Here is a 113,330-nt window from a genome sequence, read left to right on the forward strand (position 1 = left end):
TCCATAGAACAGTTTATTAACACATTTGGCAGGCACCCGGTGGCTGTTTTTCTGGAAAACCCCGTTTTTTTTACCGGCCACGACTTTATCTTTTCCGCCGAATTTATTGACCATGTAATGCTGCTGGCGGAGACCTTTTGCCAGACCTTTCGGGAAGATTGCATTTAAGTAATTCTTATGTAAGGAACGGGTAATAAACAATTAGTTAAAGTGCATTATAATATTGGTATATCAACCATAAAAGTAAGAAACGGAGGAGTTAAAATGAAACATGAATTGCCGCCATTACCCTATGATTATAATGCACTGGAACCTTATTATGATGAGCAGACCGTAAGATTGCACCATGATGCCCACCATAAAGCCTATGTGGACGGGTTGAACAATGCTGAAGCCAAACTGGCAGAAGCCAGAGAAAAAGGAGATTATGCCCTGATTAAACATTGGGAAAGAGAACTGGCTTTTCACGGCTCAGGCCATATTCTGCACACCATGTTCTGGGAGAATATGTCACCAAACGGCGGGGGACCCGCCGGCGGCCTGGTGGCTGCGGAAATTGATAAATCCTTTGGCAGTTTTGAAGCTTTTAAAAAGCAAATGTCTGCTGCTGCTGTAGCTGTGGAAGGTTCCGGTTGGGCTCTGTTATGTTACAACCCTGTATTTAAAAAGCTGGAAATATTAACGGCAGAAAAGCACCAGAATCTCACCCAGTGGGGTGTTATCCCACTGCTGGCGCTGGATGTCTGGGAACATGCCTACTATTTGAAATATCAAAATAAACGGGCTGCCTTTGTAGAAGCCTGGTGGAACCTGGTTAACTGGGAGGATGTTAACCGCCGTTTAGCTGCCTGTTTGAAATAAAATAACGATAAAATGCGGCATTGTTCTGCCGCATTTAGACTGTAAACAAAGGTTGTAAAACAAAGTGAGGTGGTTTTATGATCCCCTGCCGGCGACTTGTCGAAGCACCGGTCACAGCACTTGATGAGCGAAAGGAGCCCTTGGGGTGGCGCCCACAGGACGTGGGCGCCAGCCGAACCGGGCCAGGAAGGCCCGTTTGAGGCGACCCCAAGGGCGACCGGAGCGAATCATAGTGCTGTCGGTGCGTAGACCGGAGCCAAAGGGGATCATAAGCCACCGCTAATTTTTGTTGATGCTCTGAAATGCGGCATTGTTCTGCCGCATTTTTTTATTCGGTGGTTTTTAGGGGCAGGCTTTGTACCTGCAGGTTATCATGCAGCCAGAGAGTGCGCATCACCTTTGCCACTTCTTGCGGATTACCGCTGGTAAAGAATTGTTCACTGCCCGGGGGGCCTTCCGGCACGGCCAGGTTATGTTCAAAAAGTACCTTTTGAACCTGTTTGGCTACAGCAGCACCGGTGTCAATGACAGCAATGTCCGAGCCGGCCAACCGCTCAATCAGGGGACGCAAAAATGGATAGTGGGTGCAGCCCAGCACGATGGTATCCGCCCCCTGTTCCAGCATGGGCCGCAGAAAACCTTGGAGAACTTTTTCTGTTTCCGGATCTGCCAGTTTACCGCTTTCTATTAACTCCACCAGTCCCGGGCAAGGTTGGGTGATCACCCGGGTATGTTCGGCATAACGCTTCACCAGAGCGGCAAAGCGGTCGCCGGCTATGGTTACGCCGGTGGCCAGCACGCCAATGGTGCCGTTGCGGCTGGCTGCCACAGCAGGCTTAACACCTGGTTCCATGCCCACAATGGGTACCGCAAAAAGATTGCGCAATTCTTCCAGTCCGGCGGAAGATGCAGTATTGCATGCCACTACAATTAACTTGGCACCCCTGGACAGTAAAAATTTAACAATATTTTTTTCCCGCTGCCGGATAACGGCCGGGTCTTTTTCACCGTATGGACAGTAAGCCGTGTCTGCATAATAAAGCAGGTCTTCGCAAGGAAGCAGCTTGCGAATTTCCTTGGCTACGGATAAGCCGCCCACGCCGGAGTCAAATATGCCTATAGGTTGCCGCTGGGTCAAAAAAATCACCTCGGAGTTGGTAAATGCTGTAATTCATTATACCCCCCTGTTTAGTAGGAAGCAAGTTTATCGTTTATTTTTGCAGCAAAATCTAAAGTATAAGAAAAAGAAATAAATGACCCAAGCACTTGTTTATATAATAAAAAGTTATATTTTGTCTAAAGGAAAGTACATAAATCTTGGCGAAGGGCTAATAATGTTCTGTGAAAAGGGGGGTGGCGCACAGTGGATAAAGTTAGACTGACACAAATGACCAAGGCTGCCGGGTGAGCGGCTAAAGTGGGACCGGAGGTCCTGGCAGAGGTGCTGTGCCGGCTGCCCAAGTATACCGATCCCAACCTGCTGGTTGGTTTGGATACATCAGATGATGCAGCGGTATATCGGCTGCATGATGAGCTGGCAGTTATTCAAACGGTGGACTTTTTTACTCCGATGGTGGATGATCCTTACTTGTTTGGGCAAATTGCGGCCGCCAATGCCCTGAGTGATGTTTATGCCATGGGCGGCACACCGGTGCTGGCGCTTAACATAGTATGTTTTCCGGCCTGCCTGTCGCCGGATATTTTGCAAGAAATTTTAAGGGGTGGGGCAGACAAGGTCAGGGAAGCCGGGGCGGTCATTGCCGGCGGGCACAGTGTGCAGGATGATGAGCCTAAATACGGCCTGGCGGTTACCGGCGTGATCCATCCGGCTAGGATTTACAGTAATGCCACTGCCCGGGCCGGGGATTTTTTGGTGTTAACCAAGCCATTAGGTACCGGCATTATCAACACAGGCATTAAAGCAGATCTGGCAGCGCCAGCGGTTATCAGGCAAGCGGTGGCCACCATGGCTGCTTTGAATCAACCGGCGGCGGCAGCAATGGTGGAACTGGGAGCGTCCGCTTGTACCGATATTACCGGTTTCGGTTTGCTGGGGCATGCGGCCGAGATGGCTAGGGCCAGCGGCTTAAGTATAACATTTTATGCCGACGCGATACCGGTGTTGCCGGGCGCCAGGGAACTGGCCCGCATGGGCATTATTCCGGCCGGGGCTTATAATAACCGCAACCACCTGGGCGATCAGGTGGAAGTTGAGGAAGGAGTTAGGCGGGAAGATGTGGATATTTTATTTGATCCTCAAACTTCCGGCGGTTTGCTGATCGCTGTATCTCCCACCAGGGCAGACAGCCTGCTGAGGGAATTACACAGGCGAGGCGTTACAGATGCCTGTATAGTGGGCAGGCTTGCGGCCCAAAGCGACCGTTTAATTACTATTCGGAGGGGGCAACTGCATGATCCGAGAGATAAATAACCGCGGGCTGGCATGCCCGCAGCCGGTCATTAACACCAAGCGGGCCTTAGACGAAATACAACAGGGCACTGTGATATCGGTTGTAGACAACCGGGTGGCGCTGGAAAATGTTACTCGTTTTGCCGAAAATGCCGGCTGTCAGGTCAATGTGGAAGAAAAGAACGGAGAGTTTTACATCACAATTACCAAAGGTGAGGCGGCGGCAGGCACCGTATTGACGATGCCGGACCGGTGCCGGACCGGATCGGTTGTTTATTTGATCACCGGTAATACCTTTGGCAGCGGGGCTGAAGATTTGGGAGAAGTTTTAATGGTGAGTTTTTTTAACAGTTTGCTGGAGAAGCCGGCTCCCCGCTTGATCATGCTGGTAAACTCTGGGGTTCGTTTGGCCGTTCAGCACTCCCGGGTACTGGATCAAATTACCAGACTGGCCGAGCGGGGAACCGAAGTGCTGGCTTGCGGTACCTGCCTGGATTACTATAAATTAAAGGATCAACTGGCGGTAGGGCGGGTTACCAATATGCTGGAGATTTTGGAAAACCTGACTGGCGGCGACCAGGTCATTACTTTGTAACCTTTTTTGGCAAAAAACAGATGACAGGTAAGATTTTGTGTGTTAAACTAATTGTCAAGGTTGAGTTAGTTTTGAGTTGAGTTGCCACAATTTAATATATGAGAGGTGAGTTGAGATGAGCTGAGGTGAGCTGAGGGAGTACCGGTGAGCTGAGTTTTACCGTGTCTGCAACCAGGCTGTTCTCGCCTGGTTTTTTATTTTATTTGAGATGAGGAGAGATGAAGATGAGTAAGCCCGTAGCTGAACAAGTTATTATCGGCAAAATGAGCCGGACTAAAGAAATTTCCGTGGTGGCCTTTTTAATTGCCATCGGTGCCGTATTACGCATGTTTTCCCCGGCTATTTTAGGCATTACGCCCAACTTTGTTATTGCCATGTACTGCCTGTCAATTCTACTGCTGCGCCCTAAAATGAGCATGGCCTTAGGTATCGGTATTGTGGCCGGTGCGGTAAGTATGATCTTTTCTAAATCCCCTATTCCTTATCTGAACCTGGTAACTGAACCGGCCGGTGCGCTGGCTTGTGCCCTGGTAGCCGGTTATTTGCCTGAATTATCCCTGCGCAACTACTCCTTTAAACCCTCTGTAGCCACCCTTATTGGCACCCTGGTCAGCGGTACTTTGTATGTAGTGCTGAATTTCCGGTTGGCCTTAAACCTACCGGTGTCTGCCATGCAGGCTGCCTTTGTGGGCGTGGTAATACCTGTGTCTGTAATCAACATGGTGATTGCCCAGGCCCTGTATGCGCCGGTGAAAAAGTTTCTTTATCGCTAAGCGTAACAAGGGGGAACCGTCATGACTAAAGGGGCAGCACCGGTAGTTTGTTTCCAACAATTCAGCTACCGCTATCCTAACAGCGACTTTTACGCTCTAAAAAACATCAATTTGCAGCTTCATAAGGGCTCTATAGTTGGTTTAATCGGCCCCACCGGGGCAGGCAAAACCACCCTGATAAAATCAGTTAACGGTATTATCCCTCACACCGAAGGCGGCACCTGCAGCGGTCAGGTGTTGCTCAACGGCTGTCCGACCGTTAACTTGTCTACAGCATCCATCGGCCGCCTGGTTGGCACCGTTATGGATGACCCGGAATCTCAGATTATCTGCCTGGATGTCGAACAAGAATTGGTGTTTGGCATGGAAAATTACGGCGTACCGCCGGAACAGATGGAACAACGCCTAACTGCCGCTCTGGCCGGAGCAGGTATCAGTCATCTAAGATATCGGTCTACCGGCTCACTGTCCGGCGGTCAAAAACAGCGGTTGGCCATTGCTGCTGCCCTGGCGTTGCTACCTGAGATTCTGGTGCTGGATGAACCAACTTCTGAGCTGGATCCCCTGGGTACCGAAGAAATTTTTGCGGTATTAAAAGAAATAAACAGGCAGCAGGGTATCACAGTGTTGGTGGCAGAACAAAAAACCGAATTGCTGGCTCGCTATTGTGATCAGTTAGTTATTTTATCCGACGGGGAGATAGCTCTCGCCGGTACGCCCCGGGAAGTATTTGGAAACCCTAAAGTTTACCAACTGGGCGTAACGCTGCCCCAGGTTACTGAATTAGCCTGGCAGCTTAACAGGGACAGTTGTTTGTTTCCTGTTACCCTGGAGGAAGGTGTTGATTTTTGCCGGACATGGTTATCCGGTGGCGGAGGTAAAAAATGCAAGGTCTCATTGACATAAAAGGCTTGTCATACAGTTATGAACAGGGCCAACCGGCCCTGCAGGATATTAACTTAACAATTTATCCGGGCGAGCTGGTTGCCCTGGTGGGACAGAACGGTGCCGGCAAAACAACACTGGTTAAGCATTGTATCGGGTTGCTGCGTCCCCGGCCGGGCCAGGTCATGGTGTGCGGGCAGGATGTTGCCACAGCCCGCATCTCTCATTTGGCCCAGCAGGTGGGGTTCGTGTTTCAAAACCCGGACCACCAAATTTTTCATGACACAGTTCAAAAGGAAGTAGCCTTTGGTTTGGAAAATCTTGGTTTGCCACGGCGTGAAATTGAACAAAGAGTAGCCGCAGCATTACAGGATGTAGGTTTGCAGCAGTGGGCCCAGGTTTATCCCCACCGGTTAAGCCGGGGTCAGCGCCAGCGGGTGGCCCTGGCCGCTGTATTAGCCATGCAAACTAAAGTAATTATTTTAGATGAACCTACCACCGGGCAGGATGCCAGGGAAAGCCTGCAGATCATGGATCTGATCAGCTGCCTGAACCGGCGGGGACATACCGTTTTGTTTATTACCCATGATATGAACCTGGTGGCCCGGTATGCCCGGCGGGTGGTTGTTCTTTGCCAGGGCAGGGTGATTGCGGACGGGTTGACCAGAGAGGTTTTCAGCCAACCCCGGTTGCTGGCCCAAACACTGTTGGAGCCACCCCAAATAACTCAACTGGCAAACCGGTTAAAAGAAACGCTAAATCTTGGTTCACAAATTGTCTTGACGGTGGAAGAAATGGTTGCGCATTTACACAAGGCGAACGGAGGCAGCAGCGATGGCCAGGGTAATTGAATATGTTTACCGCGAATCAGTGGTGCATAGTTTAAATCCTCTCAGCAAGCTGGCCTGGGCCCTGGGGGTAATGTTACTGGCACTGACTTTTAACAATGTGTACTACTTGTTAACGCTGTTATCTTCTGTGGTGGCGGTGGCTATAGCAGGCAAAGTGCTTAAAGACTTGCGGACGGTTGTAAAAGGACTGGCTTTTTTTGCCGGCATTTTAATCATACTACAAATTATTTTTTTTCAAGGCCAGGAAATTCTGTTTTATCTGTTGCCTGGCCAAAGGCTGCCGGTTACCTGCGAAGCACTGTATATGGGGGTGGCTATGGCAGTCAGGATGATGACGGTAATATTGAGTTTTCTCATCTTTTTGGCCACTACCCAGTATAAAGATATTATTCTGGCGCTGACTGAAAAACTTAAATTGCCTTATGATTATGTATTTATGTTTATGACAGCCTTACGTTTTGTGCCTGCTTTTATGGCTGAAGCAGTGCAGGTTCGCTATGCCCAGCAGGTCAGGTGTTGTCCGGTGGACAGCGGTAATCCCTGGCATAAAATAAAAGCCTATAGCGCCGTGGCATTGCCGCTGGTTTTAATTTCACTGAAGAAAGCAGAACGCCTGGCCATTGCCATGGAAACCCGGGGCTACGGCAGCGGGGTACGCACCTATTATAAAGAACCGGCCATAACCAAGCTGGATATAATGATCATCTTATTAACCCTGATATCAGTCATGCTGGCATTTATCTTAAGATGGCAGGGATTCGGGGTTGTTCAACTATAAAGCGGAGGTTTGTTGTGATGAGGAAACTGTTAATGGGAAATGAGGCCATTGCCTACGGGGCGGCGGAGGCCGGCGTGCAAGTGGTTACCGGCTACCCGGGAACGCCCTCATCCGAGATTTTAACGACCCTGGCTGAACTGGCTAAAGAACGGGGCTTCTATGTTGAATGGTCAGTTAACGAAAAAGCTGCTCTGGAGGTGGCGGCAGGAGCTTGTTATGCGGGAGCCAGAGCCATGGTCACCATGAAACAAGTGGGTTTAAATGTGGCTGCCGACCCCCTGATGACCCTGGCTTATATTGGGGTCAAGGGCGGTCTGGTGTTGGCGGTGGCTGATGACCCAGGACCGCACAGTTCGCAAAACGAACAGGATACCCGCAAATTTGCCCAGTTTGCTAAGCTGCCGGTGTTGGACCCGGCTGATCCCCAGGAAGCTAAAGATATGGCCCGGGAAGCCTTCCGGCTGTCCGAAGAGCTGGGACTGCCGGTAATTCTGCGGCCCACCACCCGTACCTGCCATGTTTGCCAGGATGTGGAAGTGGCCGGTGAATATATAACCGAACAGGCTGACACAGGTTTTCAAAAGGACCCCCGGTGGGTTATTTTTCCCAGCCTGGCTGCCCAGCGGCATATCTGGCTCAACCGGCAACAGGAAAAGGCACGGGATATATTTGAAAACAGCCCCTTTAATACCGTTCTGCCCGGTGACGGTCGCTTAGGCATTATCGCCGGCGGCGTTGCCTACCATTACGTCAAAGAAGCTCTGGCCCAGTTAAAGCTTAACCTGCCGGTGCTAAAAATCGGCACCCCCTACCCGCTGCCCCATAATTTGGTATTAAAGTTTATCCAACAACTTGATCAAGTGCTGGTGGTGGAGGAACAGGAACCGGTGCTGGAAGACCAACTTGTAGGGTTAATTTATCGGCACGGCATATCCCTGACAGTCAGCGGCAAACATAATCACTTGGTACCCCGGGAGGGAGAACTGGACACTGACAAGATTAAAGGAATTTTAGCCAATTTTTTACATTTAGAGCTGCCTGCCCCGGAAAATATCAGCCTGCCTCCTCTGCCTGTGCGCCCGCCGGTTTTGTGTGCCGGCTGCCCGCACCGGGCGTCCTTCTATATATTTAAACAAGCGGCCGCCGGCAGCAAGGCTGTTTTTACCGGGGATATCGGCTGCTATACCCTGGGTAACATGGCTCCCCTGCATGCAGTGGATACCTGCCTGTGCATGGGTGCCAGTATTACGATAGGCTCCGGTCTCCAACTGGTGGTGAAAGACAGCAAGGTGGTTGCTTTTCTGGGGGATTCTACCTTTTTCCATACCGGTTTGCCGGGTTTGATAAACGCTGTGCACAACCGGGCTAACTTAACGGTGGTGGTATTAGATAACCGGACTACCGCCATGACCGGCCACCAGAGCCACCCTGGCCTTAACCGGAATGTCAGCGGCGAAAACGTACAGCCGCTGGATATTGCAAAACTGGCAGCAGCCTGCGGGGTACCGCTGATTAAGGTGGCAGATCCCTTTGCTTACCGGGAGGCACTGGCGGCAGCCAAGGAGGCGCTGGCTTTCAACGGTGTTTCCCTGGTTGTTATGAGGCGGGAATGTGTGGCGGTGGCAAAGGAACGCAAAGCACCCAGGAAAATTGATCCGGCAAAGTGTCTTAATTGCCGGCTGTGTATTGAAGAATTGGGTTGTCCGGCCATTGCCGGCGGGGAACAGGCACCGGTCATCAGCGCCGCCTGTACAGGTTGTGATTTGTGCCGGCAAATTTGCCCCAGCGAAGCCATTACAGAGGGGAGTGACGTAGAATGAGGCTGGATATCTTGATTGCCGGTGTGGGTGGACAGGGAAACGTGCTGGCTTCCCGTATCTTAGCCCGGGCAGCAATGGAGGCCGGGCTGCCTGTACGGACTTCCGAGGTTATCGGCATGGCGCAAAGGGAAGGCGTAGTCATGAGCCAGGTACGCATGGGGCAGGGAGATTACAGTGCCTTAATCCCCACCGGTCAGGCGGACGTATTGCTGGGGTTGGAACTGGCGGAAACTGTACGGGCGATTAATAAGGTAAAAAAAGGAGCGGTAGTGCTGGCCAACACCGCCACCATTCAGCCGGTATCAGTTTCCCTGGGCCTGGCCACCTATGATACCAGGCAGTTAACTGCTTTTCTCCAAGAAAGAACAGCCACTCTACATTTATTTGATGCTACGGCCTTAGCCAGCCAGGCAGGCACCTTTAAAGCAACCAACATGGTCTTGCTGGGAGCGCTGTCTGCCCTGGACTTGCTGCCCTTCAGTGCGGATCACTTGCAGTCCGTGGTAGAAAAAATGATGCCGCCGCGGTTGTTGCCTATAAATCAAAGAGCCTTTGCCTTGGGTCGGCAAGCAATAGGAGGTGCTTAAGTTGTCAATGCTGTTGCAGCAGAGGGAATGCCAATTTGATTACCGGCAACTTTTTGCCCGGCAAGAAAAACAGCTTGCCCGGTTAATCCAGCGTGTTTATGAAAAATCACCCTTTTACCGGCGCAAGCTGGATGAAGCAGGCATTAAGCCTGAACAAATACAAACAATACAAGATTTTGCCCGGGTACCCTTTACCACCAAATCAGAACTGCGGGCGGGCTATCCCCTGGGGTTGCAGGCAGTGCCGGATGAAGAGGTGGTTCGCATACATTCTTCCTCCGGCACCACCGGCAAACCTATCATTGTACCTTACACAGCCGGTGATGTTAACATTTGGGCAGATATGATGGCCCGTTGTCTGGCTGCGGCGGGAGTAACCCGTCGGGATCGGGTACAGGTCACACCGGGCTACGGCTTGTGGACCGCCGGTATTGGTTTTCAGGCAGGTGTCGAGCGTTTGGGGGCCATGGCCATACCAACCGGCCCAGGTAACACAGATAAGCAACTGGAAATGATGGAAGATTTGCAAACCACCGTACTTATCGGCACCTCTTCTTACGGGCTGCTGCTGGCGGAAGAAATTCATCGGCGGGGTATTAAAGAGCGGCTGGCTCTGCGCAAGGGGATTTTTGGCAGTGAGCGCTGGGGTGACCAAATGCGGCAGCGTATTGAAGAATTATTAAACATTGAAACCTACGACATTTACGGTCTTACCGAAATCTACGGCCCCGGTATTGCTATTGATTGTTCGCGGCATAACGGCCTGCATTTTTGGGCTGATCACCTGTTATTCGAAATAATTGAACCGACCACCGGTGAACAACTGCCTCCCGGCCGGCAGGGAGAACTGGTGATCACTACCTTAACCAAGGAAGGCATGCCTTTACTGCGCTATCGCACCCACGATATTACCCGGCTGCGCTTGGAAAGTTGCGATTGCGGATCCCCCTTTCCCATGATTGACCGGGTGCTGGGCAGAACGGATGACATGGTTAAAATAAAAGGAGTAAATATTTACCCGGGGCAAATTGATCATGTACTGAAATTATCACCGGGTGCCGGCAGTGAATACCAGATGATTCTTACCAGGTCGGCAGGTAAAGACCATTTGCTAATTAAAGTTGAGGTGCGGGACGGTTTTGACCATCTGCAAGTGAGCGAAGAATGCCGCAGAAATATTAAATCTCGCATTGGTATCCAATGCGAAGTGGCACCGGTGGCCTACGGCAGTTTGCCCAGGTCAGAAAAGAAAAGCAAACGTGTTTTCGATTTAAGAGAAACTGTTTAATAACCGCACTTACCCGTCTTGTATGAACCCGTTCTGAAACGGGTATTTCTTTTGGTGAGACAGTTGTTTGCCCTTAACCGGGAAGGGAAATAACAGCTGTTGGAGAATTATTGTTTATGGTCATGGTGTGATTTTAGTATCAGGAAGATGGGAGTGTCAACGTTGCTCAGCTTGTTTAAAGGGTTGCCGCAGGAGATACTGGTGGTTGTTATTGCTGCTTTGCCGATTGTGGAGCTGCGCGGCGCCATTCCTTACGCCATGACGGTGCTTCACATGAGCTCCTGGCAAGCACTGTTTTGGTCAATCCTGGGCAATGCTCTTCCGGCGCTGGTGATTTTGTATTTGCTTGGCCCGTTGCAGCGATTATTGCAACGGCGGTTGCCGGCCAGCCGGAAATGGTTTAACTGGCTGTACAGCCGCTCTCATCAAAGGGGGCAGCTTATTTCACGCTATGGAGCCCTGGGTTTGTTTCTGTTTGTAGCTGTTCCTGCCCCGGGAACAGGTGCCTGGACGGGCTGTATAGTGGCTTTTTTGCTGGGTTTGTGCCCCCGGCAGGCGCTGCTGGCGGTGCTGGGCGGCATTGTGCTGGCCGGGGTTGTTGTTACACTGGCTGTATCCGGAACTTTGACGGTCTTTCGAAATCTTATCTAACAGCATCAGCAGTTAGGTCAGGTTCCTGAGTAAATTCGCAAACCAGGCTGAGACCGGCTTTTAATGGCATTTTTAACCGGAACCGTTTGGCTGACCGCTTATCCAGAACCATAGCCGGCACATAAACTGCCCCGGCCAGATCTTGAATGGCCGGGGGAACATTATCCTGCTCGGCCCGGAAGCACAGCCTGTGTACCTGGTTGGCTGCCATCATTGTAGTTGCATTAATCCTTAGATGAATCACATCCAGTGGTTTATAGGTGGTGGCCGGGGCCACTGATTTAATGGTTTTTATTTTTCTTTCGTATACAGTTAAAGCAGCATCCAGCAAAGCTTTGTACCCCACATTATATTCCATCACCACCGGATAACCGTTAATGGTGGCAATGGCGGTTCGCTGTAAACCGCGGGCCAGGGTAGACAGCTCGGCAGTTCGCAGCAGTTCGTTAAAAATGGTAAAAAGATCATGGCTGTGCTCAGGCAGCAGTTCCTCCCGCTGAGGTTGCTGCAGTAACAACAAAATGTCCCGGAAGTCCGGGATTTTTTTGGTTTTTTTAGCCAGCCCCGGCAGGGTCAGCTTGCCATCCCGGCTCAAAACTTGCGCTAACAGGTTGCGGATTTGCCGGTACCAGTAAAAGATGGTCTGACCGGCCATCAACTCGGGCAGGTGAACCACATAAATACCGTGGGCATTGGCATATTCCCAGGCCGGATAAGAAAATTCGCCTGCCACAAAAATGCCCCCCACATAATGCACGGTCAGGGCTTCCTTTGCTTTTTTGCCCCCGTAAATGCGGTGAAATAAATCACCCCGGTTGTTGTCCAACAGATCCCGAATTAGTTCCCGGCGGGATGGTAAAGTTTGCTCCAGGTCCAGCAGAGTTGCTTTTAAATTGCGTACCAGCTGCATGTCAGTGTTATGGTTAGCCGGTGCCGGCCCTCTGGCTGCTACCAGCAGCACCGTATTAAGGCAAAAGGGGCTGTTGTTTAAGTCTATACCCACTACACCTATTGCATGTTGCGTCCCTCGGCCGCCCAGTTTGCGACGGGGAACACCGGCGATATATCCGTTGTTGCGCAAAATGTATGCCACCAGGTACTCAAATAATTTATTGCCTGATATATAGAGGGACAAGGGACACCTCCGATTGACAAATGTGATCACTGCTTAATATAGCCGGATGAAAAAACTTTATAACAAGTTCCAGCTATTGTTATAGCCAAGAATAAATAATCTTGAACAAAGTTGAGGATATTATTATCACCGGACTGGTTGTGCAACCAAAGGCGTTCGCCGCCGTCCGTTAAAGGAAACCCTCCTCCGGGAGGGTTTCTGGATTATAAAGCAAATAAACCCACCTGTGTGGGTTTGCCTGAATATTTGGTTTTAAAAACCACCCCATGGTTTGGCTCGGGTGTAGGCATACTCTCTGGCCCACTTTTCAGCCTCCGAGCAGGCTTTAAATACCCTGCGATCACCGGCACCCCGGACGCAGGATTCCGCCAACCACAGATGGCCGTCGTTGTTTACACGCCAATAGGTGTTTAGGTGATTGTTGCTGGTTTCGCCATACCCCTGCTCCTCAAAAAAGGGAGTTGGTTTATAGTAGCGGCGCTGGCGAGGGTTAATGAGGAACAATTTGTTCATCAAACAAACCACTCCTTTCTGCCAAGATATTAACCTGATTATATAATATATGTGTTAATTACTTAATTTAGTTCTGTTAATTAGCAGTAAATTTTAACATTTTTAAGAAACCTGGTTCAATTTAAATGGCAACTGTTTTTTAGCCAGAAAGCGATTAAGTGGTCTGCTAATTTTGTTACGTTAGGGTTACCATGCCATAGAGGACTTGTAATCGGGTTGCCCAGCAAGGTTATTATGTTGTCTAAGTTATGATTATTCAGGGTATTCCAAAACATACGGCAACGGGCTTGTCTTTCCATGATTTGCTGCAGAAATGAAACTCTTTTTTCATAATTTTGTCCCAAGGCAATGGCGCGGGCTGTTTCTACACCGCTGATGAGACAAGAAAAAACACCGAAACCCAGCCAACCGCTGACAAAGCCGCCGCTGTTACCGGCCAGAAATGTATTACCGATTCGGTGCGGAAAAACCAAACCGCTTTCAGAACGGGTTTCCCACTTTAGTACTTGATCCGCATGTATTTTTTCTTGCTTAATAAAGTCCTGCCAGTATTTATCTAATTCTTGGTGATCAATCTGCGGTACGCTCAGGGTTAAAACTGCCCGGTCGATTCCCAATGGCACCATGCAAGCAAAGCCGCTTTTGGCATAGCCGGTATTAAACCAGAAGCGAACTTCCCGAGGGTTAAACTTGCCTGTAATATTAGCACCGCGTACCCAGGCCCGGTATGTTGATTGCCAGATACCCAGTTCCTGGGCATATTTTTTGCTGCCATCCGCCACAACAATATAGTCAAAGTCTTTTAGCAGGTCCTTTGGAGCAACCGGCGAAACAAACCGGACAGGGGTTTTCAATCCGCTTGCCAGTTGGTTTTCAATTGATTCTTGGTTTTGCCCTCTTAGAAGGATATACCCTAAATGCCCCCTGACATTATATGAGGTGCGTGGGCCTTGAAGGCGCAACAAACGGATTTCACCGATCGGCTTAAGATTGATGTGGTATTGGTTTCTCAGTTCTTGTAACTGATCTTTAACCGGGTGAAAAATAAAATCTAACAGCATCGCAGCGAAGGGAAAGGGACTTCCCAAACGATGCCTTTGTTCGAAGACAACCGGTTGGACACCGAGTTTTTCCAGTTCCAGGGCACAAGCCAGACCGGCAAGACCTGCCCCCACAATGGCCACCTTCATAATTTGCATCCTCCCTGATTGTCTTAAAAATCTCTGCCTTAATATTTTGGGTCTTATATGTTAATAATATGCCTGAATTAACGGTGGTAAAATACCGGGAGGTGCAACAGCGAATGGCCAAGTTGGCTCAGAAAGATGTAGAAAATTATTTTTTCAAACAGGCCTATGACCGGGAAAAACTACGGCAGGCAAAATATACTTTTCTGTATGAAACGGTCAAAGATAAACGTTTAAGAAAGATGTTTAAGGCTCTGGCCATGACGGCTCAGAGCAATCTGGCTGTATTAAGGCAGGAAATGGAAAAACTGGATATTAATTAGGAGGCTGTTTATGGATAGCCTGGAGTTGCTGAGTGATGCTTTAGAGGACAAAATTAAAAACCAAATGTTTTACAACGATGCTGCCATCAGAGTACGCAATCCTTCGGCCAGACAACTGTTTCTCCGGTTAAGAGATGAAGAAATGAAACATATTGAAATATTGCAAAAAGAAGTGGTGGCCATCGAAAATAAACCCTTTACGGTGACCAAAATTTTGGCCCGCCTAAAAAGTTAACGATTAGGTGCGTCAACGCCTGTCCAAGCGGGATAAAAGGATAAACCAGCCGGCTGTGGCCAGGCCGAGCAATGCGGTAAGCAGTGCAAAAACCCAGAGTTTCATGGCGCCTCCCTCGATATTAAAAGATTTCTCCAAAGTAATGTGTCCCGGGGCATAAGTTTCATATACACGGTACCTTTATTAATTTTATGAACTTGTAACACTTAACAAATTTTCTCGTAATATGTACCAGGGTCAATTTTAGCTTTGGCAGAAAGGGGTTAGAGCAGGTGGCAGGTGAGCGGGGATCAAATTACAATGCCTTTACGCTTTTTTTAATCTTTATTCTACTTTACTTATCTCAGAAGTCGGTTGTCGGTGTTAACAATGAAAGCGGGGTAAGTAACGGGGATGAGCATTATCAACCGGAACACCTGGCAGACGCAACCGAAGCCAACGGGGTGTCCGAAAATGAAGCAGCGTCTTTTCAGCCCACTGACAGTGCGATAAATGAAGAAATAGATTTAGATCAACAAGAAATTGCTTGGCCGCAGCCGACAATAAACGAACTGTCAGAGGAACAAGCGGTAGAACAAGCGGAGGAACAAGCGGAGGAACAAGCGGAGGCAGCAATCTTGCTTGATCAGGTAGTAGAGCAAGCACCGGCAATTTCGGTAGCTGCCCCGGCGGAGGAAACACCGTCAGCGGTTGGTGAAATTGCTGATCAGGCAGTTGAAGATCTGCCGACCTCAGCCGAGGATGTAGCGGCATACGACACTTCATCTGATGAAACAAAGGAATCAGAGCTTGCAAAAGCCGAGGATACAGAAGAACCTGTATTGGGGGGGCAGCAGCATTTATTCTTAAAGCCAACGGTCATGACGGGCTTGCAATCGAAAAAACAACCTGCAAGTCCTAAAATCAACATTAAGTTTGGCTCTTAAAAGCTATCTAATAAGTTTTTTCATTGCATAAACACAGCAACCCGTACCACTTATTCCGGTGATACGGGTTACTTATTGAAAATTGCTTAACTTATGGTAAAAGTTCAACACCCAAGGCGGCCAGGCGGCTGCGCTCGGTGCGGCTGAGGGTAATATGGGCGTAAATATCTTGGTCCTTAAAAGATTCAATTAATGTAACAAAACCATTGCTGGTGGCAGTAAGACGGTAGTTATCTATTTGCTGTATATCGCCTGTTAAAACAATTTTACTGCCAATGCCCGCCCGTGTAATTATGGTTTTAATGTTTTCCTTGGTGAGATTTTGTGCTTCATCTATCAATATCCATTGTTTGGGAATTGAACGCCCTCTAATATAAGTAAGGGCTTCCAGCTCGATGTAACCTTCCTCCATAAAGCGTTCTACCCTTTCCGAGGGAGAACACCTCTCCTCGTGTTTAGAAGCCACAAAAGTGCGCGTTAGGAATTCCAGGTTATCATAAATGGCTGCCATCCAGGGAGTCAGTTTTTCTTTTTTTGTACCGGGTAAAGCACCTATATCACGGCTGTGGGGAATTAAGGCTCTGGTTACCACCAACTTGGAATAAAGCCGCTGGTTTACCACTTGCTGCAGTCCTGCTGCCAGTGCCAATAAGGTTTTGCCGGTTCCTGCCGGACCCAGAATACTTACCAGTTCAATAGCCGGGTCTAATAAAGCGTCCATCAGGAATGACTGTTCCATATTTCCTTCCGCCGGTCCCAGGCCGAAAGCGTGCAAATCACGGCGCAGGGGATGGATCATCCCTTTCTTGTAACGCCCTAAATGGCGGCCGCCCAGGCTGTCTTCCATACAAACATACTGATTTTCTAATAACGGTGCTGTTGTTTCTATCCGTCTTAATTGATAGAAATCCTGTACTTCTTCATAAGATACACTGATGGTATCCCATCCTTTGTACAAAAAGTCCAAATTAACTTGTTCGGCTGCAAAGTTTTCTGCAGATATGCCCAGTGTATCCGCCATGACCCGCTGGCAGATATCCTGGGTTACCAATGTAACCGGCGCTTTTTGTTCTTCCTGGAGCCCCTTGGCAATGCCCAGAATTCTTGTATCAACCTTGTCTTTTGGTAAATATTCAGGCAACAGTACATGGCAATGATTAACCTCCACCTGAATTTGATGCTTGCTAGGAAGAAAAACGCCCTGGTGCAGTTGTGGTCGCAGGCTGTCCAAAAAGCGGATTGCCTGTCGGGCACAGTGCCCCCGGGCATCTTCCAATCCTTTAAATCGATCCAGTTCATTGACAACCGCCAGAGGAATAACAATCTTGCAGGGTTCAAAAGAAGAAATGATTTCCTGGATGGGCCGATCTAGCAAAACGTTAGTATCCAGTATTCTTATCTGCACGGCTTCTCCTCCTGGCTAAAGATTTGCACCTTACCGGTGTAATTTTAACTTTTTAGAGTTAAAATTTGATAAAAAACAGGTAAAAAGCAAGATAAGTTTTATTTGTTCTAAATAAAACTTATCCTGGTCACTGGTTTTTTAGAACAGCCAAATATAATTACTTTTGAACTTAAAATAAAGACGACCCCTAAAGGGGTCACAAAATATTTAATAACTGATTATTTAATTTACGATTCGGAAGTTTCGAGGCTGCCTGTTTCCTGTATCATCAGTTGATTAATTTTTTCCAGGCCGGTTAAAAGACCTTGTATTTCTTCCTGGGTCATGGCAGCCAAAAGACTTGCCAGGTAATTGGTGCGCATTAAACAAATGTTTTGACCTAATTCTTTAACTTGGGGCGAAAGATCGATGTGTACAACCCTGCGATCATGTTCGTTGCGTTTTCTAACCACTTTGTTTTGTTTTTCTAACCGATCCACAATGCCTGACACAGTACTTTTAGCCAGGCCTAAGCGAATGCTTAATTCACCCAGCGTGATGCCCGGGTTTTGAAATAGCTCCTGCATCAGGTGCAACTGAGGTACCGTTAAGCCACAGCCAACCGTTTGCGCCATCATATATTGACGAAACTTTCGGTTAAGGGTTCTTAATAAATCCTTTAACTGTTCAGCTTGAACAATTAGTTTCTCCTCCACAGGATCACCCCCCCTGTTGCCAAAAAAATAAAAATATTCATTGTATTTAGAATATCATTAATTCGAACAATAGTAAATACTGACAGTTAAAACACAAACCATATTCAAAAAATATCGGCAGATTGTTCAAAAGTTGGAAAAGGCAAATTAGTTCAATAACCAGGCCATAATATATTAACAAACTATTCCTGTTGAGAAAGTTTATAATAAATGTTATTATCTTTCTGAATTAATCGTGTAAGGAGTATTTTTATGCGATATACATCCGTATTTGACATTATTGGCCCGGTTATGGTAGGGCCTTCCAGCTCCCATACTGCCGGGGCAGCCAGAATCGGCAAAACGGCCCGGCACATTTTTGGCAGGCAGCCTGCTAAAGCAGAAATCACACTATATGGTTCCTTTGCCCAGACTTACCGCGGCCACGGCACGGATCTCGCTTTGGTAGGCGGTATTTTAGACCTTGCGGCAGACGATGAGAACATTATTAATTCTTTTCAACTGGCCCGCCGGCTTGGTGTAGAAATCGTATTTAAAGTTGTACCGGAGGAATCGGATTACCATCCCAATACTGCCCGAGTGCGGTTAAGCGATTCTCACGGCTCGCTGGAAGTGGTGGGTATTTCAGTAGGCGGGGGCAAAATTACTGTTACAGAAATTGAGGGGTTTCGGATCTCACTGAGCGGGGATAGCCCAACCTTGCTGGTGTTTCATCACGACAGGTATGGCGCTGTAGCCAGGGTGGCACAAGTATTGGCCTGCAATGAAATTAATATCGGTCATATGGAAGTTGCCAGAAAATCCAAGGGTGATTTGGCTTTAATGGTAATTGAAACAGACCAGGATTTAACTGAGGAAATTATTCGTGACGTTAAGCGTATTGACCATGTATTCAGTATAGCTCTACTTAAACCATAATGAGAGGGGAAGGCGGTTTGCAATACCGTACTGTAGCTGAATTGGTTGCCCTTGCCCGGCAGCAAGGTGAAACCATTGGCAAGACTGTGTTTACCCAAGAAGTACAAGCCGGGGGTCGCACCCAGACAGAGGTTTTTGCTGAAATGGAAAAAAGCCTGCTGGTGATGGAACAGGCTGTGGAGAAAGGAATCAACGAAGCCCTGACCTCCCGCAGCGGGCTAACCGGAGGAGACGCTAAGCGCTTGCAAGACTACGCCCGTGAAGGCAAAAGTTTATGCCGCGGCATAGTTTTTGATGCTGTAAACTATGCCTTGGCTGTTTCCGAGGTAAACGCTGCCATGGGGCTGATTGTGGCAACACCCACCGCCGGTTCCAGCGGCGTTTTGCCCGGCAGTGTGCTGGCTGCCGGACGTCATTTGGGCTGCAGCCGGGAACAAATGGTGTATGCTCTGTTTAACGCCGGCGGTATAGGCTATGTTATTGCTAACAATGCTACAATTTCCGGGGCTGCCGGGGGATGCCAGGCAGAAATCGGAGCCGCTGCGGCTATGGCTGCTTCCGCCGTGGCTGAACTGGCCGGCGGATCACCGGAACAATCCGCCCATGCGGCGGCCATTGCTTTAAAAAACCTGTTGGGGCTGGTTTGCGACCCTGTAGCGGGACTGGTGGAAGTGCCCTGTGTAAAAAGAAATTCTATGGGCGCAGCCATATCTATTGTGGCAGCAGACATGGCACTGGCAGGCATTACCAGCGTCATACCCTGTGATGAAGTAATTGAAGCAATGTTTAAAATTGGCACCATGCTGCCCGTTTGCCTGCGGGAAACTTCTCTGGCCGGCTTGGCTACCACGCCTACCGGTTTGGAACTAGGGCAAAAGATTAATGCAAAAGACCAGGCATAAGGCGAAGGGTATATTCCTTTGCTCAGACTGTAGACAAAAGAAAGCCAAGGTGGTTTGATAATCCCCTGCCGGCGACTTGTCGAAGCGCCGTCACGGCACTTGATGAGCGAAAGGAGCTATTGGGGTGGCGCCCGCAGCGAATCATAGTGCTGTCGGTGCGTAGGCCCGGAGCTAAAGGGGATCATCAACCACCTTTATTGTTTGTCGGGCGAAGGGTATATCTTTTATGACTTTAAAGGTACTGCCGTTAGCCGGTAGCTGCCTGTACCTCCTCTAAAGCCGCTCTGATTAATGCTTCTACCACCCTGGAAACCGGCAAGCCGGATTCTTTAGCCAACCGCTTGATACATCGTACGGTTTCATTGTCACTTACAATATTTACTTCCTGAAAATCGGGTAAAAAAATTATTTGTTCCTGTGAGATTTGCTTAATATGCTTATCAACTTTATTTAACATGTACGACGCCTCCAATTTTTTTTCCGCGCTCAGTAATTCCTTATCAGATGCCCGGATACCTTTGGAGATTTTTTAAAGGTTTGTCGATAAAACAGAAAGTTTCGACAGTTTGGCAGCAGTGTGCTTATACTGTCGAGAATAATAATGGAAAAATCTAGATAAACTAATGTCATGAACCAAGTCATTTATCTTAATATGATTGAACAAGAAAAAAGCCACTGGTGGTATAAAGGAAGAAGAGAAATCATCGGACAGGTTATAAAACCTTACCTGCAGCCGGCTATGAAAATACTGGATGCCGGGTGCGGCGCCGGTGGAAATATGGAATATATGCTAAAATATGGGAGTGTAGTAGGGGTAGATATTGCTCCCGAAATGGTAAAACATTGTCGTAAGAAGGGTTTATCTGCTTATTGTGAAAGTATTACGGCTTTACCCTTTGCAGATCATGTTTTTGATTTGGTCATTTGTTTAGATGTGCTGGAACACTTGGCGGATGAACGGGCAGCCCTGGCGGAACTAACCAGGGTAGTCCGTCCCGGAGGTGTTGTGGTTGTCAGCGTGCCGGCTTTTAACTGGCTCTGGGGGGAGCATGACATCTTAAATAATCATTACCGCAGATATAATTACGGTCAATTAAACAGACTGGTTAAAGAGTTTCCCCTCAGCATAGAGCGCACCACTTATTTTAATTTCTTTTTACTTCCGATAGTTTGGGCAGTGAGGCAATTTAAAAACAGCCTGCCCGGTTTTTTAAACAAGAGAACTGATTTGTATTTGGGATCAGGTAGGTTAAACAGGCTTTTTTATCAAGTTTTAAAGATTGAACAATTAATTTTAGTTTTTTGCAACCTGCCCGTCGGAGTATCTCAGGTGTTAGTGGCACGGAAAAAGTAACCGCCCTCAGTCAGTTTTACCGTCACGACAACCGCTGCGGCCTTCCCAGGCATAGATTTCAGCCGGTGAAATTTTATATGGTTTAGGTTTAACCGGTGAGTTTTTCTTTTTCTTTTGTTTCATAAGTATAACCTCCTGCTTGTAATATGCTGTGAAAAAAGCAGATCTATGCTTGCAACAGCCCCATATTATCCGGAAACTTCCGTAAGCTGTATTAAAATATGGCAGTCATAGGAGTTGTTTTATGTCAAATAAAAAAAGTTTTTATTTGTGGCAATGCAGCGTATGCGGCGAAAAATCACACGGTAAACATCCCCCGCGGCAGTGTATAAACTGCGCCAGTGAAGCTAATCGTCATATCCTGATCGGGCCACAGAAGCAGACGACGGGCATATGCCCGCCCGTTTGCGAAAGTTTGCCGGGGAAACTGGTTCTGGACAGCCCGCTATATGTTGTTAGTTCAACCAGGGCAGGCCGGGTAAATGCCATGTGCTGCAGCAGTGTTATTCAGGCCACTTTTTACCCGCCTCGGATAGTGGTGGCTGTCAATAAAATTAACCTCACCCACGATTTTATTAAAGAAAGCGGCGCTTTTTCAGTATCGCCCCTGGAGCAAAAGCAAATTCACCTGGCTCATCTTTTCGGCAGAAACTCCGGCCGGCAAATGGATAAATTGGCTTCTCTAAGTTTTACATATGGTCAAACCGGCAGTCCTATTATACAGGATTGTTCAGGCTATTTTGATTGTCTGGTAGATCACCGGGCTACGGTTGATTTAGACAGCCATACCCTGTTTGTGGGCCGGGTGGTGGATGCTTTGCATCACAATAACAACCTGCCTTTACTGACCTATCGAGAATATATTAAGCAGGCGGCACAAATATTTCAGCCCTTGGTGAACTAGCTTTCGAACATTATGAAAATTCTGCTTGCGGCAATAATTGGTTTGGCTTACAATGAGTTTTAATACCAAGGTGATAAGGAGGTACGTAATAGCTACCTTATTTCCGACAAACCTTGATAAAACTTAACAAACATAATACAATAAACTTATGGAACTATTAACTATAAGCAAAGCGGCAAAGAAATTAGGTGTACATCCGAACAGCCTGCGCAACTGGGAAAAGCAAGGTTTGATTAAGCCTGTCCGTTTACCTGGCGGTCAGCGCCGGTACTCCATGGACGAACTAAACAGGCTTTTGCAATCCGGCCAACTGGACGCCGGGCAGGAAGGCGTCGTCCTGTACGCCCGGGTGTCCACCAAAAAGCAGGCGGATGCCGGCAACTTAAACAGGCAACTGGAAAGGCTGAGGCAATATGTGATCGAGTCGCATTACCGTGTTGTTGCTGAGGTCACCGACGTAGCCAGCGGTTTAAACCAAAAACGCCGCGGTCTGACAAACGTGCTCAAGTTGGCCGAGCGGGGTGAGTACAAAAAACTAATTATCGAATATCCCGACCGGCTGGCCCGGTTCGGGTATTCGTACATTGAGCGGCATTTAAGGTACTGTGGCGTAGAGATCGTAGCCATAGCTGAAAAAGAGCCGGAAGACGCACAATCCGAATTGGTCAGGGACTTATTGGCAATAGTAACGTCTTTTTCGGCCCGGCTGTATAGCGCCAGAGGCAGGAAGAAGGTCAGGCAGGGTTTTCGGGAACTGATAGCGGAGGCATCTCAAAATGAAAAAACGGAAGAACAACAAGAAGAAGCCGACTAAGACCGGTGGCGACATAAGCTACACCGCCTGCGGAGAATTTTTTCCGGAGGTTTACCCTGCCTTCCGCTCTCAGAAGTGGAGCCGCGGGATGGAGGATCCGTTAGACACCGAGATGCGGCTGTTCTGCTCCTGCACCCGCTGGGCCTTCAACCGGTTACAGGAGGATAATTCCCGCCCAGAGCTAAAGAAGCAGGGTCAAGGAACATTCAGCATAAACTCCCGCTATTGCGACGACGCCATACTGAAGGCCAAAGCCGTAATTGAATCGCAAACAGAGCTGCTGACACTGGAAATGGAAGAGACGGAAACGAAACTGGCCCGCGCCAAGAAGAAACTCAGTTGGGCAGAAAAAGACCTGGACAGGGCCGTTAAAGCAAACAATCAGGCTAAAATCGAGGACTTTAAGCACACCGTACACGGCCGCAAAGCCAGGGTAAAAAAGCTGGCTGACAAGCTGGACGAGCTAAAGGTCCACCGGGACAACGGCACCATACCAAAAGTAATTTTCGGAGGCCGCTCTCTGTGGAAGCGAGTGTGCAGAGGCAGGGTTTCGAGAGAAGAATGGCGGCAGGCCCGGCAGGACAGGCTATACGCCCGCGGCGACGAGACCAAAGGCGGCAACCCGAATCTCAAAATAAGCTGGCATAATGGAGAGTTCACCCTGTCTGTGACCATCTCTCACCTGTCCGAACAGAAAGGGACAGACAAGAAGGGTAGACCCATAATGACCAGGGCCCCCCGGGTAACGGGTAAGCTCTGGCTGCCTGAGAAGCACCGGCAAAAAGTGCTGGAGCTGCTCTTATCAGGTGTGCCTTACACTGTGGAGCTAATCAAAGGTAGGGACAGCCGGTATAGGGTGCACATCACCTTTGCCGTTACAGCCCCCGTTTTAGTGACCAACCCCAACCAGGGTTACCTGGGTGTAGACACCAACCCCGACGGAGCAGCGCTGGCCAACGTCAGTTACACCGGACAGCCAACGCCCTGGCCGGAAGGTTTCACCGTACCCTATCCGAAAGCACTGCACAAATTCGCCGGGGAATTTCAGATAACCATGCACCCGAACGGTTTTCTTTACATCAAGGTACCAGAATTGTCCTACAGCCGGGGCTTCCGGCGCACGTACTTAATTGGCGTGCTTGCCAAAGTAGTGGTGGACACAGCTAAAACTTTAGGCAAACCCATCGCTTTAGAGAGCCTGGACTTCGGCAAAGACCGTTTTGACACCAACCGGAAATTCAACCGCATGGCGGCCAATTTTCCGTTCAAGAAGATGGTCGAGGCCGTCACCCGTAAAGCCTTCAAAGAAGGCGTCGGTGTAAAGCAAGTCTGGCCGGCGCACACGTCCACCATCGGCTATTACAAATACATGGAGCGTTACGGCATAACTATCCACCACGCCGCGGCATTAGTGATAGCCCGGCGGGCGATAGGTTTTAGAGAGCGCATTACCAAAGAGTTAAAGCAGAAAGTTCAGGCCGTCAAAGAGAAGCTGAGTCAAAAGGTAAATTCCTTGCCTGGGGAAGGAAGAGGGATGACCCGAAAGGTGAAGCAACTCTTCAAGCGGCTGGACGGAAAGATTTCTGTACACAACGGTTTGACCCGTTACAAACAGGAATCGTTTCACTCTGTCTGGCATGACTTGAAACACCTTGCTTTATCAAGTAGGTGACCCCGTTTAGCCGGAGTACGGGAACAACCGGTAGGCCGCATCTAACAGATTGCGGGAAGCAGAGCCGCAAGGCTTTCGCCGGACGGTCAACGCAAGACGGAAACCACCGTGGTTTTCCATATGGCCGCGTTTTGCGCCCGTAAAGCACTGTTTTTCCGTCCGGGTGAGACTCCCGGGGCCGAGGTCCCCTGTCACCCCAGGGAAAATTTTTCATGGAGGTGTAAAGCCTGGTCATGGGGGGCAGGGTTTACAAAAATCTAACTATTGTTAGGTATTGTTAACTTAAAGGGGCCAGGTTGCGTTTTGGTTAGTTTAGGCGGTCTTTCATTTTTAGTCTTATTAATCCTACTGGCAGTGTTTGTGGTGGTATTATTCAGCTTTATTCCGGTAGGGCTGTGGATATCTGCCCTGGCTGCCGGGGTAAAAGTGGGTATTTTTACTCTGGTGGGCATGCGGCTGCGCCGGGTGCCGCCGGCCCAAATTGTTAACCCCCTGATTAAGGCGGATAAAGCGGGGTTGTCGGTTAATGTCAACCAGCTGGAAGCCCATTACCTGGCCGGCGGTAATGTGGACCGCGTGGTGGATGCCCTGATTGCAGCGGAACGGGCTAACATTCCCCTTGCCTTTGAACGGGCCGCAGCCATTGATTTGGCAGGCCGCAATGTGCTGGAAGCGGTGCAAATGAGCGTAAACCCGAAGGTTATTGAAACCCCTGTCATCAGTGCGGTGGCCAAAGACGGTATTGAACTGAAGGCAGTGGCCCGGGTGACGGTGCGTGCCAATATTGACCGGCTGGTGGGCGGCGCCGGCGAAGAAACCGTTATTGCCAGGGTGGGCGAAGGTGTTGTCACCAGTGTGGGCAGTGCGGAATCCCATAAACTGGTGTTGGAAAACCCGGACAGTATTTCCAAAACTGTTTTGTCTAAAGGCTTGGATGCGGGTACTGCCTTTGAAATTCTGTCCATTGATATTGCTGATGTGGATATTGGACGCAACATCGGTGCCCAGTTGCAGATGGACCAGGCGGAAGCAGATAAAAATATTGCCCAGGCCAAGGCAGAGGAAAGACGGGCCATGGCGGTTGCCCGGGAACAGGAAATGAAAGCCAGGGTGCAGGAAATGCGGGCCAAAGTGGTGGAAGCAGAGGCAGAAGTGCCCCGGGCCATGGCGGAGGCTTTCCGCACCGGCCGGCTGGGTGTTATGGACTACTATAACATGCAAAACATCCTGGCCGATACCAAAATGAGGGAGTCCATAGCCGGTTCCGGCAACGGCAGAGAGGGCAGACATAAAGAGCTGAAGAACGAATAGGGGGAGCCCCGTTGAAAACTATTTTGATTGTTTTTATCATCTGGACTGTTCTCAAAGCCTTGTCTGACCGGGCCGGAAACAGGGTTCCGGAACAGTTGCCAGAGAACCGGGAAGAGCCGGCTGCCTACCGGCTACCTCCCGAACTGCAGGAAAAGTGGGGGGCGCCGGCTGACCATAAACAGACCCTTGAACAGGCGGTGCCTGTCCCGCCGGCAGCTTCCCCTGCCGGCGCCAGGCAGCCCCAACCGGCAGACCCCAAGCCGCTGCGGGTGCCTGATGCGGCCAGGGAAGCCAAACCACCGGCAGCCCAGGAGTGCCGGGAAATACCCGACCGGTTGCTTAACGGCCCGGCTTTGCGGCAGGGTATTATTCTGTCAGAAATCCTTGGTCCGCCGGCCGCCCGGCGCAGGCGCAGCAGGCCTACCATTAATTAGTAATGTTCCCCTCCCGGTGTGCATACACATATGCCAAGGAGGGGATTTTTTATGTCCTTTAGAGATTTGCAAAAAAAGCTGAAAAAACAGCTTTCGGATTTTCTTGAAATTCCCCATGATGTCATGCTGGACTTGCCTAAAATAGTGCTGGTGGGCAATTTGCAGGTATTTATAGAGAATCACAGGGGGATTGTGGAATACAGTACTGAAAAAATCCGGGTTATGGTGGGGGAAGGGGAAGTGGGCATCACCGGCCGGCAACTGGTGCTGCGCAATATCCGGACGGATGAGATATGCGTGGAAGGGCAGATAAAATCCTTGAGCTTTCTGGCTCCCGGGGAGGTGTGGTAAATGGTTCTGCTGCGCTTGTTTTCTTTTTTATTGGGACATGTATCCCTGGTGGTGCGGGGCGAGTTCCTGGAGAAATTTGTTAATTTGGCTGCCAGCCGGGGTATTTATCTTTGGGACATTACCCGCCTGAGCGAGGATAAGGTGAGAGTGAAGGCTCGAATTTCGGATATTCGGTCCCTCAAACAGGTTGCCAGGACAACCCACAGCGGATTCAAAATTGTGGAGCGCCGGGGTTTGCCTTTTCTTATTAACAGCCTAAAAAAGCGTAAACTGCTGGCTATTGGGGGAGTTATATTTTTAGCCATCCTTTATTTTTTATCTTCTTTTGTCTGGTTTATTGAAATTACCGGCCATGATAAGCTGTCTGCCGCAGAAATTAAGCAGATTGCCGCACAGGCAGGCCTGCGGCCCGGGGTAGCCAAATGGCAGCTGGATACCAAGCAGGTGGAAACCACCCTGCGTGAAAAACTTCCCTCTCTGGCCTGGGCGGGTGTTTATGTTAAGGGAACCAAAGTAATTATTGAAGTGGCGGAGAAAAAACTGGTGCAGCCGGAGCCTGCTCAGGGGCAGCCGGCCCATATAATTGCCGGCAAGGCCGGTTTAATAAAAGAGGTGCTGGTGTTAGAAGGACAAGCGATGGTAAACGAGGGCGATACGGTGTTGCCGGGCAGTGTTCTGATCAGCGGGGAAATAATACAAGAAATCAGGCCGGAAGCGGGCAATCAGCCGCTGCCGCCGGGTCAGGAACCGCCGCCCCCGCAAACAGTCAGCCGTTTTGTGCAAGCTAAGGGCATTGTCAGAGCCCGGGTATGGTACGAAGGTTACGGCGAATGCAAGTTTTCCGAAACTGTAGAAAAGCTGTCCGGCCAGCAAAAAACCTCAGTCCGTATTAAATTTGGGCCCAAGGAAATAATCATAGCAGGACCTGCCGTATCGCCTTACCGGTACTACCAAACCAGTCAGACAGTGAAAAGTCTGCCCAAATGGAGGAATCTGGCCATTCCCGTCGAAGTTACAACAGTGAATTATTTGGAAGTAATTAAGGAACGGGTCAATCACGGCCGGGCCGGCGCCCAAAAAATTGCTGAACAAAAGGCCCTGGCGGCGGTAAAGGCCAAGTTGCCCCAGGGTGCCAAACTGGTGGAACAGCGGCTTGAACAGGTGAATACCGGCAGGGGAGAAGACCTGGTGAGAATTAAAGCATTTGTGGAAACCATTGAAGACATCGGGGTTGTGAAACCCTTTCAGGCAACTAAGGAGGATTACGTTGACCGAACGCACCGAACGTAAAATAGTAATTGATGATCACGAAGCAGCGGCAGAAATTTTTGGTAAACAGGATGAAAATATTAATTTAATTGAACAAGGGCTGGGTGTCCGCATTGTGGCCCGGGGAGAAGAACTGACCCTGCTGGGATCAGCGGAGCAGGTACAACAAGGTGAAGAAGTTTTTGCACAGTTATATGGTTATTATAAGTCCGGCAACCATATCAGCCGGCATGAAATTAATTATGCGTTGAGATCGGTCAAGGCAGGAGTTAAAGATACTTTAACCAATTTAGCCAGGGATGTTGTGCTGGTGACCGCCCGGGGCAAACAGGTGAAGCCCAAAACCCTGGGCCAAAAGGATTATATTCAAAACATCAGGCATAACGACATTGTATTTGCCATTGGCCCGGCCGGCAGCGGCAAAACTTACCTGGCGGTGGCCATGGCAGTCAATGCGTTGCGGAAAAAAGAGGTAAACCGTCTTATCCTTACCCGCCCTGCTGTGGAAGCGGGGGAAAAGCTAGGCTTTTTGCCGGGAGATTTGCAGGAAAAGGTGGACCCTTATTTGCGTCCCCTGTATGACAGCCTGTATGATATTTTAGGTTTTGACCACACGCAAAAATATCTGGAGAGAAATACCATAGAAATTGCCCCCCTGGCTTATATGAGAGGCAGGACCCTGGAAGATGCCTTTATCATCCTGGATGAGGCCCAAAACACCACTCCGGAACAGATGAAAATGTTTTTAACCCGCCTGGGCTTCGGCTCTAAGGCAGTGATAACCGGTGATATCACCCAAATTGACCTGCCCCGGGGCCAAGTTTCCGGGCTGGTGGATGCCAAACGGGTGCTGGAAGGTGTTAAGGGTATTGCTTTCCAATGGATGACCGCAGCGGATATAGTGCGCCACCCCCTGGTAATGGAGATTATCCGGGCTTACGACCGGCAGGCTGAACAGTAGGACAGGCCTCTTAGGCAGGTCGGGGAGTGATGGTTATATGTTTTCATGGCGAGATATCGGTGGCGGCCTTGTCAAAGGCCTTAAATATGTGTTTAAAAATTATTTATTCCGGCGTTATATAACAGCAGGGTTATTTTTTCTGCTGATTACCATACTGGTATCCTTTGAGTTTGTTCCTCAAAAGGTGAATCTGCAGGTGGGGCAGATTTCTCCCACCACTATTTATGCGCCCAAAAGTGTGGTGTATATTGACCAGGAAAAAACCCAGGCAGAACGACGCCAGGCCATGGAGAAGGTACCCCGGGTACCGGAAATCAATCCGGACGTGAGTACAGCGGTACGCCGGGATATTAACCAGGTGCTGCAGGATGTTAAAGCGGTGCAGGCGGATCACGACACCGACCCGGCAGCCAAGGTTAACCGGCTGAAATCACTGTTGCCTTTTGAGCTGCCACAGCAGGTTTTGGCAGAATTGGCAGCCGGCAGCCCCGCCGGCACCGATCAGCTGGCGGCGGGTATTGATGCGGTGCTCAGTGAGATATTGGATCAGGGGGAGGGGGTAACGCCCGAAAAATTATCCCCGGCCAAGGATCAGGCAGCCGCTAAACTGGCGGCCCGGCAGTTTGCCGAACCGTACCGCCTGCTGGGCCAGAATCTGGTCAGACATTTTTTAAGGGCCAATGCCTTTTTTGACGAAGAAAAGTACCGCCTGTTGCAGCAGGAAGCTGCTGAGAGTGTGCCGCCGGTGCGGGTTAGCATACAGTACCGGGAGAGAATTATCTCCCAGGGAGATGTAGTTACCGAAGAACATATTGCCAAGCTGCAGGCACTGGGTTTATCCAGGCCCCAGCATTCCTTTGCCACTCTTTTGGGTACCGGCTTACTGGTGGCTTTGTTAATGACGGTGCTGCTGATGCACACCTATATCCATCACCGGGATATCTACCACAACGGCAGCTATCTCAGCTTAATCGGTATTATCAGTTTGATTACCTTAATTGTGTCCCGGGCCGTCATGGCGATCAATATCAGCCACTGGCCGGAATTGGGGGCGCTTTTCGGCTATCTGGCTCCCATCGCGGCAGCCGGCATGTTAATTACCGTTTTACTGGATTCCCGGCTGGCTCTTTTGCTGGTGACAATTTTGTCTTTACTGCTGGGAGTAATGGCCGGCAACCAGTTTCACTTCAGTCTGGTTGGCTTTGTGGGCGGTGTCAGCGGGGTTTACAGTGTGTCTAAACTAAGCCAGCGGGGGGACCTGGTGCGGGCAGGAATTTATGTAGGACTCTCCAATGTGGTAATTATTGCGGTGGTGGGGCTGATTACCGGGGTTCCCTGGTACCTGGTGGTAACCTCCTCACTGGCCCTGGGGATTGCCAACGGCCTGCTTTCCTCCATCCTGACCAATGGGGCGCTGCCTTACTTGGAAACCAGCTTTGGCATTACCTCCACTGTCAGACTTCTGGAACTGTCCAACCCCAACAACCCGCTGCTGAAAAAGCTGCTGACCGAAGCTCCCGGTACCTACCACCACAGTATATTAGTGGGCAACCTGGCGGAAGCAGCGGCCGAAAGCGTAGGGGCAGAACCGTTGGTGGTGCGGGTGGGTGCCTATTATCATGATATCGGTAAACTAAAGCGCCCTTATTTCTTTATTGAAAACCAGCTGGGCGGTGACAACCCCCATGATAAAATTGCCCCTTCTTTAAGCACCTTAATCCTTACATCCCATGTTAAGGACGGGGTGGAACTGGCCAGAGAACATAAACTGCCGCAGCCAATCATTGATATTATTGAGCAGCATCACGGTAAAAGCCTGTGCAGCTTTTTCTATCACAAGGCCCTGGAAGGTGACCGTACCGAATCCGTCAATGAAGAAGATTTCCGCTACGAAGGGCCTAAGCCGCGCACCAAAGAGGCAGCCATTGTGATGCTGGCCGACAACATCGAAGCAGCCGTCCGCTCTTTGCAAAATCCGACCCCGGGCAGGGTGGAAGGTGTGGTGCGTAAACTCATTAAAGACAGGCTGATGGACGGCCAGTTGGACGAGTGCAATCTTACCTTTAAAGACCTGGATGCCATCGCCAACAGTTTCCTGCGGGTTCTCTCGGGTATTTTTCACAACAGAATTGAGTATCCTGATATGAAACAGGAAATGGAAAGGAGAAAAACACCCTATGCCGGTTCTCGTAAGTAATTTGCAGGAAGAAGTAGCAGTGCCTGACAACCTGGTTAACCTGGTGGAAAAAGTAATATTAGAAACCCTGCAGTATGAGGGCTATTCGCCCGGGGCCGAGGTAGGGCTGATTTTTGTGGACGACAACTACATCCAAAGTTTAAACGCCGAATACCGGGGTATTGATAAACCAACCGATGTTTTATCTTTTGCTCTCAATGAAGGGGAAGACATGCCCCAGGTTGAAGAAGCGGAGGACCTGCTGGGGGATATCGTTATTTCCCTGCCCACCGCCCGGCGCCAGGCCGCGGCCTACGGTCATTCATTCGAGCGGGAGGTGGCCTACCTGACTGCCCACGGCTGCCTGCACCTGCTGGGCTACGACCACCAAAACGAAGCAGACCGCCAAGTTATGCGGCAAAAGGAAGAAGCAATTTTGCACCGCCTCAATATCTCCCGCTAATTTAACTTGAAGCGGTGTATGTTTTTTGCAATCCGCTTGAAGTGGGAAAGGGTTACCGTGAGTATGAAGGGTTTTGTTAAAAGTTTCGGCTGTGCCCTGGCGGGCATATTATATACCCTGCGCACCCAGAGGAATATGAAGATTCACTTTGCTGCCGCTCTCTGGGTGGTGACAGTGGGGATTTTTTTGGATTTAACCGCCGCTGAGTGGACAGATATTACCCTGGCGGTCTTTTTTGTCCTGGCCGCTGAGTGTATTAACACAGCTGTCGAAGCAGCGGTAAACCTATGCTCGCCCCACCGGCACCACCTGGCCAAAGCAGCTAAAGACTGTGCCGCCGGTGCGGTACTGCTGGCAGCCATGCATGCTTTATTGGTGGCTTTTTTCATTTTGTGGCCGAAAATAATCAGGTTATTCCAGCTGTAAACAATTGCCGCCGATGCCGGGGCGGGCCGGCTGGCCGCGGCTTATCAAGGGGTGATTAAATGTCTGTGACACCGGAAACACTGATAGAGCGGGCTAAAGAGGCCAGGCAACGGGCCTATGCGCCTTATTCCAAGTTTAAGGTAGGAGCTGCCCTGTTAACCAAAGAAGGGCGTATCTTCACCGGATGCAATGTGGAAAATGCTTCTTACGGACTTACCTGTTGCGCTGAACGAACAGCTCTGTTGAAGGCTGTTTCTGAAGGATATCAAAACTTTACGGACATCGCTATAGTGGCGGATGTAGCAACCTTCTGCAGTCCCTGCGGGGCGTGCCGGCAAGTGCTGGCTGAGTTTGGCGGGCACATTAAAGTGCACATGGCTAACCTGCAGGGTCAATATGAGACTGCTGCGGTACAGGAATTGCTGCCCGGTTTTTTTGAGGCTAAAGATATGCATTTTAAATAAGCATGTCAAATTGTCTTGCAAGCGAGCGGTTAATAACTGTGGGATTACCTTTATACTGGGAGGATGAATTATGCTTGGTACACCGGAAAATTTTCGTTCAGGATTTGTAGCCCTGGTGGGGCGCCCCAATGTAGGGAAGTCTACCCTTTTAAACAAGCTGGTGGGACAAAAGGTGGCCATCATGTCAGACAAGCCACAAACCACCAGGCACAAAATTCACTCGGTACTAACCCGGCCGGATGCACAAATTGTTTTCCTGGATACGCCGGGTATTCACAAACCCAGGCATAAACTGGGTGAATATATGGTGGAGGTAGCCCTTAACGCCCTTAAGGAAGTTGATGTGGTGTTATTCCTGGTGGAAGCCACCGATCCGCCGGGTGCCGGCGACCGGTATATTGCTGAACAGCTAAAGCAGATTAAGACGCCGGTTTTCCTGATGATTAATAAAATAGATTTAGTTAAAAAAGAAGATGTTCTGGCATCTATTGTCCGCTATAAAGACCTGCTGCCCTTTGCGGAAGTAATTCCTGTTTCCGCCCTGGCCGGCGATAATGTGGAGCGCCTTATTGATACCATAGTCAGCTACCTGCCGGCAGGACCCCAGTATTACCCGGCAGACATGATCACCGACCGGCCGGAACGCTTTATTATGGCAGAAATTATCCGGGAAAAGGTGCTCCACCTGACCAGTGAGGAAGTGCCCCATTCGGTGGCGGTGGTGGTGGAACAGGTGCAGGCTAATAATAACGGCGTCGTGGTAGTAAACGCTGTTATCTATACTGAGCGTGATTCGCAAAAAGCCATTTTAATCGGCAAAGGCGGTGCCATGCTTAAAGAAGTGGGCCGCCGGGCCAGGGAAGAAATAGAAAACTTGTTGGGCTCCCGGGTGTACCTGGAGCTATGGGTAAAAGTGAAGAAAGATTGGCGCAATAAAATGGCTGATCTGAGAAATTTTGGCTTCACCCGGGAAGAATAGAACGAAAAGCTCTACCCGGGCCATCTTTTTACCAGGTCATTGGCCAGTCCTAAACGGTCGCAAATCCGGCCCACAGTCTGGTTAACAATATCCTGCACCGTGCCGGGTTGTTGATAAAAGGCCGGCATAGGAGGCAGGATAACTGCCCCGGCCCGGGCCAGCTTCAACATATTTTCCAGGTGAATCACATTTAAGGGGGTTTCCCGGGGAACTAAAATCAAGGGCCGGCCTTCTTTTAAAGTAACATCCGCTGCCCGGACAATCAGGTTTTCGGCATAGCCATGGGCCAGCCCGGCCAGTGTTTTCATACTGCAGGGCACAATTACCATGCCCTGGTGCAAAAATGAGCCACTGGCTATGGCTGCCGCCAAATCATCCTGATCATAGCAAAAGTCCGCCAGCCGGGTCACTTCTGCCGGGGTGAAGGATGTTTCCAACTCGATGGTGCGCCGGGCCCACCGGCTTAAAATCAAATGGGTTTCTATAGCCAGTTTTTTTAACTGTTCCAACAAAGTTATACCGTATATTACACCGGTGGCACCGGTAATACCTACCACAAGACGCAACTTCATCCCTCCTTTCCCCATTTTACAGATATTTCCCGGAAAAGCAAAGCAAAAAGTAACCCGTACCACTCTTTGGCCGGTGATACGGGTTTCTTGACAGCGACCCCGGGCAAGCCTGCCGCAGGCTTAACGGGCAGGGCTTTAGGCGGAGAAATACCTATCCAGCAAGCCTTTAATGGCCCTGGCGTGGCGGGCTTCGTCTTTGGCTGCCTCATCAAAAACATCGTGGGCTTCGTCCACATCATTTTGCTTGGCCAGCACGGCTGCCTCTCTTTTGCTTTTATTCGACATGGTTTCGCCGGCCAGTGCTTTTTCCAAATTTTCTTTGGTACTGCTGGAAATTTCGCCGTTTAGCTCCGCAAAACGAGCTGCATGCCAGGCTTCTTCCATGGCAATGGCCTTCAGTACCTCTGCTATTTCCGGATAGCCTTCCCGCTGGGCGTTTCTGGCTACCGCCAGGTACCAGCCTACCTCGCTGTTTTCTCCCCGGTAGTTTCTGTCCACATGCTCTTCTACCGCTGTTCCTTTACTGACGCCGTATTTATTTTCGGTGGCAAATTCCATAATAAACCTCCTTTATGATGTACTGCTAATATTTTGTCCCATCTGCCGGGTTAATTTACGTTATAATAAAATAACTTATAAATAATCTAAGAAGGTGCCCGGTCGCATGAAACTGTATAAACTGGATGCCATTGTTTTAAAAGCACGAGACATGCGGGAAGCGGATAAAATCATTACCCTTTATTCCGTACAAAGAGGCAAACAGCGGGTGGTGGCGCACGGGGCGGCCAAACCAAACAGCCGCAAGCGGGGGGCGGTTCAACCCTTCTGTTATGCAACCTTCCTGCTGCATCAGGGCAGGGAGATAGATTCCATCAGCCAGGCGGAATTGCGGGAAGCCTTTGCGGATTTAAGGATCGACCTGGAGCGGCTCACCGCAGCGGCCTATGTGGCCGAACTAACAGACGGCTTCACCGGAGAAGGCGAACCCAACCCGGGTATGTTTGCCCTGCTTTTAACAGCCCTGCACTTGCTTGCGGCAGGTGAAATTGACCTAACCTTGCGCGCCTTTGAAGCAAAACTGTTAGATTTGGCAGGTTTTAAACCCGAGCTAAATGTCTGTTCAGGATGCGGCACCCCCTTAAAGGATGCCCAAATATTTTTTGACAGCCGGTTGGGCGGCCTGCTGTGCCGGACCTGTGCTGCCGCAGCAAGTAAAGTTATGACCTTTAATCGGGGCACCCTGGAAGTGCTCAAGACATTCTACCGCTGGGAGCTGGCCAAACTCCGCCAATTAAAGGTGCCCGGGTCGATGCAAAAGGAACTGAACAGCCTGCTGCGCGCATATATTGAATATAACCTGGAAAAAAGACTCAAAACTGCAGATTTTCTGGCTCGGCTGCATAAAAGTACCCCTGGCGGGGGTACAAATATATCAGGGAAAAAAGAGCCGGAAAAACCCTGACAGGGTCTGACCCAAAGGAGGCGTGTGCAGTGACCAGCGATCTGGAAAAAATCGACCTGTTGCGAGCCAGGCTGGGTGTCAGCTACAAAGAAGCAAAAGAGGCACTGGATGCAGCGAGTGGGGATGTAGTGCAGGCGCTGATTAAACTGGAAGAGAAAAACAGAAACTGGGGTGAAAAACTGCAAGGCAAAAGCAATGAAGTGATAGGACAGGTTAAGGCCTTGGTTGAAAAGGGTCAGAAAACCAAAATAAAAATCAAAAAAGACGATAATACGGTAGTGGAATTTCCTGCTACCCTGGGTGCTTTGGGAGTCCTGGGGGCGATGGCCAGCACGCCTGTGTTGATTGTGGGGGCGCTGGGCACCATCGCCGGGTTAGCCAACAACTACCGCCTGGAGTTCAGCGAGCCAGGCGACAACTGGCAGCCCGAGGTAGAAATACCGGAAGATGACCGGCGGGAAGATTATCCGAAACATTAACAGCTTGTATTAGCAGCTATTGACATAACATAAGTCTTTTGATAGATTTTTGTTGTGGAAATTTAAAACATGCGATGAGGGAAAGAGTGTTTGGCAGCAAGTTTTAGCAGCGAGCCGGGAGGGTGAAAGCCGGCAAAACGGGCCAAATACGGGGGTTCCTGAGCAGCGGGGGGAAAGCCTGCAACAGGTGAGTAAAACCCGCACCAAATGAAGGCGGGCTGCGCATGCAGCCAAGCAGGGTGGAACCGCGGGAATGACCTCCCGTCCCTGACGTAATGTCAGTGACGGGAGTTTTTATTTTAGCAGCACAAACAGAAGGAGGTACATTACTTTGAATTTCCAGGACTTAATTTTGACCCTAAACAAATTTTGGTCCGAACAAAACTGTATTATTCAGCAGCCCTATGATATTGAAAAGGGCGCCGGCACCATGAACCCGGCTACTTTTTTACGGGCCTTGGGGCCGGAACCCTGGCGGGTGGCTTATGTGGAACCTTCCCGGCGCCCCACCGACGGCCGCTATGGCGAAAACCCCAACCGGCTGCAACATTATTTTCAATACCAGGTAATCCTTAAACCGTCCCCGGACGATGTCATCCCTGTTTATCTGGATTCCCTGCGGGCCATCGGTATTGATCCGGACAAGCATGATATACGCTTTGTGGAGGATAACTGGGAGTCCCCTACCCTGGGTGCCTGGGGATTGGGCTGGGAAGTATGGCTGGACGGCATGGAAATCACCCAGTTTACCTATTTCCAACAGTGCGGCGGCATAGACTGCCGGCCGGTCAGTGCGGAAATAACCTATGGTCTGGAAAGGCTGGCCATGTTTATCCAGAAGAAGGACAGCGTCTTTGATATTATTTGGGTGGATGATATTACTTACGGTGATGTTTACCACCAGAATGAGGTTGAGCAATCCGCTTATAACTTTGAAACAGCCAATACCGACATGTTGTTTGAATTGTTTGACATGTATGAGAGCGAGGCCAGCCGCACCCTGGAAAAGGGATTGGTGCTGCCGGCTTACGATTATGTCTTGAAATGTTCCCATACCTTCAACCTGTTGGATGCCAGAGGCGCCATCAGTGTTTCCGAACGCCAGGGCTTTATTGCCCGGGTCAGACAAATGGCCCGAGCCTGTGCCCAGGCCTATGTGGCACAGCGTGAAAAACTGGGATTCCCCCTGCTGAAGAAAGGTGGTAACATAAATGGCTAAAGATTTTTTACTGGAAATCGGTATTGAAGAAATGCCTGCCCGTTTTCTGGGGCCGGCTTTAGCACAATTAAAAGAACTGGCTGCCAAGACCCTGCAGGAGCAGCGCCTGGCTTACGGCGATATTCATACCTACGGCACCCCCCGCCGGCTGGTGCTGCATGTCAAGGAATTGGCCGATCATCAGGCAGCCCTGGCCAAAGAAGTAAAGGGGCCGGCCAAAAAGGCCGCTTTTGACGTAGACGGCAATCCCACCAAAGCCATTTTAGGTTTTATCCGTTCCCAGGGGGTTGCCTTGGAAGACCTGGTGGTACGCCATATCGGCCAGGTGGAATACCTGTATGCCTTGAAGCAGGAGGAAGGCCGTCCCGCTGCTCAAGTATTGGCAGACATCTGTCCCGCTTTGGTTACCGGCTTGCATTTTCCTAAGCCCATGCGCTGGGGCAGCGGCGAGCTGCGCTTTGCCCGGCCCATTCGCTGGCTGTTGGCACTGTTTGGCCAGGAGGTGGTACCCTTTGAGCTGGCCGGCTTAACAGCCGACCGCTTTACCTACGGTCACCGCTTTTTATCCGGCGGCCCCCTGGAGGTATTAAATCCGGCCGACTACTTTGCCAAAATTCGGGCTGCCTATGTACTGGTGGATCCCGTCGAGCGTAAGAACCTTATCTGGCAGCAGGTGCAGCAGCTGGCCGCTGCCCAGGGGGGGACGGTGGAAAAAGACGAAGACCTGCTGGACGAAATTACCAACATCCTGGAGTGGCCCACCGCCCTGTGCGGCAGTTTTGACCCGGATTATTTAAAATTGCCGGCAGCTGTGCTGGTAACGCCCATGCGGGAACACCAGCGTTATTTCCCTGTTATTGGCAAGGACGGCAAACTTTTAAATAAATTTATTGCCGTAAGAAACGGTACTGATGCATATATAGAAATTGTGACCGCAGGTAACGAAAAGGTGCTGCGGGCCCGCCTGGCCGATGCTGCCTTCTTCTTTGAAGAGGATTTAAAACAGCCCCTGGCCGGCAAGGTTAACGGTTTGAAGAAAGTTGTATTCCTGGAGGGGCTTGGCTCTATTGCCGATAAAGTGGATCGTATCGGGGCCCTGGCTGATCACCTGGCCGATGAACTGGCTGCCGACGAGCAAACTAAAGAAAAAATCCAGCGGGCCGCCCTGCTGGCCAAAGCCGACCTGGTTACCAACATGGTTTACGAATTTCCCGAACTGCAGGGCGAAATGGGGCGCGAATATGCCCTGCGCAACGGCGAAGATCCGCTGGTGGCGGAGGCCGTTTTTGAGCATTACTTGCCCCGGTTTGCCGGCGACAACCTGCCCGCGACACTGGCGGGACGTGTCTTAAGCCTGGCTGATAAAACAGATACCGTAGTGGGTTGCTTTGCCATCGGGATCCAGCCCACCGGTTCTCAAGATCCCTATGCCCTGCGCCGCCAGGCCCTGGGCATCTGCCACATATTAATTGAAGGTAAAATCCACCTGTCCCTTAAACAGTTGATTGCCTGGGCTTACCAGGGTTATGACCAGGTGGTGGAATTAAAGCATAATTTAACCCAGGTTACCGCCGAGATTGAAGAATTTTTCAAGCAGCGCCTGAAGGGTATCCTGGGTGACAAAGGGCTTTCCTACGATACTGTGGAAGCAGTGCTGGCGGCCGGCTTTGATGACCTGGCCGACGTGGTGGACAGAGGTTTAGCGGTGGCTGCTTTCCGTCATCAGCCTGCCTTTGCTGCCCTGCTGACCGCCTTTAACCGGGCCAACAACCTGGCCAAACAGGCAGCTGCCGCAGAAATTCAGCCGGCCCGCCTGGAGCACCCCGCCGAGCAGGAGTTATACCATCGCCTGTCGGCTCTCCGGCAGGAAGTACAATCTATGCTGCAGGCCAGGGATTATGCCGCCGCCCTGCAGTGTATCGCCACCATCCAGCCACCCTTGGACGCTTTCTTTGAACAGGTAATGGTTATGGTAGAGGATGCGGAATTAAAGAACAACCGCCTGGCACTGTTAAAAGGGCTGGTGGAATTAAGCAAAAGTGTGGCAGATTTTAGCAAAATTGTGGTGGATACAAAATAGCATTAAAATTTAGCTAAAAATATTTCGTAAAAGTAGGGATTTTTTACGAAAAATATTATATATTATAAGTGTTGATTTCTTAATTAGTATGTTACATTTGAGGTTGGTGGGTGAGGGGATGGAACTTTCCAAGCGGCAGGAAACCATCATAGAAATTGTCAAAAAACATGGCCCCATCACCGGTGAACAAATTGCGGAAAAGCTTAACCTGACCAGAGCCACCCTGCGACCGGATTTATCTATTCTTACAATGGCAGGGCTGCTGGAGGCCAGGCCGCGTGTAGGATATTTTTACAGCGGCAAGGCCACCGACCGGGTGCTGGCAGATAAGATTACCCGCATTAAGGTGGGGGATGTCAAGTCGGTACCCATTGTGGTGCCCGAGGACTGCTCGGTGTATGACGCAGTGGTGACCATGTTTATTGAAGATGTCGGGACTCTTTACGTTGTTCGGCAAGGCGGCCTGCTGGAAGGAGTTGTGTCCCGCAAGGACCTGTTAAAGACCACCCTGGGGGGGCATGACATTCATAAGCTGCCGGTGGGCGTGATAATGACCCGGATGCCAAACGTGCACATGACCTTTGAAAACGATTCCGTATGGCTGGCCGCCCACAAGCTGTTAACCCATGAGGTGGACTCACTGCCGGTGGTACGGGCAGTGCCGGGCAGCAAGCACAAAGACTATGAGGTCATCGGCAGGTTTTCTAAGACCAACGTAACCCGGCTCTTTGTTGAATTAGGAGAAGGGGCTTGAGGAGGGGTTAACCATTATTGCGCCGAAAGACGACAATCCGGTGGTTTACATAGTATCAGACTCCATCGGTGAAACTGCGGAACTGGTAGCTAAGGCCGCTGTCAGCCAATTTAACGGCGGCAACGTGCAGATTCGCCGGGTTCCCTATGTCAACGATCCCCAGGATATTGTTGATATTATTGATGAAGCCAAGGGCCAAAATTGTATTATTGCTTTTACCCTGGTACTGCCGGAGCTGCGGGAGGTGCTGGTGCGGGAAGCCGACCGGCACCACATTCCCACCGTGGATATTATGGGTCCCTTTTTGGATGCCCTGACCTTAATCACGGCCGGCCCGCCCAAACTGGAACCCGGCCTGGTCCGCAAACTGGATGAAGAATATTTCCGGCGGGTAGAGGCCATTGAATTTGCAGTTAAATATGACGACGGCAAAGATCCCCGGGGTATTCTCCGGGCTGATCTGGTAATTTTAGGGGTGTCCCGCACTTCCAAGACACCCCTCAGCATGTACCTGGCTCACAAGCGAATTAAAGCCGCCAATGTGCCGCTGGTGCCGGAAGTGGCACCTCCCCAGGAGATTTTTAACCTGCCGCCCCATAAAGTAATTGGTTTAACTATTAAACCCCAGCAGTTAAACGTGATTCGTACCGAACGGTTAAAAACCCTCGGTCTCACGTCCCATGCGGATTATGCCAGTCCTGAACGCATTTTGAAAGAACTGGAGTACGCCGAGGGGATTATGAAGCGGATCGGCTGCCCGGTCATTGATGTTACCAATAAAGCTGTTGAAGAAACAGCCAGCAAGGTGCTGGAGATTTATTACCGTGGCGAAAGACACCGGTAAACAGTAAAGCAAGTAGTCGAGGAGGGAATTGAAGTGGCGAACAAGAAATACGTGTATACGTTTTCTGAAGGAAGAGCTGATATGAAAAGTCTTTTGGGCGGCAAAGGCGCCAACTTGGCTGAAATGACCAATATCGGTCTGCCGGTTCCCCCGGGCTTCACCATTACCACCGAGGCTTGTAAAGAATTTTACCTGGCCGGGCGGCAGTTTCCTGCCGGTATGGTAGAAGAAGTGGAAGAAAAGATTGCCTGGCTGGAACAAACCCTGGGCAAAAAATTTGGCGATCCCAACGGGCCCCTGTTGGTTTCCGTCCGTTCCGGTGCCGTCATCTCCATGCCGGGCATGATGGATACCGTTCTCAACCTGGGCCTCAACGACCGGACAGTAATCGGCCTGGCGGCCGGCAGCGGCAATCCCCGCTGGGCATATGACTGTTATCGCCGGTTTATCCAAATGTTTGGCGATGTGGTGCTGGGCATTGAGCACCATAATTTTGAGGCTGTTTTGGAGGAGCAAAAATACAAGCGTCAGGTTCAGTATGATAATCAACTGACGGCTGAAGACTGGCAGCAGGTGATTGAAAAATACAAATTTATTGTGCGCCGGGAGACCGGCAGCGAATTCCCGCAGGATCCCAAAGAACAGCTCTACAAAGCCATTTACGCCGTATTCAATTCCTGGGAAAACGACCGCGCCATAGTTTACCGCCGGATTCATAAAATCCCTGATGACCTGGGCACTGCCGTTAATGTACAGGCCATGGTATTCGGCAACATGGGGGATGATTGCGGCACCGGCGTGGCCTTTACCCGCAATCCCTCCACCGGTGAAAAAATGCTCTACGGTGAATTTCTCACCAACGCCCAGGGGGAGGATGTGGTGGCAGGCATCCGTACCCCGCGCCCGATAGCCAAACTGCAGGAAGAAATGCCGGATGTTTATCAACAGTTTGTCCGCATTTGCACCCTGCTGGAAAACCATTACAGAGATATGCAGGATATAGAGTTTACCATTGAACGGGGCAAGTTATGGATGCTGCAAACCCGTAACGGCAAGCGCACAGCCCAGGCGGCCATCCGCATTGCGGTGGAGATGGTGGATGAAGGCATTATCAGCAAAGAAACTGCCATAACCAGAGTTGATCCCGGCCAGCTGGACCAGCTGCTGCACCGCCGCATTGACCCCGCCGCCCAACTAAATGTAATTGCCAAAGGCTTGCCGGCATCTCCCGGCTCTGCTTCGGGTACGGTTGTCTTTAACGCTGACCGGGCAGAAAACCTCAGCCAGCAGGGGCAAAAAGTGATTCTGGTGGGTACGGAAACCACCCCGGACGACATTCACGGCATGGTGGCGTCCCAGGGTATTCTCACCTCCCGGGGCGGCATGACCAGTCACGCTGCGGTGGTGGCCCGGGGTATGGGCAAACCCTGTGTTTGCGGTTGTGAAGCCATAAAAATAGATTACGAAAACAAGCAGTTTACAGTGGGCGATATTGTTGTAAAAGAAGGCCACGTTATTTCCATCGACGGTTCCACCGGTCAAGTAATCCTGGGTGAGGTGCCAATGATCGAGCCCGAGTTGTCGGCTGAGTTTCAAAAACTGCTGCAGTGGGCGGATGAAATCCGTACCCTGGGTGTCCGGGCCAATGCCGATACCCCCGAGGATGCTGCCAAAGCCAGAGAGTTTGGCGCCGAGGGTATTGGTTTAACCCGTACCGAGCATATGTTTATGGCCCAGGATCGCCTGCCCATTGTCCAGCAGATGATTCTGGCTGCCGATCCGGAAGAAAGGGCAGCGGCGCTGGCCAAACTGTTACCCATGCAGGAAGGGGACTTTTACGGCATTTTAAAAGCTATGGCCGGCCTGCCGGTGTGCATCCGCCTGCTGGATCCGCCGTTGCACGAATTCCTGCCTAACGGGGAAGAATTGGCGGTGGAAATCAGCCGGCTCAAACTGACCGGCGGACCGGCAGCGGAGCTGCAGCAAAAAGAAGAACTGCTGCGCAAAGTACGTTCTTTGTCCGAGTTTAACCCCATGCTGGGGCACCGGGGCTGCCGTCTTGGCATTACCTGGCCGGAAGTATATGCCATGCAGGCCAGGGCCGTTTTCCAGGCTACGGCCCGGCTGGTACAGGAAGGCTACCGGGTTGAACCGGAAGTGGAAATACCGCTGGTGATTGATGTTAAAGAACTGGCCTACCTGCGGCAGTTGGTGGAAAGCGTGGCAGAGGAAGTAAAACAAGCAACCGGTGTGGCTTTCCACTACACCGTGGGCACCATGATTGAAGTGCCCAGGGCAGCCCTGCTGGCCGACGAAATTGCCACCCAGGCGGAATTCTTCTCCTTTGGTACCAACGATTTGACCCAAACCACCCTGGGCTTCTCCCGGGATGATGCCGAGGGCAAGTTTATGCAACCCTACCTGGAAAAGAAAATCCTGGCCGAAAACCCCTTCATTGTGCTGGACCGCAAGGGCGTTGGCAAGCTCATGCAATGGACGGTGGAAAATGCCCGCCGGGTGAAACCCGACCTGTTAATCGGTATTTGCGGTGAGCATGGCGGCGAACCCAGCTCGGTGGAATTCTGCCACCGGATCGGTTTAAACTATGTCAGCTGCTCCCCTTACCGGGTACCTGTGGCCCGGTTGGCAGCCGCCCAGGCAAAAGTTAAAAACAGCTAACGAAAAACTATCAGCATGTATTTAAGAGGGCAGCGCAAGCTGCCCTCTTAAACTGTTAAGGCGGTTTGTGATCTCCGGCCGGTCAAGGGGCAGATAGAGGCGATTCCCTGCATTATTAGCAGCAAAGTCTGAATACCGCAGGTACATGAACCTTTCCTTACAAAATTATTACGCATAAAAGGATTTGCCGGGCCTCCGTCGAAATTACCTGCATAAAGAGAGGCAGGAAGATATGAAGGCATTACGACTGTTTATTGCCGTCCGGCTGCCTGACAGCATCAAGCAGCGGCTGGCCGCCGTCCAGGCTGTGCTGCGGCAAACCGGGGCGGCTGTTAAATGGGTGGAGCAGCATCAATTTCATCTTACATTAAAATTCTTAGGAGAAACCCCGCCGCCACAGGTACCGGCTATTGTAGAAGCTATCCGGACGTGCGGTGCGGCTGCCGCTCCTTTTGAACTGAGCCTGGGCAGCCTTGGCGTTTTTCCTGACCGGGGTAAGCCCAGGGTGATTTGGGCCGGGCTGGGGGGAAACCGGCAGGCCCTGACGGCTTTACAGGCATGCCTGGAACAACAACTGATGCCGCTGGGCTTCCCGCCGGAAAACCGGCCTTACACGCCCCACTTAACCCTGGGGCGGTTCCGGCAGCCGGGGGCGGATGCTGAGCTGCTCGGGCAAATGGCGCGGCACAAGCATTCCTTACAGGGAGAGTGGCAGGTAGCCGACCTGCACCTGATGCAAAGTGTCCTGACACCCCGGGGGCCTGTTTATACCATTCTTGCCGCGGTACCGCTGCACTCGCCGGGTCTATCCTCAAGCAATCCGGCATAAGGTGATATAAATACGCAAGACTTGTATTGGTCGCAAAATGTTATGCCTTGCCCATGATCAAGGAGGAAAAAACATGCTGATACTTGCTTTAAACGGCAGTCCCCATACCGACGGCAATACCGCTTTCATGCTGCAGGAGGCCCTGGCCGGCGCGGCTGAAAAGGGGGCCGCCACCCGCTTAGTGCATGTGGCGGCAATAGTCACCACCGGCCGCAAGTTATTCTGCGACGCCTGCAGCAACCCCTGTACCGGTGCTTGTTACCAGGGAACCCCGCTGGCCGAACTGTTTAACTTAATTAAAACCGCCGACGGTATTATCCTGGGAAGCCCGGTTTATTTCGGTACGGTTGCCTCACCATTAAAGCTGTTGTGGGATAAAAGCCGGGCCCTGCGCAAGGAAAAAGCCCTGGTGGATGTGGTGGGGGCAGCGTTGTCGGTGGGGGCGTCCCGTTTTGGCGGGCAGGAAAGCACCGTCCGGGCATTGCAGGATATTATGTTGGTGCATGGCATGACGGTGGTGGGCGACGGGGCCTTTGGGGACGATGCGGGCCATCAGGGGGCCAGTGCCCAGCGGCCGGCGCAGGAAGATCCGGAAGCAGCCCGGAGGTGCCGTATTCTGGGGCGTCGGGTGGCCGAGGTGGCAGAGGCTACCGTTGCCTTGCGGGCAAGGAAAAATAAGGTAGGTTAACATCATGGAAATCAGGCTGCGAACCGAAGAACTGGAAAACAAGCACCTGTCGCCCTTTGCCTGCCGCAGCAGCATGAGCAGGGGCAGAGAACGGCCGGAAGAGCCCTGCCCGGTGCGAACCGTTTTTCAACGGGACCGGGATCGCATCATCCATTCTAAGGCGTTTCGCCGGCTCAAACTAAAAACCCAGGTGTTTATTATACCCGAGGGTGATCATTACCGCACCCGGCTTACCCATACACTGGAAGTGGCGCAAATTGCCCGCACCTGTGCGAAAGCTCTGGGCCTGAACGAAGATTTAACCGAGGCCATAGCCCTGGGCCATGACCTGGGTCACACTCCCTTCGGCCATGCCGGAGAACAGGTATTAAACCGGTTGTATGAGGGCGGCTTCAAGCATAATGAACAAAGCCTGCGGGTGGTGGATTTGCTGGAGGGCCAGCGAGGGTTGAACCTCACCTATGAAGTGAGGGACGGCATCCTCAATCACACCGGTCCCCGTATACCCTTCACCCTGGAAGGGCAGATTGTCAGGATTGCCGACCGTATCGCCTACATCAACCACGATATTGACGACGCTTTGCGGGCGGGCGTTTTGCTGCAACAGGACTTGCCCCGGGACTGCCTGCAGGTATTGGGGGCAACCCACAGCCGGCGGATTAATACCATGGTGCTGGATTTGGTGCAATCAAGCATGGGAAAACCCTTCATTGCCATGAGCCCGGCTGTGCAGGAGGCTATGGATAGATTAAGAACTTTTATGTTTGATCATGTATATATTGGTTCAGAGGCCAAAAAAGAAGAAGATAAGGCCCGGCATGTGGTGGAAGGGCTTTATTTGCATTATATCCGGCATCCCCGGCTGCTGCCGGAGTACTTGCTGCAGCGGCTTGAGCAGGAAGGGGTTGCCCGGGCGGTGTTAGACTATATTGCCGGCATGACCGACCGCTTTGCGGTGGCCCAGTATAAAAAAATGTTTATTCCCAAAGGTTTTCCCCTGGGATAAGGGTTTGTGCTATAGAGATTGCAAATATTGGTAATAATAAAGCTGTTGTCATAAGAAAAAATGTCGAAGCGTTGCAGGAAATTTTTTAGTAACAGCGAATAAACTTTAAACTGTAGTTCAGATTCGGGTTTCTTCCAGTGGCAGGAAAAGCACCCTTGGACAAAGAAAAACCTTATGTACCTGTGGTAGAAGGGTGGTTTTTATGGCAGGACGGATCCCGGAAGCCGTGCTTGAAGAAATCAGACAGCGTTCAGACATTGTAGAGATTGTTGCACGGTATGTTCCTTTGGAAAAGCGAGGCAAAAACTATTTGGCCCTTTGCCCCTTTCACCAGGAAAAGACGCCCTCCTTTAATGTCAGCCAGGAAAAACAAGCCTTTCACTGTTTTGGTTGCGGCGTGGGAGGAAATGTCTTTAGCTTTATCATGATGGTGGAGGGTCTTTCTTTCCTGGATGCTGTAAGATTTCTGGCTGCCCGGGCGGGAGTCAAAATACCCGCCGAAGCATCACCGGCTGAGCAGGCACGCCAGGGAAAAAGAGACAGGGCTTTTAAGATATACGGCCTGGTCAGGGATTTTTACCGCCTGCTGTTGGGCAAAGAAATCGGCGCCGGGGCACGCCGTTACCTGGAATCGCGCAGGCTGGCCGAGTCAGCTGCAGAAACCTTTCAATTGGGTTATGCCCCGGCCGGCTGGGATAACCTGGTCAAATTTTTAGCTGCCCGGGGGATCAAAACAGAAGAAATGGTACAACTGGGTTTGGCCCAAACCAGGGAGAGCGGCGGTTGTTATGACCGTTTCAGAAACCGGGTGATGTTTCCCATCTGGGACAGCCAGGGGCGCGTGGTGGGTTTCGGCGGACGCACCATGGGAGATGATAATCCCAAGTACCTGAACTCGCCGGAAGGAGAATTTTTTAATAAAGGCCGCTTGTTATACGGTCTGCATATAGCTCGCCGGAGCATCCGTGAGCTGGGATATGCCATTTTAATGGAAGGGTATATGGATGTCGTATCTGCCTACCAGCACGGCGTCGCCAATGCGGTGGCCTCTTTAGGCACCGCCTTTACCAGGGAACAGGCCGGGTTATTAACGGCCTATACCAATGAAGTGGTAATAGCCTATGATGCGGATGCAGCCGGTATTAAGGCAGCCCTGCGGGCGGCAGAAATTCTGCAGCAGGTCGGCTGCCAGGTGCGCATTGCCAGCATAACCGGGGCCAAAGACCCGGACGAGTTTATCCAAAAATACGGCCTTGCCGGCTGGCAAAAAATAATTCAGCAAGCTGCCCCTCTGGTGCAGTTTAAGCTGTTGCAAGCTGTTAAAGCACATGGATTGTCAAATAAAAGAAAAATCCTTCAGGAGGTGTTACCCAACTTGGCTGCTGTGGCCAGTCCAATTGAATTAGAAGAAGCTGTTAAACAAACGGCCACGGTTTTACAGGTAAATTGGGAGACCGTGCTGGAGGAAATTAAATCTTTCAAGAAAAATACCAGAAAAATATCCCAAATTGGGGATAATTCTGTAAAAAACAGCCATAATATAGCGAGTACGCGCCCTGCCGTTCCGCAACAGCCCAGGGATGCCCGATCCCAGGCCGAAGCCGGGATCCTGCGCATGGCTTTGGAAAACCGGTCATGGTTGGAGCGAATACTGGCCGAATTGGGACAGCAATTCTTTCAAAACAGCGATTATCAAAGTATTTTTAATGCTTATCTGGCCGGCGGCTCTGACCGGTCGGCGGCGGCATTGTTTAATTTGCTGGACGAACCCCGGCAAAAAATCTTAAGCAGTATTCTGCTGCAGGAACTGCCCGGCCCGATTACCGAGCAGATGTTAGCTGATTTTATTAATACAATTAAGAAATTGAGCGATAAGGCCCGGCTGGAAGATTTATTGGCCCGGTTGGCGGCGGCTGAACAGTCCGGCGATACCGCTCAAGTGCGCGATCTCAGCCAACAGATTCACATTCTGATGAATAAATTGAAGTGGCCCGAAAGGGGAGTGGCAACATGAGGGACGAAACAAAAGTAGAGCAGGTTAAAGAACTGATCGAAAAGGGCAAAAAACGCGGCGTGCTTACCTATACAGAGATCATGGATACGCTGCAGGGGATTGAGCTGTCCCCGGACCAAATTGATGACATTTATGAGAAAATTGCTGCCATGGGTGTGGAAATCGTCCCTGAAACCACCGATTTGGAGCCACTGGAAGTAGATGACGCCATAGACGCGCCGCCGGAAGAAGTGGAAGTTGACCTTACCATTCCGGAAGGCATCGGGATTGACGATCCGGTCAGAATGTATTTAAAAGAGATTGGCCGGGTTCCTCTGCTGTCACCCGAAGAAGAGGTGGAGCTGGCCAAACGCATGGAACAGGGGGATGAGGAAGCGAAGCGCCGCCTGGCGGAAGCCAACCTGCGCTTGGTGGTCAGCATTGCCAAACGCTATGTGGGCAGGGGCATGCTGTTTCTGGACTTAATCCAGGAAGGCAATCTTGGCTTAATTAAAGCGGTAGAAAAATTTGATTACCGCAAAGGTTATAAATTCAGCACCTATGCCACCTGGTGGATCCGCCAGGCCATTACCCGGGCCATTGCCGACCAGGCCCGCACCATCCGCATACCGGTTCATATGGTTGAAACCATTAACAAATTAATCCGGGTTTCCCGCCAACTGTTGCAGGAGTTGGGCCGCGAACCAACCCCCGAAGAAATTGCCAAAGAAATGGATATTTCCAGTGAAAAAGTGCGGGAAATTATGAAAATAGCCCAGGAACCGGTTTCCCTGGAAACACCCATTGGCGAGGAGGAAGATTCCCACCTGGGAGATTTCATCGAAGATGCGGATGCCCGGGCACCCGCTGAGGAAGCATCTTTCACCCTGCTGCGGGAGCAACTGGACGAAGTGCTAAAAACCCTCACCGACCGGGAACAAAAAGTCTTGCGGCTGCGTTTTGGGCTGGATGACGGCCGGGCCAGAACCCTGGAAGAAGTGGGGCAGAAGTTTGGGGTCACCCGGGAGCGCATTCGCCAGATTGAAGCCAAGACGCTGCGCAAGCTGCGTCACCCCAGCCGCAGCAAAAAGCTGAAAGATTACCTGGATTAACGGTTAAAAAATGTGATAAAAAACAACAATATGCTGTTGACCTGATAAAGTTGTTTTAGTATAATAACTTTCGTGGTGATGCTCCTCGATAGCTCAATGGTAGAGCAACCGGCTGTTAACCGGTAGGTTGCAGGTTCGAGTCCTGCTCGGGGAGCCAAATCAACGGGCCTATAGCTCAATGGTAGAGCATCCGGCTCATAACCGGCGGGTTCCAGGTTCGAGTCCTGGTGGGCCCACCAGTTGAGATGTGGGTGTGAGAGGTGCCAAGCCTCTTACAATCTGCATCAAAAATTAACCCATAAATGAAATGCGGCCCCTTGGTCAAGTGGTCTAAGACACCGCCCTTTCACGGCGGTAACACGGGTTCGAATCCCGTAGGGGTCACCATATACCGGGCGATTAGCTCAGCTGGGAGAGCGCCTGCCTTACAAGCAGGATGTCGGCGGTTCGATCCCGTCATCGCCCACCATGCAAAACCTCACCGTTAGGTGAGGTTTTTTTGCATTTTGGTTTGGGACGGTACCATTGAATTTGCAATTTGTTTAGTTCAAAATGGTGTCCCGTCTTTGTTATAGTTGTACCAGAATAACTTTCCTGACAATAATGCAAACCAGCGGACCTTTTTTGTGTCCGCAATTTGTCGAAATTTAGGCAATGCACAAGACATTAGCACCCCACCCCTTAATGATAATTTAATAATAATGGAAACAAAGGTTAAAAAATCCTAAAATATTTCATGTAAGGGGTGTGCGGATGCTGCAAAGTGTTAAAACAAAATTATTGATCCCCCTGCTTGTGCTGTTGGGACTCTCCCTGGTCATGCTGGTAGCCATGGGATACCGGCAAATGCGCGAGGCTGTTTTGGATCAAGAGCAAGTGCGTTACCGCAACATCGAATCCATCGTCAGAAACGACCTGGAAGCAGTGTTTGCTGCTGCCGGCATGGGCCTTAGCGCCTTAATTGAAATGCCGGAGGTGCAAAAGGCCTTTGCCGAGCGAAACCGGGAAGAACTTTACCGGCTGACTGCGCCGGTTTTTGCCCGGGCCAAACAGGAGGGAATTGAGCAAATTCAGTTCCACCTGCCACCGGCCACTTCTTTTTTGCGCTTGCACCAGCCGCAAAAATTTGGTGATGATTTATCATCCTTCCGGGCCACCGTTTTGCAGTGCAATAACGAAAAAAAATGGGTGGCCGGGCTGGAGGAAGGACGGGGCGGTTACGGTTTCCGGGTGGTTGCCCCGGTGTATTACCAGGGGCAGCATGTGGGTAGTGCCGAGTACGGCATGGGTTTTGGCGCCAAGTTGTTGGCTCGCTGGAAAGAACAATGCGGCGGGGAATTCTTTATGTACCCCTATGCCGGTAACGGCGTAGCCTGGCAAAAGGTTGACAAAGATAAGCCGCTGGCCGGCACAGCCGAGCAAGATCCCTGGCCGGTGCCCAACGAGGAAGTGAAAAAGGCGGTGGCGGGCCGGGGCTATCACCTGGTGTACCAAAACAATGCAGCATCTGCAGTGCTGATTATACCTCTTTATGATTATAGCGGTCAGCCCATCAGTTATGTCAAGGTCAACCTGGATCGTACAGAAGTTTTAAAGCAATTGTCCGCAGTTTTAAGAAACAGTGCCCTGCACCTGGTGCTTTCGCTGCTGGTGATGGGGCTGGTGATGTACTGGTTGATCGGGAATATTTTAAAACCCTTAAATCGGCTGTCTGAACATATGGCAGTGGTGGCCGGCGGCAATTTAAGCGGCAGTTTCACCGTCCAGGGTAAAGATGAGATAGCCCGGGTGGGGCACAGCTTTAATACCATGCTGCAGAATTTTCGACAGTTGCTTGGACAAACCGGCGAGGTGGCCGGACAACTGAGCGAGGCCGGCAAGTCGCTCAGCATGTCATCAGAAGAAACCAGCGCCTCCCTGCAGGGGGCTAACCAGCAGGTGGAACAATTGGCCTATTCGCTGAAAGATTTAACGGACACGGCCCGGCAGACGGCGGATTATTCTGAACAGGCCGGCCAGGCGGCCCGGGCAGGCCAGCAGGTGGTGCAACAGGCAGTGCAGCAAATGCGGGTGCTGCATCAGATGGTGGAGAACCTGGCCGGGGATACCGGCAGTTTAGGACATCAGATTGAAGATGTCAGCAAATTTGTGCAACTGATTGGTGAGATTGCCGAACAAACTAACCTGTTAGCCTTGAATGCTGCCATTGAAGCAGCCAGGGCGGGCGAACACGGCCGGGGCTTTTCCGTGGTGGCGCAAGAGGTGCGCAAACTGGCAGACAGGTCAAACCAGGCGGCAAAAGATGTGGCAAACATTATCCGGGAAATTACCGAGCGCTCCCAGGATGTTATGTTCAGTATGAATGAGGGTCTGAACGAGGTTAAAGCGGGGCACCGCTTAATTGATGAAACGGGTGAAAAATTCAGGCAGATCAAATCACTGGTGGACGTTTTGGTGGCCCGCTCCGGGGAAGTGGCGGCAGCCTGTACCAGGGCCACCGCCAACAGCACAGAAATTGCTGCCGCCATGCAGCAGCAATCCGCCGCCGCCCAGCAGGTGGCCGCATCCGCCGGCGTGCTTAACCGGTTGTCCGAGGATTTACAGAACCATATCAGTCAATTTAAAATGACTTAGGCAGTTAAGACTGTAGACAAAGGTTGTAAACAAAGTGAGGCGGTTTTATGATCCCCTGTCGGCGACTTGTCGAAGCACCGGCAACAGCACTTGATGAGCGAAAGGAGCCATTGGGGTGGCGCCCACAGGACGTGGGCGCCAGCCGAACCGGGCCAGGATGGCCCGTTTGAGGCGACCTCAAGGGCGACCGGAGCGAATCATAGTGCTGTCGGTGCGTAGACCGGAGCCAAAGGGGATCATAAACCACCGCTAATGTTTGTCGACACTCTGACTTAGGCAGTTAATGCCTAAGTTATTTTATTTTGGCAATACTTTAAAGGAATTTGCAGATGCGTCGGCGAAGTAAGCATGACAAGAAAGGTAAGGTTTTTGATGATTACGCTCAGTCAACGTTTAGCAACACTGGCCAACTATATTCCTGCCGGCAGCCTGGTGGCTGATATTGGCACAGATCACGGCTACCTGCCTGTTTACCTTGTGCTGACCGGCCGGGCACCCCGGGTGATCGCAGCCGACCTGCGCCCCGGCCCTCTGGCAGCCGCCAGGGCTACCCTTCAAAGATACCGGACGGCAGACAGCATCCAGCTGCGCCTGGGTAACGGCCTGCGAGTGCTGCAACCGGGTGAAGCGGATGTAATTGTGATAGCCGGCATGGGCGGTGGCACTATCAGGGATATTTTACAGGACAGCCCGGTTGTGGCAGCGGCTGCCCGCCGGCTGATCCTGCAGCCTATGGCGGATGAGCCGGAGCTGCGACAGTATTTAATAAACCACGGCTGGACCATCGCTGACGAAACCCTGCTGCTGGAGGACGACCGGCTGTACCTGGTTATTGTGGCCGAGCCGGGGCAGGAGGACATTAAAGACCCGTTGCTTTTAGAGGTAGGTCCCCGCCTGTGGGAGAAAAAACACCCTTTATTAAGGGAACATCTGCAAAGGTTGCTTGCTAAATACGATAAGGTTGGCCGGGGGCTTACGCAAAGCAGCCAACCGGCAGCCAGGGCAAAAGCAGACTTAATTAAAGAAAAAATGGCGGCCCTGGAGAAGTTGGCCGCAGCACTTGAGATAGGGGGTTAAAGCAAGATGGCAACCGGCAAGGAAATAGCTGCCTTAATCGAGTCCTTTGCTCCCCGCGGGCTGGCGGAGGATTGGGATAACAGCGGCTGGCAACTGGGGGATCCCGGGGCGGCAGTTAAAACCGTGCTGCTGGCGCTGGATGTTGATCAGACAATCCTGCAGGAGGCCCGGGAAAAGCAAGCCAATTTAATCCTTTGCCATCACCCGCTGTTTATGAAAGGGATAAAAAACATTCGCTTGGATGAACCTAAAGGGGCTTTGGTGGCAGAACTGTTGAAAAACAATATTGCTGTTTACGCTGCCCATACCAATTTAGACAGCGCTGTGGGAGGAGTCAACGAGCTGCTGGCGGCACGCCTGGGCCTCAGCGGGGCAGACGTCCTGCAGCCGGCCCGGGGTGAGAAGTATTACAAGCTGGCAGTTTTTGTACCGGCAGAGCATACCGAGGCGGTGCAGCAAGCGTTGGCCGGAGCAGGAGCCGGCTGGATAGGCAACTACAGCGACTGTACCTTCCAGGTGCGGGGTACCGGCACTTTCCGTCCCCGGTCGGGCAGCCATCCCTTTATCGGAGAGCAGGGTGAGCTGGCCAGGGTGGAAGAAATCCGCCTGGAAACCATTGTGCCTGCCGGAAAAGTAAAAACTGTTTTGGCAGCCATGCTGGCTGCCCATCCTTATGAGGAGGTGGCCTACGACCTGTATGCCCTGGAAAACCGGCCGGCTGCCGGCGGGCTGGGCAGAATAGGCAATCTGGCCAACCCCAAGAGCTTCGCCGATTTGGTTATTGCTGTGAAAGAAGCACTGGGCCTGGCCACTGTCAAGGTGGGCGGCGGCATGTGGCGGGAAGTCCGTCGGGTGGCGGTTTGTGGCGGCGCCGGGGGAGAACTTTGGCCGCTGGCGGCGGCCCAGGGGGCCGATGTGTTCATCACCGGCGATATTAAATATCACACCGCTCAGGATATGCTGGCAGCCGGGTTAAACTTTATTGACGCCGGTCATTTTGCCACTGAACATGTGATCCTGCCGGCCCTGCAAGAACGGCTGACAGAAGCCTGCCGGCAGCAAAAACTGGATGTTGTATTTATTTTAACCAAACGTCAATCAGATCCTTTTATGTTTCTTTAGGGATAGTGGGCCGGGTGCCCCTGTCCCTTTATGTTTTGCAGGTAATTTTAACTACCAGAAGGAGTGGTAATATGACAGACACCGGTAAATTATGGCGCTTGCAAAGGCTGGAGCAAGAACAAGCCGCAATTTGCCAAGCCCCGCCGGCCCTGCAGCAGGGGCTAAGGGAGCTGAAAAAACAAATAGAGCAAACCCAAAACTCCCTCCGGCAATTAAAAGCGAACTACCAAGAGGTTAAAGAACAGGCCGCCGTGCTGGAACAGCAGGCCGGTCAGCTCAGGGAGAACTGCCGCCAAACCGACAACCTGATCTACAACGGCAGCTTGCAACTAAAAGAAATTGCCGGCTACCAGCAGAAATATGACAAATTAAAACAAGATTTAACCCGGCGGGAAGACCGGCAGCTGGAACTGATGCAGCTGCAGGAAGACATACAAAAGGAATGGGCCGACCAAAAACAAAGGCTGGCCGGCTTGACCGAGCAATATAAAGAACAGCACCACAACTATTTGCAAGAAAAAGAAAGGAAGGCGGCACGCAGCAGGGAACTGGCCGGCGAGATTGATTCATTAATTAAGGAAATTAACCCGGCTTATCTAAAGGTTTACCGCCGGCTCAAAACAAAGTTCAACAATCCGGTCAGCATGGTTACTAAAAACACTTGCGCCGGCTGCCACCTGGGGCTGCCCTTTGATATCCTGAAACAATTAAAGCGCCGGGACGGGATGGTGTTTTGCAATCACTGCGGACGCCTGCTCTTCCTGCCCAGCGGGAACGGCTCTTAAACTTGCCTGATCAACGAATATCCGGCGGCAGATCCGGCTGCCTGGCGGCTTCCACCGCCAGCCGGTCGCAGCGTTCGTTTTCCGGGTTGCCGGCATGCCCGCGCACCCATACAAATTTAACTTGATGATACTCTAAGAGCTTTAATAACCTTTCCCAGAGGTCGGCGTTTAAAGCGGGTTCTTTTTTATTGCGCATCCAGCCGTTGGCCCGCCACTTTTTTGCCCACCCCTGCTCTATGGCGTTTACCAGATATTGCGAATCGGTGTACAAAGTGACGCTGCACCTTTCTTTAAGCTGTTCCAGCCCTACGATGGCGGCCAAAATTTCCATGCGGTTGTTGGTGGTGTTGCGAAAACCGCCGGACAGTTCTTTGCGGTGTCCCTTGTACAGCAACACCACGCCGTAGCCGCCGGGCCCCGGGTTGCCCGAGCAGGCACCGTCGGTATAAATGATAACCTCTTTCAAACTTGACATAAATCAACCCCACTTTACTTGTGCCACAATTTGCCATTAAAACAAGGTAATTATACCATGGCCTTGTTACATAACAAAGTTTTATCCGGCAGATTAAATAATTTGCCCCCGTTGCTGCTGCCCCGGTGCGGCAACAGACGGGATGATAAAATTGCCTGAAGTTCACCGGCTATAAACCGGATTGAAAATAAATGAATGGTTATCTAATCCTCAGTTGCAGCAGAGGATGATAACCATTCAAAGGTCACCGTGCCAGCCGGTCTGCCGGATATATTATCGTCACAGATCCAAAGTGTTGTTTTCACAACCTTGCATTGACAGTCGGACTATGCTTCCTTTTCTTCTTTTGCTTCCTCTTTAACGTCTTTAACTTCCATCATGCCGGGCATCGGTCCCATACCCATGCCGGGCGGTGAAGACCAGCCGCCTGGCGGACAGGGGCCGGTTGGCGGGCAGCCGGGCATCATGCCGGGGCCCATGCCCATGCCCGGGCTGACAGGATATTGGGGTTGGCCGGGGTAGGGTTGGGGCGGCGGGCAAATTTGATCTTTGGCGCCGGCCACCTGAACAGCGCAAATATTGTAAATGGGGATAATGGTAGCCTGGGTATTGCTGCCGCTACCGTTATGCAATTCAATATAGTCCTGGCCCACCGCATGCAGGGTACCTGCTACCGGGCTGGCGTTGGGGCAGGTAAGAGAAACGGTGACTCTTTGATGCAGCAGGTCACACAGACGCTGCAAAAAGGTGGGAGCCACCTTGGGAGGCATCATGCTGCCCTTTGCTTCCATTTCTTCGCTCATAAACATATCAAACCTCCTATAAGGATTTGCTATATCTTATTAATTCAAATGTAAAAAGGTGCCAAAAATAAAAAAAACCGGTCATGATGACCGGCCAGCCAGCGGTTTGCTTGCCTCAGGCTTTGGGTTTAAAGGTGTCGCATTGAGTTTCTTCGGAGGTATGGGAGTTTTGGGTGCCACAATGGTTCACTTGAATCATCGGTGCGTCACACATAACATTGGAGTTGTAGGCGCACTCGGTAACTGTACATTTAATATTGGGCATGACATTTCACCTCCCTGTTTGACTTGCTTATAGTATGCCCGGACAGAGAGATAAAATTCACTGCTAATAACCAACTGAATAATTATAATACATTTGTTATATTTAAACAATAAGTGTCCAAAAAGTATACAAAATATTTCCTGAATTTTATGAAGGAAAAAGTTATTTTTCGTAGAAAAAATTACTAGTCTCGTGTAAATGCATGAGGAGGGGAACCGGGACGGAGTTCTTAACAGAAACAGATTAAAGAGAGGAGATGCCAAGTTGATGCTGCGGAAAAAGCAAATGTTTTTGCTGCTGCTGGCAGCCTTGCTGGCGGTGGCACTGGTTGGCTGCGGCGGCGGTGACAAAACTCAACCGGCTGCTGACAATGCCCAACCGAAAGTTTTTGTGTTTGCCCAGGGTTCCGACCCCAGGGGTTTGGATCCTGCTTATGTTGACGACGGCGAATCTGCCAACCCAATTGTCAACATTTATGACGGCCTGGTTCGTTATAAGCCCGGCAGTACTGAAATTGAACCGGCCCTGGCTACTGAATGGTCCGCTTCCCCGGACGGCAAAGAATGGACCTTCAAACTTCGTCAAGGCGTTAAATTCCACGACGGAACTCCCTTTAACGCGGACGCGGTGGTATTCAGTGTATCCCGTCAATTACCTCCTCAGCGTACCGATGAAATGCCCTATGCTTCCTTTACCTTCGGCCCGGTAGAAAAGGTTGAAAAGGTAGACGATTACACCGTTAAGTTTATCTTGAGCGAACCCTATGCCCCCTTCCTGGCTAACCTGGCCATGGCGCTGGCTGCTCCCATTGTCAGCCCGGCAGCGGTAGAAAAGTACGGCAAAGATTTTATTGAGCACCCGGTAGGCACCGGCCCCTTTAAGTTTGTGGAATGGAAGAAGGGCCAGCAAATTGTTTTGGAAGCCAACAAAGAATACTGGGACGGCGCCCCCAAAATCGACAAACTGGTTTACAAGTTTGTTAAAGAAAACTCGGTGCGGGCCAGCGAGCTGAGAACCGGCAGCATTCAAGCCATGAACGGGGTTGACCCCAACGATGTTAAGATGCTGGAAGACGCCGGCCTGACAGTGATTAAAAACCCCGGCATGAACATTAACTACCTGGCTTTCTTCTGCAACAAGAAACCCTTTGACAATCCTAAACTGCGCCTGGCCGTGGCCCATGCCATCAACCGCGAACACCTGATCAGCTACCTGTACCAGGGGCTGGCCGAACTGCCCAACAGCATGCTGCCCGGCTTTATGCCCGGCCATGACAAAACCCTGCAGGCACCTGAGTACAACCCGGAAAAAGCCAAGCAACTGCTGGCAGAAGCCGGTTATCCCAACGGTTTAAAGGTAACCCTGTTAACCTATTCTACCGTGCGTCCTTATAACCCGGTGGGCGGTGACAAGCTGGCTGCCGCTATCCAGGCCGATTTGCGCAAGGTGGGTATTGATGTAGAAATCAAGACCTACCCGTGGAAAGAATACAAACAGGTTTACACACCGGAAATCGTTAAAGACGGCGACTTTATGCTGTATGGCTGGATTGGCGACAACGGTGACCCGGACAACTTCCTGTCTCTGCTGGAAACCAAGGAAATCAAGAGTTCTCTGAATGCTGCCAAGTATTCCAACAAGCAAGTGGACGAGCTGCTGGTGAAAGGCCGCACCGCCAAAACCCAGGAAGAACGCAACGCTGCTTACAGCCAGCTGCAAAAAATTGTTCAGGCAGAAGCACCCTGGGTATTCTTAAGCCACAGCAAAGACATGGCAGCGGTTAGCAAGAACGTGGTCGGTTTTGATCTGCACCCGGTGGGCGTTGTTTACTTCCGCAACGTCGACATTAAGTAGTGATGCAAGCCATGAAGGCTGAACGAAAGCACGAATATGGCCCCAGAGCCATATTCGTGTCTTCATGTTCAGGGGCTGGCGAAATTGACACAAGGGAAAACCGTTGATTACAATCCCCGGCCGGGGAAAGAGGGATGGAAATGCTAAAATACATTGTCAAACGACTGATACTTTTGGTGCCGGTACTTTTTGGCATCAGCTTGTTTGTGTTTTTGGTGCTGCGTTTGTTTACCGCCGACCCGGCCTCTGTTATGCTGGGCCAGCATGCCACAGCGGAACAGGTGGCTGCCCTGCGGGAGGAACTGGGCTTTAATAAACCACTGTATGTCCAGTTTGGTATCTTTTTAGGCCAGATTTTGCAAGGTGATTTCGGCCGCTCGCTGATGACCAGGGCGCCGGTGACGGATGAACTGCTGGCCCGTTTTCCGGCCACAGTGGAACTGGCAATGGCCGCCATGCTGATTGCCACCGTTATCGGCGTGACGGTGGGTGTTATTTCCGCCGTTAAGCAATACTCGGCCTTTGATTACCTGAGCATGGTGGGTGCCCTGCTGGGGGTATCCATGCCCATTTTCTGGTTGGGTCTCATGTTGATTATTTTATTTTCGGTTACCCTGGGCTGGCTGCCGGTATCCGGACGCATTGCGGTAGGCATGGAGCCGGCGTCCATAACTGATTTTTACCTGTTGGACAGCCTGTTAACCGGCAACTGGGCAGCCTTTAAGTCTGCTCTCAGCCACCTGGTACTGCCCGCGGTGGCCCTGGCTTCCTATTCCATGGCCATCATTGCCCGCATGACCAGATCCACCATGCTGGAAGTAATCCGCCAGGATTACATTCGCACAGCCCGATCCAAGGGCCTGGCAGAAGGCACAGTGATTTTTAAACACGCCCTGCGCAACGCCTTAATTCCGGTCACCACCGTGATTGGCCTGCAGATGGGTTCCCTGCTGGGGGGAGCCGTTTTAACTGAAACGGTTTTCTCCTGGCCCGGCATCGGCAGCTTTATTGTTAACGCCATCCTGGCCGGCGATTTTCCGGTGGTTCAGGGAGGCGTGATTATGGTAGCCACCATCTTTGTGGTGGTCAACCTGATTGTCGATATACTGTACGCTTACCTGGATCCCAGAATAAAGTATTCTTAATGATACAGTACGGTACTGCCTGATGCGCCAACCAACTTTCACTCATTAAGAAGAAAGGACGCTTTGTATGTCACAAGCTCAAGCAAGTGTGCAGGTTAAGCAACCTGCGGAGCAGGCTTATTCGCCGGCGGCGGATTTTTGGCGCCGTTTGCGCAAAAACAAGCTGGCTATGGTCAGCCTGGTATTTCTTTTAGCCCTTAGCCTGATGGCTGTATTGGCTCCCTTTGTGGCCCCCTACGACCCTTATTTAAGCGATATGCCCAAAGCTCTGCAGGGGCCCAGCGCCCAGCACTGGCTGGGTAACGACGAACTGGGCCGGGACATATTAAGCCGCATTATTTACGGGGCCCGTATTTCCCTGCGGGTAGGCTTAATTGCTGTGGGCATTGCCCTGTCGGTGGGCATGACCCTGGGTTCCCTGGCCGGCTATTACGGCGGCCGCCTGGATAATCTGATCATGCGGGTAATGGATATTATGCTGGCTTTTCCCTCCATCCTGCTGGCCATTGCCTTAATGGCGGTGCTGGGCCGCGGGGTGGAAAACGCCATTATAGCCATCGGTATTGTTTCTATCCCGGAGTATGCCAGGATTGTCAGGGGATCGGTGCTGTCGGTAAAAGAAAACGAGTATGTGCAGGCGGCCCGGGCCATTGGCAATAACGACCTGCAAATCATTTTCCGGCATATCCTGCCCAATGTGATGGCGCCCGTTATTGTGCGGGCCACCCTGGGTATTTCCACCGCCATCCTGGAAACCTCGGCTCTCGGTTTCCTGGGGCTGGGTGTTGTGCCGCCCTATGCCGAATGGGGTACCATGCTGGGCAGCGGCCGCGGTTATATGTTTAATGCGCCGCACCTGGTATTTTTCCCGGGTATTGCCATCACCCTGACGGTAATGGCCTTTAACTTGCTGGGGGACGGACTGCGCGACGCCCTGGATCCCCGGCTGCGACGCTAGGAGGTGGGTGCCATGACACAAACGTTATTAGAAGTAAAAGACTTACAAACCCACTTTTTTCTGGAGGACGGTGTTGTACCGGCGGTGGACGGGGTGAGCTTTCACCTGAACCGTGGCGAAACCCTGGCGGTGGTGGGGGAATCCGGCAGCGGCAAAAGCATTACCGCTACTTCCATCATGCGGCTGATTCCCAATCCTCCCGGGCGGATTGTGGGGGGACAGATTTTATTTAACGGCGAGGATTTGTTGCAAAAAACCGAAAAAGAAATGCGGGCCATCCGGGGCAACCGCATCTCCATGATTTTTCAGGAACCCATGACTTCGCTGAACCCGGTGTTCCGGGTGGGCCAGCAAATTGCCGAATCCCTGATGCTGCACCAGGGTTTGAACAAGCAGGCCGCCCTGGAGAAAAGCATTGAAATGTTAAGGCTGACCGGCATTCCGGCGCCGGAAAAACGGGTGCACGACTTCCCGCACCAGATGAGCGGCGGCATGCGCCAGCGGGTGATGATTGCCATGGCCCTTTGCTGCCGGCCGGAACTGTTAATTGCCGATGAACCTACCACCGCCCTGGATGTTACCATCCAGGCTCAAATTTTGGATCTGATGCTGGAATTAAAACAACAGCTGGGCACCGCCATTATCATGATTACGCACGACCTGGCGGTGGTGGCCGAGATGGCCGACCGGGCGGCGGTGATGTACTGCGGCAAACTGGTGGAAGAAGCGCCGGTGCCGGAGTTATTTGATAACCCCCTGCACCCGTATACCAGGGGGCTGCTGAAGTCCATTCCCCATATCAATGAACGGCAGGACAGGCTGTATATGATAGAAGGCATGGTACCTCCCTTAACCAACCTGCCGCCGGGCTGTGCCTTTGCGCCCCGTTGTCCGGAGGCCGGGCCACGCTGCCGGTTGGCGCGGCCTGTTTTGCAAGAGTTGGCCGCCGGGCGCCGGGTCAGCTGCTGGCTGTATGAAGGGGGTGTGCAATAGTGTCTGCACTGGTGCATGTGGCAAACCTGACCAAGTATTTTCCCATCCGCAAGGGCCTGTTTGGCAAAGAATCGGGCCAGGTCAAAGCGGTGGACGGTTTAACCTTCGACATTCGCCAGGGGGAAACCCTGGGTTTGGTGGGCGAGAGCGGTTGCGGCAAATCCACCACCGGCCGCCTGATACTGCGCCTGTTGGAACCCACTGCCGGCCGGGTGGAATTTGCCGGGCAGGATGTGCTGGCGGCAAGCCCCAGGGAGTTAAGGGCCCTGCGCAAAGATATGCAGATTATTTTTCAAGACCCTTATGCTTCCCTTAACCCCCGCATGTCAGTGGGCGACATCATTGCCGAACCCATCAAGCTGTATAAACTGGCCAGCGGGCCGGCTGTCCAGAAAAGGGTGGAGCACCTGCTGTCCTGTGTGGGGCTGGCCTCCTACCATGCCCGGCGCTACCCCCATGAGTTCAGCGGCGGCCAGCGGCAGCGGGTGGGCATTGCCCGGGCGTTGGCCCTCAACCCCAAGTTAATCGTGTGCGACGAGCCGGTTTCTGCCCTGGACGTATCCATCCAATCGCAGGTGTTGAACCTGTTAAAAGACCTGCAGCAGGAATTCGGCCTGACTTACCTGTTTATTGCCCATGGCTTAAACGTGGTGAAGCATGTCAGCGACCGCATCGGGGTTATGTACCTGGGTAAAATGGTGGAGCTGGCCGGGGGTGATGAACTGTACAACAACCCGCTGCACCCCTATACCAAAGCGCTGCTGTCGGCGGTGCCGGTGCCGGACCCCCGGGCCAAGAAACAGCGCATTATTTTAAAAGGCGACGTGCCCAGCCCGGTTAACCCGCCCCGGGGCTGCCGTTTCCACACCCGCTGTTTCTGCAGCCAGGACATTTGCCGGCACCACGAGCCGGTATTTAAAAGAATTAAACCGGGCCACTGGGTAGCCTGCCACCTGGTGGAGGAAGTAAAATAAACAAGGCGGCTGCGGTCCGGTTGTGCCGCAGCTGCCTTGTTTAGTGTTTACGGACCGGCCACCTTAACCCGGTTGCGGCCGGCAGCTTTGGCCGCATATAAGGCTTTGTCCGCCAGTGCCGGCAGTTGGCCGGCATCCGCCGTATGGGTCGGGCAGTGGGCGACGCCGAGTGAAACCGTCACCGGCCGGTGGGGGAAGGTGGTAGCGGCCACCGTCTGCCGGATGTGTTCCGCCAGCCGGATGCACTCCTCCAGGCCGGTATCAGGCAGGATGAAAGCAAACTCTTCGCCGCCGTAACGGGCCGCAATATCACCGGGCCGCACTGCCTGCCGGAACAATTGGCCCAGTGTAATTAACACCCGGTCGCCCGCCGGGTGGCCGAAACGGTCGTTATAGTCTTTAAAAAAGTCCACGTCCAGCATAATCAGGCCGATATGCCGGGACACATGGCCGTTCAGCCGGACTTCCCGGTTTATTCTTTCCGCAAAGTAGCGGTGGTTGTACAGCCCGGTGAGGGCGTCCGTAAAGGAAAGGCTTTCAAACTTTTTATTTAACAGGGCGTTTTCCAGCGCCAGGCTTACCTGAATGGTAAACAGCTCTAAAATCATGTGTCTTTCTTCCGCCGTATCCGGCGGTTGTTCATACTGGGCCATAATTATGGCCAGCGGCTTGCCGTACTTGCTGTCCAGGGTCAACACCTGCAGCATGCCCTGGCAGGGAGAGCCGCAGTGGCCGCAACAGATTGGGTGGGGCAGGGCCAGAGCGGTGTTTTTAATCCGGTGCATGTGCGAAAGTATTTTAGACAGCTTGCCACAAGAGCCAAAGGGGTTGTTAGCCAGGCTGCGCTGTACGTTGGCAATGGGAGCACCGTTTTCATCCAGCACGAGCAACTGGCAGCCGGCCACTTCGGCAATTTCCATAAAACCGTTTAAGATTAAATTATACATGGTGCGCAGGTCGTGCTCCCCTGCAATTTGGGCCACGATCCAGTGCAGCTGCGTCAGCTTTTCATTTAGCTTAACCAGTTTTTGGAATTTGGATAATATGTTGTCATCAACCACCGTGGTTTGCCTCCCTGTGTGAATTAACAAGTAAATTCTCTGATGCCCTTGGAAAATCCTTGGCATAAAAAGTATATTAACGTCGAATTAACATTATTTTAAAAAGTCCGTTCCGGTTGCGCATAACCTTGCAGCAGGCTGTTAAACTATCTGTGAAAGGAGCAGGTATGCATACCATTATCGTTACAGCGGCTATTATTGTTAACCAGGATAAAATTTTAATTGCCCAGCGCCCCGCACAGGCTGAGCACGGTTTAAAATGGGAATTTCCCGGTGGCAAGCTGCATGTTGGGGAAGACCCGAAAGCCGGCTTACAGCGGGAAATTCAGGAAGAACTGGCCATGGAGGTGGCAGTGGAAGATATTTTTGAGGTGGTTTCCCACTGCTACGGCGACAGGCATGTCCTGCTGCTGTGCTACACCTGCCGTTACCTGGGGCAACAGCCGGTGGCCCGGGAGTGCCGCGATTTCCGCTGGGTAAGACCTGACGAAATGGATGGGTACGATTTTACCGCCGCGGATTTGCCGGTGGTTAAAAAGTTGCAAAAGTTATTGGACAAGAAAGAAGCCTGCCAATAAATACGGCAGGCTTTAAAATAAAGATATATTGAGAAGGAGACAGATTCACTGGGTGTAAACAATTGTACCACGGGTGACGAACTTTGACAATAACATGCACATTTTTGGACAAAAATTCCTTATGGACATGCAGAATTTTGTGATATAATTCCTGATAAAGGCCTGCCGATCACCCCGGGTAACCACCGGGGATATTCATTTTTATACACTGTTTAACATCAAGGGGAGATCGAAGTTGCACAAACAAGTGGTATTTCCCGAGTTTTTGGGGGAATCTGAAATAGCCGTGGTCATCATCATTCCTTCGCTGCAACAGGAGCTGGGCGACCTGTTTGAGCGGTTTTACGCCGGGGACGAGATAGACTACCGGTTTACCTGGGATCTGGTGGTTACCAACACCGCCGAGTACCTGGTGGTATTGGAAATTGATTGGGATGAAGGCGAGGGGTTGCTGGTTGCCTTCAGCCCCGAGATGTGGGAGTTCATCAACCTGATTGCCCAAAAGCAAAACCTGGTTCTTGTGGGCGACTGGGGGGCTTTAGAGGAAGGGGCTGCCCTGGCTCTGGCCGAAGGCGGCGAATACCGGCCCTATGCCCTGTTGATCCGGGATGCCCACAGCGGTTTGGACAAATTATACGATCATGTCAAAGAGCTGGCGGCGGCCAACCAGGAGGTGCCCGAGCTGGCTAGACTGCAGCTGATCCTGGAAGGCGCCGGCAGCCGGCCCCTTACTTACCACTAAGCAAGCGGCCTTCAACTAACCCAGGCCGCCCGAAGTGCGGGTAGCGGCAAAGCAAGCCGGGTGGCCGGCCAGCAGTTGGCTGCCGGCATAGGCATAAAAGGTTGGTTCGCCGGACGCCAGCGGCAGGCCGCACAGCGCGCAGGTCACCTGGTCCTGACAGGGTATTAAAATACCGGTCAACTGACCGCCCTGCCAGGGTACCGTCAGCTGTTCCAGCCGGCTTTGCAGGGGCTGTACCGGGCTACAGGCCGGGTGAAAAAAGTACCTGAACTTGCGGCCGTTCTGGCGGTATTTTAATTCCACCGCCGGGCTGAAGGGGGGTATGGGCTGCCGGCAATGGCGGCAGGTGCGGGCCCGGCCCAGCGTGCTTTTTAATACATACCTGGCCTGAGCCGGTTTTTTGCGCACCTCCCGGTCTTTCCAGTACAGTTGCTGGCGGGCCGGATCACTGGCCACCCATTTTTCAATTTCGTTATAATATGATCGGTAATCACGGTCTACCAGCTTGATGTGAGCCGGAAAACCGGCTTCCACCACCATCCGGTGAAATTCGTTTTCGGCAGCCTCATGGGCCAGCCCGTCCATTTTGTGGGTGGCCCAGTTATATCCATGCTCGGTTAACCACTTGTGGTAGGTGTGAAAAATGTTGCCGCTGCACACCAGGTAACGATCCGCCGGGCCGGCCCCGGCGGCAGCCATTAAATCAATCATCAGCTGGCAAACCAGCTCCTCCCAGCCCATTTTATTGCTCCAGGTTACCGGCACCCGGGCTGCATAAACCTCATTGGTTTCCTCACACACCAGCACCAGCACTTCACCAAAGGCCCGGCAGCCGCCGCCGGCATCCTCCACATACCAGGTTTTCAAACATATCACCTCATCAAGCAAAACAGGCCTCCGGTTGGCCACCAAGAAGCCTGCTGTTGTGTACCAGAACTATCACTTAATATAGTAAACAATTTTCCGTGGTCTTGCAACCGCAGATTCTGCCTGCCCGGTCAGTGTCGGGAGCATTAACGGACGGCCGCTTCACCGGCCAGGGTTATTTTGCCCTGCCGGTACACCGGCACCACTTCTAACAGATCCACCTGGGCGCAATAGGCCAAATCTGACGCCAACCCCAGTTGCACCAGTTTTTGCCCGTGCAGGGAGTCATGCAGGGCCTGCAGCGGGTTGGCGCTGTAGTATTCAGCCAGCCGCAGGGCTGCCATTGCTGCGTCGGTCAGCACCAGGGGGCGGCCTTTATAAAGGGGCCGTTCTTCCGCATACGGCCCGTCGGACGCCGGAGCAGCCGCCGGTGCTGTTGCTTCTCCGGAGGGCAGCAGCTTTAACAACTGCCGGATAACCAGGCCGGCCGCCAGGGTGTCCTCCAGGGAAAACTGCCCCCGGGTGCCGGCGCACACCAGCGCCACGTCACGGCCTGCCGCCACCAGTGCCCGGGCGGTTGCCGTAACGTTCAGCAAACTGCCGATGATAACCAGGCCGCTGCCCGCGGCTGCCAGCCTAATGGCCCGGGTGCCGTTGGTGGTGGTTAAAATAATTGTCTTGCCCTGCACCACCGGCCGGGTGTATTCCGACGGCGAGTTGCCCAGGTGAAAGCCCGGCAGCCTTACGGCACCCCGTTCACCGCCCAGCAAACAGGTTTGTTCCGGCAGGCTTTGGGCCAGCGCCAGGGCATCCGCCACTTCTGACACCGGCAGCACCGCCTGACAGCCGTTCGCCAGGGCAGTGCAAACTGTAGAACTGGCTCTTAAGATGTCGAACATAACTGCCGATTTATTTATCAGGGACTCCCGGCTGATCTGTTCGGCAGTGGGAATAAGTGAAATCTCCATCTGTATCATTCCTTTCCCGACCCTTCATTATGCTCATATTATACATTAAATATAAAGGGGGTTCACGATGGCTCTGAGTGGCGAGAGCAAAGGTTAAAGAAAATTTAAATCTGCCCTTGATGCAGGAATTTAACCGCAACTGGTCGTAAATTAGAAAATAATTCAATTTTAATTGAGGATGTGACGAGATTGGAAATTATGACCCCTCTGGGGATTTTATTTGCAGCCACCTGCCTGATTGCAGGTTTCCTTTGGGAAGGCGGGCACGCCTCTGCCCTGCTGGCCCCCAGCGCCTTTGTCATTGTTATCGGCGGCACCATAGGTGCCACTGTTATTGCCTTTTCCACCAGCGAAGTGCTTTCCATGCCCAAACTGGTAAAAACGGCCATGACCAAAAAACTGCCGGATTTTTCCGAAACCATTAATTTAATCGTGGAGCTGGCCGAAAAGGCCCGCCGGGAAGGTTTGCTTTACCTGGACAGCCAGCTGCACACCATTGAAGACCCGTTTCTCCGTAAAGCCATGCAGCTGGTGGTGGATGGCACCGATCCGGAAATGGTGCGCAGTATTTTGGAAACAGAGGTTTACGCTTCCTACGAAAGGCACCAGGTGGGCGTACATATTTTTGAAGCGGCAGGAGGCTATGCCCCTACCATGGGCATTATCGGTACGGTTATGGGTCTGGTGCACGTGCTGGGCAGCCTGCAGGACCCGGACAGCCTGGGTCCCGCCATTGCCATGGCCTTTATTGCTACCCTGTACGGGGTATCTTCCGCCAACGTTTTCTGGCTGCCCATCGGCGGCAAATTAAAAAATTTGAGCAAAAAAGAATTAATCCTGCGCGAAATGATGATTGAGGGCGTGCTGGCCCTGCAGGCGGGCTACAACCCCTCCATTATCCGGGAAAGACTGAACGCCTTTATTAAACCCGGCCAGGTGAAGAACCAAGCAGATGAAGGTGAAGCGTAATGAAAAAACGGGGCCAGGAACCGGTTAAGGAAAACCATGAGCGGTGGCTGATTACCTACGCCGACTTAATTACCTTGCTGCTGATTTTTTTTGTGGTAATGTACACCCTCAGTAAAATTGATGCCAATAAATATTATGCCATAGCATCCTCCCTGGCTAAAACCATGGGCGGCAGCCAGAGCATTATGGAGAGCGGCGGCCCCTCGATGGTGCCCGGGGCCAGCGAAAGCAAAGAGCTGGACACCGCCATGGAAAACCTGGAACAGCAGAACATGGAGAAGATCAAACGGCAGATCCAGGCCTATGTGGACGAAAACGGCTTGTCCGGCAAGGTTACCGTTACCATTGAGGAACGCGGCGTGGTGGTCAGCTTCCAGGATGTGGTTTTGTTTCCCCTGGGCGTGGCCGAGCTGAATTCTTCCTCCCGGGAGATTGTCGACAAGGTGGGGGCTATCCTGCGCCAGACCCCCAATTACATCCGGGTGGAGGGGCATACCGACGACCTGCCCATCAATACCAGCCGTTTCCCCTCCAACTGGGAGCTGTCTCTGGCCAGGTCAGCCAGTGTGGTGCACCGCTTAATTGCATACAGCGGCATTTCGCCCGACCGGCTGTCGGCCACCGGCTACGGCGAATACCGGCCCAGAAAACCCAATGATTCGGATGCCAACCGCCAGCAAAACCGGCGGGTTGATATAGTGGTATTAAGAACCAAGTTCCGGGATGTGGAACCGGAAGCGGTACACGAACTTTTGCCAACCAACCAACCCAAGGAGTGATGGATAGTGTCAAAGGCCATGCAGAACAGCCAGGAACTGCAAATTGTTGTGTTTCAACTGGCAGAACAAGTCTACGGCATAGATATTAATTCTGTTTACGAAATTATCCGGATGGAAAACATTACGAAAATTCCCCGGGCACCTCACTTTGTGGAAGGCGTGATTAACCTGCGGGGCCGCATTATCCCGGTCATCGACCTGAGCCGCCGCTTTGGCCTGGAGCAAAAGCAGCGCACCCAGGCCTGCCGCATTATCATTGTGGAGGTGGCGGGTCAAACCGTCGGCATGATTGTGGATTCCGTCCAGGAAGTGCTGCGCTTGCCCCTGGCCGGTATTGAGCCGCCCCCGCCGGTGGTGCATGGCATTGATGCGGCCTACCTGCGGGGCATTGCCATTTTAGAGGAACGGTTAATCATCCTGCTGGATCAGGATAAAATCCTGCTGGAAGAAGAAAAGGCCCAGCTGCTGCAGGCCGATATTGCCGGGAGCCAAGTCTAGGAGGGACAGAGCATGTTTTCAGATTTAGAAATTGGGGTATTTATTGACGAGCTGGAAGAAAAAATTCAGGTTATTAACGACGGCCTGCTGGCGCTGGAACGGGATGAAGGGAACCCCGACATTATCCAGGAAATCTTCCGGGCCGCCCACACCGTTAAAGGGTCTTCCGGCATTATGGGCTATCAAAATATGGCCAATCTGACCCATGAAATGGAAAACCTGTTTGACAAAATCCGCCATGGCGAAATCCAGGTGACTTCTGCCATGATTAACGTGCTGTTTGAGTGCCTGGATACCCTGAAGGCCCTGAAGGAAGAAGTAACCGGCGAGGGGCCGCCGGTGGACACCGCCGGCGTAGTGGCAAAAATCAAGCAGTTTGTGGCGGGGGCGGGTTCTGACCGGCCGGCCCGGCCGGCGTCGGCAGCGGCGCCGCCGGAACAGGCGGCAGCTGTTGCGGCTGCTCCGGCCCCCCGGCGCTGGCTGGACATCGGCGAAGTGGAAGAAAACGTAATCCGGGAAGCGGAACTGCGGGGTTTTCAGTGTTATAAAGTGGCGGTGGACATCGACCGGGATTGCCAAATGAAAAACGTGCGGGCTTTCCTGGTTTTTGAAACCCTGCAGCAGGCAGGAGAAATTATCAAAAGCGAACCGCCGGCCGAAGATATTCAAGAAGGCAAGTACGACCTGGGTTTCCAACTGCTGCTGGTGACCAAAGAGGATGCCGACCGCATTAAAAACCTGGTTATCACCATCTCCGAAGTTACCGAGGCGGAGGTGCAGCCGGTGGTGCTGGGTAATCCGGAACCCGCCCTGGCTGCTGCTGCGCCCGACACGGCCGGCCGGCTGCCGGCAGCCGGGCCGGAGCATAACGGTACCAAGCCGGAAGCTGCTGATAAAAAGGCGGTTAAAACCGTACGGGTGGATGTTAACAAGCTGGATAATTTAATGAACCTGGTGGGCGAATTGGTCATCGACCGCACCCGCCTCAACCGTTTTGCCGAAATATTTGAGTCACGCTTTGGCTCGGATGACCTGGTGGAAGCCATTAACGAGATTTCCAACCACCTGGGCCAGGTTACCGGCGACCTGCAGGAGCAAATTATGAAGGCGCGCATGCTGCCGGTGGCCCAGTTGTTCAACCGGTTCCCCCGCATGGTGCGGGATACCGCCCAGAAACTGGGCAAAGAAATCGACTTTGTGGTGGAGGGCAAGGAAACCGAGCTGGACCGCAACGTTATTGAGGTAATCGGCGACCCCCTCATCCACCTGATCCGCAACGCCATCGACCACGGCATCGAACCGGCCCAGGAGCGACTGGCCGCCGGCAAGCCGGCCACCGGTACCCTGCTGCTGAAGGCCTCCTATGCCGAAAGCCATATTGTTATTACTGTTAAGGATGACGGCCGGGGTATGGATGCCGGCAAAATACGCCACAAAGCAGTGGAAATGGGCTTTGTGGACCGGGAAACCGCCGATCGCATGAGCGACCGGGAGGCCTTGCAACTGATCTTTAGGCCGGGCTTTTCCACCAAGAACAATGAGGTGAGCGATTTATCCGGCCGGGGCGTGGGCATGGATGTGGTAAATACTGCCATTGAACAAATCAACGGCACGGTGGAATTGGATACCAAGCCGGGCGCCGGCACCACCATTACCATCCGGCTGCCCCTGACCCTGGCCATCATCCGGGCCCTCATGGTAACCCTGGGCAACCAGGTGTATGCCTTCCCCTTGACCAACGTGTCTGAAACCATCCGCATCACCGACCAGGATGTCCGCCGCATCGGCAACAATGAGGTCATTGTGGTAAGGGATAAAATCCTGCCCTTGGTACGCCTGGGCCGGCTGTTCAACTGCTCCGAATGTCAGGAAGACAGCAAAATGTTTGTGGTCATTCTTGGTTCCGGCGACAAGCGCATTGCCGTAGTGGTAGACAAGCTGCTGGGCGAACAGGAGATTGTGATTAAATCTCTGGGCGATTACCTGGGCCAGGTGCCCGGCTTGTCCGGCGCTTGCATCCTGGGCGACGGCAAAGTGGCCCTGATTGTAGACGTGCGGGGCCTGGTGAAAGAACTGGGTACCGAGGAGGTAGCTTATGCTGCCGGTTAAAGTCCTGGTGGTGGATGATTCCTCGCTGATGCGGCGGCTGATCAGCCGCCTGCTGGAGGGTGACAGGGAAATTAAAGTCATCGGCACCGCCGCCGACGGCCTGGAGGCTTTGCAGCAGATTAAAAACCTCAAGCCGGATGTGGTTACCCTGGACGTGGAAATGCCCAAACTGGACGGCATTGCCACCCTGCGCCGTTTGATGAAGGAATGTCCCACGCCCACAGTCATGTTAAGCGCCCACACCCACGAAGGTGCCCGGGCCACCATGGACGCCCTGTCGGCCGGGGCGGTGGACTTTGTGCCTAAACCGGCCACTTCCGCCGAACTGCCCAGGATGGTGGAGGAATTAAAGGCTAAAATCAAGGTGGCCTCCCGGGTGGTATTGCGCCGGGTGGTCAAAACCACGTTGGCGCCGGCCGGTTCGGCAACCCCGCCCCGCCGGCCGGCCCTGGCGCCCCGGCAACAGGTGTGCGGCAAAATCGACCTGGTGGTGATCGGCTGCTCCACTGGCGGCCCGGCCGCCCTGCAGCAAATCATCCCCTACCTGCCGGCGGATCTGCCCGCCGGCGTGGTGATTGTGCAGCACATCCCGGTGGGTTTTTCTAAATCGATGGCAGAACATTTAGATAAAAAAAGCGCCCTTGCGGTGCGCCATGCCGAGTCGGGCGATGCCGTCAAACCGGGCCTGGCGCTGGTGGCGCCGGCGGGCTATGATTTGAACTTTGTACCCCAGGGCAGCGGCGCCGCCGTAAGCCTGAGCAATTTTGGCCAGCCGCTGGCTCCCGGCGGTTTCCGCCCTTCGGTAGATTGGGTTATGCAATCTGCCGCCGAGGTGTACGGCTGCCGCGCCCTGGGGGTGCTGCTTACCGGCATGGGGCGGGACGGCGCCCGGGGCATGCTGGCCATTAAAGAACAGGGCGGTCCCACCATTGCCGAGCACGAAAGCACCTGTGTGGTGTACGGTATGCCCCGGGCGGCGGTGGAACTGGGGGCAGCCCAAAAAGTGGTGCCCTTGCCGCAAATTGCCCAGGAAATTCAAAGGTTTTTCTGAAAAACAGGTTAAGAAACAGGCCTAACCTGCCGATATATACTGCAGTAACAAGAGAACTTGCAGGTGATCGAGATGAAAATCAACGGGTTTAAACCAGCCGGTGACTTAATTAAAGCATATAACCGGCAAAAGACCGAGCAGGCCGGGTCAAAACAGGCTGCCGGTACGGCCGGGGCTACCCTGCAGCTGTCTGCAGCAGCCAGGTTTAAAAAAGAAATTGAAACAGCCTTGCAAAACCTGCCGGAGATCAGGGAAGACCTGGTCAACCGCTTGCGAACAGAGATTCAGGCCGGCACTTACCGGCCGGCTGCCGATAAAATTGCTGAAGGCATATTGAAAGAGAGGCTCCTGGATAAATTGGTTTAAAGGATGATGCAAAAATGGAGTCTTTATTTTTTAACTTGAGCCGGCTGTTGTCCGCCCTGCAGGAAAAACTGGCGGATATGCTGCAGGCCACCGAAAAGCACAACCAGGCCCTGCGGCACAACGATATGGAGGCCCTCCGGCTGGCGCTGCAAGAGCTGCACGCCATCACTGCCCAGACCAGGCAGCTGGACCGGCAGCGGGAAGCCGTACAAGCAGCCCTGGAGGCACAGCTAAATTTGCCGGCGGGGGCCACCTTAAGCGAAACCCTGCAGCACGCTCCGGCCGGGCTGGCCCGGGAGATGCATAAAACGGCCGGTTCCCTGCGGCAGTTAACCGAAGCCATTAACAGCATGGCGGCATTAAACAAAATCCTCACCCAAAATGCCATGCAGTTTAACCAGATTTTGCTGGCCGGCTGCCAGCCCGCCCAGACCACCTACAAGCCGGGCGGTCAGGCAACGGTGGCCGCCGAACCCCTCTCGTTGCTCAACAAAACCGTTTAACTTTATGCATGATGACAGCTAACAGCCGGCCCTATTGCCGGCTTAAAAAGGTGGTATCTACATGCCTGGAACCTGGTTTGGACTGGAAATTGCCAAAAGGGGCGTCATGTCCCACCGTACTGCCCTGGACGTAACAGGGCACAACATTGCCAATGCCAACACCGAAGGCTACTCCCGCCAGGAGGCGGTGCTTAAGCCCACCGATCCCTGGACCCTGCCCGACCTGGCCACCAAAATGCTGCCGGGCCAGCTGGGCACCGGCGTATCGGTGGAAGAAGTGCGGCGCATCCGGGACTATTACCTGGATGTGCAGTCCCGCCAGTCCGGCAGCTACGAAGGCTACTGGGAGAAAAGGCTGGACCTGGCCAAACGGATGGAAACCGTGTTCCCGGAACCGGACGGCCGGGGCCTGCAGGCAGTGCTGCTGAATTTCTTCAACGACTGGCAGGATGTCAACAACAACCCGGCCGACCCGGGCGTTAAAAAAGCGGTGATTGAATCTGCCGATGAACTGGCGGGTATTTTCCGCCAGATGCACACCCAGCTCAGCACCATCGGCGAGGGCATTGCGGTTGCCGCTGCCGGCGAGGATCCGCCGGGCTACTTCCGGGTGGTGGGGGGTATGATGAGCTTTGAGGCAGATAAAATCAACCTGATTACCAAAAGGATTGCCGATCTTTCCAATACCATCATCCGCCTTAAACAAAACGGCGCTTCCCCCAACGACCTGCTGGACCAGCGGGATGCCCTGCTGGATGAGCTGGCCAAATACGGCAATATTAAAACCACCATCAGCGACGGCGGCCAAATCACGGTGAGCTTTATCGATGCCGGCGGCAGTTTTGATATTGTCAAAATGAATAACGGCCAGGCTGAGGCGGGCCAGGTGGCAGTGTTTAAGGACAACAGTGCCGACCCCCATTACCACCTGCTGCTGGATTACGACGGCACCTTTGATGCGGCCGATGCCAAACTGGACTTAACGGCACGGGCTGTTTATTCCCCGCTCTTGGCCGGTTCCGGCCAGGGTTCCCTGCTGGGCCTGGAAGCCGCCCGCCAGGATAATGCCAAGCTGTTGAAGGATTTGGACGACCTGGCCCTTAAACTGGTGGAACTGGTAAACGGCGGCGCAACCGATAGCCCGCCCGGCTCCGGCATTGAGTTTTTTGATGCATCTGCCACCGGGGCGGCCGACATCAAAGTAAAAGCCGGCTACCTGGATATTATCGGCCAGAACGCCATCAACGTGGCCCGCCTGCGCAGCACCTTGATTACCGTAGGCAGCGTCGCCAACACTACCTTTGAGAACTTTTACCAGGGCATTGTGGCCCAGGTGGGGGCCAATGTGGATCACTACGCCAACATGCTGGAAAACCAGCAGGCCATCGGCAGTCAGATTGAAGCCCTGCGCCAGTCGGTGTCCGGCGTTTCGGTGGACGAGGAACTGACCCGCATGATCCAGTTCCAGTACGGCTACCAGGCCTCCGCCCGCATGCTCGCCCTGCAGGACGAGTTGCTTGATTATTTAATTAACCGTATCCGCTAAAGGGGGAGGTGTGTAAAATGTTGCGTGTTTCCAACACCCTGCTGGCCAACAATATGTGCCGCTATATCCAGAACAACCTGCAGCGGTCGGCCAAAGTGCAGGAGCACAGCGCCACCGGCAAAACCATTAACCGGCCTTCGGATAACCCGTCAGAAATCAGCCAGCTGATGGCCATTAACGCCACCCTGACCGGCAACGAGCAATACCTGCGCAACATCCAGGACGGCCTGGCTTACCTGAACCAGACCGATACCGCCCTGAACACCGTCGGTGTGACCTTGCAGGATGCCAAAGCACTGGCCCTGCAGGGGGCTAACGGCACCCTGACGGAAGAAGACCGCAAGGCCATCGCCGAGCAAATTGACAAGCAAATTGACGCCCTGGTGGACCTGGGCAACAGCAGCCTGGGCGGCAAGTACCTGTTTGCCGGCACCCAGAACGGCATGCCGCCCTTTATGCGTCAAGGCGATAAGATTTACTACCGGGGCAATACCGACCTGGTGCAGCGGGAAATCCTGTTTGGCGGCAGCTACCCGGTGGTGGCGCCCGGCGTGGCGGATGCAGCGTCGTCAGAAAACGGTGTTTTTGGCAAGCTGACCGCCAACACCATAGAAGAACCGCCCGGTTCCGGCCAAATCTGGACCGAGGTGACCGGCGGCCCCCTGGAAGTTTTGAAAAACCTGCGGGATGCCCTGCAAACCAATGACACCGCCGGCATTAATACTGCCCTGGGCCGGTTGGACGCCGCCCATGATGAAGTATTGGCGCATCGGGTCGCGGTGGGCGCCCGTACCCGCCACCTGGAAGCGGTGCAGGAACAGCTGGAGGATCAAGAAACCAAGCTGAAGGAGCGGCTGGTGCAGGTGCAGGGGGCAGACATTGCCAAACTCACCATTGAAGCGGCCGAAAACCAGCTGGTACACCAGGCCTCCCTGATGACTGCCGCCAACCTGTTGAACGTCAGCCTGCTGCAGTATTTGAAATAACAGCAGGTATTACTGCTGCTGCGGCAAAACCGCCGGGTAGTATGAAGAACTGACCTGCAGTACCGGGGCCGGCTGCCCCAAGGGAGGTGCTGCCTTATGAAAATCGGCGCGGGCGGCCTGCAAAACCTGGCCGCCCAGGAAATGATCGCCCGCCAGGGCGATGCCGCTGCCAGGAGCAAGCCGCTGCCCGACCCTGCGGTCATGCAGGCCCGGGACATGGCCCGGAACCTGCTCCACCAGGACCTCAACCGGGCGGTGGAACAGCTTAACCGGCTGGCCCGCATGCTCAACCAGAGCCTGGAATTTGCCCTGGTTAAGCAGGGCAAAGAAAGCCGCATCAGGGTAAAAGACAAAGCCGGCGGCCGCAGCCGGCATCTCACCCCGGCACAAGCCCTGGCCCTGCTTGCAGAGGATGCACAACCGTCAGAAAAAACCAAAGGCCGCCACCTGGACGGCTATGCCTAGCGGCAACATTTTAATTGTATATTTTAATTATATTAAAATACAAACAACTTCCTGGAATTTCTGTTACAATCACTATAAATGCTTAAAAGCGAGGTTTGTACAAACCGGCAACCGCTGCCTGCCAGGAGCGGTTTTTATTTTAACAAAAAAATATTTCTCAACACTAAACTTATTGCTGCCACTGCCGAAATAAATACTGGAAAGCAAATCCGGGGCGGCCGACCGGATACAGCTTTTACCGCACGGATGCGGTAATAAAATAAATTCATGGAGGAATGAAAAATGAGAATCAACCACAACATTGCAGCGCTGAATACCTACCGTCAGTTGAGCAACAACAACGCCATCGGCGCAAAATCGCTGGAGAAGCTCTCCTCTGGCTTGCGCATCAACCGCGCCGGTGACGACGCAGCAGGTTTGGCCATCAGCGAAAAGATGCGCGGGCAGATCAGGGGTTTGGACATGGCATCTAAGAATGCTCAGGATGGTATTTCCTTAATACAGACTGCTGAAGGTGCTTTAAACGAAACCCACAGTATTCTGCAGCGTATGCGTGAATTAGCAGTTCAGGCTTCTAACGACACTAATACTAATGATGACCGTGAAGAACTGCAAAAAGAATTAGATCAGTTAATTAAAGAAATTGATCGTATTTCTGACACTACAGAATTTAACACTAAGAAACTATTGGATGGCTCGCTTAGTGGTGTACGTTCAGTTGCACAATTTGCTAAATTTGATGAAAATAACACGGCTTCATTTACTGCCATTGCAGCTGCAACTACAATCAGTGTTGACAATACTTATAACGTAAGAATTACATCTGCTGATTCTACTGGGACAACCTATATCGTTACCTGGACAGATTCTACTGGTACTAGTGGGACATTTGCGGTTAACAAAACTGGCGGCACAATTGGGTTTACTAATGCCGCAACCTTAACCTTAGCAGCATTAACTGCTGCTAACATTGGTGATGAAGTGACCTTTACTACAAGGCAGACAGTTACAGATAATACCGATACTGCTTTAAGCTATCAAATTGGTGCTAATTCTTCTCAAACAATGCGCGTTGAGATAGAAGACATGAGTGCCAGTGCTCTGCATGTTAGCGGTCTGAAAATCAATACCCAACAAGCAGCTGAAGCATCTGTCTCCGCTATCAATAAAGCGCTGACTGATGTTTCTGCCCAGCGTGCTAAGTTAGGTGCATTCCAAAATAGACTAGAACATACCATTAACAACCTTGGTACATCACAAGAAAACTTAACTGCCGCTGAGTCAAGGATTAGAGATGTAGATATGGCCAAGGAAATGATGGAATTTACCAAGAACAATATCCTGTCTCAAGCTGCCCAGGCAATGCTTGCTCAGGCAAACCAACAGCCACAAGGAGTTCTGCAACTTTTACGGTAGTAGAAATAAAGAGGGAGCAAAAGAAGCTCCCTCTTTATTATATAAAACTTATATTTTGCATGTAAGAAGGGAACATGAAAGATGAAACTCTCGGCCTGTGTTATAACAAAAAATGAAGAGAAAAATATTGTATCCTGTTTGGAAAGCGTAAAGTCTCTTGTGTCTGAAATGATAGTAGTGGATACTGGTTCGACGGATAAGACGGTAGATGTGGCAAAAGGGTTAGGGGCTAAAGTGTATCATTATGAATGGTGCAACGATTTTTCCAAAGCTAGAAATTATGCAATATCTAAAGCTAAAGGGCAGTGGATAATTTTTCTTGACGCAGACGAGTACCTTACAAGAGAATCTATTAATAAATTAAAGCTAGTAGTTATTGAAGCTAATAATAGAAAAGCAGACTTTTTGGTTTGCATGCTAACTAACTATGATAAGAAAAGTAAAAAAGCGATAAATTCTGTTCCTGTTATTCGCATATTTAGAAATGACAATAATATTGAATATTATGGTGCAATTCATGAAATGTTAATTCGTAAAGATTGCAATCCAAAGATATTAGATGCTACAAATTATATTAAAATTATTCATACAGGCTATTCCTTGGACGATATTAGGGATAAAAACAAGATGCACAGGAATCTTGAACTGTTGCTGAAAGAACTTGAGAAAAACCCCCAAGACAGTAATTTGTGTTTTTATATTTCTGAATCATATGCTATAGGGGGATGTTATGATAAAACAATAGACTATGCATTAAAAGCGATTAAATATAATAACGGTACATTGCTTGGTATGTATCAGAAAAACTATCTTAATTTAATAAATGCTATGGTGCAATTAAAGTATCCTAAAGAAGAAGTCATAAATATTGTTAAAGAAGCTAACAAAGCTTTCCCGGAATTTCCTGATTTTTATTTTTACCTTGCAGATTTTTATGAACAAGATAAACGTTATTATGATGCTATTGATGCATATGAACGGGGCATACAAAATTTTGAGAATGGATTGATTGGTCAATCTAGTGCGCATTTTAACTTGGCTAATATAACAAGACTCATGGGTGATATATATTTTAAAAAGGGAAACTTTCATAAAAGTATAGAAATGTATATTGAATCGTTAAAGACTGATTATGATAATTATATTTCACTAAAACAGTTACTGTTTATTCTTTCGAAGTTTGAATCTGCTAAAGAGATAATCAAGTTCTTAGGTAATATGTATGATTATAGCAATTTAAAACATTTACTGCTTTTATTAAAAGCTTCATTACAAGCTAATAGTCCTAATCTTGCAGAGTATTATTATTTTTTGATTCAAAACTTATCGCAGGGTGATAAACTAACTAAGGAATCAGCCGATATTGATATGTTAAATGATAAATATGATAGTGCAGCAATGAAGTTTAATCAGCTGTATCTACATGCATATGACACTAGATTTGCTATTAAAGGAACAATAGCTTCTATTTTAGCTAAAGATGAGGAGAGTTTATGCAGGCTTAAGAAAATCGTAAAGCCTTCATTAAAAAGATTTATTCAATGGTATCTAAAAGAAGACGTATCATTTTTAAAATCTGACAAGTATGTTCTTCTTGATGTTTTTCAAGAAATGATTAAATTATCTAAAATTGACAAGTTGACTATTTTTAATGATATAATCGAAAATATGGATATTATTCAAGAAGTTGCAGAGTTATGTTATTATTATGGGCAATATAGTTATGCAGTAGAAATGTTCCATAAATACATAGAAAAAGATAATATCTTGCCTTCACATAAATTGGCTGACATTTTAGTAAAAATGGCAGATTGTTTGTACAAAACTGGTCAGTTAGATCTTGCACTTGAGTTTTTTATTGATGCTCTAAAAATTAACCCTATGGACTTTAGAGTGTATGAAACACCTATAGAAATCTGTAAAAAATTAAATAACCAACAACTTCTTAAAGAACTGGTTGACAAAGCAATTCTTTATTTCCCTGACTCAAAATATATTATGTCTTATAAAAAGGTTGTGAATTAATGAATAGAGTTAAAAATATTTTATATTTGGGTTGGTTAGGAAGGGGTAACGTAGGAGACGATATTTTATATACTCTTTTTAAAAGGTTGTTTTATCAGTTCTTCGATAGAAATGCAAATGATTATGAAGTTAACATTGATGGATATTTGCCAATTAATAATTATACATGGGATTTAAAAGTTTATGATTTAGTCGTATTAGGTGGGGGATCATTATTTAATATTCCTTACTGGATTGATCTGTGCTTAAAAGCAAAGGAATTAAATATACCCCTAATATCTTGGGGTACCGGAATTGATGGCTTATATACTTCAGAGGATGTTGGCAAGATTAATGACACAAGAGTATGGTTAAATGATGACTTGAAAACAAAGATTATGGAAATAACAAGTTATATGAAATATATTTCAGTTCGAGGTCCTTTAACGAAGGAAGTACTAATAAATATAGGCGTTGAGCCCTATAAGGTGCAAATAGTTGGTGATCCAGCACTAATATACACCAACTCGATAAGCCAACCTAATAATAGAAAAATTTTGGTAAATTGGGGGACCTCATATAATAATATTTTTGGCGGTAACGAAGAAAAATTAGAGGAACAATTAGAGATAACAATACAGATCTTGCTTAATAAAGGATATGACATAGTCATATATCCAATATGGGTAGAAGATATTGAAGTTGTTCAAAGGCTTGGCAGCAAATTCACAGAAAGTAATTTGACAGTTATAAATCAAGTTTATGACGCAAATAAACTTGTTAAACTAATTAATGATTCTTTTTTAACTATAAATATAAAATTACATGCTAATATAATATCAGCTGCAGTGGGTCGACCATTTATATCGTTAGCATACAGAGGTAAATGTTTTGATTTTGCAGAGACTGTTGAGAGTAATGATCTAATAATTTCTACTGATAAAGTACATGCTGGGGAAATTTTAGATCGGATCAAGTTAATAGAAATTAATTATAAACAAATTGTAAACCGCTTTATTAAAGCAAAGGAAGAGTACATGCCTAAATTATTGATAAGCTTAAAAAACATTGTTAAATTGTTAGATAAGGAGTAATACTCAAGTTTGAAGGAAGTGTAAGGAGTATTGTATAGTTGGTGTATAAAATTTTATGTTTATGACAAACTAAAAATAGAGCACGGCGAATTGCAAAACTTATAGGCCTTTGTAAGCGGTCAATACTTTTGGCAAAAAACGGCCATTAATTTTGGTGAGAGTGTAAAATAAATTGTGCTTTTGTCCTTTCCTCAATTACAATATCAAGGAAAGGTAGGAAAAGCATATTCACTCATGGACAAAAATTAACTCCGTCATTTATCAAAGAAAACAACCTGAAGTCCGTAATAGACATACAGAATGCACTAAAAGAGCTGTTCGCCGACACACTACAGGAGATGCTTGAAGCCGAGCTAGATGAAAGCCTAGGTTACGAAAAGAATGATATTAAGAACAAGAAACCACCCAACCGCCGCAATGGCCACAGCAAGAAGCAAGTCAGGAGGAAATATGGTCAGATAGACTTGACTGTTTCCCATGGCATAGAAGGCGAATTTGAACCCGTTATCGTTTAAAAACACCAAAAAAGTGTGCTACAGAAATTTAAGATGGTAGTTAGCTATACGGTTACCTAACCATCCAGCTTTACTAATATACCGGCAAAGGTCTCCAGATCAGCAAGGTGGTTTTCAATAATTTTTTGCAGTATATTAAGATTAACAGACTGGTAATCGTGCACGGCTATGTTGCGAAAACCTACCATGGCTTTTAACCGTTCCGACAGTTCCCTTTCAATCAAACCGTTTTCATAAAGCAAGTCAAAGGCTTGCCGGCTGCTTTGAGGCAAGCCCAATTTCTTCTCGGCTACCACATGCATGGCCAGGTCGATGGCAGCCTCGCAAGCCCGCTGGATGTTTAATATAATCGAATCCTGCCTGGTATAGTTTAATAAATTCTGAAAATTATTATCATATTCTTCCTGGATTCTTTTCTTACAACGCTTAATGACTTGGGTTTTATTTAAAATGACATCATTAATCATGGCAACCACTTTCCTCAATTTTCTTTAAAATGCACTGTCGCTCCTCATTTAACTTGGCGTATTTTTTATAAACAAGCATATAAAAGAACATACGCTTGTTTTCATCCTTTGAATAAATAATTTTGCCGGTACTTAAAACCCTGGCTTGAAAAACGGTAGATGCTTTTTCTAAATCCACCAGGTCGATGTCCCGGTTTAAAAGATCTGCCAGGCCCTGACCGGTCAAAAAAACTTCATAGTCGCTGAATTTTTGCTCGCTTAAAAAGGCAATATCAATGTCACTGTCGGCCATCAGGCGCCCGTCGGCGGCTGAGCCAAACAAGATAATCAGATAAGGCGCTATTTTTTCAGCCAGGTACTGTTTAATGATTGAAATTGCTTTGTCGTCAAGGTGCATTATGCAACACTCCAACTGCAAGCATGCGCCGGCGATTGCCGATTTTGCGGGCTGCTTGCAAACGTTACTTTTCTTCCGGCGTTTTTTCCTGTTCCAGCAGCTTGTTAATATCCAGCATCCTTACCGGGCAGGCGGCAGCTTGCCGGTTTTCCTGCCGGATGGCCTGCAGCACCTCGCTGCGCAAAATTTGAATATGCCTGGGGGCGGTAATGCCCAGCTTAATGGTATCACCGGCTACCTCTAAAATAGTTACTGTAATGTCATCCCCGATGTGGATGGCTTCTTTTTTTTTGCGCGAGAGAATCAGCATGCTTGGCCCACCTTTCCCTGCAGCAGGTTGCTTAATGGTTCCCGCACTTGCCAGGCGGGTTCGTTCAGCACCACCTGCATGCCTTTTTGCTGCCGCACATTAATAACCACCGGGGCCTGCAGGTTGACAGTGGCGTTGGCCAGGCCCTGCCGGGCGTTAACCACATTAAAAACCGCCACATCCGCCGGTTCTTTAATCTCCAGTACGGCTAAAACCGCTTCGGGCAAGTTGAATTCATAGGCGGTGGTTACTTCAAAGGGATTAATTAACAAGAGGCAAATGTCCTCCGGCGGGGCGGCCTGCAGGTAGTAAAAGGGGCTGTCCGCCAGGGGCTTGCTGATATAAAATGCACGCAGTTCTTCAAACCCCGGCAGGCCTTGCTCAAAGGTTATTTTCACACCGTTTGCGGTTGTTTGATCCAAAGTAATGCCTCCTTATTTGTCCGGTGCCGGCATGATGCAGCACCCACGTTTCATTCAAACTGTAGCGGAGTTTGTTTTAAGCACGGCTAAATGTTTTTTCATCCCCTGGGTTAATTGAAAAAATGTTTTTTGCCTGTTTATAATTTACCATACAAACCCTCAAGAGTCACAGCAAACAGCCGAATTTTGTTGTAGGAATCTGCGAAAGGCGGGGTAGTATGGGATCTAATTTGCGTATCGGCGGTTTAGCCACCGGTTTGGATATAGACCAGATGGTCAGCGACTTAATGAAAGTGCAGCGCCTGAAGGTGGATAAAATTAAGCAAAAAAAGCAAATTGCCGAGTGGCAGCGGGAAGACTACCGGGATATTAACAACTCCCTGCGGGCCCTGCGGGACAATGTGTTCACTATGAAGCTGCAGGGCACCTATTTAGTAAAAAAAGCTGCTTCCTCCAACGAGAGTATTGTTAAGGCTACTGCTACATCCGCTGCGGTGCCGGGCAACTATACCTTGCAGGTAACGGCCCTGGCCAGCGCTGCCACTATGAACAGCACCGCGGAAGTAGCCTTTAACAAAGAGGCTGCCACCTTGAAGGAGCAGCTGGGGCTCACCGGGAGCGGGGCTTTCAAATTTACCGTCAACGGCAGCCAGGAAATCGAGATTAACCCGGACAGTGACACCATTGATTCTCTGGTGGCCAAAATAAACGGGGCCAAGCTGCCGGACGGCAAAACCGGCGCCGGGGTAACCGCTTTTTTTGATAAAACCGTTAACCGCATGTTTGTTTTTTCCAACCGTACCGGTGCCGAACAAAAAATTAATTTTACTGCCGTAGACGGTTTTGCCGATCAGGTTTACGAGCTGCTGGGCGATAAGTTAAAGCTGGACAGCGACGGCGACCCTGCCAACGGCATTGATGAAGCCGGCGGTACAAACGCCTCCTTTGTATTTAACGGCACAACCATCACCGGCCAGTCCGCCAACCAGTTTACCCTGGCCGGCATCAACTTTAATTTAACCGGCGCATCACCCGGTGAAACGGTAAATATTACTGTGGCTCATGATACAGAGGCGGTTTTTAATGCCGTTAAAAGCTTTGTCGACCTTTACAACAGTACCCTGGAAAAAATCAATACCAAGCTGAGTGAAGAAAAATACAAGGACTACCTGCCCCTGACCGACGACCAGCGGGAACAACTGAGCGACGAACAGGAAAAGAAGTGGGAAGAAAAGGCTAAAAGCGGCTTATTGAAAAATGATACTGTTTTATCAGGCATTGTCAGCAAGTTGCGTAATGCCGTCAGCACATCCGTGAGCGGCGTAAGTAACAGCAACTACGACACCTTGGCGGAAATTGGCATTAAAACACTAAGCTATACCGAAAAGGGCAAGCTTTACCTTGATGAGTCCAAGCTGAAGGAGGCCATTACAGCCAACCCCGAGGCGGTGCTGCAGTTATTTACCAATAATTCTGATACTTACAGCAATAAGGGGCTGGCGGTAAGGTTATATGATGAACTGACAGCTGCTATAAATACCATAACCAATAAAGCCGGGGCTGCTTCCGGCTACAGCCTGGTGGACAACAGCGTATTAGGCAAGCAAATCAGCAGTTTGGATAAAGAAATAGATACCTGGGAAGACAGATTAGAAGAAATTGAGGACAGATATTGGAAAAAATTTACAGCTCTGGAAACAGCCATTAACAAAATGAACAGCCAGAGCGCCTGGCTGGCCCAGCAGTTTGGCAGCGGTAATTAATCATAAGGGGGAAAGCGGTATGATTGCCAAGGATCCGTACAAAAGCTATCAGCAAAACGCTGTTTTAAGTGCGGCGCCGGAAGAGTTAACCACCATGCTTTATCAAAGGCTGGTGAAGGATTTAAAGCTGGCCCGGGAGTCAGTGGAAAAGAAAGATATTGAGGCGGCGCACCGGTGCATTACCCACGCCCAGGATATCATCGCCCACCTGCTGGATACCCTGGACACAAGCTATGAAGTGGGGCAAAACTTGCAGCTGATGTACGACTACATGAACCGCCGCTTGGTGGAAGCCAATATTAAGAAGGATCCGGAGATTCTCCGGGAAATTGCCGGCTATGCGGCAGAACTGCGGGATACCTGGGTGCAGGCGGTCAAACAGGTGAAGACCGGCGTGGCAGCGGGGAGTTAGCAAGGTGCAGCCGGCGGAGTTGTATAATCAAAAAAAACAGCGGTTGGAGCAAATCCTGGCCCTTACCCGGCAACTGGCGGTTGTCCTGGAACAGGATGAACCGGACCAATTGGCTGAATTGCTGGCGGCCAGGCAGCGGTTGATGGATCAGGTTGACCGGCTCGACCGGGACATCAGCTTGCTTGCCGGTGTTTCCGGCAACCCGCTGCCGGCCGAAACACCGGCCCACATAAACAGCTTGCTACAGCAAATTATTGAGCTTGATGAAGCAAATAAAACCCGCCTGGTTAGGGAATTAACCGTGGTCAGGCAAAAGCTGAAGGAACTGAGCGGCGGCAAGGCCGTGCGGCAGGCCTACGGGATGGCGCCGGTGCCCGGCAGCTGCGGCTGTTTCATTGATAAAAAAAAGTAGACCGGTGCGGGAGGTGAATTAGATTTGTTGGAAGCAATCAGCGCAGCGGTAAAAACAGCAGACTATATGCAACGGCCGGCTAACGAGCAACTGACCGCCCGGCAAGCCGAGCAGGCAGCTGCTGCGGCTGCCAAGGAAGAAGGGGGCGGCCGGCCTGAACCGGAGGAGCAGCCTTTAAAAGCCGAGTCGGTGCAGCAGGCTGTGCATAAGATGAACAAAACCCTGGAAACCTATGGCACGGAGCTGCGCTTCCAGCTGCACGAAAAAAGCGGCGAGTATATCGTCAAAATCATCAACACCAAAGACCATTCGGTAATCAGAGAAATACCGCCCGAACGGGTGCTGAACATGGTGGCGTACTTTAAAGAAATGCTCGGCCTGGTGGTGGATAAGTTTGCCTGACGGAGGGCGGCTTAAAGGGATTGCCCCTATAAGGCCGCTTCTCATGAAAAAACATCCCGTTTCACTGAAAAGTGGGGCGGGATGCTTGCTTTTGCCAGGGAATTACTTTTATCACGACAGCAACACTTGCATTTGTTAACCCGGGCGGGCCTGATTGGTATATAATAAAACCTGATACCCCTTAGATAAGGAGATAAGGCCAATGCACAACCCGCAACAAAAAGTAAGAGAATTTGAAACCGCCTTTGCCCGTTACCTTGACGTTAAATACGCGGTGGCGGTGGCCAACGGTACGGCGGCCCTGCATGCGGCCCTGTATGCAGCCGGGATCAGCCACCAGGATGAGGTAATTTTATCCCCCCTGGCCCACCCGGAAGTGGCCCACGCCATTCGCTACCTGGACGGCGTACCAATTTATACCGACATCGACCCGCAAACCGGCTGCCTGGATCCCGCCGCGGTTAAGTGGCGGCTGTCCGGCAAAACCAAAGCGGTCATTGCCACCCATTATGCCGGCCTGCCCTGCCCTGTGGCAGAGCTGCAGCAACTGCTGCGGGACAGGGATATTGTCTTGATTGAAGATGCTTCCCAGGGGCTGGGGGCGGTATGCGGCGGTCGCCCGGTGGGCACTTTAAGCCCGTTAACCGTGTTTGATTTTTCTCATCCCCAGAGTCTTTATACCGAGCTGGGCGGCATGGTGGTAACCGATTCGGAAGAATATTACCACTGGCTGACCCTGTTCCGGGATACCGGCCTGATGCTGGCCCGCGAGGGGCTGGTTAAAGAGGAAGGCCCCTGGCATTTTGAAGCCCAGGAAATCGGGTATAACTACCGCATGACCGGCCTGCAGGCGAGCCTGGGCCTGCAGCAGCTGCCCCGCCTGGCAGAGCAGCTGCAGCGCCGCCGGGCAGTGGCTGCCGCCTATTATGAGGCCCTGCGGCAAGAAGCGGAGTGGCGCCTGCCGCCGCCGCAGCTAGTGCCGCAGGCGGCCTGGTACAGCTTGCCCCTTCTTTTACCAGACCGGGTAAAGCCGCAACGACGCCGGCTGGTGGAGCAACTCCTGGCCCGGGGTGTCCAGGCCACTGTGCAGTACTATCCCATCTACCTGCACCCCATTTACCTCTGGCAGGGCCATCCGGATATTTGCACCATTGAAGGGCCCCTCTGCCCCCGGGCGGAAGATTTTTACAGCCGGGTTATCAACCTGCCCGTCGACCCGGCCCTGACTGATGAAGCTGTGGAAAAAACCGTCGCCCTAACTAAAAAGATCCTGCAGGCAGGATAAAAAACCATAAGACTATGGTCCTATACTTTTTAGACCATAGTCTTATGGTTATATCTGGACATTTTGACATGTTTTACAATAAAATTAGAAAAAGTATTATGACAAAATACAACAAATAAGACAACAAAGTTAAGAACAAAGATAAAATTAAAATCGTCTTTACTATAACAATAACCCAGAGTAATGCCGGCCGGATTGATAAAGGGGCTTATCAGCGCCGCCAAGGTTTGCCGTTGCTGATTTGTAATGCCATAAAGCGGGTGCGGGGCGCTAAAATTTTAACAACCGGCTGTGCGGCGGCAGGTTTTTTTTACAGAAAGTAGAATTTTATCAGATGGTGCGGTGTTTTCAGACTTTTAACCTTAATCCACATTGTTCCTTAACCATGTTATCGTAAAATTAAACTGCATCTTTAGATTGTTTTAAGAAAAATTTACTCGGGGGTGAACAGCATGCATATTTTCGACAGCCCCGTCATTAATGTCCTGAAACAAGGGTTGGATGCCGGTTCCCTGCGCCAGCGGGTAATTGCCCACAACCTGGCCAACCTGAACACGCCCGGCTTTAAGAAGTCTTACGTCAGTTTTGAAGACCGCCTCAAGGCCGCGCTGAGCAAAGAAGGCGTTCCCCTTAAAGGCACTCACCCGCTGCATATGGGGACGGCCGGCCCGGCGGTTAAGCCGGAGGTAAAGCAGGTAAAGGACAGCACCATGCGCTACGACGGCAACAACGTGGATATTGACGAAGAAATGGTCAACCTGGCAGCCGCCACCATTCAGTACGACCTGCTTGGCCAGGGTTTAATTGACCGCTATAATATTCTAAGCCTGGTAATCGGCGGCAGGAGGTAGCAGCTATGGGATTGTTTGATACCTTTCGCATCAGCGCTTCCGGCATGACATCCGAGCGCCTGCGGTTAGATTTAATCGCCAACAACATTGCCAACATGAATACCCCCGGCCGGCCCAACGACCCCGCCAGTCCGGTGTACCGCCGCAAGATGCCCCTGTTTGCCGAGCAGCTGCGGCAGACCATGGCGGCCGATGAGCAGCAGCCCCGGGGCTTAGGGGTGCGGGTCAAGGCCATTGTGGAAGACCCGGCGCCGCCCCGCATTGTCAACGACCCCAGCCACCCGCTGGCAGACGAGCAGGGCAATGTGGCCTATCCCAACATCAATATTGTTAACGAAATGATCGATATGATTACTGCCAGCCGCACCTACGAAGCCAATGCGGCCGCCCTCAATGCAGCCAAGAGCATGGCCTTGAAGGCCCTGGAAATTTCCCGCAGCTAGGAGGTTGTAAGCAATGAAAGTTATGCCGGTGGCGATCCCCCTGCAGGCGCCGGACATGCTTGCTAAAGAAACATACGCAGGCAAGGAAAGTTTTGCCGGGGTATTAAATAAAGCTGTTGATAAATTGAACCAGGCAGAACTGAAAGCCGATGAAGCGGTACAAAAGTTCCTGGTGGGGGAGATCCAGGATTTGCACCAGGTGACCATTGCCATGCAGGAAGCCAAGCTGACCATGCAGCTGGCGGTGGAAGTGCGCAATAAAATTGTCGAAGCATATCAGGAAATATCTCGCATGCAGTTATAATCCCCTTTGAGGTGGTAACGTGAATTTTCGAGACCTGCTGGATAAATTAAAACAGCGGTGGCAGGCAACCAACCAAAAAACAAAGGCTTTAATCATTCTGGTTAGCGCAGTTATCCTGGCAGGTTCGCTGTATTTGGCTACCGTTTTTATCCGTCCCGACTATGCTGTTTTACTGGCCGGTTTAGAGCCCCGGGAAGCCGGCGGGATTGTAGCCCAGCTGGACAACCAGAAGGTGCCTTACCGGCTGACAGACCAGGGTACAACCCATCCTGGTGCCCAAGGATAAAGTGGATGAGGTCAGGGTGAAGCTGGCCGGCGACGGCGTCTTAACAGGCGTGGATCAGGGCTTTGAACTGTTTGACAAAAGCAAATTCGGGGAAACCGACTTTGAGCAGCAAATATCATAACAAAGGGCCCTGCAGGAAGAACTCCGGGCCACCATTACCAGTGTTGAAAGGGTGGAAACAAGCCCGGGTACACCTGGTGATCCCCCCGAAAAGCGTTTTTATTGAGGAGGAAGGCACCGCCTCGGCCGTCGGTGGTGTACTTTAAGTTAGAAGGCCGGGCCGACCAACTACGAAACCCGAACGAGGTAGGAAAGGCCTCTGCGTATTTGATTGTTGGCAGTGTGGCCGGGCTGACAAGACGGAAAACGTACATATCATTGACACTGAAGGCAATGTTTTAAACGATTTCTTGAAAGAGGACGGTAACCTGGGGGCTGGCGGGTTTTCCGGCAGTGCCGTGGAGCGCCAGCTGCAGATACGCCGGGCTTTTGAAAGGGAGCTGGAAAACCGGGTGCAAGCCATGCTGACCCGGGTGCTGGGACCCAATAAAGCGGTGGCCATGGTGACCGCCGAGCTGGATTTCAGCCAGCAGCAGACCAACACAACCGAAGTGACCGCAGGGCCGCTGGTCAGCGAACGCAGCATCAAGGAAAGCGGCAGCGACGGCAGCGGCGGCGGCATAGCCGGTTCAACCGCCCAAATGCCCGGGCAAAGTATTCCCGGCCAGGTTGCCGGCGAAAACAGCTACCAAAAAAGTGATGACACAAGAAATTATCAAAACAGCACCCGGGTGGGCACGGTAGTGCAGGCTCCCGGCAGGGTGGTAAGAATATCCACCTCGGTGGTGGTGGATGATGCCGTCAAAGGCCTGGATGAAAACCAGGTGCAGCGGATTGTCAGCGCCGCCATCGGTTTCGATCAACAACGGGGCGACCAAATTACTGTTGCTTCCATGCCCTTTGACCGCGGCCAGTATGACCTGGGCGACCAAACAACGGCTCAAGCACAGCAGGATAAAAAGCAACTATATTTGATGGCGGCTGCCGCCGCCGGGGGCTTATTGCTGCTGGGCCTGATAATTTTCCTGGTGCGCCGGCGCCGCCGCCAAAAATTGCAGGCACAAACCGAGGCAATCCAGGGGTATCCTGAGGCAGCAGCCCCGCCGCAGGATACCGCAGCAGATGAACCGGCGTGGGAGATCCCGCCGCCCAAAGACAAACAAAAACAGCTGAAAGATTTGGCGGAAGAACGGCCGGACGATGTGGCTTCCGTATTGAAAGTATGGCTGAGGGAATAAGGGGTTAGATCCATGAATTACGACAAACTGACCGGTGAACAAAAAGCAGCGATATTGCTGATCTCCCTGGGGGCCGACATTTCTTCCAGGCTTTTAAAGCACGAGTTTACCGAGGAGGAAGTGGAACGCATCACCGCTGCCATTGCGGAAATGGATAAGGTGCCCAACGAGATTCAAAAGCAGGTTATTGAAGAATTTATATACTTGCTGCAGGCCAGGGACTATCTCTTAAACGGCGGTGTCAATTATGCCAGGGAACTGCTGGAAAAAACCTACGGTTACCAGAAGGGTTCCGAAATTTTGGAAAGAATCAGTTCCACCATGCAGTCGGTGCCCTTTGGCTCCCTGCGCAAGACCGACCCCAGGCATATTTTAAGTTTTATCCGGGAGGAGCATCCCCAGACCATCGCCTTTGTGCTTTCATATTTAAAGCCGGATCAGGCGGCAGTTATCTTGTCTGAACTGGATCCCCAGGTGCAAAGCGAGGTGGCCCGGCGGGTGGCTATCCTGGACAGGATTTCGCCCGAAGTGGCCAAAGAAGTGGAAAAGGTGCTGGAGAAGAAACTGGCTTCGGTGGCGCAGCACGAAGAAACCGTGGTGGGCGGCGTCCAGTGCCTGGTCAACATCCTCAACCGGGTGGACCGGGCCACCGAAAAAGCCATCTTCGAGCAGTTGGAACAGGCTGATCCCACCCTCAGCGAAGAAGTGCGCCGTATGATGTTTATCTTTGAAGATATTGTCAAGCTGCATGACATATCCATACAAAAAGTGCTGCGGGAAGTGGATAACAAAGACCTGGCCCTGGCCATGAAGGGCGCCAACCAGGAGGTAAACAACCGTATCTTCAAGAATATGTCCAAACGGGCTGCTGATATGCTGAAGGAAGAAATTGATTATATGGGGCCGGTGCGCTTAAAAGAAGTGGAAGAAGCCCAGCAGCGCATTGTCAATGTCATCAGAAAGCTGGAAGAAGCGGGCGAAATTGTCATTTCCCGCGGCGGGGAGGATGCTATCCTTGTTTAGGGTGATCAAAAGCGCTGCCCTGGACCAGGGTGATCAAGTGTTGCCTTTGCGGCAGCTGTCGCCGCCGCCGGCGCCCGACGAAACGCCCGACCCGGCCCGGCTGCTGGCGGCAGCCAGGCAGCAGGCGGCAGAACTGGTGGCCCGGGCCGAGCAGGAGGCGGCGGCCTTGCTGGCGCAAGCCCAAGCCGAGGCGCAATCAGAGGCCCGGCAAATAAAAGCGGCAGCCAGGCAGCAGGGCTGGCAGGAGGGCATGGAAGCCGCCCGGCAGGAAGCCGACAGTATTCGTAGCCAGGCTCGCCAGGTGTTGGAGCAGGCCCGGGCCATCCGGCAGCGCACCCTGGATAATCTGGAACAGGAGCTGGTGGATCTGGCGGTGGATATTGCCGAACGGCTGGTGATGACCCAGTTGGCGGTGGAACCGCAAACCATTATGGCCGTTGCCCGGGAGTGTATGGAACTGGTGAAAAACCGCCCCCTGGTTAATATGTATGTCAACCAGGCGGATCTGGCTTTGGTGGAACAAGAGCGCCACCGGCTGCTGCAGGGATTGCCCGGCCGGGTGGAATTAAACATCCTGGCAGACAATGCCGTCAGTCCCGGCGGCTGCCGCATCGAAACCGACCAGGGGCAGGTGGACGCCACCCTGGAAACACGCTGGCAGGAAATGCTAAAGACACTGTACGGCCGGGAGGAATAAGCATGCAGGAGCAGGTTGCGATTAATCTTGCCCCTTATAAAGAAAGGGTCAGCCGGGCCAGGGTAATTAAGCCAATAGGCCAGGTTACCCGGGTTATCGGCCTGATGATTGAGGTGCAAGGCATTATTGCCCGCATCGGCGAAGTGTGCGATATTGTGGTGCAGGATGCGGCGCCGGTTAAAGCAGAGGTGGTGGGGTTTCGGGACCGGCACTCCCTGCTCATGCCATTGGGCGAGCTGCGGGGCATTTACCCGGGCAGTGCTGTGGTGCCTACCGGTCGCCAGCTGACCGTCAAAGTGGGTCGCCATTTGCTGGGCAAAGTGCTGGACGGCCTGGGCCGGCCCTTTAATGCCGCGGCGGATGAGCCGGGCGAGGATTTTCCGGTGGACAACCGCCCGCCCCAGCCGCTGCAAAGGCAGCGCATCCAAACTGTATTGCCCACCGGGGTACGGGCGGTGGACGGCCTGCTCACCTGCGGCCGGGGCCAGCGCATGGGCATTTTTGCCGGCAGCGGGGTGGGCAAGAGCACCTTGCTGGGCATGATTGCCCGGCACGGCAGTGCGGATGTCAATGTCATCGGGCTGATTGGTGAGCGGGGCCGCGAGGTGCTGGAGTTCCTGGAGGAAGACCTGGGCCCGGCAGGTCTGGCCAAGTCTGTTATTGTGGCTGCCACCTCCGACCAGCCGGCCCTGGTGCGGCTGAAGGGGGCCTTTGTGGCCACCGCCATTGCCGAGTATTTCCGGGATCAGGGACTGGATGTCATGCTGCTGATGGATTCGGTAACCCGCTTTGCCATGGCCCAGCGGGAAGTAGGACTGGCGGTAGGCGAACCGCCGGCCACCAAAGGCTATACCCCGTCGGTGTTTGCCTTGCTGCCCCGGCTGTTAGAACGCTCCGGCATGGGCCAAAGGGGTTCTGTTACCGCCTTTTATACCGTGCTGGTGGACGGGGATGACCTTAATGAACCCATTGCCGACGCTGTCAGGGGCATTTTGGACGGCCATATCGTGTTAACCCGCCGTTTGGCCGCCGCCAACCACTATCCGGCCATTGATGTTTTGCAAAGCGTCAGCCGCCTGATGCCGGAACTGGCTGCCGAGGAACATAAAGCCCGGGCCGGCCTGCTGAGGGACTTGCTGGCGACTTACAACCAAGCGGAAGATTTAATTAATATCGGGGCCTATGTAAAGGGGTCCAACCCCAAGATTGACGAAGCCATCGAGAAACACGACAGCATCATCCGTTTTCTTAAACAAACGCCGTCAGAGTACAGCAGTTACGAAGAAACCTTAAACCAATTGGCAGCCCTGGCGGGCAGGGGGTAGATTAATTTGCCGAAATTTCACTTCCGGCTGGAACAGGTGCTGCAGCAAAAAATTAAGCAGGAAGAACAGGCTTTGCGGGAACTGGCCGCTGCCCGGCAGGATTGTGACCGGTGGGAGCAGGCATTAAAAGCCTCCCGGGAAAAACTAAAGCAAACCATGTCCTACAGCGCCGCTGTGCAAAACCCGGGTGAGCAAATGCAGTCGATGCTTTATCTCGAATACCTGCAGCAAACCATTGTGACACAGCAAAGACACCTGCAGCGGGCGGAGGAAATCCTGCAGCTCAGGCGCAGGTCGGCCATGCAGGCTCGCCAGGAGCGGCTGGTGCTGGAAAAGCTCAAGGAGAAACAGGCAGCTGAGTTCCAGGCCTGGTTAGCCCTGGTAGAACAAAAGGAAATTGATGAACTGGCCACCCTGGGTTATGGCAGAACCCAGGTTAAATAAAACCGGTGCGTGAAAGGAGGTGAAAATTTGGAGATAGGTAAAGAAACAGGTAAAGTATGGCCGGGAATTCCGTTCAGCTTGCCGGGAGAGAAGTCAAACGAGCAAGGCGAGGGCTTCGGGGAACTGTTGCTGGCCCTGTTGCTCAATGCACAACCGGCGCCGGCCGTACGGGAAGAACAGGCCTTGGCGGAAGAAACAGCCGGGGCGGCGTCTGTTAAGTCAGGTCTTTGGGACGGTGACCAGGGTGCGGTTATAAGCGGTCAAGCCAGGCCGGGGGCAGGGGTGATACGGCAAAGTGCTGAAAACATGGTCAGTTTTACTGAACCGGATATGCCCGTACTGCAGTATAAGGCGGACTTTGCCCCTGTATTTGCTCAAACATTTGCTCAAACAGAAGGCCATTTGCCGCCTGATAAACATGAGCAAAGTCAGATTTATATGCAGGCAGCGGCTTTCTTTAAGGACAACGGGGCTACAGAGGCAGTTCCGGCAATTAACTCGTCCGGTTTTGAGGAACTTAGCTCGATTAATCAACCGGAGCTGACCGGCCACCGGTTGCTGGACACGGCTCAAAGCGTTATTCATCATAATTTGGCGCCTGCTCAAGGTTTTGTGCAGCAGAAGCCGCTTGCCGGCCGGTATGGTCAAGCTGACGGGTCAGTTGTTGACACAGGGGGGGCAGCGCAAAAACAGGCAGCAACGGTTGAACACAATGGCTTAACGGCAGCCAAACAGCAGCCGATGCCCGAAAAGACGCAGTTTTACCAGCCGCCGCAAGCGGTTGTTGGCAATGGGCTACAAGATAACAAAAACGAGAACCGACCAACTGCGGCTCCGGTTTTAACAGATGCGGCAGGCCGGGTTAATCTTGCCGCCAACGGGGAAGCCAATAAATTAGTATCAGTTGCCAATGTGCTAAACCGGGAAAAAAGCCATCAGACGTTGGCAAGCAACCATATGCCTCTAATTGCTGGAACTGAAGAAAACCTTCGGCACGAGCGCCCTGTTTTGGAAGGTCCTTTGACTGGGCAGGCAAAACTTGACCAGCCATTGACATTAGTTAGCCAACCGGATTCTTTTGCCATAAATGCCAACCAGGCCGAGCAAACCGGTCAGCAAGTCAAGCCGGTGCCGCAGCAAGAGGTGACTGCAAGCCAACTGCCGGCCAAAATCAGCGAAATGATACGCAGCCTGACGCTGCAGCACAATCCCGAGCACACCGTACTTAGGATAAAACTGCAGCCGGCTCATTTGGGGGAAGTTCAGGTTAAGCTAACCTGGTCGAAAGGGGAATTATCGGCGCAATTTATTGCCTCCACCGTGACGGCCAAAGATGCCATCGAGGCGGCCTTCCCTCAATTAAAAGAAATTTTGGCCCAGCAGGACATACGTCTCAGTGAAGCTGCCGTATTTTTAGGGCAGTCAAACTCCCAAAGCAACCAGCAAAGGTCGCCCCATTGGGAAAAGACGGCGGTCCTTAGAAACAAGGTGTCCGGCGCTTATTTTGCGGAACCGTTGGCTGACGCCAACGCACCAGCGACCGGGACGGGCGCCATTGCCATGGCAGGCCTTGATCTCACAGTGTAAGGAGGTGGTTTGATGCAAGTAAGCGATACTGCCGGCAGCAACAATGTCTATTTAACCGATAAACAAAAGAAAACCCAACAAACCCTGGATAAGGATGCTTTTCTGCAGTTATTTATTACCCAGCTGCGTTACCAGGATCCTACCAGTCCCCAGGATACCAGCCAGTTTGCCAGTCAAATTGCACAGTTTACCATGCTGGAGCAGTTAACTAATTTAAATACAGCAATAAACAAACTGTTGGAGATGAATCAATTAAACCATGCGGCAACTCTGATCGGGCGGCAGGTGGTTGTGACAAAGGATACGTCCCTTGTGAGCGGCCAGGTGGATAAGGTAACTGTTGATAAAGAAGGGGTCAAAATATGGGTTGCCAATAACAGCTACACCCTTGACCAGGTAGTGTCCTTTAGCGGCTTAACGCAAGCCGCGGGCGAAAATACAGAAGGAGGGGCAGCAACCGGTGACAATTCAGAGCAAATGCCGGCTGCCGATGCAACCCTGCAGTCAGGCGAACAAGACGGTACAAGCTAACAGGCTCAAGGAAAACAATTTATCTTTTCAGGAGTTGCTGCACCAGGAGTTCCGGCGGCAGCAGGAGGTAAAGCTGTCAGCCCATGCCGCGCAAAGGCTGCGGGAAAGAGAGATTGTGCTGACCGAACAGGACTTCAGCAAAATTAACCAGGCTGTGCAAAGGGCTGCGGCCAAAGGGGCCAGGGATTCGCTGGTGCTTTACGGTGACCTGGCACTGATTGCCAGCGTTGCTAACCGGACCATTATTACCGCTGTAGACAGCAAAAACATGGCGGAGCATGTGTTTACCAATATTGACAGTGCTGTCATCGTTAAATAGCAGCTGGACCGTCAGGAGGCTGCTGAACTGCCGAACGACTGAGGCGGTTCATTGTTAACTAAAAGAAGGGGGATATCCTGTATGTTGCGGTCGCTTTACTCCGGGGTTTCCGGCTTGAGAAACCACCAAATTCGCATGGATTCTGTGGGCAATAATATTTCCAACGTTAATACCGTAGGTTATAAATCGTCCCGCACCAACTTTGTTGACGCCATCAGCCAGACCATTCGCTCCGGCAGCACCAGCACCAACCCGGCTCAACTGGGCACCGGCATAAACGTGGGCAGTGTATCCAACAACTTTGTTCAGGGTTCGCTGCAAAGTACCGGGCGCACGCTGGATTTAGCCATTCAGGGCAAAGGGTTCTTTGCTGTCAAAGCTATGGACAGCAGCGGCAACTTAACAGGCAATCCTATGTTTACCCGGGAAGGCATCTTCTTCCTGGACCAAAATAATAACCTGGTTAACTCAGGGGGGTATGCGGTGCTGGGTTATACCGGCGGTATGCCCAGTACGACGCAGCCGGCGGCTGCCAACAGCGGTGAGGGCAAAATTACCATAAACCCCACCACCCACGAACTTAGTACTTTAAGTATAGACAAAAACGGTTACATCACAGCCATCAATAAAACAACCGGTGATGTGGAGTTTATTGCCCAGGTGGCTCTGGCAACCTTTCCCAACCAGGAAGGGCTGGTGAAACTGGGGCAAAACCTCTTTACCACCAGTCCCGCCAGCGGCACAGAAAAGATTGCCTCTAACAACCATGCTACAGACGGCGCGAAAGCCGAAATCAACTCCGGCTATATTGAAATGTCCAACGTGGACCTCAGTGAGGAATTCGTCAACATGATCACCACCCAGCGGGGCTACCAGGCCAATGCCCGGGTGATTACGGTCTCCGATACCCTGCTGGAGGAACTTATCCAGCTCAAGCGGTAATCTGTAAGCAATATTTAGCCGGTGAACATTATTAGTAAAGGGTGAGTATCAAGTGGCGGCAGCACCGCAGCAAGCAGCACCACAGGTGCCAAAGAAGAAATTCTTTACCGTTAAAACCTTGCTGATCATATTAATTATTTTGCTCTTTTTAACCGGGCTGGGCGTCGGGGGCTACATGTACCTGAAGGCCTCCCTGGCCGGCGCAAACAAAGCAGGCCCGGATCCGGAAAAACTGGTAACCTTCAGCATGGGCAGCCTGCTGGTGAACCTTGCTGATGCCGGCGGCAGCAACTTCATGCGACTCACCCCGGTGCTGGAATATGAAGCCAATAAAGAGAACAAAAAGCTGGGCGAGGAACTCTCGAAGAACAAAGTAGTTTTGCAAGACTGCATAATCCGGGTTATCCGCAAGAAGAAGCTGGCGGATGTGCAGCCGCCGGACAGCATTGATAAAGTGGCGGCAGAGTTGAAAGATGAGATTAACAAGAATCTCCATTACGGCCAGATTCACCGGGTGTATTTCTCGGAATATCTCACTCAGTAAGGGTGATGCAAGATGATGACGGAAAAAGAAATAGAGCAGTTTCTGAGTGAGCTTCAGGATACACCCGGCCGGGGGGAAGCGGCCGTCAGAAAGGTCCGCTTTTCTCCCCTGGATTCTTTAGCCCGGCCGGGCAGTGCTATTAAAACCGGCCTGGCCCATATTGAGGATGTAAAGGTGACCATCAGCGCCGAACTGGGCGAAAAGACCATGAAATTCCGTGAGGTGCTGAATCTGGATGTGGGTTCGGTGATTGACCTGGAAAAGTCTGCCGGCGACGCAATAAATGTTTACATTAATGAGGAAAAAACAGCCCTGGGGGAAATTATAGTTGTTAACGATAATTTTGCCGTCAGGATTAATAAAATCCTACCGCCAAAACGACTGGGCGAGAGAGTGAACCATGGACAGTGAAACCCTCTGGTTGTTTATCAAGTTAATTACCCTGCTGCCCCTGGTGCTGGTGTTGGCTTATTTGAGCATTAAGTATGGGTTGGCCCGCAACCGGGGCATCGCTGCCGGCGGCCGCCGCCTGCGGCTGGTGGAATACCTGCCCCTGGGCCCAAAAGGCGGGCTGGCCCTGGTGGAGCTGGCCGGCCGTTATTACCTGGTGGCTTACCAGGAAAAGGGTATTGCTTTGCTGAAAGAATTTGATGCTTTGCCCGACCCGGCAGAGGTACCGGCTGCCGGGCCGGGGAACGATTTTGCCAAAGTTTTGGCGCAGCAGTGGAAACAGTTGTCACAACAATACCTGCCCGGGCGGCACCGGCAGGAAAAAAGCAGGAGTGGGTGTCAGGCCAGTGATCAGGCTGATGAACAGTAACAGGTACAGCATCTTAATTTTGACAGCATGTTTATTGCTCATGTGGCCCGGCGGTGCGGCAGCCGAGCCCTTAATCCCGCTGCCTAACATTAACCTTAATATTGAAACCGCCAGCCAGCCGCAGCAGGTGGTGGACAGCGTTAAACTGCTGATTTTTTTAACCCTGCTGTCCCTGGTGCCGGCCTTTTTGATGATGCTGACCTCCTTTACCCGGATTATTGTGGTGCTGTCTTTTTTGCGCAGCGCCCTGGGTACCCAGCAGACACCGCCCAACCAGGTGTTGATCGGTCTGGCCCTTTTCCTGACGGTATTTATCATGGCGCCGGTGTACCAGGATATTAACCGTCAGGCTGTGCAACCTTATTTAGCCAACCAATTGACCTATGAACAGGCGGTGGATAAAGCAGCCGAACCACTGCGCAGCTTCATGTCCCGGCAGACCAGGGAAAAGGATTTGGGGCTGTTTCTTAGCTTGGCCAAAACCGAGAAGCCCAGAAACATCAGCGAAGTGCCCATGTCCGTGCTGGTACCGGCCTTTGTCATCAGCGAGCTGAAAACCGCTTTTCAAATTGGCTTCATCTTGTTTGTGCCTTTTCTCATCATCGATATGGTGGTGGCCAGTACCCTGATGTCCATGGGGATGTTTATGCTGCCGCCGGTGATGGTGTCTTTGCCCTTTAAGCTGCTGCTGTTTGTGATGGTGGACGGCTGGTACCTGGTGGTTAAATCCCTGGTTGAGAGTTTTCGCTAAGGGGTAGTTTGAATGACTTAAAACTTAGGTGCCAGGCGCCTGAGTTTTGTTAGGAGGGGCGGTAGTGACGCAGACATATGTATTGCACCTGGCCCGGGAAGCCCTGATGATGGTGGTAATTTTATCCCTGCCCGCCCTTGGGGTAGCCATGCTGGTGGGACTGGTGATCGGCATCCTGCAGGCCACCACCCAGATTCAAGAACAAACCCTGTCCTTTGTGCCTAAAATGGTGGCAGTTTTTGTTACCTTAATGATTGCTGCCGGCTGGCTGTTAAGTATTGCGGTAAAGTTTACCAGCCGCTTGTATGAGCAAATACCTAATCTGGTCCGCTAGGGGTGCAGGGTGTGCTGGATCTTGCTTACATTACGGTTTTTTTTCTGGTGTTGATACGCATGGCTTCCTTTGTCGCTTCCTGTGCCCTGTTTAGCTTGCCGGGCATCCCGGCCCTGGTAAAAGCCGGCCTGTCCTTTATTTTGGCGGCTCTTGTGACGCCGCTGGTAATGCCGGCTGTCACCGAACTGCCGCAGGGTGTCTGGGAGTTTGCCCTGGCTGTGCTTGGTGAAGCGGGTGTGGGGCTGGGCCTGGGCTTAGTGTGCACCTTGGTTTTTAACGCTGCCAGGATGGCCGGGCAGTTGCTGGACTTTCAAATCGGTTTTGCCATGTCGGCGGTTATGGATCCCTTAAGCGGCAGCATGAACACGCTGCTGTCCCGTTTTTTCTTTTTCCTGACCTTGGTTTTGTTTATGAACATGGACGGACACCATGCCTTGATCCGGGCACTGGTAAACAGTTACCGGTTGGTGCCGTTGACTTCCGCAGGCATTAACGGAGAAATAACGCTTCTTATGATACGAATTTTTACCGATACTTTTGCCCTGGCGGTGCAGATTTGTGCTCCGGTGGTGGCTGTTTTGGTGATAACCGACCTGGCTATGGGCCTGATCGGTAAAACAGCTCCCCAGTTAAATATTTTTCAACTGGGATTTCCTTTGAAAATAGCGGCGGGACTGTCGGTGCTGGCTGTTCTGCTGCCGGCTCTGACTTCCCTGTTTAAATATATGTTGGAAACCTTGCAGAAGGATTTGTTACTTTTTATGAAGGGGTTGGCCTGATGCCAGAGGGTTCGCAGGAAAAAACCGAACAGGCGACGCCCAGGCGGCTGCAGGAAGCCCGGCGGAAAGGTCAGGTGCCGAAAAGCGCCGACCTCAACGGGGCGGTCCTGCTGCTGGCGGCCGGGCTGTTTGCGCTGCTGGCCAAAGACAGCCTGCTTAACCAAACCCGGGCTTATTTTTACAGTTATTTCAACAGCTTTGTGCATCAGCAGCAGCCGGACAATTACCTTGTGCAGATACTGATAGATTTTGCCGTCAGTGTTTTTGCAGTGTTTATACCTTTCTTCTTGGTGCTGACGGTGGTGGCGCTGGGGGTTAACATGGCCCAGATCGGCCTGCTTGTGGCGCCGGAGGCCGTCAAGCCCCGCTTGGACAAGCTGAACCCCCTGAACGGGCTGAAAAACATGTTTAGCGGCCGCGCCATGTTTGAACTGGTTAAATCGATATTAAAAATTATTATAGTAGGTTGGACTGTTTATGCCGCAGTAAGGGGAGAATTGCCCAACCTGTTAGCCGTTTTTCACTTGCCGCCCTCTGCCCTGCTGAATCAGGTGCTTACGGTGGCCCTCAAAGTCATGTTGTGGGGAGCGGTTGTTTACCTGGGCATTGCCCTGCTGGACCTGCTTTACCAGCGGTATGCCTTTCAAAAGCAAATGCGCATGACCAAACAAGAGGTCAAGGATGAATATAAGCAAACCGAGGGGGATCCCCAGATTAAAGGCTGGCTGCGCCGGCGCCAGCGCCAGCTGCTGATGAACCTGGTGCGCAAGGAGGTTCCCCGGGCCACCGTAGTGGTAACCAACCCCACCCACTATGCGGTGGCCTTGAGATATGAACCGCCCATGGAGGCCCCGGTGGTGGTGGCCAAAGGCAGCGACCGGCTGGCCTTGCAAATCAAAGAGGTGGCCCGGCAGCATCAAGTACCGGTGGTTGAGAATGTTGAGGTGGCTCGTTTTTTATACGCCAGCGTAGAACCCGGTCAGGCCATTCCGGTGGAAATGTACCAGGCAGTGGCTGAAATCCTGGCGCTGGTGTACCGCTTAAAAAACAAGAAGGGTTTCTAGATGTTTCTGCCTGTCCACAAGGCTGCCTTTTCCGGCAGCCCGGCAGGCCACAGCCATACCATAATCCGGAGGTTATCGATAAGTGGCAGCACCGTCAACTCTGGCAGCCAATTTAAAACAGTACAGCGACCTGGTCATTGCCGGTTTAATCATCGGCATTGTGCTGCTGATTATTGTACCCTTACCACCCGGCATGCTGGATTTCTTTCTTATTCTCAGCATGTCGCTGGGGCTGGTGATCATGCTGATTACCATGTTCACCACTGAGCCACTGCAGTTTTCCATTTTCCCCTCGCTGCTGCTGGTAACCACGCTGTACCGGCTGGCTCTCAACATTTCTTCTACCCGCCTGATTTTGGGCGAAGGGGCTGCCGGTAAAGTGATTGAGGCCTTTGGCCAGTTTGTGGTGGGCGGCAACTATGTGGTGGGCGCAGTGGTTTTTATTATCATTACCGTAATCCAATTTGTGGTCATTACCAACGGTTCCGGCCGGGTGGCCGAAGTGGGCGCCCGCTTTACCCTGGACGCTATGCCTGGCAAGCAGATGAGCATTGACGCCGACCTTAACTCGGGTTTGATCACCGAGGACGAAGCCCGGGCCAAAAGGGAACGCCTGCAGCGAGAAGCAGATTTCTTTGGCGCCATGGACGGTGCCAGCAAATTTGTGCGGGGAGATGCCATTGCCGGCATCGTAATTCTAATTATCAATATTTTAGGCGGTTTTGTCATTGGCGTAGTTCAACTGGGACTGCCCATGGAAGAAGCATTGAAGCGGTTTACCATTTTAACCATTGGCGACGGCCTGGTGGCCCAGATACCTGCCCTGCTGATCTCTACCGCGGCGGGTATTCTGGTTACCCGGGCCACTTCAGAGGGTACTTTTGGCAAAGATATTGCTAAGCAATTTTTAAATTTTCCCAGGGTACTGCTGCTGGCAGGCGTTATTTTAGGCTTCATCGGTTTAATTCCCGCCATGCCCAACCTTTTATTCCTATCCATGGCCGCGGTGCTGCTTTATGCCGCAAAAACCGTCAGCCGGGAGAGAACCAGGCAGGCCTTGGCGGAACAGCAGGCCCAGGCCCTGCAGGCCCAGAAAATGCAAAAGCGGGAGCCGGAAAATGTTTTCAGCTACTTCCAGGTAGACCCGCTGGAAATAGAGATTGGCTATAACTTGATTGCTTTAACCGACGAGTCCCAGGGGGGCGACTTGTTGCAGCGGCTGGCCGCCGTGCGCCGGCAGTGTGCAGCGGAAATGGGCATCCTGGTGCGGCCCATCCGCATCCGCGATAACATGCAGTTATCCTATAATGCCTATGTTATTAAAATTCGCGGCGTGGAAGTGGCAAGCGGCGAGCTGATGCCGGGCCACCACCTGGCCATGGATCCCCTGGGACAGGAATTGCAATTTAACGGGATTCCCACCACCGAACCCACCTTTAACCTGCCGGCCTGGTGGGTTGCCGGGGCAGACCGGGAGTTGGTGGAATTGCATGGTTTTACGGTGGTAGATTGCTCCACCGTGCTGGTAACCCACCTGACCGAAATACTTAAGCAGCACGCTCACGAGTTGCTGGGCCGGCAAGAAGTGAAAGAGCTTATTGAAGTGGTTAAAGAAAAGAACCCGGCAGTGGTGGAAGAACTGGTGCCGGATATGCTTTCCCTGGGCGAGATTCAAAAGGTGCTGCAAAACCTGCTGAAAGAAAGGGTGCCCATCCGGGATTTGGTGACCGTTTTGGAAGCCCTGGCTGACGGTGCCCGGATCAATAAAGACCCGGATTACCTGACCGACTGTGCCCGCCAGAGCCTTTCACGCACCATTTGCCAGCGTTATACCGACGACCGGGGCAAACTGTCGGTGATTACCCTGCACCCCAGGCTGGAGCAAGCTGTCCAGGAGGCCATTCAGCCCACACAGTTCGGTGCTTACCCGGTGCTGGAGCCCCAATTGGTGAGAAAACTGCTGGACAAGTTGAACACGGTGGTGGAAGACGTTACCATGCGGGGCTTAAACCCGGTGGTGCTTTGTTCTCCCAGGGTGCGTTTGCCCTTCCGGCGGCTGATTGAGAGATACCTGCCTAACCTGGCTGTGCTTTCCTTAAATGAAATACCGGCCAACTTAGATGTGGAAGCCATTGGGACGGTGAGTATTGATTGAAGATAAAAAAATATACCGTCAACCGGATGCAAGAAGCCTTGCAGCTGATTAAACAGGATTTGGGCCCTGAGGCGGTGATAGTCAGCAGCTACAAAATTAACGGGCCTGGCTGGCTGGGTTGGCTGCGCAAAAAGCTGGAGGTAACCGCCGTGCTGGATGACACGCCGGTGCCGGAGCCCCCCAGTCTGCCGCCGGCCGAGGCGGCTGTGCAAGTGAAGGTTCAGCCGGATCCGCTGTCCCAGCCGCCCCAGCCCAACCTGCCGCCTGCTAATATGCTCGGCCACCAAACGGTAAGAAGCCGGCAGGCTGTTGCCTTTAACGGTGCTGTGGAACGGGTGCAGTTGCCGGAAACCCGTTTTCAACCGCTGTTGGATGAGGCGCTGCTGCAGCTGGCGGAATCAGACCTGGAAACGAAGGTGAAAGGCATGGAGCTTCGCAGCAAAAATAACATGTACCGGCGCTGGCTGGATAAGCTGCGGCAGATGGATGTGCAAGAGAATATTGCCCGGGTCCTGCTGGAAGCAGCCCTGCGGGAAGTGCGGGAGCAGGCCACCGATGATATGATAGAGTTATTATTAATCAACAAAACGGCAGAAGTATTAAAATCCGCTTACCGCGAGGCAGCGGATGCTCGTTTTATGACCTTTGTGGGGCAGCCCGGCGTAGGCAAAACCACCACGCTGGCTAAGCTGGCCACCCGCCTGAAACTGCTGCACAAGAAAAAAATTGCCCTGTTGACTGTTTATACCTACCGCTACGGCTGCCAGGATCCCCTGAAGGTTTACGGCGATACTTTGGATGTGCCGGTGGAAGTGGTGATGACGCCGGCTGAATTGCGTCAGGCCATTGACAGCCATGCCGATAAGGATCACCTGTTAATTGACACTGTGGGCCGGTCAGCCAAAAATACCGGTCAGGTGCTGGAATTAAAAGGTTTTTTAGAAGTGATACCCGGCCCGCACGATATTTTCCTGGTGCTTAATGCCAGCACCAAAGACCGGGATTTGTTTCGCACCATTAAGGAATTTCGCCTGGCCCACTTTAATAAATTTATCTTTACCAGGCTTGACGAAACGGAAACCCTGGGCTCCCTGCTCAACGTGGTGAGCCGCACCGGGCTGCCCATAGCCTATTACAGCGACGGGCAAAACATTCCCGATGACCTGGCCAGGGCACATCCCAAGAAATTGGCCAATTTGTTGTTCAGGAGCGCCGATGCGTATGCGGAGCCCCAACTTTAACTTTTTGCAGCCTGTCAGTCAGCCGGGCGATGCCGGGGCCAGGGTGATTGCCGTCACCAGCGGCAAGGGCGGCGTGGGCAAAACCAACCTGACGGTCAACCTGGCGGTGGGATTAAACCGCCGCGGTTACCGCACAGCCATTTTTGATGCTGACTTAGGCATGGCCAACGCCGAGGTGCTGCTGGGCATATCGCCGCGCTATACGCTTTATGATTACTTGTATAACGGCAAAAGCATGATCGAAATTATAGCGGTTGCCCCCGCCGGGGTGTCTGTTATTTCCGGCGGCTCCGGATTTGTGGAGCTGGCCAACCTGGACTACCAGGCGAGAAAAAGGCTGGGGCGGGGCCTGCAGGAGCTGGACCGCTGCTTTGATTTTGTGCTGGTGGATACCGGCGCCGGCATCTCCAAGACGGTACTGGGTTTTGTGGCCGCCGCCCAGGAAGCGCTGGTGGTGCTGACGCCCGAACCGACATCCCTGACGGATGCCTATGGGTTGATTAAAATACTGGCGAAATATAATGTGCACAACCAAATTATGGTGGTGGTAAACCGGGCCGGGGACGAAAAAGAGGCCTGGCGCACCTACCAAACGCTGCAAACCACCACCGAACGGTTTTTGCAAGTGCGGCTCATCAACCTGGGTTTCCTGCCGGATGACAAAACGGTGGTGCAGGCAGTTAAGCAGCAGCAGCCCTTTATTATGCAGGCACCGGCGGCACCGGCGGCCCAGCACCTGGTGCAGGTTGCCAACCGCTTGCTGGCGGGGCGGCAGGCCGAGTCCCCCGGGGGTCTGCAGAGTTTTTTCGGCAAGCTAATGCGTTTGTTTGGGTAAGGGAGCTGAGGGTGTGACAGTAGAAAAATTAAGGATCGGACAAAAGGTTACGGTTATTCCCACCGATCAAAACCAAAATTATTTCAGCACGGTTTACGATATTGACGACAGGGGCATTTATGTTCCTATTCCCTTTGCCGGCAACCATCCCCTGGTGTTGAGCCAGGGCCAGCGCGTACATGTCAAGTATATGGGCGAAGACAGCTCCTACATGTTTGTCACCGAAGCCATCGGCCGTAAAATTGAGCAGGACAAGCTGCCTATGTATATTTTCAAGCACCCGGCAGAAGCGGCCATTCAAAGAATTCAAATGCGTGAGTTTGTACGGGTGCCGGCCATGCTGGAAGTGCAGTACCTGACGCTGCCGGAAAAAGACCAGGGAAGCGTCAAGAAGGCATATACCGTTGATATCAGCGGCGGCGGCATGAAAATAGCAGTTAAGGAACCTGTGCCACAGGGCGCCGCTTTGCTTGTATGTTTTTCACTGTACATTAAAGCCAAAAAGAAGCAGCAGGAATTTCGGCTGCCGGCTGCGGCGGTGCGCTGCACGCTGGTTGATGACGAAGCCAGGGTGTATCATGTGGGCCTGAAATTTTTAGACATTACAAGGGCCCAGCAGGATTCAATCATGGCCTTTGTGTTTGAACGCATGGTGGATATTAAACGCAGACAGTAACTGGAAGTGGTTATTATGTCGGTTAACATAGCTTGGGAAAAGTATTTGGCAAGCAGGGACGAGGCAGCCCGGCGGCAGTTGATTCTGCATTACCTGCCTCTGGTAAAACACCTGGCCGGCCGGCTGGCTGTCAAACTGCCTGCTTTTATACCAAAGGAAGACCTGGAGGGTTACGGTGTCATTGGTTTGATGGAAGCCCTGGATAAGTTTGACCCGGCCATGGGCAGCAGTTTTGACACTTATGCCTACCACCGCATCCGGGGAGCCATGCTGGATGAGGTGCGCCGCCAAAACTGGTTGCCCCGGACCACCTGGCAAAAGTTTCAGGCTGTCAAGAGTACCCGGGAACGATTGGAGAGAGAGCAAGGCAAGGTGGTATCGGATGAGCTGCTGGCCAAAGAAATGGGCATCACCACAGAGGAACTGCACCGTCTGCTGGGGCATGGCAGCCGCATGTATTGGCAGTCTTTGGACGAGGAGCTGACCGGCCTGGACGGCAGTTCCGTCAGTAAACTGGATACCGTTGAAGACGCCGGCTCGCCGGATCCCTTGAGCATTGTGGAAGAAAAGGAAAACAAAAGGCTTTTAACGCTGGCCATAGAAAAACTGGGCCAGCGGGATAAGCTGATCCTGTCCCTGTACTACTGGGAAGGACTGACATTAAAGGAAATCGGCCGTGTGCTGGAGGTATCGGAATCCAGGGTTTGCCAGCTGCATGCCCAGGTCATGAAAAAACTGCGGCACACCCTGCAAGAGATGATCTGCTGTTAAAGGGAGGGAAAGTTATGCTGCGCGGTTTATATATAACCATGAACAGTTTGGATGTTCAGCAGGCAAAATTAAATAATATTTCCAACAACCTGGCCAACCTGGCCACTCCGGGTTATAAGAAGAGCAACCTGTTGGACAACCGCTTTGCGGAAAGCCTGCAGCTGGCCCTGGAAGCCAACGGCCCGGGCGGTAAGCGGCAGCCCGTGGGTGAGGGGAACCTGGGCAACCTGGTGACGCAGGTACAGATTGATTGGCAGCCCGGCCCCTTAACCGAAACCGGCCAGGCCACCGATTTGGCGCTGGAAGGCAAAGGTTTTTTTGTGGTTGAAAATGACAACGGTGAACAACTCTATACCCGCAACGGCTCCTTTGTGATAGACGCCGAAGGTAATTTGCGAACGGTTGAAGGGTACCTGGTGCTGGGCGAAGGGGGGCCCATTACTGTTGAAGACCGGGAGCACCTGGTTGTCCGGGAGGACGGTACCATTATGACAGGGGCAGGCCGGGAGGCCGAGGCGGTGGATAAGCTGCAGCTGGTTGAGTTTCCGGACACCGCCCGGCTGCAAAAGGCGGACGGCAACTACTTTACCGACCCGGACGGTACTGCCGAACCGGCTGCCGCCACCACTGTGGTGCAGGGCTGGCTGGAAAAATCCAACGTGGATCCGGTGCAGGCCATGATTGATATTATCCCGGTGGCACGCATTTATGAAGCCGGCCAGAAACTGGTGCAGGTCAACGACGACCTGTTGGATAAAGCCATTAACCAGGTGGCACGGGTTAAGTAATAAAAATTTAACAAGCAGGTGATAAAATGATTATCAAGACCCTGGCCAGCGGCGCCTCGGGCATGCGGGCGCACCAGTTAAAACTTGATACTATTGGCAATAACATTGCGAACATCAATACCACCGGCTATAAAAAAAGCAGAGTTAATTTTGCCGATATGGTCCAGCAGGCCCTGGGGGATGAAGGTATCCCGGCCGCGGCGGATCCCCGGCCGGCGGGCGGCTCGGGCGTCCGGACGGTTACCGTAGCCCGGCTGTTTGAACAGGGAGATTTGCTGCAAACCGGCCGCGAGCTTGATTTAGCCATCGAGGGGGAGGGCTTTTTCAAGGTGATGCCTGCCGACGGTGAGGATGACCGGGAATATTACACCAGGGACGGTTCCTTTTATATCACCACAATTGACGACGAGCCGGTGCTGGTTAATGCCGGCGGCTACAAGCTGGACTGGGACGGCCAGCTGGATCCGGAAACCTACAGCTCTTACCAAGTAAACGAAAAGGGTGAAGTTTACGGCCTTAAAAAGGACGGCACCATAGATAAAGACCCCATTGGCACCATCCAGCTTTATACCTTTGCGGCGCCGGCCAATTTAATGAGCAAGGGGAACAACCTGTACCTGCCCACGGCAGCCAGCGGCGAGGCCACAGCCGGTACGCCCGGGGAGGAGGGGGTTGGCTATCTGCGGTCGGGTTATTTGGAGCGCTCCAATGTAGACCTGGCGGTGGAAATGATCGGCATGATTGAGGCCCAGCGGGCCTATGCCGCCAACTCCCGCACCGTCCAGACAGCCGATGAAATGTGGGACAGGGCCAATAATTTGCGTAAATAAAGTAAACAGAGATTTTGCTTGATATCAGCCTTAAGGGGGGCAGACATGGAATTAGCAAAGGGAAATGCGGAAATCCAGGTAGGCATTGCTGATTACAAGGTAGCATCATCCCCCCAGCGCCTGATTACCCTGGGTCTGGGTTCCTGCGTGGGAGTGGCGCTGTACGATCCTGTTACCAAAATCGGGGGGCTTTTGCACATTATGCTTCCCGACAGCAGCCAATTTAACAACGTAACCAAACCGGCCAAATTTGCGGATACCGGCATACCGCTGATGATTGAGGAGATCAGGCGCCGGGGCGGCAGCCCCGGCCGGCTGACCGCCAAACTGGCGGGAGGGGCGCAAATGTTTTCCGGCCTGGATGAAAAATTTGTTTTAAACATCGGCCAGCGCAACGCCGCCAAGGTGCGCGAAATTTTAAGCAAACTGGGCATTCGCATTCTGGCCGAAGAACTGGGCGGCAACCGGGGCCGCACCATGATTTTTGATACTGCCACCGGGCAAGTTATTATTCGGACCATCGGCACGCCCAACAAGGTGATATAATATGACTGATTTTATTCGTTTCAAAGAAAAGATATATCATTCCTTCGGGCTGGATCTTAACAGTTACAAAGAAAACCAGTTAAAAAGACGGCTGGATAATTTATTGGCCCGCAAGCAGTACAGTGATTACCAGGCTTTTTATAACTACTTAACCAGCCAACCGCAGGCCTGGCATGAATTTTTAGATTACCTTACCATCAACGTGTCTGAATTCTTCCGGGACGTTAAAATGTTTCAAACCCTGGAAACTAAAGTTTTACCCGAGTTGATGCGGCAAAGGGGAAGTTTAAAAATCTGGAGTGCTGCCTGCTCCAACGGCTGCGAACCCTATAGCATTGCCATTATTCTGGAGGAAATATCCCCCGGCAAAAGGCATCACATTGATGCCACCGACATAGATAATACCATCCTGCGGGCGGCGGCAGCAGGTGTTTATAGCGGTGACGCCGTGCGCAATGTGCCAAAGGACCGGTTGATCAAATATTTTTCCCAGCAGCAGGGGAAATACCACATTGCCGGGTCGATAAAAGGCAAAGTTTCTTTTAAGCAGCATAACCTGCTGGCCGATAACTATCCCAGGGGTTATGATTTAATTGCCTGCCGCAATGTCACCATTTATTTTACCCGGGAAGCCCAGGACAAGGTAAACCAAAAGTTTGCCCAAAGTTTAAACCCCGGCGGTTATTTGTTTATAGGCGGCAGCGAAACCATTTTTAATTATGCCGACCTGGGCTTTGAAAAAGCCGCACCGTGTTTCTACCGAAAAAAATAACCCGGCTGACGGAGGCTGAAAGGATGGGATAAAATGGCCGAACACCGACTTTTAACCGAAACCCACTTGGACGTGCTGAAGGAAATCGGCAATATTGGTCTGGGCAATGCAGCTACCGCTCTGGCTACCATGGTTAATAAACGTATTGATATGGCCGTGCCCCGGAGCAGGTTTCTTTCCCTGGAAGAGGTAATGGAGCTGATCGGCGGGCTGGAAGAAATAGTTTGCTGTGTCAGCCTGCGGCTGGAAGGGGATGTGCCGGGCCAGATACTGTTTATTTTTAATCTGGAAAGCACGTTTAATCTGGTTGACATGCTGATGGGCATGGACAAGGGAACCACCCGGGAACTGGACGAAATGGGCGAATCGGTGGTGAAGGAAATCGGCAATGTATTAACCGGTTCTTTCCTCAGCGCCATCGGCACCATGACCGGCTTAACCATGATTCCCACCGTGCCTATGTTTGCCACCGATATGCTGGGGGCCGTGCTGAGCACTTCCCTGGTGGCCGGCGGTTATGTGGAAGATCATATTTTAACCATAGAAACCTTGCTGTTTGAAGACCAGGAGGAAATTAAGGGGCACTTCTTCTTATTTACCGACCAGAATTCACTGCAAACTCTGTTTAACTCTTTAGGATTAACACTTTAAGATTAGGGGGATTGGCTGATGAGCAAGCGTGTATTAATTGTGGACGATGCTGCTTTTATGCGCATGATGATTAAAAATATACTGACCAAAAACGGTTATGAAGTGGTGGGAGAAGCAGAAAACGGTGCGGTGGCCCTGCAAATGTATAAGGAGCTGAAACCGGACCTGGTGACCATGGACATTACCATGCCCGAAATGGACGGCATTCAAGGGGTTAAGGCCATCCGGGCGGTGGATCCCAATGCCAATATTATCATGTGCAGCGCCATGGGCCAGCAGTCTATGGTTATGGAAGCTATTCAGGCCGGCGCCAAAGACTTTATTGTTAAGCCTTTTCAGCAGGACCGCATTCTGCAGGCCGTTGAGCGGGTACTGTCCAGAGGATAAGGCGGCGATACCTGCTTTACGGGGGGTGTAGAGGTTGTCCAAGGATGTTCTCAGCCAGGGGGAGATAGATTCACTGTTGGCTGCTTTAATGGCAGGCGATGTGCCCCAGGAAGCCGTTGAAGCCAAAGAACATAAAAAATTAAAACTTTATGATTTTCGCCGGCCCAATAAATTTACCAAGGAACAGCTGCGCACCCTGCAGGTTTTGCACGAGGGCTATGCCCGGCTGCTGTCCAACTTTTTATCCGGTTACTTGAGGTCGACCATTACCATTGAAGTGGCTTCCATTGGGCAGTTTACATACGAGGAGTTTATTAATTCAGTGCCTACTCCCACGGTGATGACCATTTTCAGCCTGGCCCCCTTAAAGGGGACAGCCCTGATGGAAACCAACCTGCAGTTTTTGTTCCCGGTGATTGACCTGCAATTTGGGGGGCCCGGCGAAATGCCGCCCCGCGTCAGGGAACTGACTGACATTGAGCTTTCAGTGGCCAACCGGATTATTAAACGGCTGCTGGATCATTTAACCATTACCTGGAAAGATATTGTTAATATTGCCCCCAAGGTGGAATCCATCGACGCCAACCCGCACCTGCACCAGTTGATGTCGCCCAACGACATTGTGGCGGTGATAACCTTTTCCGCCGGTGTGGGCGAGGAAGTGCGGGGGCTGATTAACCTATGCCTGCCCTACAGCCTGCTGGATTCTGTGCTGTCGCGGTTTTCCATGGCCAACCAGTTTGTGCGGGAGACCGAGCAGGAAGAACAGGACCTGCGGGCGCTGGAATACTGGCTGGCGGAATCCGACGTGGAGATCAGTGTGGTGGCAGGCCATGCTGACATCAGCGTGAGGGAGTTTCTGCAGCTGCAGGTGGGGGATGTACTGCCCTTAAACCGGGGCTATACCCAAGATCTTGATTTGTATGTGGATGATGAGCTTAAATATAAAGTCCAAGTGGGAACGGTAGGCCAGAGCCTAGCGGTTCAGGTAACCTCACTGGCCGAGGAGGCGTGGGAAATTGTCTAAGCTTTTAAGCCAGGAAGAAATTGACGCATTAATGAGGGCCCAGGCCATGGGCGACAGCCCGGCACCTGTGCCGGACAGTGAAACGGCGGCAGACGGCGGCTTGCCGCAGGAACCGGCCGCCGCTGCGGCGCAGCCGGCGGGAGAACTGCCCCAGATGGATTTATCCCTTTTAATGACCCCGGAAGAAATGGATGCCCTGGGGGAGATCGGCAATATTTCCATGGGTTCTGCTTCTACCACCCTGTCGGAATTATTGAGCCAGCGGGTCAGTATTACCAGCCCCCGGGTAAAAATAATGACCAAGAAAGAACTCTTTGATTCTTTTTCAGTTCCTTACCTGGTCATTAAAGTTGATTTCAGCGAAGGGTTGAACGGCTATAATTTACTGGTGATCCGCTTGCAGGATGCTGCCACCATGGCCAGCTTGATGATGGGCGGCGACGGCACCCCCATGTCGGAGGAAATTTCTGACATGGAAATCAGTGCGGCTGCCGAAGCCATGAACATGATGATCGGCACCGCTGCCACCTCTTTATCCCAGATGTTTCACCGGCCCATTAACATTTCACCGCCGGAGACCAATTTGCTGAAAAGCAAGGAAGATCCCCTGGCCCAGCCGCCGCAGGCCATTGAGGACGTTATTGTGGTGGTTTCCTTTGATATGAAGATCGGCGACCTGGTTGATACCGACATCATGCAGATAATGAGTGTGGAAACAGCCAGGGAAGAAGCCAACCTCTTATTAAAAGATATTATGGGTTTGCCGGATACGCCGTCGCAAACAAACTTTGCTGAGGCACCGGCGGATCCGTTGCCCTCTTCGCCGGGCCTGCCAAGCTCCCAGGAGCTGGCTGAACCGGCAGGTCGGCCGGTTCAGCCAAGCAGCCCGCCGCCCGCCGCTGCAGCGGCGGCACCGCCGCCGGCAGCCGCCGCTGTTCAGCCGGCTTATCAGTCCTCAACCCTGGGATCGTTGGAACAGCGCAATCTGGATTTAATTCTGGATATTCCCCTGCGGGTTAGCGTGGTGCTGGGCCGGACCCGGCGACCCATTAAGGATGTGCTGAAAATGGCTCCCGGCTCAGTGGTGGAGCTGGACGCTCTGGCGGATGAACCGGTGGAAATACTGGTTAACGGCACCCTGGTGGCCACCGGGGAAGTGGTGGTGGTCAACGAAAATTTTGGCGTCCGCATTACCAACATTATCAGCCCTCTGGAGCGGGTCCAGCGGCTGGGCGGCAAAAAATTCTAAAGCCAAGTCGCGCAAGATAAACAGTAAGAAGATTGATGATCCCCTGTCAGCTTTTTGTTGAAGCACCGGTCACAGCACTTGCTGAGCGAAAGGAGCCATGGCGGTGACGCCCACAGGAGGTGGGCGCCACCACCATGGCGACCGCTGACCGGAGCTTAAGGGGATTATAAACCGCAGTTAATGTTTGGCGACACCTATGGTGAGGGCATTAATCCCTCACCTCTTAATTTAGCTTTTAATCCGGTTGTCAAGCAAGCAGGACAGCCAGCTGGTATTGCCCGTCCTCTACCGCCTTGAGGGCGGCTGCCGGATCCTGAGTGTAAGTCACTGTTGCCGACCTGTCCTGGGGGCTGAGGTTTAAGATGCCGCCCAGCACCTCTTGCTCCAGCAGGGCCCGGCTTGGCTCGGCTTCCGGGGCAACCTGCGGCCCCAGGCTGCTGCTGTCCTTCAGGGTGTTGATAAAGACGCAGTCTCCCCCGGCGTATACGGACAGCACCGGCCGCCGGCTGCCGTCGGCCCGCCGCCCCAGGGCGGCCATTCTGTTTAATAAAATAT

128 protein-coding genes and 4 tRNA genes (2 of these 132 running past the window's edge) are annotated in these 113,330 nt (G+C 51.8%); 111 read left to right on the forward strand and 21 right to left on the reverse strand.

What is annotated here, in order from left to right; all coding sequences use genetic code 11:
- Positions 1–168: the 3' portion of a hypothetical protein gene (locus DESHY_RS11215; RefSeq protein ID WP_008412840.1), read on the forward strand. It extends 12 nt beyond the left edge of the window; only the last 168 of its 180 coding nucleotides appear in the window; its start codon lies off the left edge, out of view; the stop codon is at positions 166–168.
- A 96-nt stretch (positions 169–264) separates the two neighbouring features.
- On the forward strand, positions 265–861 hold the full coding sequence (locus DESHY_RS11220) for a superoxide dismutase (protein ID WP_008412841.1): 597 nt from the start codon (positions 265–267) through the stop codon (positions 859–861).
- 111 nt (positions 862–972) lie between these two features.
- Here the strand turns inward: DESHY_RS11220 and DESHY_RS14325 are convergent, their stop codons facing one another.
- The gene (locus tag DESHY_RS14325) at positions 973–1,131 is read right to left on the reverse strand and encodes a hypothetical protein (RefSeq protein WP_162829807.1); all 159 of its coding nucleotides are present in this window, start codon (positions 1,129–1,131) and stop codon (positions 973–975) included.
- 58 nt (positions 1,132–1,189) lie between these two features.
- On the reverse strand, positions 1,190–1,999 hold the full coding sequence (murI, locus tag DESHY_RS11225) for a glutamate racemase (RefSeq protein WP_008412843.1): 810 nt from the start codon (positions 1,997–1,999) through the stop codon (positions 1,190–1,192).
- A 249-nt stretch (positions 2,000–2,248) separates the two neighbouring features.
- Between murI and selD the strand changes: the two genes are divergently transcribed.
- From selD to DESHY_RS11275, 10 genes are all read left to right on the forward strand, one after another.
- Positions 2,249–3,292 (forward strand): selenide, water dikinase SelD, encoded by a 1,044-nt coding sequence (selD, locus tag DESHY_RS11230; RefSeq protein ID WP_082210496.1) that lies wholly within the window; start codon positions 2,249–2,251, stop codon positions 3,290–3,292.
- Positions 3,273–3,866 carry a sulfurtransferase-like selenium metabolism protein YedF gene (yedF, locus tag DESHY_RS11235; protein ID WP_008412847.1) on the forward strand — a complete coding sequence of 198 codons (594 nt, stop codon included), beginning with the start codon at positions 3,273–3,275 and terminating at the stop codon, positions 3,864–3,866. Before selD ends, yedF begins: the two co-directional genes overlap by 20 nt.
- A gap of 224 nt (positions 3,867–4,090) precedes the next feature.
- Entirely contained in the window at positions 4,091–4,639 is a 549-nt protein-coding gene (locus DESHY_RS11240; RefSeq protein ID WP_008412849.1) for a tryptophan transporter, read from the forward strand.
- Positions 4,640–4,660: 21 nt separating this feature from the next.
- Positions 4,661–5,545, forward strand: coding sequence for an energy-coupling factor ABC transporter ATP-binding protein (locus DESHY_RS11245; protein ID WP_008412851.1), 885 nt, complete (start codon positions 4,661–4,663; stop codon positions 5,543–5,545).
- A complete protein-coding gene (locus DESHY_RS11250; RefSeq protein WP_008412852.1) occupies positions 5,524–6,375 on the forward strand; it encodes an energy-coupling factor ABC transporter ATP-binding protein in 852 nt (283 codons plus the stop codon). The genes DESHY_RS11245 and DESHY_RS11250 overlap by 22 nt, the downstream gene beginning before the upstream one ends.
- Positions 6,359–7,153: an energy-coupling factor transporter transmembrane component T family protein gene (locus DESHY_RS11255; RefSeq protein ID WP_048818096.1), complete on the forward strand. Its 795-nt coding sequence runs from the start codon at positions 6,359–6,361 to the stop codon at positions 7,151–7,153. Before DESHY_RS11250 ends, DESHY_RS11255 begins: the two co-directional genes overlap by 17 nt.
- Before the next feature lie 17 nt (positions 7,154–7,170).
- Complete coding sequence (gene iorA, locus DESHY_RS11260; RefSeq protein WP_008412856.1) at positions 7,171–8,973, forward strand: indolepyruvate ferredoxin oxidoreductase subunit alpha; 1,803 nt, start codon at positions 7,171–7,173, stop codon at positions 8,971–8,973.
- Positions 8,970–9,560 (forward strand): indolepyruvate oxidoreductase subunit beta, encoded by a 591-nt coding sequence (locus DESHY_RS11265; protein ID WP_008412858.1) that lies wholly within the window; start codon positions 8,970–8,972, stop codon positions 9,558–9,560. The genes iorA and DESHY_RS11265 overlap by 4 nt, the downstream gene beginning before the upstream one ends.
- A 7-nt stretch (positions 9,561–9,567) precedes the next feature.
- Positions 9,568–10,848, forward strand: coding sequence for a phenylacetate--CoA ligase family protein (locus tag DESHY_RS11270; RefSeq protein WP_174269715.1), 1,281 nt, complete (start codon positions 9,568–9,570; stop codon positions 10,846–10,848).
- A 162-nt stretch (positions 10,849–11,010) separates the two neighbouring features.
- A complete protein-coding gene (locus DESHY_RS11275; RefSeq protein WP_008412862.1) occupies positions 11,011–11,499 on the forward strand; it encodes a COG2426 family protein in 489 nt (162 codons plus the stop codon).
- Here the strand turns inward: DESHY_RS11275 and DESHY_RS11280 are convergent.
- The 3 genes from DESHY_RS11280 to DESHY_RS11290 all read right to left on the reverse strand — a co-directional run bounded on the left by DESHY_RS11280 (position 11,492) and on the right by DESHY_RS11290 (position 14,337).
- Complete coding sequence (locus DESHY_RS11280; RefSeq protein WP_008412863.1) at positions 11,492–12,634, reverse strand: hypothetical protein; 1,143 nt, start codon at positions 12,632–12,634, stop codon at positions 11,492–11,494. The genes DESHY_RS11275 and DESHY_RS11280 overlap by 8 nt on opposite strands.
- A gap of 252 nt (positions 12,635–12,886) precedes the next feature.
- Positions 12,887–13,147 carry a hypothetical protein gene (locus DESHY_RS11285; RefSeq protein ID WP_008412865.1) on the reverse strand — a complete coding sequence of 87 codons (261 nt, stop codon included), beginning with the start codon at positions 13,145–13,147 and terminating at the stop codon, positions 12,887–12,889.
- A 116-nt stretch (positions 13,148–13,263) separates the two neighbouring features.
- The gene (locus DESHY_RS11290) at positions 13,264–14,337 is read right to left on the reverse strand and encodes an NAD(P)/FAD-dependent oxidoreductase (RefSeq protein WP_008412867.1); all 1,074 of its coding nucleotides are present in this window, start codon (positions 14,335–14,337) and stop codon (positions 13,264–13,266) included.
- 113 nt (positions 14,338–14,450) lie between these two features.
- Between DESHY_RS11290 and DESHY_RS11295 the strand changes: the two genes are divergently transcribed.
- The 3 genes from DESHY_RS11295 (at position 14,451) to DESHY_RS11305 (ending at position 15,818) form a co-directional block, all read left to right on the forward strand.
- Positions 14,451–14,657 (forward strand): hypothetical protein, encoded by a 207-nt coding sequence (locus DESHY_RS11295; protein ID WP_008412869.1) that lies wholly within the window; start codon positions 14,451–14,453, stop codon positions 14,655–14,657.
- Between the two features lie 10 nt (positions 14,658–14,667).
- Positions 14,668–14,892 carry a hypothetical protein gene (locus DESHY_RS11300; protein ID WP_008412871.1) on the forward strand — a complete coding sequence of 75 codons (225 nt, stop codon included), beginning with the start codon at positions 14,668–14,670 and terminating at the stop codon, positions 14,890–14,892.
- Between the two features lie 272 nt (positions 14,893–15,164).
- Positions 15,165–15,818, forward strand: coding sequence for a hypothetical protein (locus tag DESHY_RS11305; protein WP_008412873.1), 654 nt, complete (start codon positions 15,165–15,167; stop codon positions 15,816–15,818).
- Between the two features lie 91 nt (positions 15,819–15,909).
- On the opposite strand, the gene DESHY_RS11310 is transcribed toward DESHY_RS11305, so the two are convergent.
- Positions 15,910–17,223 (reverse strand): PhoH family protein, encoded by a 1,314-nt coding sequence (locus tag DESHY_RS11310; protein WP_008412875.1) that lies wholly within the window; start codon positions 17,221–17,223, stop codon positions 15,910–15,912.
- A 227-nt stretch (positions 17,224–17,450) separates the two neighbouring features.
- Positions 17,451–17,918 (reverse strand): MarR family winged helix-turn-helix transcriptional regulator, encoded by a 468-nt coding sequence (locus DESHY_RS11315; RefSeq protein ID WP_008412877.1) that lies wholly within the window; start codon positions 17,916–17,918, stop codon positions 17,451–17,453.
- A gap of 252 nt (positions 17,919–18,170) precedes the next feature.
- On the opposite strand from DESHY_RS11315, the gene sdaAB reads away from it, so the two are divergent.
- Together sdaAB and sdaAA are read left to right on the forward strand one after the other, a co-directional pair.
- A complete protein-coding gene (gene sdaAB / locus DESHY_RS11320) occupies positions 18,171–18,836 on the forward strand; it encodes an L-serine ammonia-lyase, iron-sulfur-dependent subunit beta (RefSeq protein WP_008412879.1) in 666 nt (221 codons plus the stop codon).
- Complete coding sequence (gene sdaAA, locus DESHY_RS11325) at positions 18,836–19,738, forward strand: L-serine ammonia-lyase, iron-sulfur-dependent, subunit alpha (protein ID WP_008412881.1); 903 nt, start codon at positions 18,836–18,838, stop codon at positions 19,736–19,738. The genes sdaAB and sdaAA overlap by 1 nt, the downstream gene beginning before the upstream one ends.
- Before the next feature lie 247 nt (positions 19,739–19,985).
- Here sdaAA and DESHY_RS11330 read toward each other — a convergent pair whose 3' ends face one another.
- Positions 19,986–20,195, reverse strand: coding sequence for a hypothetical protein (locus DESHY_RS11330; RefSeq protein WP_008412883.1), 210 nt, complete (start codon positions 20,193–20,195; stop codon positions 19,986–19,988).
- 171 nt (positions 20,196–20,366) lie between these two features.
- On the opposite strand from DESHY_RS11330, the gene DESHY_RS11335 reads away from it, so the two are divergent.
- From DESHY_RS11335 to era, 14 genes are all read left to right on the forward strand, one after another.
- Positions 20,367–21,092, forward strand: coding sequence for a class I SAM-dependent methyltransferase (locus tag DESHY_RS11335; RefSeq protein ID WP_008412885.1), 726 nt, complete (start codon positions 20,367–20,369; stop codon positions 21,090–21,092).
- 244 nt (positions 21,093–21,336) lie between these two features.
- Positions 21,337–21,996, forward strand: coding sequence for a flavin reductase family protein (locus tag DESHY_RS11340; protein WP_008412887.1), 660 nt, complete (start codon positions 21,337–21,339; stop codon positions 21,994–21,996).
- Between the two features lie 148 nt (positions 21,997–22,144).
- Entirely contained in the window at positions 22,145–22,810 is a 666-nt protein-coding gene (locus DESHY_RS11345) for an IS607 family transposase (RefSeq protein ID WP_008412889.1), read from the forward strand.
- A complete protein-coding gene (locus tag DESHY_RS11350; protein WP_008412890.1) occupies positions 22,773–24,482 on the forward strand; it encodes an IS200/IS605 family element transposase accessory protein TnpB in 1,710 nt (569 codons plus the stop codon). The genes DESHY_RS11345 and DESHY_RS11350 overlap by 38 nt, the downstream gene beginning before the upstream one ends.
- A 303-nt stretch (positions 24,483–24,785) precedes the next feature.
- The gene (gene floA, locus DESHY_RS11355) at positions 24,786–25,793 is read left to right on the forward strand and encodes a flotillin-like protein FloA (protein WP_008412892.1); all 1,008 of its coding nucleotides are present in this window, start codon (positions 24,786–24,788) and stop codon (positions 25,791–25,793) included.
- A gap of 11 nt (positions 25,794–25,804) precedes the next feature.
- Complete coding sequence (locus tag DESHY_RS11360) at positions 25,805–26,227, forward strand: hypothetical protein (RefSeq protein WP_008412893.1); 423 nt, start codon at positions 25,805–25,807, stop codon at positions 26,225–26,227.
- A gap of 51 nt (positions 26,228–26,278) precedes the next feature.
- Positions 26,279–26,578 (forward strand): sporulation protein YqfC, encoded by a 300-nt coding sequence (yqfC, locus tag DESHY_RS11365; protein ID WP_008412895.1) that lies wholly within the window; start codon positions 26,279–26,281, stop codon positions 26,576–26,578.
- Complete coding sequence (yqfD, locus tag DESHY_RS11370) at positions 26,579–27,868, forward strand: sporulation protein YqfD (RefSeq protein WP_008412897.1); 1,290 nt, start codon at positions 26,579–26,581, stop codon at positions 27,866–27,868.
- A complete protein-coding gene (locus tag DESHY_RS11375; protein ID WP_008412898.1) occupies positions 27,846–28,808 on the forward strand; it encodes a PhoH family protein in 963 nt (320 codons plus the stop codon). Before yqfD ends, DESHY_RS11375 begins: the two co-directional genes overlap by 23 nt.
- 37 nt (positions 28,809–28,845) lie before the next feature.
- Positions 28,846–31,005 (forward strand): HD family phosphohydrolase, encoded by a 2,160-nt coding sequence (locus DESHY_RS11380; protein WP_008412900.1) that lies wholly within the window; start codon positions 28,846–28,848, stop codon positions 31,003–31,005.
- Positions 30,986–31,447 (forward strand): rRNA maturation RNase YbeY, encoded by a 462-nt coding sequence (gene ybeY / locus DESHY_RS11385; RefSeq protein WP_008412902.1) that lies wholly within the window; start codon positions 30,986–30,988, stop codon positions 31,445–31,447. Before DESHY_RS11380 ends, ybeY begins: the two co-directional genes overlap by 20 nt.
- Before the next feature lie 18 nt (positions 31,448–31,465).
- A complete protein-coding gene (locus tag DESHY_RS11390) occupies positions 31,466–31,873 on the forward strand; it encodes a diacylglycerol kinase family protein (RefSeq protein ID WP_008412904.1) in 408 nt (135 codons plus the stop codon).
- A gap of 59 nt (positions 31,874–31,932) precedes the next feature.
- Entirely contained in the window at positions 31,933–32,337 is a 405-nt protein-coding gene (locus DESHY_RS11395; protein WP_008412907.1) for a cytidine deaminase, read from the forward strand.
- A gap of 70 nt (positions 32,338–32,407) precedes the next feature.
- A complete protein-coding gene (gene era / locus DESHY_RS11400) occupies positions 32,408–33,316 on the forward strand; it encodes a GTPase Era (protein ID WP_008412909.1) in 909 nt (302 codons plus the stop codon).
- 11 nt (positions 33,317–33,327) lie between these two features.
- On the opposite strand, the gene DESHY_RS11405 is transcribed toward era, so the two are convergent.
- Positions 33,328–33,882: a UbiX family flavin prenyltransferase gene (locus DESHY_RS11405; protein WP_008412911.1), complete on the reverse strand. Its 555-nt coding sequence runs from the start codon at positions 33,880–33,882 to the stop codon at positions 33,328–33,330.
- A 141-nt stretch (positions 33,883–34,023) separates the two neighbouring features.
- A complete protein-coding gene (locus tag DESHY_RS11410) occupies positions 34,024–34,446 on the reverse strand; it encodes a ferritin-like domain-containing protein (protein ID WP_008412913.1) in 423 nt (140 codons plus the stop codon).
- Positions 34,447–34,552: 106 nt separating this feature from the next.
- Between DESHY_RS11410 and recO the strand changes: the two genes are divergently transcribed.
- From recO to DESHY_RS11510, 20 genes are all read left to right on the forward strand, one after another.
- Positions 34,553–35,350: a DNA repair protein RecO gene (gene recO / locus DESHY_RS11415; protein WP_008412916.1), complete on the forward strand. Its 798-nt coding sequence runs from the start codon at positions 34,553–34,555 to the stop codon at positions 35,348–35,350.
- A gap of 29 nt (positions 35,351–35,379) precedes the next feature.
- Positions 35,380–35,829 (forward strand): DUF4342 domain-containing protein, encoded by a 450-nt coding sequence (locus tag DESHY_RS11420; protein WP_008412918.1) that lies wholly within the window; start codon positions 35,380–35,382, stop codon positions 35,827–35,829.
- A gap of 331 nt (positions 35,830–36,160) precedes the next feature.
- A complete protein-coding gene (gene glyQ, locus DESHY_RS11425; protein ID WP_008412920.1) occupies positions 36,161–37,048 on the forward strand; it encodes a glycine--tRNA ligase subunit alpha in 888 nt (295 codons plus the stop codon).
- Complete coding sequence (glyS, locus tag DESHY_RS11430; RefSeq protein WP_008412922.1) at positions 37,041–39,128, forward strand: glycine--tRNA ligase subunit beta; 2,088 nt, start codon at positions 37,041–37,043, stop codon at positions 39,126–39,128. Before glyQ ends, glyS begins: the two co-directional genes overlap by 8 nt.
- A gap of 118 nt (positions 39,129–39,246) precedes the next feature.
- Positions 39,247–39,882, forward strand: a complete 636-nt coding sequence (ccpN, locus tag DESHY_RS11435) for a transcriptional regulator CcpN (RefSeq protein ID WP_008412924.1) — start codon at positions 39,247–39,249, stop codon at positions 39,880–39,882.
- Between the two features lie 40 nt (positions 39,883–39,922).
- Positions 39,923–40,726 (forward strand): pyruvate, water dikinase regulatory protein, encoded by an 804-nt coding sequence (locus tag DESHY_RS11440; protein WP_008412926.1) that lies wholly within the window; start codon positions 39,923–39,925, stop codon positions 40,724–40,726.
- Positions 40,727–40,759: 33 nt separating this feature from the next.
- On the forward strand, positions 40,760–43,405 hold the full coding sequence (gene ppdK, locus DESHY_RS11445) for a pyruvate, phosphate dikinase (protein ID WP_008412929.1): 2,646 nt from the start codon (positions 40,760–40,762) through the stop codon (positions 43,403–43,405).
- Positions 43,406–43,637: 232 nt separating this feature from the next.
- Positions 43,638–44,234, forward strand: a complete 597-nt coding sequence (gene thpR / locus DESHY_RS11450) for an RNA 2',3'-cyclic phosphodiesterase (protein WP_008412931.1) — start codon at positions 43,638–43,640, stop codon at positions 44,232–44,234.
- A gap of 73 nt (positions 44,235–44,307) precedes the next feature.
- The gene (locus DESHY_RS11455; protein WP_008412932.1) at positions 44,308–44,922 is read left to right on the forward strand and encodes a flavodoxin family protein; all 615 of its coding nucleotides are present in this window, start codon (positions 44,308–44,310) and stop codon (positions 44,920–44,922) included.
- Between the two features lie 4 nt (positions 44,923–44,926).
- Complete coding sequence (locus DESHY_RS11460; protein ID WP_008412934.1) at positions 44,927–45,928, forward strand: deoxyguanosinetriphosphate triphosphohydrolase; 1,002 nt, start codon at positions 44,927–44,929, stop codon at positions 45,926–45,928.
- A 202-nt stretch (positions 45,929–46,130) separates the two neighbouring features.
- Positions 46,131–47,942: a DNA primase gene (dnaG, locus tag DESHY_RS11465; RefSeq protein WP_008412937.1), complete on the forward strand. Its 1,812-nt coding sequence runs from the start codon at positions 46,131–46,133 to the stop codon at positions 47,940–47,942.
- Positions 47,939–49,033 (forward strand): RNA polymerase sigma factor RpoD, encoded by a 1,095-nt coding sequence (gene rpoD / locus DESHY_RS11470; protein WP_008412939.1) that lies wholly within the window; start codon positions 47,939–47,941, stop codon positions 49,031–49,033. The genes dnaG and rpoD overlap by 4 nt, the downstream gene beginning before the upstream one ends.
- A gap of 82 nt (positions 49,034–49,115) precedes the next feature.
- Positions 49,116–49,190 (forward strand) — tRNA-Asn (locus DESHY_RS11475).
- A 7-nt stretch (positions 49,191–49,197) separates the two neighbouring features.
- A tRNA-Ile gene (locus DESHY_RS11480) sits at positions 49,198–49,272 on the forward strand.
- A gap of 72 nt (positions 49,273–49,344) precedes the next feature.
- Positions 49,345–49,420 (forward strand) — tRNA-Glu (locus DESHY_RS11485).
- Between the two features lie 6 nt (positions 49,421–49,426).
- A tRNA-Val gene (locus DESHY_RS11490) sits at positions 49,427–49,502 on the forward strand.
- Positions 49,503–49,786: 284 nt separating this feature from the next.
- Positions 49,787–51,667 carry a methyl-accepting chemotaxis protein gene (locus tag DESHY_RS11495; protein WP_008412941.1) on the forward strand — a complete coding sequence of 627 codons (1,881 nt, stop codon included), beginning with the start codon at positions 49,787–49,789 and terminating at the stop codon, positions 51,665–51,667.
- 348 nt (positions 51,668–52,015) lie between these two features.
- Complete coding sequence (locus DESHY_RS11500; protein ID WP_235695569.1) at positions 52,016–52,744, forward strand: tRNA (adenine(22)-N(1))-methyltransferase; 729 nt, start codon at positions 52,016–52,018, stop codon at positions 52,742–52,744.
- A gap of 6 nt (positions 52,745–52,750) precedes the next feature.
- Positions 52,751–53,866: a Nif3-like dinuclear metal center hexameric protein gene (locus tag DESHY_RS11505; protein WP_008412945.1), complete on the forward strand. Its 1,116-nt coding sequence runs from the start codon at positions 52,751–52,753 to the stop codon at positions 53,864–53,866.
- A gap of 71 nt (positions 53,867–53,937) precedes the next feature.
- Positions 53,938–54,651: a zinc ribbon domain-containing protein gene (locus tag DESHY_RS11510; protein WP_008412947.1), complete on the forward strand. Its 714-nt coding sequence runs from the start codon at positions 53,938–53,940 to the stop codon at positions 54,649–54,651.
- Between the two features lie 10 nt (positions 54,652–54,661).
- Here the strand turns inward: DESHY_RS11510 and rnhA are convergent, their stop codons facing one another.
- The 3 genes from rnhA to DESHY_RS13760 all read right to left on the reverse strand — a co-directional run bounded on the left by rnhA (position 54,662) and on the right by DESHY_RS13760 (position 56,194).
- The gene (rnhA, locus tag DESHY_RS11515; protein WP_008412950.1) at positions 54,662–55,126 is read right to left on the reverse strand and encodes a ribonuclease HI; all 465 of its coding nucleotides are present in this window, start codon (positions 55,124–55,126) and stop codon (positions 54,662–54,664) included.
- 326 nt (positions 55,127–55,452) lie between these two features.
- Complete coding sequence (locus DESHY_RS11520; RefSeq protein ID WP_008412952.1) at positions 55,453–55,935, reverse strand: hypothetical protein; 483 nt, start codon at positions 55,933–55,935, stop codon at positions 55,453–55,455.
- Between the two features lie 109 nt (positions 55,936–56,044).
- Positions 56,045–56,194, reverse strand: coding sequence for a DUF1540 domain-containing protein (locus DESHY_RS13760; protein ID WP_008412953.1), 150 nt, complete (start codon positions 56,192–56,194; stop codon positions 56,045–56,047).
- 267 nt (positions 56,195–56,461) lie between these two features.
- Here DESHY_RS13760 and DESHY_RS11525 point away from each other — a divergent pair, with 267 nt between their 5' ends.
- From DESHY_RS11525 to DESHY_RS11545, 5 genes are all read left to right on the forward strand, one after another.
- Positions 56,462–58,048, forward strand: coding sequence for an ABC transporter substrate-binding protein (locus DESHY_RS11525; RefSeq protein WP_174269716.1), 1,587 nt, complete (start codon positions 56,462–56,464; stop codon positions 58,046–58,048).
- A 140-nt stretch (positions 58,049–58,188) separates the two neighbouring features.
- Entirely contained in the window at positions 58,189–59,193 is a 1,005-nt protein-coding gene (locus DESHY_RS11530) for an ABC transporter permease (RefSeq protein ID WP_008412958.1), read from the forward strand.
- 67 nt (positions 59,194–59,260) lie between these two features.
- Positions 59,261–60,151: a nickel transporter permease gene (nikC, locus tag DESHY_RS11535; RefSeq protein ID WP_008412960.1), complete on the forward strand. Its 891-nt coding sequence runs from the start codon at positions 59,261–59,263 to the stop codon at positions 60,149–60,151.
- 12 nt (positions 60,152–60,163) lie between these two features.
- Positions 60,164–61,144: an ABC transporter ATP-binding protein gene (locus DESHY_RS11540; RefSeq protein WP_048818100.1), complete on the forward strand. Its 981-nt coding sequence runs from the start codon at positions 60,164–60,166 to the stop codon at positions 61,142–61,144.
- The gene (locus DESHY_RS11545) at positions 61,144–62,118 is read left to right on the forward strand and encodes an ABC transporter ATP-binding protein (protein ID WP_008412963.1); all 975 of its coding nucleotides are present in this window, start codon (positions 61,144–61,146) and stop codon (positions 62,116–62,118) included. Before DESHY_RS11540 ends, DESHY_RS11545 begins: the two co-directional genes overlap by 1 nt.
- Before the next feature lie 47 nt (positions 62,119–62,165).
- On the opposite strand, the gene DESHY_RS11550 is transcribed toward DESHY_RS11545, so the two are convergent.
- On the reverse strand, positions 62,166–63,179 hold the full coding sequence (locus DESHY_RS11550) for a GGDEF domain-containing protein (protein WP_008412964.1): 1,014 nt from the start codon (positions 63,177–63,179) through the stop codon (positions 62,166–62,168).
- Between the two features lie 167 nt (positions 63,180–63,346).
- Between DESHY_RS11550 and mutT the strand changes: the two genes are divergently transcribed.
- Positions 63,347–63,757, forward strand: a complete 411-nt coding sequence (mutT, locus tag DESHY_RS11555; RefSeq protein ID WP_008412966.1) for an 8-oxo-dGTP diphosphatase MutT — start codon at positions 63,347–63,349, stop codon at positions 63,755–63,757.
- Between the two features lie 235 nt (positions 63,758–63,992).
- On the forward strand, positions 63,993–64,499 hold the full coding sequence (locus tag DESHY_RS11560) for a hypothetical protein (protein WP_008412968.1): 507 nt from the start codon (positions 63,993–63,995) through the stop codon (positions 64,497–64,499).
- Between the two features lie 15 nt (positions 64,500–64,514).
- On the opposite strand, the gene DESHY_RS11565 is transcribed toward DESHY_RS11560, so the two are convergent.
- Together DESHY_RS11565 and DESHY_RS11570 are read right to left on the reverse strand one after the other, a co-directional pair.
- The gene (locus DESHY_RS11565; protein ID WP_235695575.1) at positions 64,515–65,375 is read right to left on the reverse strand and encodes a hypothetical protein; all 861 of its coding nucleotides are present in this window, start codon (positions 65,373–65,375) and stop codon (positions 64,515–64,517) included.
- 137 nt (positions 65,376–65,512) lie between these two features.
- Positions 65,513–66,334, reverse strand: a complete 822-nt coding sequence (locus DESHY_RS11570) for a 2-phosphosulfolactate phosphatase (protein WP_008412972.1) — start codon at positions 66,332–66,334, stop codon at positions 65,513–65,515.
- Between the two features lie 189 nt (positions 66,335–66,523).
- On the opposite strand from DESHY_RS11570, the gene DESHY_RS11575 reads away from it, so the two are divergent.
- From DESHY_RS11575 to DESHY_RS14820, 14 genes are all read left to right on the forward strand, one after another.
- Positions 66,524–67,303, forward strand: coding sequence for a flagellar motor protein (locus DESHY_RS11575; protein ID WP_008412974.1), 780 nt, complete (start codon positions 66,524–66,526; stop codon positions 67,301–67,303).
- Positions 67,303–68,082 carry a flagellar motor protein MotB gene (locus tag DESHY_RS11580; RefSeq protein WP_008412976.1) on the forward strand — a complete coding sequence of 260 codons (780 nt, stop codon included), beginning with the start codon at positions 67,303–67,305 and terminating at the stop codon, positions 68,080–68,082. The genes DESHY_RS11575 and DESHY_RS11580 overlap by 1 nt, the downstream gene beginning before the upstream one ends.
- 18 nt (positions 68,083–68,100) lie before the next feature.
- Positions 68,101–68,580, forward strand: coding sequence for a chemotaxis protein CheW (locus DESHY_RS11585; RefSeq protein ID WP_072866190.1), 480 nt, complete (start codon positions 68,101–68,103; stop codon positions 68,578–68,580).
- Between the two features lie 12 nt (positions 68,581–68,592).
- Positions 68,593–70,689, forward strand: coding sequence for a chemotaxis protein CheA (locus tag DESHY_RS11590; protein WP_008412980.1), 2,097 nt, complete (start codon positions 68,593–68,595; stop codon positions 70,687–70,689).
- On the forward strand, positions 70,676–71,740 hold the full coding sequence (locus DESHY_RS11595; protein ID WP_008412982.1) for a protein-glutamate methylesterase/protein-glutamine glutaminase: 1,065 nt from the start codon (positions 70,676–70,678) through the stop codon (positions 71,738–71,740). Before DESHY_RS11590 ends, DESHY_RS11595 begins: the two co-directional genes overlap by 14 nt.
- A 72-nt stretch (positions 71,741–71,812) precedes the next feature.
- Complete coding sequence (gene flgM / locus DESHY_RS11600; protein WP_008412984.1) at positions 71,813–72,106, forward strand: flagellar biosynthesis anti-sigma factor FlgM; 294 nt, start codon at positions 71,813–71,815, stop codon at positions 72,104–72,106.
- A 14-nt stretch (positions 72,107–72,120) separates the two neighbouring features.
- Positions 72,121–72,609 (forward strand): flagellar protein FlgN, encoded by a 489-nt coding sequence (locus DESHY_RS11605; protein WP_008412986.1) that lies wholly within the window; start codon positions 72,121–72,123, stop codon positions 72,607–72,609.
- 61 nt (positions 72,610–72,670) lie between these two features.
- Positions 72,671–74,155, forward strand: coding sequence for a FlgK family flagellar hook-associated protein (locus DESHY_RS11610; RefSeq protein WP_008412987.1), 1,485 nt, complete (start codon positions 72,671–72,673; stop codon positions 74,153–74,155).
- 17 nt (positions 74,156–74,172) lie between these two features.
- Positions 74,173–75,141 (forward strand): flagellar hook-associated protein FlgL, encoded by a 969-nt coding sequence (flgL, locus tag DESHY_RS11615; protein ID WP_008412989.1) that lies wholly within the window; start codon positions 74,173–74,175, stop codon positions 75,139–75,141.
- A gap of 96 nt (positions 75,142–75,237) precedes the next feature.
- Entirely contained in the window at positions 75,238–75,606 is a 369-nt protein-coding gene (locus DESHY_RS11620; protein WP_008412992.1) for a flagellar protein FlaG, read from the forward strand.
- 282 nt (positions 75,607–75,888) lie between these two features.
- Positions 75,889–77,022: a flagellin N-terminal helical domain-containing protein gene (locus DESHY_RS11625; protein WP_008412994.1), complete on the forward strand. Its 1,134-nt coding sequence runs from the start codon at positions 75,889–75,891 to the stop codon at positions 77,020–77,022.
- A gap of 81 nt (positions 77,023–77,103) precedes the next feature.
- Positions 77,104–79,047, forward strand: a complete 1,944-nt coding sequence (locus tag DESHY_RS11630; RefSeq protein ID WP_008412997.1) for a glycosyltransferase — start codon at positions 77,104–77,106, stop codon at positions 79,045–79,047.
- A complete protein-coding gene (locus tag DESHY_RS11635; RefSeq protein WP_008412998.1) occupies positions 79,047–80,120 on the forward strand; it encodes a polysaccharide pyruvyl transferase family protein in 1,074 nt (357 codons plus the stop codon). The genes DESHY_RS11630 and DESHY_RS11635 overlap by 1 nt, the downstream gene beginning before the upstream one ends.
- Before the next feature lie 260 nt (positions 80,121–80,380).
- The gene (locus DESHY_RS14820; RefSeq protein WP_337999095.1) at positions 80,381–80,635 is read left to right on the forward strand and encodes a transposase; all 255 of its coding nucleotides are present in this window, start codon (positions 80,381–80,383) and stop codon (positions 80,633–80,635) included.
- A 56-nt stretch (positions 80,636–80,691) separates the two neighbouring features.
- Here DESHY_RS14820 and hepT read toward each other — a convergent pair whose 3' ends face one another.
- From hepT to fliW, 4 genes are all read right to left on the reverse strand, one after another.
- A complete protein-coding gene (gene hepT, locus DESHY_RS11640) occupies positions 80,692–81,102 on the reverse strand; it encodes a type VII toxin-antitoxin system HepT family RNase toxin (protein WP_048818101.1) in 411 nt (136 codons plus the stop codon).
- A complete protein-coding gene (gene mntA, locus DESHY_RS11645; protein ID WP_008413005.1) occupies positions 81,095–81,499 on the reverse strand; it encodes a type VII toxin-antitoxin system MntA family adenylyltransferase antitoxin in 405 nt (134 codons plus the stop codon). The genes hepT and mntA overlap by 8 nt, the downstream gene beginning before the upstream one ends.
- Positions 81,500–81,563: 64 nt before the next feature.
- Positions 81,564–81,809: a carbon storage regulator CsrA gene (csrA, locus tag DESHY_RS11650; protein ID WP_008413007.1), complete on the reverse strand. Its 246-nt coding sequence runs from the start codon at positions 81,807–81,809 to the stop codon at positions 81,564–81,566.
- A complete protein-coding gene (gene fliW / locus DESHY_RS11655; RefSeq protein WP_008413009.1) occupies positions 81,803–82,231 on the reverse strand; it encodes a flagellar assembly protein FliW in 429 nt (142 codons plus the stop codon). Before fliW ends, csrA begins: the two co-directional genes overlap by 7 nt.
- A 218-nt stretch (positions 82,232–82,449) precedes the next feature.
- Between fliW and DESHY_RS11660 the strand changes: the two genes are divergently transcribed.
- The 39 genes from DESHY_RS11660 (at position 82,450) to fliY (ending at position 112,775) form a co-directional block, all read left to right on the forward strand.
- On the forward strand, positions 82,450–83,994 hold the full coding sequence (locus tag DESHY_RS11660; protein ID WP_008413011.1) for a flagellar hook-associated protein 2: 1,545 nt from the start codon (positions 82,450–82,452) through the stop codon (positions 83,992–83,994).
- 19 nt (positions 83,995–84,013) lie between these two features.
- Entirely contained in the window at positions 84,014–84,406 is a 393-nt protein-coding gene (gene fliS / locus DESHY_RS11665; protein WP_008413013.1) for a flagellar export chaperone FliS, read from the forward strand.
- Positions 84,407–84,410: 4 nt separating this feature from the next.
- Positions 84,411–84,818: a flagellar protein FliT gene (locus DESHY_RS11670; RefSeq protein ID WP_008413015.1), complete on the forward strand. Its 408-nt coding sequence runs from the start codon at positions 84,411–84,413 to the stop codon at positions 84,816–84,818.
- Between the two features lie 27 nt (positions 84,819–84,845).
- Positions 84,846–85,220 (forward strand): flagellar protein FlaG, encoded by a 375-nt coding sequence (locus tag DESHY_RS11675; RefSeq protein ID WP_235695570.1) that lies wholly within the window; start codon positions 84,846–84,848, stop codon positions 85,218–85,220.
- Between the two features lie 202 nt (positions 85,221–85,422).
- Entirely contained in the window at positions 85,423–86,505 is a 1,083-nt protein-coding gene (locus DESHY_RS11680) for a DegT/DnrJ/EryC1/StrS family aminotransferase (protein WP_008413020.1), read from the forward strand.
- 452 nt (positions 86,506–86,957) lie between these two features.
- The gene (gene flgB, locus DESHY_RS11690; protein ID WP_008413023.1) at positions 86,958–87,356 is read left to right on the forward strand and encodes a flagellar basal body rod protein FlgB; all 399 of its coding nucleotides are present in this window, start codon (positions 86,958–86,960) and stop codon (positions 87,354–87,356) included.
- Positions 87,357–87,361: 5 nt separating this feature from the next.
- Positions 87,362–87,799: a flagellar basal body rod protein FlgC gene (gene flgC, locus DESHY_RS11695; protein WP_008413025.1), complete on the forward strand. Its 438-nt coding sequence runs from the start codon at positions 87,362–87,364 to the stop codon at positions 87,797–87,799.
- Positions 87,800–87,812: 13 nt separating this feature from the next.
- Complete coding sequence (gene fliE, locus DESHY_RS11700; protein ID WP_008413027.1) at positions 87,813–88,103, forward strand: flagellar hook-basal body complex protein FliE; 291 nt, start codon at positions 87,813–87,815, stop codon at positions 88,101–88,103.
- 19 nt (positions 88,104–88,122) lie between these two features.
- Positions 88,123–88,389, forward strand: coding sequence for a hypothetical protein (locus tag DESHY_RS14650; RefSeq protein ID WP_008413028.1), 267 nt, complete (start codon positions 88,123–88,125; stop codon positions 88,387–88,389).
- Positions 88,376–88,510, forward strand: a complete 135-nt coding sequence (locus tag DESHY_RS14765; RefSeq protein ID WP_008413029.1) for a hypothetical protein — start codon at positions 88,376–88,378, stop codon at positions 88,508–88,510. The genes DESHY_RS14650 and DESHY_RS14765 overlap by 14 nt, the downstream gene beginning before the upstream one ends.
- Before the next feature lie 289 nt (positions 88,511–88,799).
- The gene (locus tag DESHY_RS14655) at positions 88,800–89,687 is read left to right on the forward strand and encodes a flagellar M-ring protein FliF C-terminal domain-containing protein (protein WP_008413030.1); all 888 of its coding nucleotides are present in this window, start codon (positions 88,800–88,802) and stop codon (positions 89,685–89,687) included.
- A 12-nt stretch (positions 89,688–89,699) separates the two neighbouring features.
- Positions 89,700–90,710, forward strand: a complete 1,011-nt coding sequence (fliG, locus tag DESHY_RS11710; protein ID WP_008413031.1) for a flagellar motor switch protein FliG — start codon at positions 89,700–89,702, stop codon at positions 90,708–90,710.
- Positions 90,694–91,407, forward strand: a complete 714-nt coding sequence (locus DESHY_RS11715) for a FliH/SctL family protein (protein ID WP_235695571.1) — start codon at positions 90,694–90,696, stop codon at positions 91,405–91,407. Before fliG ends, DESHY_RS11715 begins: the two co-directional genes overlap by 17 nt.
- A 2-nt stretch (positions 91,408–91,409) precedes the next feature.
- The gene (gene fliI, locus DESHY_RS11720; protein WP_008413033.1) at positions 91,410–92,732 is read left to right on the forward strand and encodes a flagellar protein export ATPase FliI; all 1,323 of its coding nucleotides are present in this window, start codon (positions 91,410–91,412) and stop codon (positions 92,730–92,732) included.
- Positions 92,733–92,738: 6 nt separating this feature from the next.
- The gene (fliJ, locus tag DESHY_RS11725; RefSeq protein WP_008413034.1) at positions 92,739–93,176 is read left to right on the forward strand and encodes a flagellar export protein FliJ; all 438 of its coding nucleotides are present in this window, start codon (positions 92,739–92,741) and stop codon (positions 93,174–93,176) included.
- A gap of 27 nt (positions 93,177–93,203) precedes the next feature.
- Positions 93,204–94,763, forward strand: coding sequence for a flagellar hook-length control protein FliK (locus tag DESHY_RS11730; RefSeq protein ID WP_008413035.1), 1,560 nt, complete (start codon positions 93,204–93,206; stop codon positions 94,761–94,763).
- A 12-nt stretch (positions 94,764–94,775) separates the two neighbouring features.
- On the forward strand, positions 94,776–95,294 hold the full coding sequence (locus DESHY_RS13350; RefSeq protein WP_008413036.1) for a flagellar hook assembly protein FlgD: 519 nt from the start codon (positions 94,776–94,778) through the stop codon (positions 95,292–95,294).
- Complete coding sequence (locus tag DESHY_RS11740) at positions 95,254–95,613, forward strand: TIGR02530 family flagellar biosynthesis protein (protein ID WP_008413037.1); 360 nt, start codon at positions 95,254–95,256, stop codon at positions 95,611–95,613. Before DESHY_RS13350 ends, DESHY_RS11740 begins: the two co-directional genes overlap by 41 nt.
- Before the next feature lie 81 nt (positions 95,614–95,694).
- A complete protein-coding gene (locus DESHY_RS11745) occupies positions 95,695–96,555 on the forward strand; it encodes a flagellar hook-basal body protein (protein ID WP_008413038.1) in 861 nt (286 codons plus the stop codon).
- A 52-nt stretch (positions 96,556–96,607) separates the two neighbouring features.
- Complete coding sequence (locus DESHY_RS11750) at positions 96,608–97,099, forward strand: flagellar basal body-associated FliL family protein (RefSeq protein ID WP_008413039.1); 492 nt, start codon at positions 96,608–96,610, stop codon at positions 97,097–97,099.
- Positions 97,100–97,111: 12 nt separating this feature from the next.
- Positions 97,112–97,510 (forward strand): FliM/FliN family flagellar motor switch protein, encoded by a 399-nt coding sequence (locus tag DESHY_RS11755; RefSeq protein WP_008413040.1) that lies wholly within the window; start codon positions 97,112–97,114, stop codon positions 97,508–97,510.
- The gene (fliO, locus tag DESHY_RS11760) at positions 97,500–97,919 is read left to right on the forward strand and encodes a flagellar biosynthetic protein FliO (RefSeq protein WP_008413042.1); all 420 of its coding nucleotides are present in this window, start codon (positions 97,500–97,502) and stop codon (positions 97,917–97,919) included. The genes DESHY_RS11755 and fliO overlap by 11 nt, the downstream gene beginning before the upstream one ends.
- Entirely contained in the window at positions 97,909–98,670 is a 762-nt protein-coding gene (fliP, locus tag DESHY_RS11765; RefSeq protein ID WP_048818103.1) for a flagellar type III secretion system pore protein FliP, read from the forward strand. The genes fliO and fliP overlap by 11 nt, the downstream gene beginning before the upstream one ends.
- A 64-nt stretch (positions 98,671–98,734) precedes the next feature.
- Complete coding sequence (gene fliQ / locus DESHY_RS11770) at positions 98,735–99,004, forward strand: flagellar biosynthesis protein FliQ (protein WP_008413045.1); 270 nt, start codon at positions 98,735–98,737, stop codon at positions 99,002–99,004.
- A gap of 11 nt (positions 99,005–99,015) precedes the next feature.
- Entirely contained in the window at positions 99,016–99,783 is a 768-nt protein-coding gene (gene fliR, locus DESHY_RS11775; protein ID WP_048818104.1) for a flagellar biosynthetic protein FliR, read from the forward strand.
- The gene (flhB, locus tag DESHY_RS11780) at positions 99,783–100,847 is read left to right on the forward strand and encodes a flagellar biosynthesis protein FlhB (protein WP_008413048.1); all 1,065 of its coding nucleotides are present in this window, start codon (positions 99,783–99,785) and stop codon (positions 100,845–100,847) included. Before fliR ends, flhB begins: the two co-directional genes overlap by 1 nt.
- 82 nt (positions 100,848–100,929) lie before the next feature.
- Entirely contained in the window at positions 100,930–103,002 is a 2,073-nt protein-coding gene (gene flhA / locus DESHY_RS11785; RefSeq protein WP_008413050.1) for a flagellar biosynthesis protein FlhA, read from the forward strand.
- On the forward strand, positions 102,999–104,243 hold the full coding sequence (gene flhF, locus DESHY_RS11790; protein ID WP_008413052.1) for a flagellar biosynthesis GTPase FlhF: 1,245 nt from the start codon (positions 102,999–103,001) through the stop codon (positions 104,241–104,243). Before flhA ends, flhF begins: the two co-directional genes overlap by 4 nt.
- Positions 104,224–105,078: a MinD/ParA family protein gene (locus tag DESHY_RS11795; RefSeq protein ID WP_048818105.1), complete on the forward strand. Its 855-nt coding sequence runs from the start codon at positions 104,224–104,226 to the stop codon at positions 105,076–105,078. The genes flhF and DESHY_RS11795 overlap by 20 nt, the downstream gene beginning before the upstream one ends.
- Positions 105,079–105,091: 13 nt before the next feature.
- Complete coding sequence (locus DESHY_RS11800; RefSeq protein ID WP_048818106.1) at positions 105,092–105,754, forward strand: flagellar brake protein; 663 nt, start codon at positions 105,092–105,094, stop codon at positions 105,752–105,754.
- Between the two features lie 15 nt (positions 105,755–105,769).
- Positions 105,770–106,525, forward strand: coding sequence for a FliA/WhiG family RNA polymerase sigma factor (locus DESHY_RS11805; protein ID WP_048818107.1), 756 nt, complete (start codon positions 105,770–105,772; stop codon positions 106,523–106,525).
- A gap of 14 nt (positions 106,526–106,539) precedes the next feature.
- Positions 106,540–107,313 carry a flagellar basal-body rod protein FlgF gene (flgF, locus tag DESHY_RS11810; protein WP_008413059.1) on the forward strand — a complete coding sequence of 258 codons (774 nt, stop codon included), beginning with the start codon at positions 106,540–106,542 and terminating at the stop codon, positions 107,311–107,313.
- A 26-nt stretch (positions 107,314–107,339) separates the two neighbouring features.
- The gene (locus tag DESHY_RS11815; RefSeq protein WP_008413061.1) at positions 107,340–108,143 is read left to right on the forward strand and encodes a flagellar hook-basal body protein; all 804 of its coding nucleotides are present in this window, start codon (positions 107,340–107,342) and stop codon (positions 108,141–108,143) included.
- 45 nt (positions 108,144–108,188) lie between these two features.
- Positions 108,189–108,689, forward strand: a complete 501-nt coding sequence (locus DESHY_RS11820; protein WP_008413063.1) for a chemotaxis protein CheD — start codon at positions 108,189–108,191, stop codon at positions 108,687–108,689.
- Position 108,690: 1 nt separating this feature from the next.
- Positions 108,691–109,461, forward strand: a complete 771-nt coding sequence (locus DESHY_RS11825; RefSeq protein WP_008413064.1) for a CheR family methyltransferase — start codon at positions 108,691–108,693, stop codon at positions 109,459–109,461.
- 33 nt (positions 109,462–109,494) lie between these two features.
- Positions 109,495–110,112: a chemotaxis protein CheC gene (locus DESHY_RS11830; RefSeq protein ID WP_008413066.1), complete on the forward strand. Its 618-nt coding sequence runs from the start codon at positions 109,495–109,497 to the stop codon at positions 110,110–110,112.
- Positions 110,113–110,130: 18 nt separating this feature from the next.
- The gene (locus tag DESHY_RS11835; RefSeq protein ID WP_008413068.1) at positions 110,131–110,499 is read left to right on the forward strand and encodes a response regulator; all 369 of its coding nucleotides are present in this window, start codon (positions 110,131–110,133) and stop codon (positions 110,497–110,499) included.
- Between the two features lie 34 nt (positions 110,500–110,533).
- Entirely contained in the window at positions 110,534–111,526 is a 993-nt protein-coding gene (fliM, locus tag DESHY_RS11840) for a flagellar motor switch protein FliM (RefSeq protein ID WP_008413069.1), read from the forward strand.
- Positions 111,519–112,775, forward strand: a complete 1,257-nt coding sequence (gene fliY, locus DESHY_RS11845) for a flagellar motor switch phosphatase FliY (RefSeq protein ID WP_008413070.1) — start codon at positions 111,519–111,521, stop codon at positions 112,773–112,775. Before fliM ends, fliY begins: the two co-directional genes overlap by 8 nt.
- Positions 112,776–113,022: 247 nt before the next feature.
- Here fliY and DESHY_RS11850 read toward each other — a convergent pair whose 3' ends face one another.
- Positions 113,023–113,330: the 3' portion of a hypothetical protein gene (locus tag DESHY_RS11850; RefSeq protein ID WP_008413071.1), read on the reverse strand. 118 nt of this gene lie beyond the right edge of the window; 308 of the gene's 426 nt are visible here — the last part of the coding sequence; the start codon falls outside the window, past its right edge; it ends in the stop codon at positions 113,023–113,025.

Origin of the sequence: Desulforamulus hydrothermalis Lam5 = DSM 18033 (assembly GCF_000315365.1) — a bacterium.
Classification (GTDB): Bacteria; Bacillota; Desulfotomaculia; order Desulfotomaculales; family Desulfotomaculaceae; genus Desulfotomaculum; species Desulfotomaculum hydrothermale.

Bases quoted from the DNA above. Each gene is read 5' to 3' on its own strand.
- DESHY_RS11220 (WP_008412841.1), top strand. From the start codon at position 265: ATGAAACATGAATTGCCGCCATTACCCTATGATTATAATGCACTGGAA.
- DESHY_RS14325 (WP_162829807.1), bottom strand. From the start codon at position 1,131: ATGATCCCCTTTGGCTCCGGTCTACGCACCGACAGCACTATGATTCGC.
- yedF (WP_008412847.1), top strand. From the start codon at position 3,273: ATGATCCGAGAGATAAATAACCGCGGGCTGGCATGCCCGCAGCCGGTC.
- DESHY_RS11240 (WP_008412849.1), top strand. From the start codon at position 4,091: ATGAGTAAGCCCGTAGCTGAACAAGTTATTATCGGCAAAATGAGCCGG.
- DESHY_RS11245 (WP_008412851.1), top strand. From the start codon at position 4,661: ATGACTAAAGGGGCAGCACCGGTAGTTTGTTTCCAACAATTCAGCTAC.
- DESHY_RS11250 (WP_008412852.1), top strand. From the start codon at position 5,524: ATGCAAGGTCTCATTGACATAAAAGGCTTGTCATACAGTTATGAACAG.
- DESHY_RS11255 (WP_048818096.1), top strand. From the start codon at position 6,359: ATGGCCAGGGTAATTGAATATGTTTACCGCGAATCAGTGGTGCATAGT.
- iorA (WP_008412856.1), top strand. From the start codon at position 7,171: ATGAGGAAACTGTTAATGGGAAATGAGGCCATTGCCTACGGGGCGGCG.
- DESHY_RS11265 (WP_008412858.1), top strand. From the start codon at position 8,970: ATGAGGCTGGATATCTTGATTGCCGGTGTGGGTGGACAGGGAAACGTG.
- DESHY_RS11270 (WP_174269715.1), top strand. From the start codon at position 9,568: ATGCTGTTGCAGCAGAGGGAATGCCAATTTGATTACCGGCAACTTTTT.
- DESHY_RS11285 (WP_008412865.1), bottom strand. From the start codon at position 13,147: ATGAACAAATTGTTCCTCATTAACCCTCGCCAGCGCCGCTACTATAAA.
- DESHY_RS11290 (WP_008412867.1), bottom strand. From the start codon at position 14,337: ATGAAGGTGGCCATTGTGGGGGCAGGTCTTGCCGGTCTGGCTTGTGCC.
- DESHY_RS11295 (WP_008412869.1), top strand. From the start codon at position 14,451: ATGGCCAAGTTGGCTCAGAAAGATGTAGAAAATTATTTTTTCAAACAG.
- DESHY_RS11300 (WP_008412871.1), top strand. From the start codon at position 14,668: ATGGATAGCCTGGAGTTGCTGAGTGATGCTTTAGAGGACAAAATTAAA.
- sdaAB (WP_008412879.1), top strand. From the start codon at position 18,171: ATGCGATATACATCCGTATTTGACATTATTGGCCCGGTTATGGTAGGG.
- sdaAA (WP_008412881.1), top strand. From the start codon at position 18,836: ATGAGAGGGGAAGGCGGTTTGCAATACCGTACTGTAGCTGAATTGGTT.
- DESHY_RS11330 (WP_008412883.1), bottom strand. From the start codon at position 20,195: ATGTTAAATAAAGTTGATAAGCATATTAAGCAAATCTCACAGGAACAA.
- DESHY_RS11335 (WP_008412885.1), top strand. From the start codon at position 20,367: ATGAACCAAGTCATTTATCTTAATATGATTGAACAAGAAAAAAGCCAC.
- DESHY_RS11340 (WP_008412887.1), top strand. From the start codon at position 21,337: ATGTCAAATAAAAAAAGTTTTTATTTGTGGCAATGCAGCGTATGCGGC.
- DESHY_RS11345 (WP_008412889.1), top strand. From the start codon at position 22,145: ATGGAACTATTAACTATAAGCAAAGCGGCAAAGAAATTAGGTGTACAT.
- DESHY_RS11350 (WP_008412890.1), top strand. From the start codon at position 22,773: ATGAAAAAACGGAAGAACAACAAGAAGAAGCCGACTAAGACCGGTGGC.
- yqfC (WP_008412895.1), top strand. From the start codon at position 26,279: ATGTCCTTTAGAGATTTGCAAAAAAAGCTGAAAAAACAGCTTTCGGAT.
- yqfD (WP_008412897.1), top strand. From the start codon at position 26,579: ATGGTTCTGCTGCGCTTGTTTTCTTTTTTATTGGGACATGTATCCCTG.
- DESHY_RS11380 (WP_008412900.1), top strand. From the start codon at position 28,846: ATGTTTTCATGGCGAGATATCGGTGGCGGCCTTGTCAAAGGCCTTAAA.
- ybeY (WP_008412902.1), top strand. From the start codon at position 30,986: ATGCCGGTTCTCGTAAGTAATTTGCAGGAAGAAGTAGCAGTGCCTGAC.
- DESHY_RS11390 (WP_008412904.1), top strand. From the start codon at position 31,466: ATGTTTTTTGCAATCCGCTTGAAGTGGGAAAGGGTTACCGTGAGTATG.
- DESHY_RS11395 (WP_008412907.1), top strand. From the start codon at position 31,933: ATGTCTGTGACACCGGAAACACTGATAGAGCGGGCTAAAGAGGCCAGG.
- era (WP_008412909.1), top strand. From the start codon at position 32,408: ATGCTTGGTACACCGGAAAATTTTCGTTCAGGATTTGTAGCCCTGGTG.
- DESHY_RS11410 (WP_008412913.1), bottom strand. From the start codon at position 34,446: ATGGAATTTGCCACCGAAAATAAATACGGCGTCAGTAAAGGAACAGCG.
- recO (WP_008412916.1), top strand. From the start codon at position 34,553: ATGAAACTGTATAAACTGGATGCCATTGTTTTAAAAGCACGAGACATG.
- glyS (WP_008412922.1), top strand. From the start codon at position 37,041: ATGGCTAAAGATTTTTTACTGGAAATCGGTATTGAAGAAATGCCTGCC.
- ccpN (WP_008412924.1), top strand. From the start codon at position 39,247: ATGGAACTTTCCAAGCGGCAGGAAACCATCATAGAAATTGTCAAAAAA.
- thpR (WP_008412931.1), top strand. From the start codon at position 43,638: ATGAAGGCATTACGACTGTTTATTGCCGTCCGGCTGCCTGACAGCATC.
- DESHY_RS11455 (WP_008412932.1), top strand. From the start codon at position 44,308: ATGCTGATACTTGCTTTAAACGGCAGTCCCCATACCGACGGCAATACC.
- DESHY_RS11460 (WP_008412934.1), top strand. From the start codon at position 44,927: ATGGAAATCAGGCTGCGAACCGAAGAACTGGAAAACAAGCACCTGTCG.
- dnaG (WP_008412937.1), top strand. From the start codon at position 46,131: ATGGCAGGACGGATCCCGGAAGCCGTGCTTGAAGAAATCAGACAGCGT.
- rpoD (WP_008412939.1), top strand. From the start codon at position 47,939: ATGAGGGACGAAACAAAAGTAGAGCAGGTTAAAGAACTGATCGAAAAG.
- DESHY_RS11495 (WP_008412941.1), top strand. From the start codon at position 49,787: ATGCTGCAAAGTGTTAAAACAAAATTATTGATCCCCCTGCTTGTGCTG.
- DESHY_RS11500 (WP_235695569.1), top strand. From the start codon at position 52,016: ATGACAAGAAAGGTAAGGTTTTTGATGATTACGCTCAGTCAACGTTTA.
- DESHY_RS11505 (WP_008412945.1), top strand. From the start codon at position 52,751: ATGGCAACCGGCAAGGAAATAGCTGCCTTAATCGAGTCCTTTGCTCCC.
- DESHY_RS11510 (WP_008412947.1), top strand. From the start codon at position 53,938: ATGACAGACACCGGTAAATTATGGCGCTTGCAAAGGCTGGAGCAAGAA.
- rnhA (WP_008412950.1), bottom strand. From the start codon at position 55,126: ATGTCAAGTTTGAAAGAGGTTATCATTTATACCGACGGTGCCTGCTCG.
- DESHY_RS11520 (WP_008412952.1), bottom strand. From the start codon at position 55,935: ATGTTTATGAGCGAAGAAATGGAAGCAAAGGGCAGCATGATGCCTCCC.
- DESHY_RS13760 (WP_008412953.1), bottom strand. From the start codon at position 56,194: ATGCCCAATATTAAATGTACAGTTACCGAGTGCGCCTACAACTCCAAT.
- DESHY_RS11525 (WP_174269716.1), top strand. From the start codon at position 56,462: ATGCTGCGGAAAAAGCAAATGTTTTTGCTGCTGCTGGCAGCCTTGCTG.
- DESHY_RS11530 (WP_008412958.1), top strand. From the start codon at position 58,189: ATGCTAAAATACATTGTCAAACGACTGATACTTTTGGTGCCGGTACTT.
- nikC (WP_008412960.1), top strand. From the start codon at position 59,261: ATGTCACAAGCTCAAGCAAGTGTGCAGGTTAAGCAACCTGCGGAGCAG.
- DESHY_RS11540 (WP_048818100.1), top strand. From the start codon at position 60,164: ATGACACAAACGTTATTAGAAGTAAAAGACTTACAAACCCACTTTTTT.
- mutT (WP_008412966.1), top strand. From the start codon at position 63,347: ATGCATACCATTATCGTTACAGCGGCTATTATTGTTAACCAGGATAAA.
- DESHY_RS11570 (WP_008412972.1), bottom strand. From the start codon at position 66,334: ATGGAGATTTCACTTATTCCCACTGCCGAACAGATCAGCCGGGAGTCC.
- DESHY_RS11580 (WP_008412976.1), top strand. From the start codon at position 67,303: ATGAAAAAACGGGGCCAGGAACCGGTTAAGGAAAACCATGAGCGGTGG.
- DESHY_RS11585 (WP_072866190.1), top strand. From the start codon at position 68,101: ATGCAGAACAGCCAGGAACTGCAAATTGTTGTGTTTCAACTGGCAGAA.
- DESHY_RS11590 (WP_008412980.1), top strand. From the start codon at position 68,593: ATGTTTTCAGATTTAGAAATTGGGGTATTTATTGACGAGCTGGAAGAA.
- DESHY_RS11595 (WP_008412982.1), top strand. From the start codon at position 70,676: ATGCTGCCGGTTAAAGTCCTGGTGGTGGATGATTCCTCGCTGATGCGG.
- flgM (WP_008412984.1), top strand. From the start codon at position 71,813: ATGAAAATCAACGGGTTTAAACCAGCCGGTGACTTAATTAAAGCATAT.
- DESHY_RS11605 (WP_008412986.1), top strand. From the start codon at position 72,121: ATGGAGTCTTTATTTTTTAACTTGAGCCGGCTGTTGTCCGCCCTGCAG.
- DESHY_RS11610 (WP_008412987.1), top strand. From the start codon at position 72,671: ATGCCTGGAACCTGGTTTGGACTGGAAATTGCCAAAAGGGGCGTCATG.
- flgL (WP_008412989.1), top strand. From the start codon at position 74,173: ATGTTGCGTGTTTCCAACACCCTGCTGGCCAACAATATGTGCCGCTAT.
- DESHY_RS11620 (WP_008412992.1), top strand. From the start codon at position 75,238: ATGAAAATCGGCGCGGGCGGCCTGCAAAACCTGGCCGCCCAGGAAATG.
- DESHY_RS11625 (WP_008412994.1), top strand. From the start codon at position 75,889: ATGAGAATCAACCACAACATTGCAGCGCTGAATACCTACCGTCAGTTG.
- DESHY_RS11630 (WP_008412997.1), top strand. From the start codon at position 77,104: ATGAAACTCTCGGCCTGTGTTATAACAAAAAATGAAGAGAAAAATATT.
- DESHY_RS11635 (WP_008412998.1), top strand. From the start codon at position 79,047: ATGAATAGAGTTAAAAATATTTTATATTTGGGTTGGTTAGGAAGGGGT.
- hepT (WP_048818101.1), bottom strand. From the start codon at position 81,102: ATGATTAATGATGTCATTTTAAATAAAACCCAAGTCATTAAGCGTTGT.
- mntA (WP_008413005.1), bottom strand. From the start codon at position 81,499: ATGCACCTTGACGACAAAGCAATTTCAATCATTAAACAGTACCTGGCT.
- csrA (WP_008413007.1), bottom strand. From the start codon at position 81,809: ATGCTGATTCTCTCGCGCAAAAAAAAAGAAGCCATCCACATCGGGGAT.
- DESHY_RS11660 (WP_008413011.1), top strand. From the start codon at position 82,450: ATGGGATCTAATTTGCGTATCGGCGGTTTAGCCACCGGTTTGGATATA.
- fliS (WP_008413013.1), top strand. From the start codon at position 84,014: ATGATTGCCAAGGATCCGTACAAAAGCTATCAGCAAAACGCTGTTTTA.
- DESHY_RS11680 (WP_008413020.1), top strand. From the start codon at position 85,423: ATGCACAACCCGCAACAAAAAGTAAGAGAATTTGAAACCGCCTTTGCC.
- flgB (WP_008413023.1), top strand. From the start codon at position 86,958: ATGCATATTTTCGACAGCCCCGTCATTAATGTCCTGAAACAAGGGTTG.
- flgC (WP_008413025.1), top strand. From the start codon at position 87,362: ATGGGATTGTTTGATACCTTTCGCATCAGCGCTTCCGGCATGACATCC.
- fliE (WP_008413027.1), top strand. From the start codon at position 87,813: ATGAAAGTTATGCCGGTGGCGATCCCCCTGCAGGCGCCGGACATGCTT.
- fliG (WP_008413031.1), top strand. From the start codon at position 89,700: ATGAATTACGACAAACTGACCGGTGAACAAAAAGCAGCGATATTGCTG.
- DESHY_RS11715 (WP_235695571.1), top strand. From the start codon at position 90,694: ATGCTATCCTTGTTTAGGGTGATCAAAAGCGCTGCCCTGGACCAGGGT.
- fliI (WP_008413033.1), top strand. From the start codon at position 91,410: ATGCAGGAGCAGGTTGCGATTAATCTTGCCCCTTATAAAGAAAGGGTC.
- DESHY_RS13350 (WP_008413036.1), top strand. From the start codon at position 94,776: ATGCAAGTAAGCGATACTGCCGGCAGCAACAATGTCTATTTAACCGAT.
- DESHY_RS11740 (WP_008413037.1), top strand. From the start codon at position 95,254: ATGCAACCCTGCAGTCAGGCGAACAAGACGGTACAAGCTAACAGGCTC.
- DESHY_RS11745 (WP_008413038.1), top strand. From the start codon at position 95,695: ATGTTGCGGTCGCTTTACTCCGGGGTTTCCGGCTTGAGAAACCACCAA.
- DESHY_RS11755 (WP_008413040.1), top strand. From the start codon at position 97,112: ATGATGACGGAAAAAGAAATAGAGCAGTTTCTGAGTGAGCTTCAGGAT.
- fliO (WP_008413042.1), top strand. From the start codon at position 97,500: ATGGACAGTGAAACCCTCTGGTTGTTTATCAAGTTAATTACCCTGCTG.
- fliP (WP_048818103.1), top strand. From the start codon at position 97,909: ATGAACAGTAACAGGTACAGCATCTTAATTTTGACAGCATGTTTATTG.
- flhB (WP_008413048.1), top strand. From the start codon at position 99,783: ATGCCAGAGGGTTCGCAGGAAAAAACCGAACAGGCGACGCCCAGGCGG.
- DESHY_RS11795 (WP_048818105.1), top strand. From the start codon at position 104,224: ATGCGGAGCCCCAACTTTAACTTTTTGCAGCCTGTCAGTCAGCCGGGC.
- DESHY_RS11805 (WP_048818107.1), top strand. From the start codon at position 105,770: ATGTCGGTTAACATAGCTTGGGAAAAGTATTTGGCAAGCAGGGACGAG.
- flgF (WP_008413059.1), top strand. From the start codon at position 106,540: ATGCTGCGCGGTTTATATATAACCATGAACAGTTTGGATGTTCAGCAG.
- DESHY_RS11815 (WP_008413061.1), top strand. From the start codon at position 107,340: ATGATTATCAAGACCCTGGCCAGCGGCGCCTCGGGCATGCGGGCGCAC.
- DESHY_RS11820 (WP_008413063.1), top strand. From the start codon at position 108,189: ATGGAATTAGCAAAGGGAAATGCGGAAATCCAGGTAGGCATTGCTGAT.
- DESHY_RS11825 (WP_008413064.1), top strand. From the start codon at position 108,691: ATGACTGATTTTATTCGTTTCAAAGAAAAGATATATCATTCCTTCGGG.
- DESHY_RS11830 (WP_008413066.1), top strand. From the start codon at position 109,495: ATGGCCGAACACCGACTTTTAACCGAAACCCACTTGGACGTGCTGAAG.
- DESHY_RS11835 (WP_008413068.1), top strand. From the start codon at position 110,131: ATGAGCAAGCGTGTATTAATTGTGGACGATGCTGCTTTTATGCGCATG.